This window comes from Granulicella mallensis (assembly GCF_014203225.1).
GTDB classification, from domain to species: domain Bacteria; phylum Acidobacteriota; class Terriglobia; order Terriglobales; family Acidobacteriaceae; genus Granulicella; species Granulicella mallensis_A.
The window spans coordinates 230686-346028 of record NZ_JACHIO010000001.1 but is presented as its reverse complement, the minus strand read 5'-3'; the positions used below and the strand labels follow the sequence as shown (position 1 = coordinate 346028).

The window sequence follows — 115343 nt, the reverse complement described above, 5'->3', positions numbered from 1 at the left end:
GGAACGAGGAGAAAATCATGGAACGTCGTAAATTTTTAGGTGCACTCACGGGTACATCTCTGGGTGTTCTTCTCAACGGGTCTCTCGGCGAATTCGCGCAGGCGCAAAGCACGACACAAGCCGCGAGTTCGCATAGCTCCGGGACGAGTCAGTTTCCTCCGAACTCAACCATCGTTTTGGTGCATGCGGCATGGGCGGACGGTTCGTGTTGGCGCAACGTTATTCTGCCTTTGGAACGCCACGGTCTTCATGTCATCTGCGCGCCACTCCCGCTCACATCCCTGACGAATGACACGATCGCGCTGAGTCAGGTTCTGGAACGGACCAGCGGCCCGGTGGTTCTGGTCGGACATGCCTATTCCGGCGCTGTGATCGCTGCGGTGCAGCAAGACCGGGTTAAGTCTTTGGTCTATATTACGGCGCTCGCGCCGGATGAGGGCGAGACCGTAGCCAAGGTGTTCTATCTCAACCCGAATTCTCCGGAAGCACCGAAGATGGCTCCGGATTCCCATGGCTTTGTATGGCTGCCTGACGATGCGTTTCCCCGAGCGATTACTCACAAGGCTTCTGCCGGTGAATCAAAAATTGCGGCGGCTCTGCAACGTCCGCTTGGGGTTAAGTGCATTCAGGAACTGGCCCCAACACCGGCATGGAAAACCAAGCCGTCATGGTTTTTGGTCGCCGAAGAGGATCGCATGATCAGTCCGAAGACCCAGCGTTTCATGGCGAATCGTATGCACGCAAAGATTCATTCGGCCCCTGCGGATCACTCTCCGATGATCTCGGATCCCCAGGCCGTCATCAACGTGATCCTGGAGGCAGCACATGAAACCCTCTCACTATAACGAGAGCGTTTATCGCAACGAGATTAAAGCCTGACCTAAGAAGGAGAATTCATCTATATGAATACCACTGGTAACACGATCCTTATTACTGGCGGCGGCTCTGGTATCGGCCGCGGCCTTGCGGAAGCCTTCCATAAACTCGGCAACCAAGTCATCATCGCTGGCCGTCGCAAACAGCTCCTTGACGACACCGTAGCCGCGAACCCTGGTATGTCCTCCGCCGTCCTCGACATCGAGAATGCCGTTAGCATTCGCACCTTTGCTGCCAAGCTGATCACCGATTTTCCAACCCTCAACACCGTCATCCACAGCGCCGGAATCATGCGTTTCGAAAACCTCCTGGCTCAACCGGAAGATCTCGCAGACTCCGAGGCGATGATCACCACCAACTTTCTTGGCCCTATCCGCCTCACTGCGGCGCTCCTTCCTCATCTTGAAAAGCAGCGCTCCGCCGCTATCGTCACCGTCACCTCCATCCTCGCCTTCCTGCCTTTGGCGATGGCGCCGACCTACAACGCCACCAAGGCTGCCATCCACTCCTACACTGAATCTCTGCGGTACCAACTCAAGTCCACTAACATACAGGTTCTCGAAATCATCCCTCCCTACGTTCAGACCGAGCTTACGGGCAGTAAACAAGTTTCAGACCCTCGCGCGATGCCCCTCACCGACTATCTCAACGAGACCATGCAAATCTTCAAAACTCAACCCAACTCCGCCGAAATCGTGGTCGAGCGGGCCAAGCCCATCCGCTTGGTGCAGCAAAAAGGCATAGAAGAATATGAAGCTTTCTTTAAAGAGTTTAACGACGCTATGAACGCAGACACCCACTAGGATCGGGTGTACTATCCCCTTGTCTCTAACGTCGTTCCTTTCTCGGAAATACCCCACCCTTGAAAGAAGGCTGGTCGCAGCCATTCCTTCTTTCAATGGTGGGGTACGAGCGTATCCACGCACCGCGAAGACTCTCACTGCAGGGTATAAAGAGGATTGTGAACGGTTCCATTTGAAACGCCCAGTCGAGAATCCCATGCCTAAACTCCTGTCCGTCAATGTCGGTCTTCCACGCGAAATTGAATGGCAGGGCAAGCTTGTTCGTACCGCGATCTTGAAGCGTTCCGTACCGCATCGCGTTCTTGCTCGGCGACTGAATCTTGATGGCGATGGCCAGGCAGATCTTCAAGGTCATGGTGGCGAACAGCGTGCCGTGATGGTCTATCAGATCCAGTCTTATCGATATTGGGAGCGCGAACTCGGGCGTAATGATTTTGAGTTCGGACAGTTCGGAGAGAATTTCACTGTCGATGGTCTGCCGGACGATGAGGTCTGCATCGGAGACCGGTACAGAATCGGCAGTGCGGTATTTGAGGTCACGCAACCACGCGTTACCTGCTATCGGCTCGGAATTCGGATGAACAATCCTCAGATGGCAGCTCTCCTCGTTTCACATCGGAGGCCCGGGTTCTATTGCCGCGTAATCGAAGAGGGAGAAGTGGGCGCCGAAGACCAGATTCTAAAGATTGCTGATGGGTCAGGAAGAATCTCAGTCGCTGAAATCGATTCTCTGCTGTACCTCCCTGACCATGACCCCGGCCGCATCGCGATTGCAACACAAATTTCCGCACTAAGTCCGGGATGGAAATACTCTCTGCAGGCATTACTCAACGCAGATAAAAAGGGAATCCAAAGTGGCAACGCGGGGTTGACGCCGTCCATTTCACGTCCTTCTGCATGGAACGGCTTTCGGCGGCTGAGGGTGGCATCGGTCCATCAGGAAACGAATGAAGTAATGTCAATTGAACTGGAGGCTGTGGATGGGGCACCGCTCCCAGACGCCCTTCCGGGTCAATATCTGGTGCTACGGCTGGTCCGCGACAAAGGGTCACAGCCCATCGTCCGCAGTTACTCCCTCTCAGGCCCTTCGGGTTCCGGCGTCTATCGCATCAGTGTCAAGCGTGGGATAGGTCCAGGGAGTCGCTATCTTGTGGATGCAACGCGGGTCGGCGATACGTTCGAGGTAGCTGCCCCACGCGGCGATTTCGTATTGCAAGCCGGTGCGCGTCCGGTCGTGCTGTTGAGTGCTGGCATTGGCGTCACTCCACTGCTTTCCATGCTGTATGCCCTTGCATCGGCCAGAGCCGAACGGCATCGGGAAGTGTGGTGGATCCATGCCGCACGCAATGCGAGAGAGCATGCCTTCGCCAAGGAAGCGCGAAAACTTCTCGACGAGATTCCGGGAAATCATTCAGCAGTCGCGTATAGCAAACCAGAGCCTGCCGACCGGCTCGGCATAGATTTCGACATCTGCGGGCACTTAGATCTGGCAAGCATAAAAGAACTCGGCCTTCCCGTCGAGGCTGATTTCTATTTGTGTGGCCCTACGGAGTTTCTCGCGGATATGCATCGTGACCTGGTCTCTTTGGGAGTTCCACCAGACTCCGTGCATCTGGAAGTGTTCGGTCCGGCGAACTCCATTGGACCGGATGCAGCGAAAGGGACAACAAAGAGCCCGCATCCTCCAGTCGGCTCTCAGGGGAACGGACCTCTTGTGTCGTTTACTCGCAGTGGTCTGGCGGTGCCGTGGGACAACCGCTTCCGGAGCCTGCTGGAATTGGCCGAGGCCTGTGACGTAACGGTGAAATGGTCATGCCGCACCGGAGTTTGCCATATGTGCGAGTGCGGAATCCTGGATGGCAGGCTACGCTACGCTCCCGAGCCGCTGGACCAGCCTGCAGAAGGCAATGCTTTGATCTGCTGCTCGACACCCGAATCGCAAGTGAATTTAGACCTGTAATCTACGCGAATCAGAGAGTTGACCTGATGATGGATTGTTTCGTTTCAGCAGCGACGGAATTTCATCACCCTTCAAATCATTGAAAGCCACAGCCGCAGGTTCGAATTGTGGCAGAGTGTCGAGAGATATCGCATGTGGCTCCCTAGTAAGCAAATTGTGGGCACAACTGGAACATTTGAGGGACGCAACTCGTTGTTTTTATGTCAAACATGAAAGCGATAGTCCACATATGAAATTACCAGCGCGTAAAATGTAAGCGGTCTCTTGAGAGATTGTCAGGATATTTCCAGACAAGTTTCTTGTATGAATTTTTGTTATCATTTGCAAAAAATTGCGCAGACTGGCTGAAGGCTGACGATCGCTCGACATTCCAGCTTGCACAAAGGGTTTTACTTCCAGCAGAGGGTTTTGATATGGCATCCAAGACGAGGCGCTGCCGCTTTCTCGAGGCTCCTGAATATGTTGATCTCTCACTGAGCCCTGTTCCTGGACTTGTGGCGAAGCAGGCGGCGGATGTGCGAGTCAAGCCAGTTAGTTTGTGGACATCCTAAAGGCGATGCTGATGCGATTACTCACTTTTTTTCTCCTGACATTTCTCGCCCTTCCTTCGGTCGCGATCGTATATGCGCAGGCGGTGGACGTATCGACCTTTGGAGCGGAACCCGATACCGGGAAGAATAGTACCTCGGAAGTTGCACGTGCGATTGCTTTCGCAATAAAGAATCATCGCTCATTGGTTACATTTCCACGAGGTCGATATGATTTCTGGCCAGAAGAGGCTGTTAAGCGCCGCCTGTTCATCTCCAATCATGACGATGTGGAGGAGCGATCGGTGGTCATGCCTATTGAACATGCTGACCGGCTGACGGTGGACGGTGGTGGGTCGGAGTTTGTGTTTCACGACTCAGTCTTGCCCATTGCCATTGCGTACTCAAAATTTGTGGACCTACGTCACTTCTCTATCGATTACCAAACACAACGCCTTATACAAGCGAAGGTGATAGGCGGAAGTGATGCGTATGTCGATCTGAAAATTGACGACAAAGAAAGCTATGCAGTGAAGAGCAACCACATCTATATACACGCCGAAAAATATGAGGAGCCGGCGAAGTTCAGTCTCGTATTCGACTCCCTGGAGAAAGGTCTGGCCGCCAGGACTGGAGATAACTGGTCGTTCTTCCAGTCCAGCGCGACATTGCTCAAGCCAGGCGTGATCCGCGTGATGGGTCTGGAGTCGCAACCACGAACGGGCGAGGTGCTCGTTTTGTGGAACGGGAATCGTCCCAACCCGGCGATACTCATAGATCAGAGCGCACATGTTTCCGTATCTGCTGTAACCGTGCACAGTGCCCAAGGGATGGGGCTGATCGCACAAAAGAGTGCAGAGATTCATCTCGATGGTTTCAGTGTGGCTCTCAAACCGAATAGCGGCCGTTATGTCACGACCATCGCAGATGCTGTTCACTTCTCAAATTGTCGCGGACAACTCACCGTCGAAAACGGTCTTTTCGAGAATATGCTGGACGACGGCATCAATGTGCATGGCTCTTACCTGCGGGTCACCGGGCATTCAACACCCAATACCGTTTCTCTGGAGTTTGGCCATCCACAGACATTTGGATTGCCATTTGCTGCTATTGGAGAAACTGTGCGCTTCGTGCACCGGCAAACGCTTGAGCCGTATGCAACGGCAAAGGTAGTGCGTGTGAGTCGCGTGGATGATAAGCACCTAGAGCTACGCTTAGACTCTGACCTGCCTTCGTCTCTCGAACCGGGAGACGGTGTAGAAAACCTGAACTGGCGGCCCAGGATGCTCTACCGAAACAACCACATTCGCCATAATCGCGCGCGGGGCACACTGTTTGGCAGCGAAGCCGTGAGTACCGTGATCGAAAACAATTTCTTCGATTACCTGTCGGGTCCCGCCATCCTGTTCAGCGCGGACGCAAGTTCGTGGTTCGAGAACGCCCCTGCCCATAATGTGACTATTCGTCATAATCGATTTCTAGATACAAATATGGGGCCCTTCGGTCCCGCCCCAATCGTGATCGATCTCCCATTTAAAGCGAAAGAAGATTCAACCTACTTCAGCGTCCGCAACATCCGCATTGAAAACAATCAATTTGAAGAATTCCAAGATTCTCTGCTCTATGCGACTTCCGTGGAGGGACTTATCTTTCGCCATAATACTGTCGTCCACAATCAGAATTACCCACCGAGTTTACCCCTTGATTCGCCCGTGTTTTACCTTAACCACGCGCGTTGCATCGATATAACCGATAACTCATTAGCGGATGGCGGTCGGACCGCGATTTACGACTCCTTTCTGATAAATGCTGAGAGCGTCAAGGGTACATTCAATCCGACGGGATGCGGAGCCAGCTTCAAGCCTCTTGCGGGAGAACATCAATGACTCGTAGCCTTGATCGGTCTCGGTGCGGCTAGCTATACGGCTTGCAAACTAGATTCGCCTAGCGACCCGCAATCTTCAGTTGCCTTTCTATTGAGTACTGCCTCAGCATGAGCAAGCCAAAGTGCCATTGCTCTCTGGAACGCTTGGATCTCTTCGTCCAAGAGCCATTGCTGCAAGTCCGTGCGGTTGTGGCTCTGCTGGTTTTTGCAGACTGCATCTCAATGTGGACCGCTCTGGTTTTGCCTCTGAGCGCGCCGCCTCTTGCACTCGCGCAGCGCGGGTTTTCAACCTGTCGGACACGTCGTGTTTCGTAAAAAAATCTGCAAACAATGATTGCCATCCTCGTTTGCGGCGGGGTAGAGTGGTTTCGCATTAAAAAATGCTTTTTCACTTCTGAAAACATCAAGATTCTTTCTGAGAGAATTAGTTCTCCGAATGAATACGGTTACACGCGCATTTCTCATGGAAATGCGCGCAGATGAAGGGAAAAGCAGACATCCTTACGAGGTGAACTTTATGCTGACGATACTCCGCCGCAAATTCCGCAGATGCCATGAAAAATCGGCACTGCGGATTTTTTTCACACTAATTTTCGCCGCTCTGATCCCTCTGTCCATTACTGCCGCCGCCCAGATGAATGGCGTAGGCGCAAAACCATACCTCGGCTGGAGCACCTTCAGCGAGCAGACGATTGTAGCCTCCAGCACGGTGATGAATGAGCAGAACATCACCGCGCAGTCGGATGCGATGAAGAAAAGCGGCCTTACCGACCGTGGTTTTGTCTACATCAACCTTGATGCCGGCTGGTCCTCCGGCAACGGCACGGACGATCAATATGGCAGGCCTCACTGGAACTCAACCGCCTTTCCTGACTTCCTGGGTCTGATCCGTCACATCCACGACAACGGTCAGAAGGTCGGCATCTACATCAACCCCGGCATCGCCAGCGATGACGTCAATAACAACACACCCATCTTCGGCACAGCCTACCAGGCAAAAGACATCGTCGCGATGCCCATCACTTGCGGCAACGCCTTCTGCGATACCGATAAGATTGACTTCACCAAGCCGGGCGCTCAGGAGTACATCAACTCCATCGCCGACCAGTTTGCCTCCTGGGGTGTCGACTTCATCAAGATGGACGGTGTTACCCCCGGGTCCGACAACGACACCCTCAGCATCAACAATATTCCCGATGTGCACGCGATGAATGTGGCTATCGCCCAGAGCGGTCGCCCGATCTGGTTCACGATCTCCTGGGCTCTCGATGAGGACTACATCGCCGACTGGCAGCAGAACGCCAACGCCCGTCGCATCGAAAACGATATCGAGTGCGAAGGGGACTGCCCCTTCCTCACCGAGTGGCAGCGCGTTCAGCTTCGTTTCTATGACCTCATCGGATGGGAGCGCACCGCGGGTCGCTCGCTGGGCTGGAACGACCTGGATGCCCTTGAGGTCGGCAACGGCGCAACCGATGGACTCACCAACACCGAGCAGAAGACAGCCATGACCTTCTGGGCGATGGCCAACACACCCTTCTTTCTCGGTGGCGATCTGACCAAGCTGACAGACTACGGAAAAAAGCTCCTCACCAATGACGAGGTGCTCGCTGTCAATCAGTCCGGTCATCCCGCGGTCCAGGTTACCGGTGGTTTTACGCCGGTATGGGTCTCCGATCTCGGCAACGGATCGTATTACGTCGCGCTCTTCAACCTCAACGCCTTCCCCTCGCAGGTCACTGTTGACTGGAAAGATCTCGGCTTTTCCGGAGCATTTGATGTACGCGATCTCTGGGACCACCAGGATATTGGACCTACCTATCAATCCTTCTCCGATGTGCTGCCCGGACACGGAGCGCGCCTGCTGAAGGTGATGGCTGCAACCGGACATCCTGCCGCGTCTCCATCGCAAATCTTGGGAGCTGAGACAGCTACGATTTATGGCGGGACCCAGCTTAACCAATGCTCCACCTGCGCCAGCGGCTACAAGCTGACCGATCTCGGTATCGGAGCCGCGAATTACGCCATCTTCAACGTAAAAGTAAAGGTGGCAGGAGTGTACCGGATGGAGGTTGACTCGATGACCAACGGCACCCGCTCCTTCATCATCAACGTCAACGACGATCCGGCGATCACCCTTAACCTCAGCGGCGGAAGCTCAAACCTTCCTTTCCCCACCACCATTCCCGTCCGCCTGAAAGCCGGGATGAATAGCATCGAATTTGGAAATCCGGCAAGCTATCCCCCTGACCTTGACCGCATCATTATCAGCGGAGATGGCCATGAGCCTTTTCCGGCTTCCACCACCTATGAAGGCGAACTCGCGACGTTGAGCGGTAGCGCCACCCAGTCCTATTGCGGCAATTGCTCCGGAGTTTCCACGGCAGGCAATATCGGCGACGGAGCCCAGAACACCGTGACTTTCACCAATGTGACGGTGCCGGTGGCAGGCACCTATCAGATGGAGATCGACTACCGCACCAGCGGCCCTCGGTCATTCTTCATCACCGTCAACGACAATCCTGCTCAGGAACTCGACCTGAACGGCTACACCTTCAGCACGCCAACCAGCACGGTGATTCCGGTGCAACTGAACGTGGGAACCAACCAGATCCAGTTCGGCAACCCAAGCAACTTCGCGCCTGATCTCGATTCCATCAACATTGCACCCACAATTCACTGAGGGTATCAACTATCTGGCCTTCCATCTTTCAAAGACGGAAGGCCAGTTTCGCCGATGCTCCGAGTTCGCCCAGTATCAGCGTTATGGCTAGCGTTTTCTCTGCGCAAAAAGAAGCGAAACCGTTATGATCGTCCCATCGCAAACGTGGGAGACTTATGGGGATAGGATCAGTAATTCTTTGTGGTCTGGCTTTTATAGGCGTAGCCGTTTCCCCTGCTATCACCTCCCGGGAGCCGCTCACAATCCCCTTCGATTTCTCACGATCCTCCATCGGCCTTGATGTCACAGTCAAAGGCACACCGCTTTATGTGATCTTGGATACCGGTGTCGATCCGTCGGTGATTGACTTGGCTCGTGCCGAGGCGCTTGGTCTAAAAATTGAGAGGCAGGACGGTGGCGATGCGAGTGGCTTTGGCGATGGAAAGGGAGCCACGGTGTTCCCCAGCAGCATCGACAACCTCGTGATTGCCGGTCATACCTTTACTCCATTCGACGCTTTGGCGTCGGACATGACCGGACTCTCTGCCCATTATGGCCGCAAACTCGATGGCGTCTTGGGATATAGCTTCCTGGTCGATAAGATCGTGCTGATCGACTACCCGCAGCAGACATTAGGCATCCTGAACCAAGCATCCGATGCGATGCCGATGGTAAGCACGTGTCGGACACACTGGACCACGCCACTTAAGACCGTCGAGAACATTCCAGTCATAACGAACTTTCATTTCGGAGCGGCCAAGGGGCGCATTACTCTCGATACTGGCTCCAATGGTGGCATTTCGCTATACCAGAGCGCATTAGATATGAGAGGAGTGCGGACCTCGTTATCGGAAAAGAGTGCGATCACTTTCGGAGGGGCGCGAGGCGACGGTAAGGTGAAGTCCTACACGTTCAATGCTTCCGTTGGATTTGGGCCCTTTATCCTGCCTCCGGGCCAGGTGGTCACTGTCCGCAATGAGAAGGGGTCCAAGGGAACACGCGTTGCGAACGTAGGTAACGCACTCTTTGCAGCGATGAAACTGAAGATGCTCTTGAATTACCGCGACCGCTCAATGACCTTCTACGGCGACTGTCGCTAAAGGCCCTCCCGAATCATGGGCAAACTGGAAATAGCATCAGAGCCCGCAATTCGTGTTGCACGCCCCATCCTGTACCGCACTGTTCTCGGACCGGTACGGCTCAGGATGACAACGAAAAAAAGCTCAGACGGCATTCGTCCACTTCAAAGCCCTTGAAAGGGCTGGGTTCTACTCTGTTTGTTACGGCGTAGCTAAAGCTGTGCCCTTAACGAAACTATTTCTTGTCTGTACTATTCCTTGCCTGTACAACGTGGATGACTCCCCCTGGAACAACCACCCACGTAGAACCTCATAAGAGACTAAATATTAGTCGCCCTCCGTGACCACATTCTTAATCAGGCTGTGGGGTATCTTTTTTTGCGCTTAGGCAACAGAAGGATGTACTTTACGCAACGCACAATCCGGAGGTAGGTTGCGGGCGTTAGCGAGATAGCTTATGCAGGATTGCCCTAGGCTTTTCGGCCAACCAGTTACAATCCGACCCTAAATATCCGTGCTATTTAATCAAGGAGCAAGCGTTCAAGAAAGTACAAATGATTTCTCTTGTAATTACTTTTTGCGAATGATAACTATGCACACAGTTACCGGAGATCGATAGCAATCCAAAATGATGGCATAAGTAGACTGCGTGCCTCTAAAGGGCAAGCAGGTCTGCTTATTCCGATTCTCGAACGTAATGATGTGTCAAAAACCTCATAGACGGGCTAAGGAGATAGCATGAAATTTGAAGTACGTTCCATAATTCAGATCGCAGTCGTCGCAAGTCTTGTGAGCGTCACCGGGCTTCCATCCGTGCTTGCCGCTCAGACCGCTGACCAGGTAGAAGCTCAGGCGCATGAGTCCTGGAGCGGGACCATGCACCACCTCAATGCACCCGGAAATGGTTGTTTTCATGCCTCGTATCCGAGCACTCAATGGCAGGCGATCGAATGCGCCGAAGCGCCAGGCTATCGCTCTGCGCTACCAAAGCCCACAAAGAGAGAACAAACAGTTGGCAATGGTTCTGATTATGTCGTTCAAGCACCATCAGGGAGTCTGTTCAGCTCAGCACTCGGCAGCTTCCCAACGGTGACGGACGTGAAAACTGAAAAGAGTGTCGGTGTTGCTGCATTTGGCGGTGGCGGCATTCTTGGATCGAATGAATATACGCTGCAGGTTAATACGAACTTCTACCCTGGCTCTGCAGCTTGTGCCGGCTTCTCAGGTTGCTTCGCCTGGCAGCAGTATGTGATGTCGACGAACACTCCCGTGTCACTTACCAGCAATAGTCTGACCGGTAAGACAGAAGTATTTATAGAATACTGGCTTATCAATTATGGCTCCAGGAGTGGCTCCAATGTTTGCCCTAGCGGATTCATCGATGGTGGTGCCGATGCAACAGGGCCGGGCGAAGACTGCGTCCAAAATACCCCGGCTGTAGTTATTGCTAGTGGGCAATTACCTATTACCGATCTCGCAGAGCTGACGCTCTCGGGTTCAGCTACGAAAAATGGGACGGATAAAGCCACGGTCACTTTTGGGACCGAGGCGTTTACAGCAACTGTCAGCGATAGCCTTACGGATATTGCGAGCGGTTGGACCCAGGCGGAGTTCAATGTGTTAGGCAACGCCGGTGGATCGGAAGCGCAATTCAACTCCGGTGCGGCACTTACGGTGAAAGTAGCGGTGACCGATGGGTCGACAGCTGCGCCGACATGCGTATCGCCCTCTGCGGAGGACGGTACGACTGGCGAAACCAATAATCTGAAACTCGGCACATGTACCGCGACCGGTGGATCTGCGCCTTCTATTCTGTTTACAGAGTAGAACTCATCGGCTCCGAGTAACTCAGGGTGCCGAAGTGGAAACCCTTCGGCACCCACTTTATTCCGAGCGTAAATAAGAAGTGACTCCGGTGGGTGGCCCACTTCTTATCTTCTCGCTCCAACAGCGTGAGGAGAGGAAACATCATGAAGAAGCAATCTGTATTAGGAATACTGGTAACAGTCTTTGCCTTCGCCGTTTTTTTCATGGGGACAGCAAGGAGCGCCTCTGCGCAGCAGATATGCGGCAACAATAGCTCGGGACCGCTCGGCAACGTCAACCAGTACATCTTCGGGGGCGACCAGTGGAATGCAGCTTTCTCCAGCACGAATCAGTGCGAAACGATTACGAACTCGACGGCTACGCCTCCGAGCGGCCCGAGCATGGTCTATTCCGGCAGCGCGTTCAACGACACCACGGGCACTCCCGCTGATTACCCGGATTTCCTTTATGGATGTTTTCACGGCGCCTGTTCGCAGAACACGCAACTGCCGATCCAGGTTTCGGCGCTCTCCAATTGGTCCATCACCAGCGGCGAGACGGTAGTGGAACCTTCGGGAGACAACAATGACGTGGCCTACGACATCTGGTTCAACACCGGAACGACTGCGCCTTCCAACCAGAACACGACCGGGACTGAACTGATGATCTGGGTACAGCACAATGGCGGCGCGGGGCCCATCGGCTGCTGCTCCCCTGTGGCGACGATCACCACCGGCGGGCATACCTGGTCTGTGTATACGGGCCTTAACACAGGCAACTGCAATTGCTCTGGACCTGTGGGAGCCCAGGTCATCAGCTTTGTGAACAATGATGGCGACGGGCCAACCAACGGCACTACCTACAGCCTCAATCTGGTCCCATTCTTTGAGGAAGCGTTGGCTCTGGGACAGATCCAGTCCTCGTGGTATCTGACCACCATCGAATTTGGCACAGAGATATGGGTTGGCGGTCCAGGAATACAGGTCAATAACTTCTGGGTCAATGTCGCCGCGGGAAGCAGCGGCGGCGGCAGCACGATCACTACCGGTACCCCGTACAACATCATCAATCAGAACAGCGGCTCCTGCGTGGACGCTACGAACTCCGGCACCGCGAATGGAACAACGGTGCAGCAGTGGGCCTGCGGCAGTGGCACTTTCAGTACCCAACCCAATCAGCAGTGGGAGTTCGAGCCGGCTGGTAATGGCGATTATTACGTCGAGAACGTCAATGCACCGAGCGAAACCTGGAATGTGGTCAATAGTGGCACCACCAGTGGCAGCCTGATGCAGTTGTGGACCTATGCCGGAAACCCGAACGAGGTGTGGGAGGCTGTCTCGATGGGCAATGGATACTATGAGTTTGTTGGCGAGGGCAGCGGTCTTTGCCTGGATACTCCAGCCGCCTCGACCGCCAATGGCGTGCAACTGCAGATCTACACCTGCAATGGAACGGGAGCTCAGTTGTTCAAACTTGTCGCGCCTTAGAGGCTCAAGGGCTTCCGTAGAATCTTCTTCCGCTTCGAGAAGCTCGACGTTCTCTTCCTCGGCTTCCTCCCTTCGCTCTTATCGTCGAAGCGCTCAGATGGCGTGAACACGCCCTGGTGCAAAAAGCAAGGACACCAGTGCTTGACTGGTGTCCTTGCTTTCTTTGTTTCGGTATTGGGGGACGTATGACAGACACGCTTCGCGCCGTTTAGAGCTGTTTCCCCTTTACTGTGGAGGGGTTCCTGGACCGCATCGCTCTTCACTCGACGTCTGTTTCCCATCCGGTTATTCTTCTGCAGAGTCTGTTGCGCCCGGTTTTCTACGCTGAGTCGCTACAGAGTCCCGCAGCCATAGATCGATCTACCTACTCCAGACCTTCGCCGCTCCAGAGGCTATACCATGCGCCGTCCGCTCCTCGCCGCTTTTGTGACACTTGCTGTTTCCGTCAGCTTCGCACCCACTTCCACGCAAGCCCAAACCCAGACGGAACGCCTAACCCCAGCGGCCCTCAAGCCCTTCCTTAAAGAAGACGCTCCCCTCCTCGTCCTCGAGCACGTCCGCGTCATCGACGGCACTGGCGCGGCGCCAGCAGAAGATCAGCGCATCGACATCGCCGATGGCAAGATCCTCCGCGTCCAGAGCGCCGTGCTCAAAGCCTCTTACCCGCCCAACGCGAAGGTTCTCGATCTCACCGGCAAGACCGTCATCCCCGGCCTCGTCGGCATGCATGAACACCTCTTCTACACCTCGCCCGAAGGAAGCCACACCGGTGTCTTCCTCCTTGGCGAGATGGCCGACAGCGCTCCACGGCTCTACCTTGCCAGCGGCATTACCACCGCCCGCACCGCCGGCAGCATCGAGCCCTACACCGATCTCTCCCTCAAAAAGAAGATCGACTCCGGCCTCACCCCTGGGCCCAAACTCCGCATCACCAGCCCCTATCTCGGCGGGTTGCTCAGCCGCATCCCGCAGCTCCACACCCTCACCGGCCCTGAAGATGCCGGCCGTACCGTCGACTACTGGGCCGACGAAGGCGTCACCTCTTTCAAGGCCTACATGGACATCACCCCCGACGAGCTCAAGGTCTCCATCGAGCACGCCCACGCGCGCGGCCTCAAACTCACCGGCCATCTTTGCTCCGTCGGCTTCCGCGAAGCCGCCGCGCTTGGCATAGACAATCTCGAGCACGGCATTATCGTCGACACCGAATTTTTCCCTGGCAAACAGCCGGGCATCTGTCCGCCCACCGGCGCGTCTGAAGACTTTGCCAAAAATGTCGACATTGAAGGCGCGCCCGTTCAGGCGATGATCCACGACCTCGTCGCTCGCCATGTCGCAGTCACCTCGACTCTTGCCGTCTTCGAGATCTCTGTTCCGAATCGCCCGTCTCTGCGTCAGGAAGCCCGCGCTCAGAGCGCGCTTACGCCGCAGGGTTGGACCACCTACCTTGCCACACGTAGCGCCATCGCCGAGCGCAACAGTCCTCTCGCCGCTGCGGCTCTCCAGAAAGAGATGCAGTTCGAGCGTGACTTCGTCAAAGCCGGAGGTCTGCTCATGGCCGGTTGCGATCCCACCTCCTTCGGCGGCGTTCTCCCCGGCTACGGCGACCAGCGCGAGCTCGAGCTCCTTGTCGAAGCTGGCTTCTCGCCGCTCGAAGCCATCCACATCGCCACCCAGAACGGCGCTGCCTTCCTCGGCGAAGACGCTACGATCGGCACGATCGCGCAGGGCAAAGCTGCCGACCTCGTCGTCCTCTCCGGCAACCCTGCTGTCGATATCAATGACATCGAAAAAGTTGACACGGTCTTTAAAGACGGACTTGGCTACGATCCCCTGAAACTTACGCAGTCCGTTCAGGGGCTCGTCGGTCTTCGTTAGGCTGGATCGCTAGAAGCTTTTGTCCTGCCGGACGGGCGCCCTGCGTGGGCAGCGGTCACTTCGTGACGTGTGGGACGGCTTCGCCGTGGTCCTTCCATTGGTCGGAACGAGGACTCTCTTCGACGAAGTGGCCAGTTCGTGATACCCCTACCCTATGCACATCGCTGGCTCCTGGATACTGCTCCTCTTCGTCGTCGCCGCCTCAGTCGCCATCCTGCTCGTGCTCCATCTCACACGGCTCGGTTACTTCATCCACCAGAAGATCCCCGACCGGCCGCATCGCCGTCTCTTCCTCGCCTCCATCAGCTTCTTCATCACGTTCCTCGCCGTCCGCCTGCTGGTCGCCTCTATCACCCACCACATCGGACCCTTCGGCTACGTCGAGATGGGCGGTCACCACATCCACCACCTTGTCTGGGGAATCCTCCTGCTCCTCATCTCCGGCTACTTCACCCTCGCCGAAGCCGGCACCGGTGACACCCCTATCTCTATTCTGGTCAGCCGCCTGCTCGCCCTAAGCTACGGCATCGGCGCCGCTCTTACGCTCGACGAGTTCGCGCTCTGGCTCAACCTCGACGCCCTCGCCTACTGGTCCCGCGAGGGACGCGAGAGTATCGACGCCGTCGTCCTCTTCGGAGCTCTGCTCGCCATCGGTACCTGGGGAGCACCTCTCTTCCAGCGCTTCGAGCACCTCACTCCAAAACAGCCCTCTAAGAGCTGATGCGGCGGCCTCAATCTTTGCGGAGAATCTCGCCGTTCTTCATGACGAAGGTTGGGTGGGTGAGGACGGTAATGTCGTTGAGTGGGTTACCCGCAACTGCAATGATGTCGGCGTAGAAGCCGGGCTTGAGCTGGCCGATGGCGTCGGACCAGCGCAGCAGCTTCGCACCGTTGATGAGGCCGGAGCGCAGGGTCTCCGCGGGGCTCATGCCATATTTCACCATCAGTACGTACTCGCGGGCCTGCGTGCCATGAGGGAAGGGGCCAACGTCGCTGCCGATGGCGAAGGGAACGCCGGCGGCCATCTGTTTCTTGAACTGCTCGGCGTGGAAGTCGAGCACCTGTTGGTCCTTCTCGCCGTCACCGGGATGGCGTGGGTGCTGGGCGAAGGCCTCCATCACAGCGAAGGTGGGCACGGCGTAGATCTGCTTGTCGCGCATGAGCTTCATGGTGGAGGGCAGAAGAAAGTAGGCGTGGTCGATGCTGGCGACGCCGGCCTCGGCGGCATAGGTTGCACCTGGTTCCCCGGTGCAGTGGACGCCGACGACGGAGCCGGTACGGTCGGCTTCGGTGACGGCGGCGGCGAGTTGGGCTTCGTTGTATTGATAGGGCGTGGTGAAGGTGCCTTCTACAAGATGGTCTCGGCCGGTCTCGTAGATTTTGGTGAAGTCTGCGCCTTCCTTGCGCTGTTCGCGCATCGTGGCGAGGATTTCGTCTGCGGTGTTAGCTATGTCGGCGTTGGAGAGGACATGCTGGGCGGGGTTGTAACCGATGGCGTCTTCGTGGCCGCCGAGGATGTCGATGGCGTTGCAGGAGACTCTCATACGCGGGCCGGGGATGAGGCCGTCGTTGATCGCGTTGCGCACGGCGACGTCGGCGCACTTGGCTCCTTCGGTACCCATGTCGCGCTCGGAAGTGAAGCCGGCCAGGACGTCGGCTTTGGCTGCTGCTGCGGCTTCAAGCGTGCGTTGCGGGACGGACTCCTCGACGGTCTGGAGGTCTTCGGCGCCGGGGTGCAGGAAGAGATGGACGTGCGCGTCGATGAGGCCGGGCATCAGCGTGGCGTTGCCGAGATCGATGACCGTAGCGCCATTGGGATGCGAGACGTGCTCGCCGGCTTCGCGGATGTGGTTGCCGACGATGAGAACCTCGCCTGGGGAGTCGACCTTGCCGGCGGCGACGTCGAGGATGCGGGCCGCGTGCAGAACGGTCGCGGTGGGCGCGGGTTGCTGGGCCGGCTGTTGTGCAGTGACAAGGAACGGAAAGAGAATCGGCGTCGCGGCAAGAATAAGAGATCTCATCTTGATTGCGAGGATAAAGCATGAGATCTCGTCAGCGACGAAGATTTACTCTTTGTGAGCCGATGCAGCCTAAGAGGAACTCTTCTATGTGCTCCCCGACGGCGCTCTTTTACTCATTCGGATGATAGGTCCGCTCTGTATGTCCTTTTAATTGCTCGGGGTAGAAGTAAATTTCGCGCAGATTGCCTGCGGCATATCGTTCAGCCTCGTCATCGAAGTGCTTCGACTTCGGATCGCCGCTCTCGCCGCCGGCGGTTACGGCCTTTGCCCGTACCTTGTCTCCGAACTCTACAACTGCGACAAAGCTATTACCGCTTGTGCCATACCACCGCTTCGTTCCCGGATACTGCCGCGCGCCAAACGACGCCAGCGATCCCCAGAGCGATGATGCAAACGGCACCGGGATGCTCGGCCCGGCATCGCTGAAGGGCTGCACGATGTCTCCGGTAAGACGCTGAAAGCGGTTGATCTGCCCCCAGGGTGTATGCCACGTTCCGAAGTCCGCCGCCAGGTTGTCCGAAGCTTGCGCCAAAGCCGTAAGCAGAACTTCAGCCGGGACTCTTGTCGCCACCCAATCCTCGCTGGGCACTAACGCCTCGTGCGCCGGACGGCCCACGGTCTTCATCATCTCCGTACCCCAGTACACAGCGATCGAGGTCGCCATCGACTCCGCGCTCCAGCGATCGTCCCAGCCACGCAAGAGTGCGATCTGACCAGCCAGACGCGTCTTCAGTGGAGCATCAGCCGGTAGCGAGTCGTACGCCGCGACCAGCGCGGGCACGGTCCGGGCAAACCATGGCAGATATGGGTCGTACGCCGCACGCATCAACCCATCCATCGAGAGATCCCGCCGCGGAGTCCCGTCCGGAGCCAGCACCCGTGTCGCATGCAGGCCACGGGCGGACTCGATTCCTTGCTCCACGTACGCCGGGTAATCCGCCTTGCGCAGCGAACTCGCGCCCGCGCCGTTCCAGGGCGAATCGTTCACGTTGAAAAGATATCCGCTCTTCGGATTCAGCAGATGCGGCGCCTGGTCTACCGTCATCAACCCCTTCCAGTTCGTCGCCGGATCGCTTCCATCCACCGGCCTGGTGTAATCGAACCGTGTATCGCGCAGGGGGATGAAGTTGCCGTGCCAGTATGCGATATCGCCATCGGCGTCAGCAAATACTGTGTTATTCGAGGCGTTCGCCTGGAGTTCTATGGTCTTTTTGTATTCGGCATAGTTTCGCGCCTTCGTGCGCAAATAACTCTGCTCCAGCGCGGCCACAGGAATATTCATGAGCTGGATCGTTACGAACTTATCGGCGTCCTTCCGGATCACTGGCCCATGCAGGGTGTACAGCGCCGTAAATGTCCGCGAGGCAAGGCCGTGAGGTGTCTTGTACTGAAGCGTGATCTGCTTCTTGGTAAACGGCCGGAGGGTGCCGTCATACAGATAGTTCAGCGTGTCGCCATTCCTGACCACCTTCTCCAGATACTCATCTACTGCGTCCACGTTGCTGGAGGTATGCATCCATCCGGCGCGGTCGTTGAATCCCTGGTAGACAAAGAACTGGCCCCACGTCACCGCCCCATACGCATCCAGTCCCTCATCGCTCGCCATCTGTAGCTCGCTGCGAAAAAAGAAGGAGGTATGTGGATTGATCAGCAAGAGCGCATGGTGATCTACCGTGTTACCGGGAGCAATGGCGAACCCATTCGACCCGCTCGGTTCCGGTATGAACCAGTCCGGTTCAGCCGCAAGCGGCTTTATCTGGACCGCACTAACGTCTGGGGTATGCACGCTGGACGGTTCGTAGAACCCCTTCAGCGCCTTCAAATCGACTTGTTCGATATTTCCGCCGATGCTGCCTTCCGTAAACGACAGCGCCATCCAAGGCTCAAACCGTGTCAACACCTTCGGCTTCCTGTCCGGATGTTGTGAAAGATAGAAGTTGATCCCATCGGCCAATGCATCCATCAGCCGTTTAAGCCATTCCGGGCTCGTGGCATAGTGGTGTCTCAACTCTTCAGGATCCAAAAACAGCCGCTGCCGCAGGTCCTGCCAGATTGCGTCTTCGCCCTGTGCTTCGGCCGTGCGCCCAAGCGAAGTGAGGTAATTCGTCTCGACACGGTTAAAGTCGTCCTCGCACTGCGCATAGATCATCCCGAAGACCGCATCTGCATCGGTCTTTCCATGCACATGCGCAATACCCCAGTCGTCGCGCACAATCGTTACCCGTGCCGCCTCGGCCTTCCATCGGGCCTGATCCGCGGCCGTTTGTTCCTGAGCCACAAGCAGTCCACCACTCCACACCAATACGCCCGCGAGTAACAGTGCTCTCCGCAATCTTTCCCTCCATTGAGTCTCGCGACTCGACAGCATCCATCACTAAACTAGCAGCCGCCGGGGTCGGATGCGACATCATGATGCGTGGCAGAGGAGGCAGGGTCTGTTTCACCTCTTGAGCCATTGTGAAATACTGTTTTGCATCGATCCGGATGCTTTCGGAGGGCGAACCATGGCAATCGACGAGCACGAGAACGAGCCGAAAACGTCTTTGGGCCGACTGACACGCCGGTCATTTCTGTCTCACGTTGGAGCGGCAACGGCAGCTACCGCAATAGCGCCTCTTGCATCCTCTTCCGCGTCAGCGGAGGCTGCTCCAACTGAAGCCGCATCGACAAAGATTCCCGGCACAGTCCCCATTACGCTTCGGGTGAATGGACAGTCTCATGCTGTGCAGGTCGATCCGCGAGCGACGCTGCTGGACACGCTGCGCGAGACCCTGCATCTGACCGGGACCAAGAAAGGCTGCGACCATGGCCAGTGCGGTGCATGTACCGTCCATGTGAACGAGCGCAGAATCAATAGCTGCCTGGCGCTCGCCGTGATGCAACAGAACGCCGAGATCACAACGATTGAAGGTATCGGCGGACCGGAAAATCTGCACCCGATGCAGGACGCTTTTGTGGAGCACGACGGTTTTCAATGCGGTTACTGCACGTCAGGACAGATCATGTCCGCTGTCGCCATGGTCAAAGAGCCCTGGGGGAAGACAGACGCAGACGTGCGAGAGGCGATGAGCGGCAACATATGCCGTTGTGGCGCTTACCCCAACATCGTTGCTGCCGTGCAGGCAGTTCGGCGCATGTCCTAGAGGAGGGTTATCGGCTATGGAACTCTTTCAGCTTGTCACCGCCAAGACGATTCCCGACGCCGTCAAGGCACAGGCGCAGTCGGCGACCGCACAGAACGGAGCGGACGTTCGCTTTATTGCGGGTGGAACGAATCTCGTGGACTACATGAAGTTGAATGTAGAGCGCCCACGTCAGCTTGTAGACATCAACGGTCTTCCGCTCGACAAGATAGAACGAACTTCGGAGGGCGGCCTGAAGATTGGCGCTCTTGCGCGGAATGCCGATGTGGCGCAGGACGCGACGGTGAAGGAACAGTATGCCGTCCTGTCCCAGGCTCTTCTCGCAGGAGCATCGCCACAGTTGCGAAACATGGCGACGACTGCAGGCAATCTCCTGCAAAAGACGCGTTGTGTGTATTACCGGGACACTGCATCGGCCTGCAACAAACGTCAGCCTGGTTCGGGTTGTTCTGCGATCGGCGGCTACAACCGTATGTTGGCAATCCTTGGCACCAGTGAGCACTGCATTGCTACAAATCCTTCCGACCAGAATGTTGCTCTGATGGCCCTCGAAGCGGTCGTGCACATCGAAGGCAAAAACGGCCAACGCGCTGTGCCTGTCTCGGAGTTCTATCTTCTTCCCGGATCGACCCCGGAGCGTGAGACGGTTTTGCAGCCGGGGGATCTGATTACCCACATCACGTTGTCCAAGCCAGTCGTTGGCGCAAAGAGCGGTTATCTGAAGTTGCGTGACCGTGCGTCCTATGAGTTCGCGCTTGCTTCAGCAGCGATCGTGATGAAAAAGGATGGAGATCGCATTACCTATGTTCGCGTGGCAATGGGTGGCGTAGGCACCAGGCCCTGGCGTGCCCTGGAAGCGGAAAAGGTGCTTATGGGCAAAGCCGCGACCGAGGCGAACTTCCGCGCGGCAGCCGAAGCGGCGCTGCATGGTGCCAGGCCACAGAGTCAGAACGGATTCAAAGTGGAGCTTGCCAAACGCTGCCTGGTGCACACCATGGGGCAGGTCAGCCAGATCGCATAGGAGGCGGAACGATGGATCAAATCAGCGAGTCGAAGATTATCGGGGTTGCAACTCGCCGCGTAGACGGTCCGTTGAAGGTGAGCGGCGCGGCGATGTATGCCTCCGACCACCACTTTCCGGGCCTTCTTTATGCCTGGCCGGTCTGTGCCACCATTGCAAAGGGTTCTATCGCAAACCTTGATAGCGCCCAGGCGGAGAAGATGACGGGAGTAGTCGCCGTCTACCATCGTGCCAACATCGGCAAGCTATATCGCGTGCCTCCAGCGGCAGGCATGTCTTTGATCCTCGACGAAAAACGTCCTCCGTTCGAAGATGACGAGATTCGTTACTACGGCCAATATGTAGCGGTCGTCGTGGCAAACACCGTCGAGCAGGCGCGAGCTGCCGCCGAGAGCGTAAAGGTCACCTACAACCGGGATAAACCCGATGCAAACAGCAAGCTATTAGGTTCACCGCTCACGACTGACAAGCCAGAGGAGAAGAGCAAACGCGGGGACACCGCTACGGCGTTGAAGAGTGCGAAGGTCAAAGTAGACGAGGTTTATACGACCCCCGTCGAGACGCACAATCCAATCGAGCTCCATGCGTCTGTTGCTGTCTACGACGGCCAGAAGTTCACTCTTTATGAGACCTCGCAGGCTGTCGTCAACCATCGTGACGTGCTTGCGCAGATGCTGGGTGTTCCTCCGGAGCAAGTACAGGTCATCACGCGGTTTCTTGGTTCCGGGTTCGGAGGCAAACTCTGGCCCTGGCCTCAGAGCGCTTTGGCAGCCGCGTGTGCACGCAACTTGAACCGTCCCGTCAAGCTCGTTGTGAGCAGGCAGATGATGTTTCAGAACGTCGGCCATCGGCCCGCTATCGAGCAGCGCATTCAGTTAGCGGCAGAACCCGATGGAAAGCTGACGGCGGTGCAACAGGATTACGTCAACCATACCTCGATGCTGGATGACTACGATGAAGGGTGCGGTGAGATTACACCGTTCATCTATAGCACTCAGAATTTGCTCGTAACGGGCGGATTGGCGCGTCGAAACGTTGGCAATCCCACGGCGATGCGCGGACCTGGTGCAGTCCCTGGACTGTTTGCATTGGAGTCCGCGATGGACGAGTTAGCCGTCAGCCTGAAGATGGATCCTGTCCAGTTCAGACTTAAAAACGAACCGGAGATGGATGAGAGTCTGAACATTCCATTTTCCTCGCGGCACATGAAGGAGTGCCTGACGGTCGGTGCTGAAAAGTTTGGCTGGTCCAATCGCACACCGCAGATCGGCTCTATGAAAAAGGACGGGGTCACTCTCGGATGGGGAGTTGCTGCCTGTTCCTGGCTTGCAGCGCGTTCGGAGACCCAGGCGAGCGTAGAGCTGCGACAGGATGGCTCTGCACGTGTTGCGTGCGGCACGCAGGATATTGGAGGCGGCACTTATACGGTGCTGGCTCAGATTGTGAGTCACGAGACCGGCATCCCTGTCAGCAAGATTGACGTCGTGCTTGGAGATTCAGCGCTTCCTTCTGGCCCGATCTCCGGAGGCTCCTGGGTGACAGCTTCAGTGACACCCGCTGTCCTTGAAGCTGCACAGAAGGCAAGTCAGGCATTATTGCTCGTGGCCGTTAAGTCGGACGGGTCTTCCTTCAAAGGGAAGAAGCCCGAAGATCTAGAGCTTGCCGACGGCATGGTGCGCCAGAAAGGACAGGCTCAGGGCGCGGTTCCAATGGCAGAGGTCCTTCAAATAGCCAAGGTCAACTCCGTTTCTGGCCAGGGCAAATCGGAGGGAACACTCGAAGACTCGAAGCCCAAGTACTCCTTTCATTCCTACGGAGCACAGTTTGTAGAGATTGGTTGGCAACCAGAGATCGCACGTCTTCGTATCAACCGGGTCGTCACTGTCATTGATGCTGGACGCATCATGAATCCTCGACCGGCGCGGAACCAGATTGAAGGCGCAGTGGTGATGGGTATCGGTATGGCTCTGTTCGAGGAGACGATGTACGACAGCCGTTCCGGTGCTCCCATCAACAACAATCTTGCCGATTATGTGATGGCGGTCAATGCAGATACACCGCAGATCGAGGTCACTTTCCTGGACTATCCGGACTACAATCTGAATGCTCTTGGCGTCCGCGGAGTGGGTGAGATTGGACTGGCCGGTGTTGCCGCGGCGATTACCAGTGCGGTCTATCACGCGACTGGGATCCGTGTTCGCGATCTGCCGGTACGAATCGAAGATCTGCTTCCGATGCCAAAGGTCAACATCGCCTGATCGGGGCGGTATCCCCGGCAGTCTGATACGTAAGTCAGAGGTCGATTACATGCGGTCACCGGATTGGATGTCCCATTCTCCGGCAAACCAGGGACTCGCAGGGTTGAGGAGCGCATGGTGGTCAGGCTCCTGCAAAACTGTCGTCTGCAATGCCTGTCCCAGTCGCTCCCAATCGGTGACCATTACCGTGAGATAGCCAGGTTTTCTTTTGAAACCCATTGCCTCGCATTGTGCTGCGATGGCCGCATCGGTCGAAAAGGTGAAGAGTTTACGTCCCTTGGATAGGGCAGCGGCGCGAAGCTCGTTCAAGAGCTGAAGCGCGGATGTTTGTGAGGGTGCCCACCAGGCCAGGATTCTATCGGTCGTTGGATTCCTATCGATGACGGCGAAGGCTCCTGATGCGTTGCGAACGATTTCTACGCTTCCGGGACGATCGATGAACTGTCCTTTCCAGTCTTCAAGGCTGGAGTAGTCGAAGCGGCATTTTCCCTCGTGATCTTTCGCCCAAAACGCGACAGCTTCGGAAAGCTCCGCATCCTTGAAAAGGACAAGCCCCGAAGCAGCTTTCTCTTCAGGCCGGGAAGCCTCGAGATCGGTAAATAAATAGGAAGTCGGAACGGGCGCCGCTCCCGCCTTCAGTAGTTGCCTGCAGCTCGGATTGTCCTCTGTCACGAAAGCCAACAGCAAAGCTCCTCCGCGCTCCCGCGTAATCGCCACCGACTCCTCGATGATGCGTGCGAAGCATCCACGACCACGGGCAGCGGGCAGCGTCCACGATCCCGTCATGATGCCTGCCCGGACCCTGCTGCCGTTGGGCAAGACGACGCTGCGGTAGCTAACGGCTGAACCCGCCAGTAGTTCGTTCTCTTCGCGGAGCACCATCAGATCCGGCATGGGATCAGGAGCCAGCCCACGCCGAAAGGCCCACTGAGCCATCTGCCTATCGCCCCAGCCGGGGAAGCAGGCGTTCAGGCAGCGGAGATATTCTGAGTCCAGGTCTGGAGGATTGATTTCTACGCGCATACCGGTAGCTCGCTAGTTCTTCGTTCGTTGACGCAGGCCGTGATTTCCGCCATCGATGTCCACCAGAGGCGGTTGCCGTATCGCCGGTCCAGTTCTGTAAACACGAGGTCGAGATAGTTGCGATAAAGATCGTCCATACCGTCAAGCATGATGTGGCCGTAGGTGTTCTTGATGATATGAGCCTTGATGGCCACCAGTCCGTTGTTTTCGATGATCTCGAAGGCTCGTTCGATGGGTGAGGTGGCCTGAAAATTGCTGCTGAAGTGTAAAAGCCGGCCGCCCTGGAGCGATTCAGGGTAGAGCCATTCCGGATGGATCAGAGAGACGCCCTGCACGCCACTCATGGCCGTAACCGCGCCGGATGCGATGGGTGTACGGATATCGCGGGTAGGGGCGACAAATTGCAGGCCCTGGGCCAGCATGGCAGAGCCGAGGTCGTCGTTGTAGGCCCATGCGGGTGGGCACATTCCGGGCGAGAAGGGAAGACTCGCTTCGCGGAAGATGGAGATCATTTCGGAGAGCATCGCATCGCATTCGGCGCGGTCTTTGCCGAGGAATTCCATGGGAATCTGCTTGCCCTTACGGATGTGGTGGAGACCATGCAGGGAAACATCCGTACGTGGAAGGCTTTTGAGATAGGCAACGAATTCGGGATGGCGGCTGAGACGCATCTCGCCCAGGGGACGGACCTTAGTGAGGTAGATGGAGTCTCGCAGAATAGGAATTTGGGCCAGCAGAGGGCGTGTGACATGCGGAGCAAGCTCCCGCCAGTCGGCAGTAACGAAGAGTGTGGCGCGGAGCTGAGGGTGGCGCTCCAGAAGCCATTGGACGTGGCCTAGAGCACCTTTCTCCAGGTCGCCGCCGGCTTCGTAAGCATCGCTGCTTTTGCCAGGGTGAATGTCGTCGATAGTGAAACAGATAGCCGCCTGTTTCTCTGCGGGCAGCCACTGCGGTATCTCCACTCACGCCTCCCGGATGCTTCGTCTTACCGTCTCGACGTGCCTGGACACATTCACCATACCAAAAGGGATTGCTGTACGCGGGATGGACGCTCAAATGTCCGAATTCTGACGGAACCCCATATCTACCAACTAAAGCGCACGGGGTGCGACTGTAGGGGGTATTGGCCAGGGGCTTCTGGATGCGAAGCAAAAACGATGCAACGTTTTCTGAGATCACCTGAAACCTCCACATTTATTCACTATTGTGAACTTTTAGCAATATAGTAGTCATCGTTGAGATCATTGTGGTATTGTTCTGCCGCAGTCCAAGGATGATCTCCCAATGAATAAAACAGCAGTTGGCTTGCGTGTCTTCAACCCCCTCCCCTCCGTCTCCAAGCTCCTTTTACTCGCCTCTGTATTTTGTGGCGCTGCCTCCGCGCAGGTCGTCCTCGCTCCGTCAAACCCGCAGATTGGCTCTTCCAATCCCGTTAGTGCGGAGCCGCTGGTCACGCGGCCAGACACCAAACCCTGCATTGTTTCGCTGCTCTCCAATGCGCCGTTTGCCAGCTTCAACGGCGCGCCGCTCACCTACACCCCTCCCGCCGACTGCCCCGGGCCATGGGCCAAGGTCGTTCTCACGGCAGATTTCACCGTATCGTCCGGGAACCAATTCGATCGCAGCGCCTGGTTCTATCTTGGCGACGTCAACATCTTCTACGGCACTACCGCAGAGCCCCGCAGCAATCTGAGCCCCTCCTGGCACGTCGAGCGTGACCTCACCGATCTCACGGCCTTTTTCAAGACGCCGCAGACCGGCCTCGCCAGCATCGGCAACATCGTCAACTCCGTTGACACCAGCACGATCTTCGCGAGCGCGGCGCTCGAATTTTACCCTGTCGCCCGCTTTACCCCGGCTCCCGTCGTGCCGGACATCATCGTGCCGGTAAGCGTCGGCAACGGCCCCGCCACGCTCAACACCACTACCGATCAGGTCACCCAGACCCTCAACCTGCCGCGAAACGTAGAGAAGGTCTACCTCGACGTCTTCGCGCAGAACCAGTCCAACGATGAGTTCTATTACTTGTGCGTGCCCAACGACCAGACCGGCACGCTGGAGAGTTGCGGCAACACCGCGTTCCGCGAGACCGAGATCACCATCGACGGCAAACCCGCCGGCGTCGCGCCGGTCTTCCCCTTCATCTTCACCGGTGGCATCGATCCCTTCCTCTGGGAGCCCATCACCGGCGTGCAGACGCTTAACTTCAAGCCCTACCGAGTTGACCTCACACCCTATGCCGGCGTGCTCGGCGATGGCAGCCAGCACATCGTCGGCATCAGCGTCTTCAACGCCAACACCCTCTTCCTCGCCACCGCGAACATGCTCGTCTTCACTGACCATGGCAGCAAAGAGGTCAGTGGCGGTCTGATCGGCAACGCTCTCAGCGCTGCTCCAACCCCACAGGTGAACGAAAACCTCACGACCAGCACCAGCGGTGTAGTCACGGGCACAGTCGCGGTCGGTTCTGACCGGTCTTTCACCATCAGCGGCTTCGTCAACACCTCGCACGGCCGTGTAGAAACGACGGTTGAGCAGCAGGTCAACTTCCTCAGCACGCAGACCTTCAACGTCAATCCGAATACAGGCGGTGACGTGCAGAACGCCGTTCAAGCCAGTACCGTCGATTCAAAGACCACCACGCGGAGCGGCATTCTGGTGGAAACGGAGTCCAGGCATGTGTCGTACCCGTTGACGGTGAACTTCTCGTTCATTGCCAATGCTAACGGGACCTTCACGCAGGCAACGACGGCGAACCAGCAGAACCTGATGACTGAGTCGAAGACCCTCAACGGATTCCCGCTCTTCGAGAGCAATACGCAGGAGCAGGTCAACTCCAACGACACGTTGCAGTTAAACGCCAGCGAGAACCTCACGGCTGCGGCAGGCAAATCGAGCGCGTCCTATCAAAGCAACGACTCGCTGGGTAACTGCTTCAGCCGTTCGCTTACAGCCGAGAACCAGGTGCTGACGTCTGTCACCGACGGTAAGGGCTGTCACGAACGACGCTTCTAGCACGTACATTCGGCAGGACAGAATCTTTAACGGATATGTCCTGCTTCGCCATTCGGCAATCGAAAACAGTCCGCGGGATTTATTCTCCGAGTTCTCATTCAGCGATGCATTGCTGAATGAGAACTCGGAGTTTATGTCTGCATTTCGGCAGGTGATGGCTTCTTCTTCGCTTCACAAATCCTTATGCCTGCGATCGAGCATTGGAGGACAAAGTTATGACATTACGCTGACAACAAGAGTCGATCGGCGGGAATAAGCTCGGGGTGGATTTTTCTGTCACTCCCCGCATGCCTGAAAATCCAGCCAATGATCCGACGCTGTCGGCGATGAGGCGGCACCCCAATGGCGGGGCCTTACACAGCTTCGGGAGATCCGTGATGAAGACGTTCCTGTCCCTGGCCTCAATCGTATTGTCGGCCTCGTTTGTTGGACCATTCGCCAGCGCTCAGCATTACACTCAAGTCAATCTCGTCGCCAACGTATCTGGCGTAGCCCCTGTTACCGATCCCCATCTCATCAATCCGTGGGGACTCTCTCGAACTTCCGGTAGCCCTTGGTGGATCTCCGATAACGGGACTGGCCTTAGCACTCTTTACAACGGCGCCGGAGCAATCACTCCACTCGTCGTTACGATCCCGAAGGCCAATCCCAACAGCAAGACCTTCCCCACAGGCACTCCCACCGGAACGATTGCTAACGCCAGTCCGACCGACTTTGTTCTGGCTCCGGGCGCGGCTGCTGACTTTCTCTTTTCCACCCTTGACGGCACTATCTCCGGCTGGAACCCGAACGTCGGCGTAGCTGCAGGCGGGGCGCCGGGATCTTCGACGAACGCCGTCATCGTAGTCAAGACTACGGATGGTTCCAGTTACACCGGGCTTACCAGTGCTCTCATTAACGGTAATCGCTATCTCTACGCCGCCAACTTCAACAAAGGTACTGTGGATGTTTACAACAGTGCCTTTCAAAGAGTTACTTTGCGGCCGAACCGAGACGGTGATCGAGACGACGAAAATAACAAGCCGTTTACTGACGATCGTCTGCCCCGAAACTTCGTGCCCTTCAACGTACAGGCCATCGGCAACGACATCGTCGTCACTTTCGTTCTCCACCAGGAAGGTAAGCAATTAGAGACTGACGGTCCCGGTCTTGGCTACGTCGATATCTTCTCCTCTGATGGTCAACTCCTTCAACGCCTCGAGCACGGCGACTGGCTCAATGCTCCCTGGGGCGTAGCCCTGGCGCCGCTCGACTTCGGCATCTTTAGTCACGACCTGCTCGTCGGGCAGTTTGCTGGCGCAGGCTCGTCCGAGGGGAGCGGAACGATAGCCGCTTACGATCTCGCCACCGGTAAGTTCATCGGTTTGGTACAGGACGCAAGCGGAAAACCGCTCTCCATTAACGGCCTCTGGGCCCTCAGCCCCGGCAATAGTGCCGCACCAGGCAGCTATGACCCCGCTGCCTCACCCGCGGCAGAACTCTATTTCAGCGCTGGACCAGACAAGGGCACTGGTGGGCTCTTCGGCTACCTCAAACCCGTTGCCACTGAACTGACAGTAGGCAACGACCAGTAATCGACGCTTCATTCATCATTGACTTGCGAAGCCCGGATCTCAGGTTCGAGATCCGGGCTTCGTTCGCGAAAAATGCTGGCTACAAGAGCAAAAAAGAGGGCAACGACCGCAGGCTCTATAGGAATCTGGGTGGAGGTCGTTCGTGCTTTTGTAAGCCAGGTCCAGGCTCTGGTCGCGATCATCTGATCCCGCCAGCACGACGCCAGAAGTTCGCTAATGCGAAGTCCCATCCCGGCGTCCAGTAAAGCGAGCGTCCGTTCCCGAACGGCGAGCTTGATCGGGTTTCGATCAATCCATTCGTATCGCATCGCGTGTGAAGAGTGCGCTCTCAGGTGTCGCCCATGCGCAAGGCACGATGGATTTCTCCGGGGCGCATACCCTCATGGAACTTTCAAAACGACGAGGTAGACGAGCAGGTTAGGATCGGCTTTTCGAAGCTGCGCCAGACGCATGTTCAGTATGCCAACTATGCATGCTGTCCAGGCAGTGTCACGTCATTCAATAGGGGTAATCTGAAAACTCTGGGGAAGAAATGGCAAAGACTGCGATAGAAATCGGTGCTTCCGGCGGTATCGGGGGGAGCGATTCCAAGGCGGCTCGTCGCAGATGGATTTTCGGTCGTTGCGCACTGCTCGGGTAACTCCGCCAAGTCGGACGAGGCTGTTGAAGAAATCAAGAAGGCTCGAAAAAAGTCTATTAACACTGATGAATTCACTACGAGATCAAAGAGGAAAGACATGATGAACCTAAGAATCGCCCTCCGAGTCGTAGACATTGAGAAGGAAGATTCCACCGATGATCTTGCTCACCGGTATTTTGCTCGGAAAGCACAAACATGCGGCGATTTCTGGAGCAGGATCTGTGTGGCTAATCAGAATATGAGCCGGAAGCGCCCGGCGGACACCCGCGATCCGTATTTGGTCGGCCTTGCTCTCTTCGCACGTCGGAGTTCGTTCAGGCAGCTTCTGCTTGCCTGCACCTGTGCTGGGATCTTGGTAATCCCTCTTGCGGGATGTAAGTCGGCGGTCGATAAGAAGCCGCCGTCACCGGCAGTTGTAGAAGCCGCTGCGGTCGTGCCCAAGCCGATTCGTCTATCTGACGACTTCAACGGCCGTGTCGCATCCATCAATTCTGTAGATGTGCGGGCCAGGGTGACAGGCTACGTAGATAAGGTTGCGTATCGAGAGGGAGACAACGTAAAGCGCGGTGACCTGCTTTTCATCATCGATCCGCGGCCTTACCGCGATGCTCTCGACAGTGCAAAGGCAAGTCTGGAGCGCGAGCGGGCTGCGGCGGCATTCGCGGCTATTCAGGCAAAAAGGGCACAAGTACTGAATGCTTCCAAGGCGATTTCGCAGGAAGAGTATCAGAACCGTGACTCCGATCTCTCCCAGAGCACTGCTCGTGTGCATGAAGCGGAATCTGCTGTTGCAACGGCAGAACTCAACCTGTCTTTTACGGAAGTACGATCGCCTGTTGCTGGACGAACCAGCCGGGCGCAGCTTACGCGAGGAAACCTTGCACAAGCCGATCAAACGGTGCTAACCACCGTCGTGTCCCAAGATCCTGTCTATGTGTACTTCGATTGCGATGAGCAGAGTTATTTACGTTTTCAGGAGAGAGTACATCGCGGAAGCGGAGTGAGTTCGGCGAACCCAGTGCATGTCGCGTTGGCGAATGAGACCGGCTTTCCTCATGCCGGCAGGATTGATTTTCTCGACAACGAGGTCAATCCATCGACGGGGACAATTCGTGCCCGCGTCATACTTCCCAATTCTGACCATCTTCTCACTCCAGGCCTCTATGCCCGCGTTCAGCTTGAGAGCACCGGCACTGTGCAGGCGCTTCTGGTGGATGACAAAGCGATTCTTACCGATCAGGACCAGAAGTATGTGTATGTAGTGGGCCCCGGTAATGTGGCACAGCGCAAAAATGTTGTAACGGGAAGCATGGCGGATGGCCTGCGTCTGATTCAATCCGGTCTTGCCCCAGGAGACAAAGTGATCGTCGGTGGATTGCAACAGATCTATTTCCCTGGTGCTCCTATCGCTCCCCAGGAAGTCGCAATGGGATCTGTGACTGCCAGCAGCACCTCCACTCCTGCTCAGGAAGCCCGCAAGTAAGAAAGAGCCAGATCATGGATTTCTCGAAATTCTTTATTGACCGGCCGATCTTCGCAATCGTTCTATCTATCGTCATTTTTTCGCTCGGGCTCATTGCTATCCCTATGCTTCCATCCGGGGAATATCCCGAAGTCATCCCGCCGAGCGTAGTGGTCCGTGCTACCTATCCTGGTGCCAATCCAAAGGAGATCGCCGAATCGGTGGCGGAACCTCTCGAAGAGGCGATCAACGGTGTTGAAGGCATCATGTATATGAAGTCTGTCGCCGGCTCAGACGGCAGCCTTCAAGTCGTGGTCACCTTTCGGCCTGGGGTCGATCCAGATACTGCAGCCGTGCGCGTGCAAAACAGGGTCAGCCAGGCGCTTTCGCGATTGCCGGATGAGGTGCGGCAGTTCGGCGTAACCACACAGAAACAATCTCCCACGCCGCTCATGTACGTGAGCTTGTACTCTCCCGACAAACGTTACGACTCACTGTACCTGCGCAACTATGCGGTCCTGCATATTAAGGACGAGTTGTCGCGCCTACCCGGTATCGGTGATGTCCAGATGATCGGTTCTGGCGATTATGCGATGCGTCTCTGGCTCGACCCGAACCAGCTCGCCTCACGCCGTCTCACGGCCGCCGATGTGGTCAACGCTGTGCGCGAGCAGAACGTGCAAGTGTCAGCAGGCCAGCTTGGAGCCGAGCCCTCGCCGAAGACAACCGAACTTCTGATCTCGATCAACGTGCGAGGCCGCCTCCGTAGTGAACAAGAGTTTCGAGACATCGTCCTCAAAGATGGCGGGGACGGCCAGATCGTGCACCTCTCCGATGTAGCGCGGGTGGAACTCGGCGCCAGCGACTACACCATGGATATGTACTCCGACCGCCAAAAAGCTGTAGCGATCGGGATATTCCTTACCCCCGGGGCCAATGCTTTAGGGGTCGCTAACGCGGTGTATAAACGGTTCCGCGAGTTATCTGCGGACTTTCCTCCCGGCATTGCCTACAAACCCATCTGGGATCCCACTGTGTTCGTGCGCGAATCGATTCGTGCGGTTGAGCATACGTTGATCGAGGCTGTGGTGCTGGTAGTGCTGGTCGTGATTCTGTTCCTGCAGACCTGGCGCGCGTCCATCATTCCGCTCATTGCGGTGCCAGTCTCTATAGTTGGCACATTTGCGTGGCTCTATTTGTTGGGTTACTCGATTAACACACTGACGTTGTTCGGCATGGTGCTTGCGATCGGCATCGTCGTCGACGATGCGATTGTTGTGGTTGAGAATGTCGAGCGCAATATCCAGGAGGGCTTAAATCCGTGTGCTGCTGCCCACCAGGCGATGAGAGAAGTATCCGGACCCATCATTGCGATTGCGCTGGTGCTCTGCGCGGTGTTCGTGCCTATGGCGTTTCTCTCTGGCGTCACCGGCCAGTTCTACCGGCAGTTTGCGGTAACCATCGCGATCTCTACCGTGATCTCCGCCGTCAACTCACTGACTTTGTCTCCGGCGCTCGCAGCACAGTTACTCAAAGGGCACGATGCGCCCAAAGATGTGTTGGCTCGCGGCATCGAACGGGTCTTCGGCTGGCTGTTCCATCCGTTCAATCGCTTCTTTGAGCGTAGCTCGGAGAACTATCACGGTTCGGTCGGGCGCACACTACGTCACCGTGGAGTTGTGTTCGGCGTATATGCATTTTTGCTGGCCACGACCGCGTTCTTGTTCAACAAGGTGCCGGGAGGATTCATTCCAACCCAGGACAAACTCTATCTTTTCTCCGGAGCCAAGCTGCCTGAAGGTGCTTCGCACGCTCGCACCAACGAGGTAACGAGCAAGATGATTGAGGTCGCGCACAGCGTTGATGGTGTCGAGATGGTGGCCGCCAACTCAGGCTTCAGCGCCCTGCAGCAAGTCAATACACCTAATCTTACAGTGGCTTACATCATCCTCAAGCCGTTCGATGAGCGCCGTCGCAGCGCAGCGGAGATCAACAAAGAACTGAACGCCAAGTTTGCGAACATCAAGGAAGGCTTCACCTATGCCTTGATGCCTCCACCCATTCAGGGTCTCGGCAATGGCTCGGGCTATTCGCTTTATCTGGAAGATCGAGCCGGGCTTGGGTATGGTGCTCTGCAGAATGCGTTGAACACGTTCCAGAGTGCCGTCGCGCAAACCCCGGGGATGACTTTTCCCGTCAGCTCCTACCAGGCCAACATCCCACAACTCGAAGTCAAGGTGGATCGGGTTAAGGCTAAGGCGCAGGGGATTGCGTTATCCGATCTATTTGACACTCTGCAGACCTATCTTGGTTCGGTCTATATCAACGACTTCAATGTATTTGGGCGCGTCTACCGGGTCATGGCGCAGGCCGATGCCACCCATCGCCAGCGAGCGGAGGACATCGGCAATCTGCGTGTGCGCAATGCGCACGGTGAGATGGTGCCAATAGGTTCGATCGTGACAGTAGTACCGAGCTACGGGCCTGATCCGGTCATGCGTTATAACGGCTACCCGGCCGCCGATCTTATCGGAGACTCCGATCCTAAAATGCTTTCCTCCGGACAGGTGGTCACCAAACTTACGGAGATCGCGAACAAGGTCCTGCCCCGTGGCATCGTACTCGAGTGGACAGACTTGAGCTATCAGCAGGTAACACAAAGCCATGCGGCGGCCGTGGTCTTTCCACTCGCTGTAATGCTGGCCTTCCTCGTGCTCGCCGCTCTATTTGAGAGCTGGACATTGCCGCTTGCAGTCATCCTGATTGTGCCTGTGTGCATGTGCGCGGCACTTCTTGGCGTGTGGCTCACGGATGGCGACAACAATGTATTCGTGCAGGTGGGTCTCGTCGTTTTGATGGGCCTGGCCTGCAAGAACGCGATCCTCATCGTTGAGTTTGCACGAGAGTTAGAGATTCAGGGCAAGAGCATCGTCGAAGCCGCGCTCGAAGCCTGTCGCATGCGTCTGCGTCCGATTGTGATGACCTCGATCGCCTTTATCGCCGGTTCCGTCCCATTGCTCCTGGGGCACGGCGCCGGCAGCGAAGTTCGTGCCGCAACAGGCATTACTGTCTTCTCTGGAATGCTCGGTGTGACCTTGTTTGGTCTCTTTCTGACTCCGGTATTTTATGTAGCACTGCGTACCTGGACGAAGAAAAAGCTTAGCGAAGTAACGGAAGAGTCTTGCGGAGGAGTGGGGGTGAGCAATGCTTAATCGCAAATCAATTCTGGCGACGGTGCTCTCGCTTGGGCTCACCGGGTGTTCCGTTGGCCCTCATTACAAGCAGCCAACGCTTGTATTTCCGCAGCAGTTCACCGCTCCCGATACCGCGTCTGTTGATGTTAGCCCCCACGCAGACGCGGATGATCCGGAGTTCTGGCATAGCTTCCATGACCCGGAGCTCAGCTCGCTTGTGCAGCGTTCACTCACTGCGAACAACGATCTGCGCGCCGCGCTGGCTCATTACGACAGCGCCAATGCCTTATTGCGTGAAGCAAAGTTTGACCGCTATCCCACCGTAACGATGAGCACGAGCGTGGGAAGACAGAAGTTCGGCGCTGACCAGGCGTTTGGCTATCCGCGAAATAATCGCTTTTTTACCCCAGGGATCAATGCAAGTTGGGAACTCGATTTCTTTGGTCGCGTTCGTCACAACATAGAGGCGCAACGCCAGCAGACTCTTGCGGATGCAAGTAACCTTGCGGCGATGCAGGTTACCGTGGTTGGAGAAGTCGCGAGCACTTATATAGATCTCCGTGGACGGCAGGAACTTCTTCGGATCGCGCGTGAGAATGTTGAGAACGAGCAGGAAACAGTACGGCTGGTTGAGGCAGCTTACTCAGCTGGCAGAGGAACAGAGTTCGATACGTCGAGAGCACGCGCTCTTCTGGAGACGACGACCTCGCGCATTCCGGAGCTGCTCTCTGCGATCGCACTCGATGAGCACCGCCTTGCCGTGCTATGCGGGCTCTCCCCAGAGGCTCTCGTCTCTGAGCTTGAAGTGGTAAAGCCACTACCTGACCTTCCTCAACGTATCGATCCCGGAACACCGGCCGATCTTGTGCGTCGCCGCCCCGATGTAAGCGCGTCAGAGGAACGACTTCATGCTGCAACAGAACAAATCGGTATTGCTACTGCCGATCTTTTCCCGCGTGTCAACTTCGCGGGCCTTCTTGGATTGAACGAGTTTCATGGGGATACACCGTTTGATGGAGTCAGCGCTGTGAATCTGGCGGCATTGAACATCGATTGGTCTTTTCTTGATACAGGAAGAGTTCGCGCTCGAATCGCAGCCAAGCGGGCCGACGGCGATGCACAACTTGCCCAGTATCAGCAGTCGGTTCTCCTGGCTCTTGAGGATGTAGAGAACGCTCTGGTGAGCTATACGAGGTCACAGGATCGTGACGTTCAACTCCAGCTCGCGGCCAACGATAGTAAACGTGCAGCCGATCTTGCCAGTGTTCGTTTTAAGAATGGAGCTACCGGTTTACTGGATTTGCTGGACGCGCAGAGAGTACAACTGCAGGCCGAAGACGCTTCTGCGGAAAGCCATTCCAACAGCGCCATCTCTGCCGTTCTACTGTACAAATCGCTTGCCGGCGGATGGCCACAACATCTTCCTCCGGCTGCGAGGAGCGGAAGGCCCTGAGGCATACTCACTACGCAGCGCTCGCGAGCCGCCGGATTTTGCAGTCATCCAGGAGGCCCTGCTGTCACTGGAAGAAAAGATCGATGGATTGGGATAACTCTCCGGTTTGCGTAGTTCACACTGCGTAATGCCAATGTATTTGCAGGGTGATTTGAATCTCTCTCCCTCTGCAACAGATTTCTATTGTTCGTGCCGGTTTTTCAGGGCCGGCTATTTATTAGACAACCGGTACTGCCGAACAGCAACGATATCGGCATGCATGGGAACCTCGTCCACGATCCTGATGTGGAGGATCAATTCGTAAGCATCCTCATGGCTGGATGAAGCGATCTTTTGCCGGATATGCATCAGGGTAGCGGGATCGCAGAGATATTCCACGGCCGCCTCGGTTCCGATCGTAGTCGTTCCCGCCGCCACAAGTGCTTCGTGTGTGGCATCAATGGGCATACGGGTGATCAGGGCATAGTCGTCGATCAGCGGATGATCCGGGGTATTGCTGGCCATGTACATTGCAGGCTCACCGGCCTGCGGAGTGTGGTTGTCAATGACAACCTGTCCGGTGCGTGGCCCCGAGGTCAGTTCCCTGTCGCGATCTCATACTCTTTCAACGAAGAGCCGGAGGACTCCGGAGTATTGAGGGCGCGATTTGCCAGAAAGAGGAGAAGCTTGCTGGAGGTTTCGGCTCCAAAGAAGACCGAACTGCGAATGATCTTTTCAACCTGCGCCATCATCCGCTGGGAGTCTTCGACCGATGACATGTAAACAGCCGCACCCGCCATATGGACTTCTTTCAGGAATGGCGATTCTAGCAGTGCGCAGAGGGACTGTCCATGCTCCTAAAAAGTTGTGCGCTCTCCTGTTCCTGTTCTGCCAGCGCCCCCATCAAAAACATGTTACATGTGATGTAACTTCAACATATCTTATTGAAGAATAACGACTTGATGGATAGGAAAAGCTACATACTACGAGAAACTTCCCCATGCTTGCGTGTTCCGATAAAGATGCTCTTCGCACGATAACAGTAGATCCAGCCGTAGTCGGAACCATGATGATACAGGTCTGGAGTTCCGGTTGAATGGTTCAACCGGGAAGCTTCTCTTGTTCTGGTGTGGAACTTTTTGAGGAGGCACGCCAAATGATATTCAAAAAAGGTATTTCCACCGGCTTATACCTGATGCTTGCGCTGGTCCTGTGCGCCGGCAACCGGGCCAGGGCACAAGCGGTCTTCGGCTCAATCTACGGCACAGTCGCCGACAGCAGCGGTGCTGCCATCCCAAACGCCACGGTAACTGTCACCGACGTCGACAAAGGTATCAACCAGACCGTTCAATCCAATGAGAGTGGAAATTACCGTATCGACCGTCTGGTTCCCGATACGTATATGGTCAAAGTCTCGGCTAACGGTTTCGCCGATGTAGAGACGAAGGGAATTGTAGTCACGGCAAACGGAGCGCCCAAGGTCGACGAGACCCTGTCGGTCGCCGGAACCAGCCAGCAGGTCACGGTCACGTCCGCGCCCCCAGCCCTCCAAACCGATTCCGCACAGATCTCCGATCGAGTCGACGAAAAGACGATCGCCAATCTTCCCAATCTGACCGGCAACTTTATGCAGACTCAGGCGCTGACAGCAGGGACCTCTCCGTCGACTGGCAACAACAGTGCCTCGCAGGATCCCCAGGGATCGGCGAGTTATTCGATCAACGGCCAGAACTTCGGCACCCAGAGCTGGATATTGGATGGAACGGACGACCGCGACCCCGTGCTCGGTATCATCGTCATCAATCCGACCCTGGACTCCGTACAAGGCATGCAGGTGCTCACCCAGAACTACAACGCAGAGTTCGGAGGCGCTTCGGGAGGCATCATCACGGCAGAGACGAGGTCCGGTAGCAACGCCCTCCATGGTGATGTCTACTTCTATCGCTACTCGGATGCCCAACAGGCCCGCAACCCCTTCACGCAGTTTCAGCCCAATCCTTTGACTGGCAGGTACCTGCCACCCAATGTCTACGCTCGATTTGGCGGTTCGATCAGTGGGCCCATTATCAAGAATCGGACGTTCTTCTTCGCGGATTATCAGGGGACCCGGCAAAAGAGCGGCCAGAGCCTGCTCGTCAACGTGCCCACCAACCTGGTGCGCAGTACCTGTCTTTCTCCTACATCGACTATGTGCAACCTGAGTGAGTATCTCGGCTCGGGGAATGTGGGGCAGGTATACAACCCAATCACCGGAGTGGCTTACGCAGGCAACATGATTCCCACAAGCCAGCTTGCACCCCAGGCCGTTGGGCTCCTTTCAGAGTTGCCGGCTCCTAACGTCGCGGGAGCAGGAACCGCAAACAACTACGCCGCATCCGGATTCGGCCCCAACAATGCAAATCAGGCAGACATTCGCCTCGACGATCAGACGACGCAGAAGATGCACACGTTTGCCCGTTACGACTATGCGCGCTACACCCTGAGCGGATCCAATATCTTTGGGGCGGCCGGAGGCGTTGGATTGGACGGCTCCTACTTTGCCGGAACCGACTGGTCGCAGGACCAGAGTGTTTCAGCGGGATTCGATATGGCGCTGACCCCCAAAATGGCGACCGACTTCCGCTTCGGCCTGATGAAATACCAGGTAAATCAGAATAAGCCTGACATCGGCGCAGAGCCTGCGACGACCCTTGGCATTCCGGGGCTGAATACTGGAACGCTGGACACCTCAGGAAATCCCGACTATCTCTTCAACAGCGGTACGTTGACCAATCTGGGAGCGAACGTCACCTACAACGGCACCCAGATCTGCAACTGCCCGCTCAAGCAGAGCGAGCACGAGTACCAGGTCACAAACAATTGGACCCGCACAGCCGGCAACCATACGATCCGTTTCGGTGGAGATATTCGTTATGCGACGCAGCTCCGCAGTGCGAGCGACACCAATCGCACCGGCGTGCTTCAATTCAATGCATCGAGCACAAGTTCCTCCGGCCTGCCGGGCACAGCGTCGGCGGGTTCTGGTGGTCTCGATCTTGGAACGGCGCTGCTTGGCGACGTCACGAGCTTCCAGCGCTTCATCGTCTATAACAACGCTGCAGCCAGCAACCAAAAGCGCATGGCCTACTATGGACAGGACACTTGGCGCGTCACGCCTGCATTGACCCTGACCTATGGTCTGCGCTGGGAGTTGACCTTCCCCGAAACGGTGAACGCCGCGGGCAATGGCGGTTTCGTAAACCTGAGCACAGGATATGTGCAGGTTGCAGGAGTTGGCGGCATCGGCACCAACGGTGGCGAAAAGATGGATTACAAGAACTTTTCTCCGCGTGTAGGCATTGCCTATAACGTCAACCCAAGTCTGGTTCTGCGGGCCGGAGCGGCGATCATGTACGACTCCGAAGGGTTCTACGGAACGCTGTTCGGAACGGCGCTGACGGAAGATACGCCCGTCTACACAACCCAGAGCCTGACAGCGGCGGCGTCCTTTGGCCCCAACGGCTCCGTCTTCAACCTGGCCAACGGCCCCACCCTGCCTGCGCCTCCGGTGGTTCCACCGAATGGACTTATTCCTATGGCGAATAACACAAGCTATCCCTCGGTTCGCCCCCTGACTCTCGAGCTTGCCCGGGTGGACCAGTGGAATGTCAGCCTGCAACAACAGATGGGATCGCGACTGACCGTCGATATTGCCTACGTCGGCAACCTGGCGGAGAGAACCTATCCCGGTACCACCGAAGGGTACAACCTGAATACGCAGCGTCTGCCGACGACTCCAGCGGAACTGGGAAATGTGAACGCTCGCATGCCCCTCTTCAACCGTTTCAACAACAATGGCGTGGTCTGCTGCAACACCAGCCTTAACAGCGTTGCACCCTCCGCTCACGCCAACTATAACGGCTTGCAGACATCCCTTAAAGAGCAATTGAGAGGCGGGCTTTCGCTCAATGCTAATTACACCTGGTCCAAGGCCATGAATAACTCGGGAACCTACTTCAATCAGGACCCTGCGTTGACCTACTCTCGCAACGACCTGAACCGCACCAATGTCTTCAACTTGTACGGTGTATATGACCTGCCCTTCGGTCATGGGCAGAAGTACGCGGGCGGCGCGAACAGGCTCGTGAACTATGCCATCGGCGGATGGGAGTTGAGCGGAACTTCAACCTGGATGAGCGGTCTGCCCTTCACCCCGACCTATGCGGAGTGCAATGCCGACGAAGATGTCGATACCAGCGTCAGCAGCGGTGTTCTCTGTCGCCCGAACGGCTCGCCAATGAGCCTTCCTCATGGGGCGCAGGCGTTCAACACTGCCACGCACACGGTTACGTTCTTTACTCCCGTCGCTCCTTTGAGCCAGAACGGTTCGTCCTCAGGGCCGTTTCAGAGACCGGCCTTCGGCATCGTCGGCAACTCCGGAAGGAACTCTTTTACGGGGCCGCGTGAGTTCCTGGCAAACGCTTCGCTGTCCAAGACGTTTCCGATCACTCAACGTGTCAATGGGCAGTTCATCTTTCAGGCGAGCAATCTCTTCAACCATCCTGCGCTCAGTCTGCCAACCGCCAGCAATGAAACGAACGGTCCCTGTATCGACTGCTCGCTTAGTGCCGGTGGAACGCCGGGGCAGATCGTAGGACTCGACCAGAATGTGAACATGCGGCAGTTGCAGTTCGCGGTGAGGGTCTCGTTCTAGCAACCCTGGAGTGGGGAGCCGGATCATTCCCGCTTCCCACTCCTCGCGCAAACACCGCGAGGAATGGCGCCCTCCTTCGTGTCAGAAAATTCTCACTGGTGTTACGCGGTCTCGGCTTGGAATAGGCCTGCATAAAGATAGAGGTGAAAACAATGAAATTGAAACAGACGGCAATCCGGCGATTTGTGTTGCGCCTTTTTACCTTCCTACCGGCTTTCTTTCTAGGAACAGCAGCCGTTGCACAACAGCCGTCTGTTCTGCCCGATTCGCATGACGAGTGGTGGAAACACGCTGTCATCTATGAGATCAATCCCAAAAGCTTTCAGGACTCTAACGGCGACGGTGTCGGCGATATCAATGGCATCGCATCGCGCCTGGATTATCTGCACGATCTCGGAATCGATGCTATCTGGATCTCGCCGATGTATCCTTCGCCCGGCATCGATAACGGCTACGATGTCTCGGATTACACAGCGATCGACCCGCTTTACGGAACGATGGCCGACTTTGAACGGCTCGTGGCAGAGGCCAGGAAACGCGATATCCGCGTCATCATGGACTACGTCATCAACCACACCTCCGACCAGCACCCGTGGTTCAGGGAATCCCGCTCCTCGCTCACCAATCCAAAACGCGACTGGTACATCTGGCACGACGGCAAGCCCGGGTGGGGGCCGCCCAATAACTGGCAATCCTGGTTTGGCCACTCTGCATGGACCTACGATCCGGCCACGAAGCAGTTCTACTATCACTATTTCTACGTTCAGCAACCCGATCTGAACTGGCGCAATCCGGAAGTACATAAGGCGATGGAAGGCGTTCTCGATTTCTGGCTGCAACGCGGCGTCTCCGGCTTTCGCATCGATGCAGTTTCCCGGCTGTTTGAAGATCCCCAACTGCGTGACGATCCCTACCTGCCGGGCCGGAATGCCTATGGCGACCGCAATATCGAGCACAAGTACACCGATAACTTTCCAGAGGTAAACGATGTGCTCAAGGAACTGCGCCGGACCGTCAACAAGTATCCCGGCGATCCCGTCCTGCTCACAGAAGCGGATGAGCCGAACATAGCCGAACTGACGAAGGTCTACGGCAACGGCGACGAGATACAACTCCCGATGGATTTTCAGATAGCGGATGTCAACAAGCTATCTGCACCCATCTTTCGACGACTCTTCGATGAGGTTGAAAACAATACCGCTCACGGACAGCCTGAGTACTTTTTCAGCAATCACGATCAGCCTCGGCAATGGGACCGTTATGGCGACGGCGTACATAACGATCAGATCGCAAAGCTGCTGGCTACGCTTCTGCTAACGACGCGCGGAACCCCGCAGATGTACTACGGTGAAGAGCTTGGGATGAGAACCACCGATCCTGCTCGGAAAGAAGACGTGCGCGACCCCATCGGCAAGTTGGGCTGGCCCAAAGAAAAGGGGCGCGACGGCGAGCGTACTCCGATGCAATGGAGTGCCGCTCCTGAAGCTGGATTCACCTCGTCGAAGGAGCCCTGGCTGCCGGTTCCTCCGAGCGCGGCCACCTACAACGTAGCCGCGGAAGAGCGGGACCCTGAATCCATCTTCAATACCTATAAGACCCTGCTTGCGCTGCGTAAGTCGGTGCCCGCTCTGCGGGACGGTACGCAGGAGTCCATCGATCGCGATGATCCGAACACCTTTGCGTATCTGAGGAAGAGCGACCATTCCACGGTGGTGATAGCGCTCAACATGAGCGCGCAGACGCAGCACCTTTCACTGAGAGGGGATGTGCATGCTCATTCCGCAAAAGTTCTTTATGCATCGCCGTCGACCAGCGGAGAGAACTTTTCGCTGGAGCATATAACGCTCGCACCGTTTGGGGTTCTTGTGGCGGAGTGCGTTCAGTAGCTCATTTTGCTTTGTTCGTGCTGCATTGACTTTGAAACAAGTCGAAGTTTGTGACAACAGGAACCTCATTTGCTCTGGCGGCAAATCACGAGATATATAGTTCTGTGTATGTTTACTGGACGCAAGCCCTACAAGATTGTTCTATTTCTCATGATGCTTCTGCCGGCTGCGCTATACGCAGAACCTTGTGAGAGGCTTCTGCAACTCGTTTCGCCGAAAGTATCAATCACGTTTGCAAAGATTGTGGAAGCTGGCAACTTGACTCCTGCTGGAAGCGAAAATGCGCTTCGCGATCTGCCATCTTTCTGTCGTGTCGCTGCAGATCTGAAGCCGACTTCCGACTCAGACATTCGCATCGAAGTATGGCTTCCCACCGTACGCTGGAACGGTAAGTTTATCGCCGTAGGCAGTGGCGGCTGGGGTGGCTCCATCTCCTACGGAGAGATGGCCGACGCGCTACGTCGAGGCTATGCAACAAGCGCCACCGACGATGGCCACACTGGCCCAAGTGCTTCGTTCATTGTTAACCATCCGGAGAAGCTCATCGATTTCGCCTACCGCGCCGATCATGAGATGACCGTCGAAGCGAAGACCCTCATCCATGCGTTCTACGGTCGTGACCCGCGCTACTCTTTTTGGAACGGCTGCTCTGGCGGAGGACGCGAAGGTCTGCTGCAGGCCTCCCGTTATCCGGATGAATTCAACGGCATTATCGCGGGCGATCCAGCCAACATCCGCCGAAACTCCTGGGCGCTCGAGTTGGCTGTTCAGACTTTTAAGGATCCTGAAGCCTATATCCCCGCGGCGAAGTACCCCATGATCCATCGCGCTGTTCTTGAGGCCTGCGATGCAAAGGACGGATTGAAGGACGGGCTAATCGAAGCTCCAGAGAGTTGTAATGTGGACTTCAAGAGCTTGCAATGCAAAGCGGCGGACGGCATCGATTGCCTTACAACACGTCAGGTCCAAACCGCCCAAACTATAACGAGTCCCGTTGCGACCAGGACAGGGCAGATTCTATTTCCACGGGTGGAGCCGGGAACTGAACTTCGCTGGGGCCGCCTCGCTGGTGGGCCTCAACCAGCGGATCTGTTTCTGGATGAGTTCCGCTACGTTGTGTACCAGGATCCCAATTGGGACTGGCGCACCTTCGACCTTGAACGTGATTCTGCCAAGGCGCACGCAATCGATAAGGATATCGACGAACTCAATCCAAACCTTACAGCGTTCGCGAAACACGGCGGGAAGCTGCTCCTCTATCACGGCTGGGCCGACCAGCAGGTAGCCCCGGGCTCTAGCGTTGAGTTCTACAAGGCGGTGCTGGAAGAGAGCAAAGTTACAGAACAAAACTGGGTCCGTCTTTTCATGGCGCCCGGCATGGCACACTGCTCAGGTGGCGAGGGCCCCGATAATTTCGACAAGATCAACGTGATGGAGCAATGGGTGGAATTAGGCAAGGCTCCTGAGCAGATCATCGCTGCCCACAAGACTGCGGGTAAGATCGACCGGACCCGCCCTCTCTGTCCCTATCCTCAGGTTGCCCGCTACAAGGGTGTTGGCAGCATCGACGAGGCATCGAATTTTAGCTGCTCTTCGTCTCGCTAGATCGGAGCGCAGATCGCTCGGACCTGGCTTAGATCCATGCGCGAGACGATGCTCTAGAGCAAATCTCCTGTTAGCGGGGAGTTGAATCGGGCGTGCAGTGCCGTTTTCTGGCGAAAAACGGCCATAAGTGCCGTGGTTTCGCTATACACCTACAGGAGATTTGCTTTAGCCGTGTGCTGCCGTCACCGTTGTGGCATGAAGAAACGGGCTCATGACGTGGCATACGCTTCAAGAGCCGATGGATTCAGCACCGTGAGAGCAATTCCGTGGACCGCAATGATTTTGTCCCTTTGCAGTTGTCCCAGAGCTCGGGTCATGGTTTCTCGGGACGTTGCGGTCATTGCCCCAAGGTCGTCATGAGTAAATGTCATTTTAATGAAGGCTGCGGGGACCGGAAGTTTCGCATTCGTGGCGCTCCAACTAAGGATTAGCATAGCTAGTCGACTTTTCGCAGAGCTGGATAAGGCAAGCATCCTGGCATCGTCGAAGGCTGCCTTATAGTCGCGTACCAGCGACTTTGCGGCTGCAGCGCCCGCTTCCTCATAACGGTGGAGCATTTGATCAAAATCTTTGCTTTTTAGAACACGAACAGAAGACGGTTCCAATACTTCGGCCGTCACCTCAAATTCTCCCTTTGCAAGTGCGGCACTTATACCCAGGACCTCGCCGGCCTGCGCAATGCGGAGAATCATGGTTCGACCATCTTTCGAGGACGCACAAAGCTTGACCTTCCCAGAACAGAGGAAGTATACAGCGTGACTTTGATCGCCTTCGCGAAAGATGATGCTTCCCTGGGGATAGCTGAGTTCTGTTGAGGACTCTTCCAGGAATGCTTGTGCGTCGGAACCGAGACTACAAAACGGATTCTTCCCAAGTTGTGGGCAGTTGAGACATTTCAGCATAAGAAACTCCCGAGTTCGGCCTGAACTGCAGAAACATTGTGGCTAAAAACGTACTGTCAGCACTCGTTTGCTCTGCAATGGAAGCCGAATGTCCCACCAGGAAGGGGTTGGGGAGGATTGTGTCCACAAACTCTTCTAAGAGTAAAAATCCCTCTCTTTGTCTGCTGGTAGGCCAGATTCTACTATAAGCAACAGTCAACTTACACTATAAGCAACAAGAAAAGCATACAAATTCCTATTATTAACAACGCTAATTTGGGTTGTTTGGATTTCTATCTAATTTTTATTGCTTAATTTGTTTAGGTATGATAGCTGTTTCCGAGAGTTGAGGGATGGCCTCCGTTAGAGCGCGTACCCGGTCTTCACTCTCTTGCAGTCTCTTGCGAAGGTAGTCCCGTTCTGTAACGTCTCGCCGGATCGACACAAAATGAGAAAACCACCCATTTTCGTCCTTCATCGGCGCTATCGATAGATCCACGTTGAATTCGCTCCCATCTTTCCGATAGTTGACGAGTTCTATTCGGATTGACTCCCCACAGGTCAACGCCTTGCGGATACGGTCGAGAGCAGCCCGATCGGTCTTTGGTCCGTGGAGCATGCGCGGTGAGCGTCCAAACGCTTCATCAAAGGTGTAACCTGTTGTCTTCGTGAAGGTCTCATTTACGTATACGATGCGCGGCCCCGGCGGATCGAGTTGGCCGGCTTCAGTCACGATGATTGCATCGTGAGCGTGTTCAACGGCAGAGACTAAGACTTCTAGGGCGGGTGATGCTTTCTGCAGAGCCTGGATTGCCTTGGAGAATCGTTCATTCTCGTTTTCCGAGAGAGTGGCCGCCCGCTCCCCTGCTGGCTCAAGAAGTTCGTCTGGGCTGTTAAGTCGCTTTTTGATTGCGTCTACATTGATGTTGAGTCTATTGCTCATTGTTCGTCAGCTTTCTCTCTAAAGCCGCCCAGCACTATTCGTAATTCGTACATGCGCTGGATAGAGCGCGTTCGATCGTGGGCGCTGCAGGGTATTTCTTTTTGATTGCGGTTGTTTCCAAGCCCAGTTTTTCATCCCGGTTGTGAGGGGCCAGCGTAACGAAGCGTCGGAGTCGTCTGCTGCGCGAGCCTGATCGGCTATCTGAGCTGCATTCTACGGCAGGCGAAGAGAGAGGAAACAATCAGAATTCGGCAATATGGCTTCAAATTCGGCAATATGGCTTCAGTGGATGGAGTAAAGCATTACCTGTCATTCCCCAATCCTCATACTACTCGACCGGTCATGCAGTGATCTTTGTCACAATCTCGATCCCCTCGTCATGTGCTTGATGGGCTTTCGAGAAGATATATTGAGTTGGATCGAATAAACTTTCAGGCGCACTGCGGCGGATATGGCCCGAGTCGTACCCTTTCAGGTCGATCAGCAGGCGCCGATACCATTCGTTTTGTGCAGAGGAGAAGTATCCACTTTCCGCTCGCCGAAGAGGCTGCGGCGCACGGCGGTCTACTCGTAGGCGCCGATGGACGGGGCGGGACTTCGCTGTGTCCCGATGATGTCGAAGATAGATACCCGAGTCATCGTCCCCGCGGCATGGGCGGGAGATCCTGCCTGCAGGGCGAAGCCGGTTGCCGATACCAGGCGTGGAGCAAGAATGACTGGTTGTGGATCGAACCTGGGTGCAGGTCCCGCTCCGTACCATAGATTGTTGGTGCCGCTGACTCCTGTGCTGTTCGGTTCGATGTACGGCTGAGCGGCACTGGGCTGCATGCAGATGTTGTTTGTAAGGACGAGAGATACCCCTGGGCTGACCACGCCAAAGCAGCCGTTCTGGTGGCCGATGGTGTATTCGCCGGCGTCGACAACCGTGTTGTTGTAGGCGTAGACGGTGCCGCTCGCTCCTGGCGAGGCATCGGAGTTGATGGCGATGCCGGCTTCGTTTGCGGTTCCATAGGGATTTGAAGCGATAGCGACGTGCGTGATTACGTTGTTGTAGGCCTCGACGGTGCCTGCGGATGGATTGACCGAGGCGAAGCTGATAGCGTCGCAGTAGCCGCCGGCGATCTGATTGTCATGCACGTGCAGATCGAAGAGGTTGGCGCCTGTGGTGGCGTGGAAGAGGACACTGCGGCAGTATCCCAGGAAGTTTGCACCGATGTTGTTCCACCCGAACTCCACGTGATTGGCATTTGAAGAGAAGTAGATGGCGTGATAAGTCTTGTCGACGTTACCCCCGGTGTCATGGACATTGTTGCCCTGGAAGACCCAACTGTCGGTTGGGGTGTCGGTTTCAGCAAGGATGCAGGCGGCTCCTCCGACGCCGGTTGGAGGTGAGGGACAGGACAGGCTGTTGTTGATGATGCGTACATTCCCTTTCTCAGCGTCGATCGCGGAGACCTTTCCAACGATGGTGAGATCCGCGATGGTGAGATAGGAACCCCAGCCATGAACGCCGTCTGTGACAGAGGTGCTGCCGACGTTGACGGTGCCACCGGGGAATCCAACGATGGAGAGCTGTTTGATGGGCGAAGTGCCACCGATATCGGTCGATAGGACTGCGCTATATCCGCGTCCATCGTCGAAGTTCACAACGGCTCCAGGTTCGAGGTAGATGACAGTGTTTTGTTTCGGAGGGTGTGAGTCAGTATCGGTGACGGAGTTAAAGGCAGCGCGCCAGGTCTTGAAGGGCGTGGCAAAGGTTCCCCGGTTTGAGTCTGATCCGTTTGCAGCGACGAAGAGGATTGTTGTGGGGGTGACGGTGAAGGGTACGCCATTCGAATGGGCACCAGCGACGTCGACATGGATGTCTCCGGTCTTTGCGGCTGGTCCCAGCTGGGCAATGATTTGATTGTTGGTCCAGGAGCAGAGCCTGCAATTCGTGATGAGTTTTCCGCCCAACGTGAGCAGGCTTGAGCCTTGCGACGAACCAAAGTTCGCCCCGAAGATCCGAACGTAGACGCCGTTTCCTGTATCTCCGCCGGTGTTCGAGCCGACGTTGATGTCGGTGTAGTTGATGTGAGGCGGACTTCCTGTGCTGGTCGTGCCGCTCGTGTCCGACGACATGGCCAATGCGCTGGGGTGGATTACCCTTGCGCAACTCGCAATGAATACGATGAGCACGAATAGGGGTAGGACATCCCCCCGGTAAGAAGTGATCCGCATAAGTCTCTCACCTGTTCCGCTGCAGGTTAGCGGCCAAAGAGCTCAATACGGCGGTCTCACCGAATAAAAAGATCGAGTATTGCGAAACATAGTAGAGGAGAGAGGATTCGGCACGTCACTTGCAGAACTTCAAGTAAAGATCTCCGCTAAGGATGTTGTTACATCTCGCGGTCGAAGACTCTGAGAGGCCCTGAAGTTATAGGAGTACGGCTTACGATGCTGAATGACTTTAAGCAGGATATGTCTCGCTATCGTGCCTATGGAGAAGGTACTTGCACGATTTTGCGCAATCCTGCGGTGTGGTGCATATTCTGGTATCGCTTAGGACGAGTCATTTATAGAAGAGACAGATCGAGAGTCTTTTCAATGCCGTTCCGTATTCTGCATTCCGCAGGGGCTTTAGTTCTTGAGGTTTTGTTGGAGATGAGGCTGAATGTGGGAGCGAAGATTGGTCCGGGGCTACTGATTGCGCATGCAGGAGGTATCACCTTGCATCCCGAGGTCGTGATTGGGAAAAACTGCGATCTCGCGCATCGGGTGACGATGGGAACGCGGGGCGTCGGCGGCATCGGTGTTCCCATCGTTGGAGATGGCGTGTTCATCGGCACGGGTGCTGTGCTCATAGGGCCGATCATCGTGGGAGATGGAGCGAGGATCGGAGCGAACTCGATGGTGAATCAGGATGTGCCTGAGTATTCGACGGTAATGGGAGTGCCGGCGCAGGTGGTGAGCCAGAGACAAACGCCTGTCGTTACAAGTGTTTTATCGACGGGCGGTGTGAATTGAACGCTGGGACGGACGCTCGTCCTGTGCTACTGTTTGCGGCGCCTTACTTTCCGCCTGTCTACTATGGTGGCGTGGTGCAGGTATATCTTGGTTTGCTGCAGCGGCTTCCCGGCTATCGAATCGTAGTCGTAGCTGACCGCCATGGTTTGCGTGACGAAGACGCGACCGGGTGGGATGAGATCGCGCGACGCGACTTCGGATTTGAGGTAAGAAGAATCGACGCCTTTGAGTTTCATCTGCGCCACGCGGCGGGGAAGAGGCGCGGACTGCGGGATCTCCCTTTGGTCGGCTTGCTTGTGCAACTGTATGGATTCTTTCAGCGCGGCCGAAGCGAATGGGACGCCCTGGTGCGGGAGTTGCAGCCGGATTTGATTGTGTGCGGAGGAACCTACTCGGCGGCATGGTTAGCGATGCGGCATTCAGAGGGGACGCCGATGGTGAACTATTTGCATGGGGAAGAACTGACGATGCAGGTGCGTCCGGCGGTGCTGATGCATTGGATGCGATGGGTGCAGATGCGCTCTCTGCGGTCGGCGGCCTTGAACATCGCGGTCAGCGACTACACCGCTTCGCTAAGTTGTGAGTTGTCAGGCTGCGATCCCCACAAGATGAAGTTGTTGGCGAACTTTGTGGATACACGAAGGTTTCGTGTGCCGGAGGATCGAACGGCCTTGCGGCGAGTGATCGGGTGGGAAGACAAATGTGTGATCCTGACGCTCGCGCGGCTGGACCCGCGAAAGGGGATCGATCAAGCGCTGCGAGCTTTGGCTCATCTTCATACGGCGAACGGGCTGCCTGAGAACTGGATTTATGTCATCGCCGGGCGCGGGAAAGAACAGGGGAATCTAGTTCGTCTGGCGAAGGAGTTGGGGATCGAAGGCCGAGTCGACTTTAGGGGATTTGTGGAAGACGATGCGGTTGCCGGGCTCTACCAGGCCGCGGACCTCTTTCTGCAACCAAATCGCGAGATCGATGGCGATACAGAAGGTTTTGGAGTGGTTTTTCTAGAGGCGAATGCCTGCGGTCTTCCCGTGATTGGTGGAACGGCAGGAGGGACCGCTGCTGCGATCGAGGACGGAATCACCGGGCTGCGTTGCGATGGGGATTCCGTCGAGTCGATTGCTGCGGCCGTTCATAAACTTTGTACTGACTCTGAACTTCGTAGCAGGATGGGACGAGCGGGTGCGAAGAGAGCGGTGGAGGAGTTTACGGTGGAGCAGGCCGCGAAACGTTTCGAAGCCATGTTGAAGGGATTACTGGAAGATCGAGGAAAGCTGCAACTGGCTCCAGCTGCGGATGCGCTGTCGCATTCTTAGACCCCTATTATTTATATTCATTTATCTAATATTATTTATTTATATTTCGTGTGAGTGCGGGCTGTCTTCCAGAAGAGCGAATACTCGAGGTGCTCCGGGCTGAAGTCTCCTGAGCGGCCCGTGACCGTCCCATCCCATACGTTGACGCGGGGTATCAGCATCTGTGACGTCCTCTTGCGCCAGAGACCCGGCGAGTTAAGGAAGGCACGACTGTAGCCGGTCCGCAGGGCAGAAGCGGCGATGGCGTGAGACGCGTCTCCATTGGGATAGGAGAGCCAAATTGGAGCGTCGTTACTGGGATGAAGATGTTCACGCAGATGTTCTCGGGAGACTAGTAGCTCTTCGCGGATGGCATGGGGATCAAGCCGAGTGAGTAGCGCGTGACTGCGGGTATGAGATCCGATGGTGTGGCCGGCGGCTGCCAACTGCTGGAGTTCATCCCAGTCCATGAGGCGCTCGCGTGGATCGAAGATAGTGCCAGCCGGAAGATTCGGTACGATCGGCGAAAGGTGGTTTTGAAGTGAGTCAAGCCATTGAGATATTGTGTCGGTGGGAAATTGCTTTAGCCAGGTCAGTATCTCTTCGAACTTAGTCGAGCCATTCATCGCAGGGCTGGGGATGTCCGACCGAGATTCCAGTTCATGCATCTCTTCCTGGAGGAGAGGGAGCATGTTTGCCCGACGCAATGAGTCGAATATCCCGTGCAGACGCTCAGGCCAGAAGGGCTCAGCTTGACCTGCGAATCCGGTCGTCATAAAAAAACAAGCGCGTATCCCGGCGGACGTGAGATAGGGGAGAGCGATATCCAGATTGTCGATCCACCCATCATCGAATGTAAGGATGACCTGCGGACGTCCCGTTCGGTAGTGGGGCCACTCCACTCTCTCGGGAGCCTCAATAGACGTTGAGAATTTGAGATATTCAATGACCTGGGCGAAGATCGATTCGCGCAAGACCATGCCGCGCGGGGAACGGCAGAGAGCGATTTCCTTGTCGGGTACGATGCGATGAAATGTAAGTACGACCCGATCCCCGGAAGCAGCAACCGACTTACGGGCGGCCCGGAGTTCACCCGCGATTCTCAATGCCTGAACGGATGCGTGTCGAAGCGAGGAGCGGAGATGGCCCAATATGCTGGGACTGGACTTACTGGATTTGGATGCAAAATGTTCAGCTGTTCGCATTCGCTTTCTCTCTTTCTGGTTGCCAGATCACATGCCGATTTCCGCGAAGCAGTTGGACGATGCCTGCCACCATGCCCGCATTTACGGTCATGAAATAGAGTGGAAGCGCGAGAATGCGAGGGCGGTTGCTTCGAGGGACCAATGCCGCAATAAATGCCAGCACAAGCAAGGACGCCTCGAGAGCCAGGAACAACTGAATGATGTGTGAGTGCCAAAGCAGAAGAGATGAGAGAAAGATGCCCATGCAGAGGAGAGGCGTTGCAAAGCGGAGTAGTTTGTGCGACCACAATTGAAATGCATACCAGGGATGCGGCCACGGCAGCAGAAGTTCGTAGACGCTGAGGAGGCCCATGAGAGCGCGGGCGACCACGCGAGCACGCATGGAGAACTCTTGTCTGGGCGAGCTGGTGGCACTTTCTGACGCGATGGCTCTGGGTTCATACTTCACGCGAAATCCTTTGCGCAGCACATATAACGGCTGCACCAGATCGCTGATAATGTCATCGCGAAGATCTGTATAGAGGGCGCGGCGAACCGCATAGATGCAGCCACAGCAGCCAGTGATGCTGTTGACGCGGGATTGCAGCGAGCGGATGGTGTTGTCGAAGCCGGCGTAGGTCTTTGCTCCCGCGGTGGTTGTGGAGTGAGTCTTCGGGTTTACGTAGAGGTAGCGACCGGAGACAGCACCGACATCGGAATCCATAAATACTCCTGCGAGATACTGCAGTGCATCCGCCGAGTACTTTGTTGTAGCGTCAGAAAAAACGACGATGTCGCCGCGAACCTGGCGGACTGCCACGTTCTGCGCATGGGTCTTGCCACGCTGATGAGGAAGCACGATAAGTTCGACGCCGCGATCCGCGAAGCCTTCTACGATCTTGCAGGTCTCATCTGTAGATCCATCCGATACGACGATCATTTGAAGCTGGTCAGAGGGATAGTTGAGTAAGAGCGTGTCCTCAAGCTTGTTGCCTATACCATGTGCTTCGTTACGAGCACAGATGACCACGCTGATCGTGAAATCTGTAGAGGGGAGCGTTGCCTGCCTGCGAAACAAGAGGCTGAGGAGTGCAAGGAACAATGGATATCCCAAATAGGTGTAGAGGAGAAGGCCGAAGGATGTCAGGAAGACGATGCGTGCCATCTTATGGTTGCTCCTTTGATTGCCTTGCAAGCAGTGAATCGTAAAGATCGACGTGGGAACGTATCATCTTTTCCAGGCTGAAGTGGTTGTGAATACGCGTGATCCCGGCGTCTCCTATGCGAGCGCGCAAGTACGGATCGGAGATCAGCTGTCCGATGTGCTCTGCGGCAGCTTCGGAGTCTTCGTTGGGGACTAAATAGCCGGTGACCCCATCGACGACTACCTCCGGGGTTCCTCCAACGGCGGTTGCGACAACGGGCAGACCGGCCGCCATGGCTTCGAGAACCACATTCGGCATGCCTTCAGAGCGGGACAGAAGTGCAAAGACGTCACTGGCAAGCAGGAGAGCTGCTATGTCATCGACGCGACCAAGAAAGAGCATGCGGTCAGCGATGCCAAGAGTTGAGGCCGCCGCTTGAAGCGCATGGAGGTGGTCCAGATCCGTCCAGTCACCGGCGACGGCGAACATGGCTTCAGGATGCTGTTCTAGGACGATAGCGGCGGTCGAGACAAAGACGTCCACGCCTTTCCATGGATTGATATTCGAAATGGTTGTGACGAGTGGCGAGCTGCATGCTACCCCCAGTTGATCGCGAACTGTCTTAGCCGGCTGCCGTGGCTGGAGACGGTCGAGAGCTAAACCGTTATGAATCGTTTTGATCTTGTCTTCCGCTATATTGTCTGTTTGCCTGTGCCAATCGCGCACAGTGTCCGAGACGGTAATGACAGCGCTATAAAGGGGGGCCAATAATCGATAGGCAATTTGGTGTTTGGAAGAACGCAGGATACCCATGTCGCGGCGGCTTGAGATGAGATGTTTGACGCCGCTGATCCGGGCTACCACGGCACCGAAAATGTCGGAGCTTTCGAAAAAAGTATGGACCACCGTGACCTGTTCACGAAGGATGATCCGCCGTAGTTGGAGCGCCGTGAAAAGCGCCTTGAAGCTGAAGCAGGATGCAAGTGGAAGAATGGTGATGTTGTCGCAGAGAAAATATGCCGCAGGCGCAGGATTGTCGCGGAAGGTAACGATCAGGCTCCGGTAGCCGAAGGCCGGAAGCCCCTTTGCGATCTCGAAGAGCGAACGCTCACCCCCACCTAATTCTGTGAGTTGATCCACGATAAAGAGGATGCAGGGGAGGTTCTGGGTATCCGATAAATCAGTATCCGCTACGCCTGAAGCGCGAGACGGTGCGCGGAGATCGGTGCTTGTGGGGGCGGTCATAGTCCATCCCTCGTCAGTTTTGGCGAAGCGAGGACGTAGGGGGTGGCGTGTGCTCGATCGCCGGGCAGAGATGCAGATTTAACCCTGACAAATCTGGGGGGAGGAAGAGAAGGCTGAACACCAGCAAGAACCGATTCGGATTCCTCTGTAGCGGTCTGCTGCGTCATGGCGGGGGCTGCCATGACGCAGCCTAGGAAGATCCATAGGTTGGAATCGACCTGGGTGAACATCCAACGATCGCCGAAGATGTTTACGACCGCCGCTGCCAGGATCAAGGCAGCGAATCCGAGCCCGATGAGCGATAAGAAGTGGGACGACTTCGACAGGTAGAGCTTGAAACCCTGCCGGCAGAAGAGAAACAGTTGTGCAATGAATAGAGCGAGTCCGACGATGCCGGTTTCCACGAGCATCTTGAGGTAGAAGTTGTGTGTGTCCTTGTAGGAGCCCACGCGGTTCATGTTCGCGTAGGTCAGAAAACCTGTACCAACGACTGGGTTTTCGTGGAAGATTGTCAGGGCATCGGTCCAGAGCATCACGCGCTCCTGTGCCGATGCGTCGAGCTGAGCTGCCTCTCCGCTGTCCTTCTGTGCGTAGCTCATGTTGATGCGCTCCTGCACCGCGACGGGCATGACTGCCTGCCACGTAAACGCAACAGCGAGCAGAGGTATGAGAAGCCATCGGAATTTGGCGACGGCAAGAAAGAGCAAGGCCAACGCGATAGCCAGGTAGGCTTCCCTTGAGTAGGAGTAGAGGATGCAACAGAAATTTGCCGCCAAAAGAAAGCTGACTGGAACTGCTAGCCACCGGCGTTTCAGGGCGAGCATCGGGATCATGAAAGCCGTGATCTCGACGACGTAAGAGGCCAGGCCGTTTTCTCCAGCGTAGCCCAGGGGGCCAGCGTCACGTGCCTCTTCGGAGTAGTGAGTGAAGTCGCGTCCCAGGGAACTCTTGAGGTAGCTGTAGTCGACCAGGAGAGAGGATACGCACGCTAAAAAGATTACGATTGCAACCTGTTGCCTGGTACGGATAATCCGATAGGTGGTGTATGCGAGGAGTGGGAGAACCATGAAGTTCTTGTAGTCAACTAACCGTGCGTCCTTGAACCAGAATGGAAGGGGAGTACCAAGGAAGAAAGCCCCGCGCCAGAGCGATATGTAGTAGAAAATGGCGAGGGCAATGACGAAGCGCAGTACAAAGGGATGCGGTTCCTTGAGTTTGTTTGGCCTCATCCACAGACCGAGGAGTGAGCATGCGAGAAGAATATCGACGATGTTCGCGCCAAGTGGAAATGCGTGCAGGTGGTACCTGGTTGTTTGCAGCGGGAGAAGCAGCGTGAGGATGTAGATACCGATCTCAGCCTTCCAGGTGAGCGCCAGAAACGCACAGATCACCACGAGAGCGTAGAGGACAAGCGCACGGCCGCTGAAGTTACCAGCTGAAGGCGCTGACTCGAATATGAATGCGAGCAGCGTCATGCATTGCCTCCAGTACCGAGGGGTAGCGCTAATGGCATGCTTTTACGCATGAGGATGGCACGGGCAGCCTCTCGGAAGGGCAGAGACATGACTGCGAGCGCAAGTGTGAAGCAAAGGAGAAACAGTGAGGACCTCAGTGCGAGACTGACAATGGGGAAGCCTGTGTGAATCAGCGACGCGGGCACGGCGGCTACAACTGTTGCGAGTGCAGCCTGGAGCATGAGCCGAAAGTTTAACTGAAGAGGGAGTATCCGTTGATTGATGACGGCCAAAAGTCCGATGAGGAGTGCGTAGCTCAGAAGCGTGCTCCAGGCGCCGCCGGCCAGACCGATGCGCGGAATGAGAATGATATTCAGAAGCACGTTGACCACCGCCGCCAGAGCTACAAGGCCTGCCATCGCTGCGGTGCGCTTCTCAAGGATGAGGCCGACAGTAAGAAAGATGTGGGCGCCGTAGATCATCAGGCTTGGAATGAGAATTGGAAGCAGATGCCTGGCTTCAATAAACTTGGCCGATGCAACGATGACAATGGCATCTTTTGAGCAGAGGATAGCGAGGCCTGTCATCGCACAGGCTGCTACCGCAAACCATGAAAGCCCCTGGGAGAGAAAGCGGCGGATGGGTGAACTATCCTTGGGGTTCCATAGGCGCATATAGATAGGAACGATCGCAAGATTTAGCGGCGTAACCAGAGTGTCCTGTAAATAGCTGGAGACGTTGTAGGCGGCGGAGTAGTAGCCGAGAGAGATGTCTCCGAGGTAGTGGCGGATGAGGAGACGATCGCCTGAATCGAGCACGATGCTCGAAAGCTCGTATGCAATCAGTGGAGCTCCGAAGAGCACTGCCGAGCGAACGAACCCAACATCCAACGCGCTGAAGTGGATCATGCGACGCCATACAAGCGTTCCGAGCTGCCAGAGGACGATCGTTCCTTCAGCGATTGCGGTGATCGCAAGCACGTAGAACGCGCTGCGGAGATTCCCAAAGATCAGGGCGAAGAACCCGCATATGGTGAGGGCCTTTGTACATACTTCAAGCACACTATGGAGCAGGCTGCGGCCTTCGTTGCGAAGGAACGAGAGGAGGACGGATTGCAGGGTGCGCGGAACAACGACTGCCGGAACCAGAAGCAGACAGTTGTAGAAGAGAGGATCCGCAATGCGATGCCTGATCGAGGCGATGAGGAGATAGTAGATTGCTACGACTACAAAGGTGATGAGAGCGGGAGCAGAGACCAGCGTGGTGTAGAACTTCTGCGAGGCCGCGTGGGACGGGGTTGCTACTTGATGATCGTAGAAACGTGCAGCGGAGTACTGCAGGCCGCATTTGGAGAGGACTGTCAGCAGGAGGGCGATGCGCAAGGTTAGCGACACGATTCCAAAATCCGCGACAGAGAGCATGCGCGTCATGATGGGGAATGAGATGAAGCCGAGAAGGATGAGGAAGACCTTACCCGAAAGATAGTGCCTGACGTCTCGCAGAAGAGAGGGGGACTGGCTCATGGTTGCCCCCGATGAATGCCGGCATCAGGCCAGCAGGATAGGCCATGCATGGAGGGGTCTTTGTAGACCAGAAACTGCGGGCTGGAGTAGATGGTCTGCAGTGCCGGATTTGTGGATGCGTCGGAGATTACGGCTTTGTACTCGGCAGCATACTGCTCCGCTGCGTTGATGTGTTCCCAATCTCTATCGACGATAAGGTACTCGTAGTGGGCGGTGTGATATTCGAGAAGCCGGTGCGTCTGGTACAGGCAGTCGCGATTGGCGAGGTGAGGGAGCATATAACGAGGAGCGGCGACGGAGGCATTCGCTGGGATGAGTGCCAAGACCTTGCGGGCCTCGGGATTCCAGGGATGCTCTCTCAGATCGTCGACCTGCTGCGCTCCGGTTACGAAGACGAGACTGCAAAAGCTAAGGGCAATAAGGAGAAGCGGAGCGGCGTTGTCCGAACGTGTTCCGAGCCGGGCCGCCGTGGCGACCCGGCTCGACCTCTGCCGGGAGATCACTGTGAGGAGAGCGCTTACGAACAGCAATGTTGCTGGAATAACCGAGTATTGTGCGTAGATTACAGTCGTGATGCAACGGCCTCCGCCAGCCAGGAGATTGATGCCGAGGTACGGAAGCGAGAGGGAAGAGATCGGATTTACGACGGATTCGATAATCGCGGTCGGACTTAATAGCGTCTTGAGGTAGACGATGTTGGCGTGAATGAGAACAGTGCCTCGCGGGTCGTGGAGGATGTTATGCAGCATGGAAGAGGGTGACTTGCCCAGATGAGCGAAGCACGTATCTGTTACGAAGCTGGCACCATGAAGGCCTTTGGGAAGGACGACAAGGAAAGACAGTATCGCCCAGAGCGTTGCAGCGACGATTGGCAGGAGTGCCCACTTTATTAGGCGACGGCGAACGATAGCCAGCAACCCCAAGCCGAAGACAACGAAGACGAGATCTTCACGAACGAGTAGCGTGAGTGCGATCGCGATCGTGAAAGCCATGAAGCGGTCTTCCAGAAAGAAATAAATTGCGAAGAGTAATGGAAGCGCGACCAAAGTCAGGGGATAGAAGTCAAAGACTGACTGATACAGGATGGCGGGTGTGAGTAGAAATGCGAAGACCCACAGATACGCAGTGGTGGTGGACATCCTGCTGCGTGCAATAAGGAATACAGGTAGGGCACAACTAAAGAGAACTATATTTCTAACGACGATCAAAGTGACCGGGCTGGGTGCGACTGCGTAAAACGGTAGCAGGAGAAACATGATCGGCGAGTTGTGACCGGCGAAATCAGTCGTGACTGGGCGGGAATAAAGGAGGTCCTGGAGTAAGTTTCCCCAAAACAGATGACCGTGAAGCGTAGTGTGCATCAACTGGCCGAAGTAGGCGAGGTCCTGGCCAACGTAAGAGAAAGCCCAATACTTTCGAATCGCCAAAGCCGTGACTGCGGTAAACAAAACGGCGATCGCTGTAAGCCCGAACGCGTGTGCAGTTTTTGCTTGGAGTCGCTCTCCGCGCGCGCGTTGAATATTACAGATACAGAGGGTAATCCAGAGTATAGCGACGGATGCCAGAAGCAGGCTGGAGCGGAGAGCGGTTGGTGGAACACGCGCAACGTATTCGGGGATGAATATAAGAAAGACTACGGAGGCAAATGAGCATCTGGCGAGGTCAGTACGTAGAGGACCGAGGGAAGCAGGCTGTGGGCTCCAGTAACGTGCGCTTGCGGTTACTGCGGTGAAGAGTCCGCCGCACCACAGCGCGGCGAGCGAAGTGAAGAGGAGACCTTCTACCCGAGGTAACGGCTTGAAGAAGGCCAGATAGATCCAGGCGGAAGAGAGGAGGGCGGACACGATGATCGGTGCCAGCACTCGCGGCTGAGCACCCGATCCACTCGAACCGGCTTGGTATTGGTGTTCCGGTTCGGTTTTCAATTGGGTCGGGTTGCTCATGCCGCTGGCCTCCGCCGGTTACGTTACTGCTGAATTACGCTTACGGTGCTGAAGCTGACCGGCTGCGATGAGACATCCAACGCAATTGCTCCGGTCGGTAGAGTGGAATCCGTGGCCGTGATGACCGCGGTGTTGTCGTAGTAGACCGTGATCTGATTGCCGATCGCGGCGATGCGGAGCATGTGCACGTTCGTGTCGAACAAGATCACCGGCGATGTGCCCAGGAGCGTGAGTGGACTTGTGTCGATATTCCAGCCGCTGGTCAGGAACAGCTTGATGACGTGGTCGGCAGGGTAGACCCATGCCGTATAGGAAGCACCGCTGGTGAGATTCACGCGTGCTCGCAGACCGCCCGGGTAGTCCGAGAGATTTGAGAGCTTGTAGCCTGTGGAGACGATGTAATTCGCCCACGACTGGCTGCCCGCATACTGTTGCGTGTGACCGTTGCCGTTGTAGTTGAAGGCATTGTTTGCTACGGTCCAGTTGCTTGCCAGACCAAGAGGAGACGGAGACCACTGTGTAGATCCGTTGGCGAAGTTGTCGCTAAAGATCAACGTACCGAGGTGAAGTGTGATGGTCGCGGTGATGGGGCTCATTGCAGCGCCCGGAGCCGTTACCGTTACATTTGCCATTTGGTTACCGCTGGGTAGGTTTCCAGTGGATGGCGTCAGTGTCAGGGGTCCCGCTCCGCTCGAACTGGCAGGCGAAGGTGTTAGCCAAACGAGATTACTCGAAGCTGTCCAAGGCATGCTCCCAGTACCCGTGTTGGCGACCGTAAGCGTGACTGGTGGAGGGGATGAACCGACAGCGCTGAAGATATCCAGCGTTGTTGGAGTTACGGCGAGCGTTGCGGACGACGTTGCCGTGAGCGTGAGTGTGACGGGTACCTGGACCGGCGAGCCCGCTGACGGGGTGAAGGTCAGTATGCCGTTGTAGCTTCCTGTTGTGAGTCCAGAGATATTGACTGCTGCCGAAGTACTGCCTGGTGTCGTGGTTCCTGAAGTAGGCGATGCGGTTAGCCAGCTTGCATTGCTTGTGACTGTCCATGTAACAGGAGAAGGGGAAGAGGTAAGTGCTACCGTTTGGGTTGGTGGGTTCGCCGTGCCGGCCGTTGCGGTGAAGCTAAGAGGCGTGGGCGAAGCCGAGAACGATGCAGGTTGCGTTGATGTGCTATTTACAGTCACGCTGTTGTAGGCCAGTGGCTGATTGGATGGATCGAGCGCAATCTCTCCGGAAGAGTAGGTACTATCGGCGACGGTCAGAACCTGAACGCCGTCAAAGTAAGCGGAAATTTGCGTGCCGTGGACACTCAAGCGGAGTGTGTGCGGGTTGGTGTCGAACGTGATGTTACTTGTGCTGGACAGCGTGGTATATCCGTTGCCGATCGCCCAGTTAACAACGCTGTATATCGTGAGAGTGTGTTCTGCCGGATACATCCAGAGCGCATATCCTGCCCCGGTCGCTGGATTGACGCGGGCCCGAATGCCGCCTGGATAATCCGACAGGTTAGCGAGCGTCAGGTTTACGTTGAGGTCGTAGTCGGTCCAGGTTGAGGAGCCGGTGTACAACTGGGATTCGCCGCCTCCGTTGTAGTGAATGGAACCACCAGAGGATGTCCAGCCGGCGGAGTTGCCGAGTGGAGACACTGTCCAGGCGTTAAGGTTTGCTGTTGATGGCGCATCGATCACGCCAGACAGCAGGAAGGTGACGGGGATCTTGACGGTTGCTATGGTCTTCAACGATGGTGTGAGCGTGATGTTACCTGTGTAAGTGCCAAGCGTAAGCGTGCCTGGTACAACCGACACCGAAATTGAGCCCGGTGTTCCGGCAGTAACTACAGTCGCACTGAGCCATGTTGAATCGGAGCTGGCGGTCCATGTGAGGCTTGTTCCGGCTGGATTGTTGATGGCGACAGTCTGGGCAGTCGGAGCAGCGCCGCCAACGGTTCCACTAAAGGAAACGGACGTGGGAGAAGGAACAAGGGATGGTGTGGCGACCACAAGCGTAACTGGAACCGTCTGCGGGCTGCTGAGCGCGCCGGTTGCAGTGAACGTTAGTGTCCCGGTGTAGGTGCCGGCGGCAAGAGTACTGCTGGCGACACTGACTACAGTAGTTCCGGCCGATGTACGGCTGCTCGGAGTCGCAGTCAACCAGGCGGCGTTGCTGGTTACGGTCCAACTGATAGCACCAGAACCGGCATTCGCTACTGTGATCGTCTGACTTGGGGCGGAAGTGCCTGTGGTTGCGGCGAACGAAAGCGTGAGCGGATCAAGCTGAAGCTTGGCCGGATACGTGTTGGGGAAGCTGTAGGTAGCGCCGTTGGCGAAGCCTGGTATATCGAGAAATGTTCCTTCGTTATCTCCATAGAAGATGTAAGTTTTGGTGTCGATGAGATGGCCATCGGCATCTGTTGCAGCCCCGGTGAAGTTCAGCGTAATCGATGTACTGTTGAGTGAGGCAGTCGACAGCAGTGAATGATTGCGTGCGCGCAGATAGTCACCCATGTTGTCCATAAAAGTATGTTGGCCGTGGTTCGTGCTGAACCACTGGGACAACTGCTTTATGAAGGACTGGCGATCTGCGACGGTGGAGTATTCCAGGTTATCGCCATCGTGCGTGTAGATCTGAACCGGTGCCATCCCAGACCAGAAGCGCCACATGTAGTACTCCCACTGATTGAGGCTTTGGGCCACGGTGGAGTCGTTGGTTGTGCTGGGCCAAAGCGCATCGGGACGTGCGAAGCGCCCCGCGGACAAGCCCACCTGGCTGCCGAAGGCAAAGAAGGTTTGAGCGGGCTTTCCGCTCACGCTGCCGATGGTGAGGTCGTCGGCAAAGAAGAAAGGGAAGGTCTCTTCCTCATCTCCTGTATAGATGGGCGGCTGCTCATAGATGCGGAAGGGACCAAGCGGTATACGTTGCGCGGGTGTTTTAGGAACTGTGAAATAGTATGCCCCGGGAGCCTGTGGCGAGGTAACGTAACGTATCCCGAGACTGTTGTACATCTCGTAGCCGGCGTTGTTGGAGATGTCCCAGTAGTGGGCCACCATCGAACGGCTGAGGGTTGGGAACGTATCGGTTCCACCATTTTCGGTGATCCACTGCAGCGCTGAGGTGACGTTTGCCTGCCACTGCGCGTCTGTGTTGGGGACGGTGAGATTCCAGTACAAATCTCCGCCGGAGCCATAGTTCAATCCGTGAGCTGAGGCGTGTACTTGACCGGCCTGGATAGCGGTGATCATCTGCGCGCGCTCACCGCCAGGCCCAGTAAGTCCCGATAGCTGCATGTTAATCTGCGGCTTCCATGGGCCGCCTGTACCATCGCTTGCGACGGCTCCAGTAAGCGTGGTGCTCCACATATCAGGAATGCGAGACATGATGCCGGTCTCGTTGTCATCCATCTGGATGGCGGAAAGACGTGGGTATCCACGAAGAACAAATGGTTTCCGAGCTGCCCAGACGATGCTCCGCCAGAAGAGATCGTCGGCACCTTCGACGAAGCCGAAGCGATCCTGGCGCATGTAGTCGTAGTCAGTGAAGTCGACGGCACGACCTGCTCCAAAGGTCGTGGCGATGATGAGCGGATCCGTGCCGAGACGAGCGACGACTGTTCCCGTGGCGCCGGTGAGTAGCGTCGCATCAGACGGAACGACGGTGACACCGTTGCCGTGGTACGTGTAGGTGATGTCGCCAGCGGGATCGCCTGCCCAGTGCATCTGAAGTGCGGCGATGTAGTGTGGCGTGGCTCCGCCGACTTGCACTGCGGCGGGGATGACCACACTTGTTTGATCATCGCCGACAGTAGAGCCGGTGGCTCCAAAGATCCTCTGAATGTGGGATTGAAGTCCGACCGAAGGGTCGGTATCAAGGTTCACGAAGCCGGTGCCGCCCTGCACTGCCGTCGCGATGGCGTTCTGCCAGGTGGCGTTGAGCGAGAGATGAGCGTGGCCGGCGATGATGAGCTGAACGGTTGTGAGATCGGGAGGAGCGGTCTGGCTAACATCGATAATTCGATAAGGTATCTGAAGATGGACGAAATAGCGCTCCGGCCCCATTTGATAGGTGCCCGGCGTAGTTTTATTGGTGTTGTAGTCGCTCGTCGCCGTGGAGTTGACGAGGACGACGACGGTCAGGTCTTGAGTTTGAGCCAGGACCTGGCTCCCCATGCCCAGTAGAACCAGGAGTGCGGCTAGGATGCCTCCGTTGCGGATGGATGTGACCCGTATGAAGGTGTTAATGAGTGCTTTCATTTGGCGCCTCGAATTGCTGTGACTTACGGCCGGATACCGGTCGTTGAAAGATTTATCTGTAGCCGCGGTCGTAGTTGGCTCCGTAGCCAGCGGCGATGGACATGGTGACATCGTTGAAGATTAAAGAGCTGAGATGTTCGCCGAGCATTTCAGCAGAGCGTTGCACCGCTGCCCGTCGAGTAACACGTTCGCGAACGACCATAAGTACGAGATCTGCACGTGGAAGCAACTGTTCAACGTCTGCAACGGGGAGAACGGGCGGCGCATCCAGGAGAACCCATTGAAAGTTCTTCTGGGCCCACTTCAATAAATTCGATAGTTCCGGTGCTCTCAAGAGCGGGACTGGTTTAGATACCGCTTTATCGAGACCAATAATGTAAAGCGGCAGATCGCCAACTGCTCGAATCGCTGCTTCGGGCGTGACCTCTCCCTTAAGGACCTGCTCGATACTCTGTGGACAGACACCGCCTAAAGACGTCAGTAGCGACGGGCGTCGTAGATCGAGATCCAACAGAAGGGTTTTGTGCCCGGCCTCCGCCAGCGCCCACGCCAGATTTTGACAGTTAAGACTCTTGCCATCTTCAGCACCGGGGCTGGTAATCAGCACAACGCCACCCGTCGGCCTGGCAGTGACAAGGCGATGCTGCATGAGGCGAAACTGCTCACAAGCGCGACTGTCTGCGCCGGACTCGAAGGCGAGAGTTGTCCTGTGTTTTTGCGGCGGGCGTTCCAGCTTCGGAACCATGTTCAGCCAATTGGTCGCATCGGATCGATCGCCGGCAGGGCGGTCAACGATTGTGTCCTGATGTTTGTGGGGCGATCCCGCGTCTCCGTTCGACGCCGAGGCGATCACCAGATGCGGTGCAATGGTTTGATACTCCCTGAGGTTGAGAGTGATCATGAGGCCCTCCGAAGAGTTGGTTGCGCTGGGGAGCGGTTGACAATGGTTTTGGATATACGAGGGATGAGTCCCAATACAGGGATGTGGGGCAAGATGTCATGAAGTTCTCCGTCCGACTTGACGGTGCTATCCAGCCGCTCGCGAAGAGCGATCACTAGAAGACCAGCCACAAGGGATGCGACCAGGAACATCGAATACAAGACAGGACGATTCGGTCCAATCGGCGCATCTGGTACCTGCGCAGGATCGAGCAATGTAAAGCTGCCGCCCTCCTGGCCACGCTCCAGTTCCATAGACATTTGCGCCGTGTAAGTCTTTTCGAGCAGGGAACGGTAGTGCTCTTTCGCGGTATCGTAGTCGCGAAGCAGTTGTGAGATCTCTTGTTCGCGGATTGGAACACCGTTGACTCGAGATTGATAGTTATTAATCGATGACTCTATCTGGCGCTGCTCGGCAGCGAGGTGATCCCTACTGTGATGGATTGAGGTTTCCTGCGCATCGGCGGGAGAGGCAACGGAACCAGAGCGCCTGGTTCTGCTCGATACCGACGCTGGAGTTTGTGTTAGTTGGGCGTCTAGCGAAGCTACTTCCGCTTCTTTGCTGATAACGTCCGGGTGAGCAGCTGTGTAGTGGGAATGCAACTCGGCAAGGTCACGATGAGCCTGTACGTCACGGGCGACGAGCTGACTACGGAGGCCGGCCTGCGGATTTTCGCCTTGTTCGCCCGAAGCATCATACGATCCGGATCTGGACAGCAGAGCTTGCTGGTCAAGCCGGTTTTGAGCGTCGGAGTTTGCCTGGAGCTGAACTTGTAAACGTGAGAGCGTCTGCAGGTTGGCGTCGAGCTCGTTGGGAAGCTGGCCGAGGTGCTGCACCTTGTAGACCCTTAGCCGCTCTTCGAGGGCGTCTAACTCAGATTTGCTGGTTGCTAACTCTTTTTCCAAAAACAACGTCGTGCCCTGGGCCTCCTGCTCCCGGTCGCGAAGATTCCAATCGATGAAGGATGCGGCGAGACGATTGGTGACGGTGGCAACCTCCTGAGCGGAGCCACCTGTGTATGAGATCGTGAAGGCGCTTGGACCGTCAGAGCTTTGTTTCAGATCGATGGTGATGTGGTGCCGCATGAGATCTATCACCCGATCGCGCCCTAACGCCTGCCGCTCTTTGGGATAAAGATTCAGCTCGGTTGTGATGGCTTCGAGCCGTGATGTGCTGAGAATTTGCTGGCTAAGCGTATTGAGGCGCTCCGCAGGGCCCATCGAAACAGTCGAGCTTACGTACTTGTCTGAAATGCGCTGAGGATTAACCAGGATGCGGGTCTCCGCACGATAAACGTTTGGAAGCTTTGCGATGACCACAGCCGCGATGCCGAAGACTCCAAGTGCAACGATAGAAGCAAGAAGCAGATTCCTCCGCATCACTTCAATCCATCGCGCTATCCCTACTTCAAGGGGAGGACTAGAATTTCTCATTACCTACCTCCAGAATCGAACGTTCTCGTTGGCCGCTCTTCCCGCGCCCAGCGGTATGTGAGTAAGAAGACTCCACGGGAAAGCTCTACTGGGCTGGGGCCACGAGAGAAGTACCGTGCTGTTAATGACAATTCGGAATCATTGCTGAGCCGGTGCCGGAGCTCACCGGAAACAAAATAGCCATGAAGGTTGGGATTGGCCGGCGTGGGATTACCGATCTCATAATGTGCATAACCTGCGTCTAAATTGATTAATGCAGTTCGTGTTTGTCCCAAAGAGACTCCACCGAAGTTTGCGGTTTCCCACGTGGATTGATTCACGAATCCATCGCTGACCTGGCGCGTACTGCCGAGATAGACGGTCGTTCCACGCATTGTGCTCTTACTTAGCGTGACGTTGTACTGATAGTTTCCTGAGCACTCAGCTGAGCCCAGGATCGGTCCGATGCCTCCCTGCAGGAGTGTGTCTCGATTGAAAGAAAGGTCTGTAAATGCCGTTATCGATGCCGTTGTGCAGTCCAGATGGTTGTAGCTTTCTCGAACCCCCTCTGCTCTGACACCGACGGTGATGTCATTCCTAAGATCCGTCCGCAGTCCAAGATTGACGCTGTAACGCTGATCGGACACGCCCTGATCAAAGTAATGATGAAAGGTCGCATCACCACCAAGCGACAGTGTCCGCACCGCGGTCAGTTGATGATCGAGAGCAAGGAGGGCACGGTCAGTGAGAGTGTTGCCGGTCACGTTGCCGAAGGCGACTGTGTTGGTGTCGGGAACTTTGACCGTATTCAGCGTTGCGGTATTCAGGTTGCCGACATCGCGTGCCGCGTCTGACCCATAGCCGTTTTCCGCCAGGAAGCTCCACGAGGTAGAACGCGATGCCCGATCCGCAAAGACTAAGGATGTTCTCTGATACTGCTGTACGCCAATGCCGGTATCGATTGAGTCGACGACCTGACCGTCGTGTTGGAGCATCAGGTTCGACCGTTCGTGTCGAAGATTAACACCGAGCTTTCCTTCTACCGTGACTAAACCTCCCGATGCATCCGGGATGTCATCGGCGGCGGTGTCATATCCGGAGCTCACCGATAGCGATGGCTCTAACCATTGCATCGTGTAGTAGCTTCCCTCGGCGACACGAGGCATGCTGTGGGTATCGGCAATTACAGGCAACTGCGCTGCCGATATCGCAACACTAGAGAGCGCTAGCAAAGAAATAGACAGCCCTCCGAGACTGCTCCAGGAGTGACGACGATGTTGGTGGTTGTTCATGGAACAACCACCGTCGTTCCCGGTGTAAGCCACATGGCCTGGCTGGAGTTAGGCGAATGAATGAGCTTGTTGTAGTCAAGCCTTACGCCGGCCCCAGATGAGTTAGGTGCAATGACCGTGATTTTTTTACGAGCCGCAAATTGGGTGAGCCCCCCAGCCTGCGCAATAAGCTGCAATACATTCAGAGGTGAGTTGAGAGGGTAGGCCCCTGGGCGTGCTACCTCGCCGGTGATGTAGACCATCCGGCTGTGAATCTCCGCGACTGTGACTGTAACCCTTGGATCTACCACGATGCTAGCGAGGCGTGTCCGTAACAGTTGCTCAATATCGTTGGGTGTCAGTCCGGTCACGGTCATCTCGCCGACCAGAGGCATCGAGATCTTTCCATCAGGGCGAACTGTCACCGTAGGACTAAGGTCGTGCTCTTTCCAAACCGAGATATTTAATACGTCTCCGCAGCCAATCTTGTAGGGCTCTACGATGGGGAGATCTACGACGGTGAGGGGTGTGGTAGATGCGTTTGAACTTGCGGTAGCCTTGCTGCCGCTGGCCATTGCATGCGATCCGGGTGTTTCAACTCGAGGAGACTGTGCGCCGACAGCGTGGCACAGGAGATAAAGTGCGAGTAGCGCTGCGGCTTTACCCAAGTCATTTCTCTGGACCTTCATACGCTTTGCTCCCTCTTGATGAGATGGATGGAGGCAATTCGCTGACCAAACATTAAACCTGGGAAAAGCTTGGGACATTCACGTCGAGTGCTTGTAAATAGACCTATTTGCAGCTGCACTATGCAATACGTTGCACATGCTTTGATCTATCTGCGGGAAGATGCAACACAGCGTTGATAGACGGCTACTGTGTCATTTCCAATCTGGCCCCAGCTTATGTATCTGGATGTGTTTTTGAGAGCAGCGGATTTTAGCTGTAAGTAGCAGACAGCCTCACCTCCGACATTCCCAATGTTTGCTGCGGCATGGCTTTTGAGAAGACATAGAATTGCCATTCCGAGCTGTTCGGCGTTGCCGGGCTCAACAAGGATGGCATTTCCCCGGTCATCAAGATAGCCTTCAAACGCGGGCAATCGAGAGGCGATGATTGGTTTGGCGTAGGTCAGGCCGGTGAGCAAGGCTCCGCTTGTAGTGATCGCTCGATACGGATAAGCCAGTATGTCGGCGGCTGTGTAGTACAGAGGCAATTCACGAGTTTCGATATAGCGCAGGTCGGCTCTAACGGTGCCCCCAAGATGCTGGGCGGCCAGACGGATAGTGGCCTCGAAGTCTTTCGGTCCGGAGCCAGCAATCAGAAGGAGTGGGGAAGGCACGACGTCTTGGAGACCCTGGGCCAGGGCGAGCTTCCAGGCCTCAAGAAGCACGTCTACGCCTTTATAGGGTGCGTGTATGCCTTGCCACAAAACGATGGATGCATTCTCGGGCAGATTCAATAGCCGGCGTGCATTGTGGATCTCCCACTCCTTAGGGGCATGAGCAGGGGCGAAGAGAGGCCCATGGCCGATCACGGAGATCTTCTTCAGCGGAATCGAAAACTCCTCGTTCAAGCGGTGTGCTGCCGTGATGTCATGGCAGATCAAATGATCTACACCGTTGTAGAGTTGTCCGTAGATGTTGCGTAGATGGTCCCCGCTATCATGGGGCAACACGTTGTGAACCGTATGCAATACCGGGACACCAGCCTTTTTCGCGGCTTCTAATAGCTTGAAGTCCAGGCAGATGCCACGATTGAGGAGAGGAGTCTGCTGCAGGTGGATGATGTCAGGTTTTGCCTGATCTCCTGCGTTCAACTCTCCGATGAGCCGTTGCATCGTCCGCCATACGTCGGCGTTACGAGCCGCCCTTCGAATGATCGAAGGAGTCTTTCGGAACCACCTGGATACTTGCTCGCACGCAGGGTCGAGCGTGATGTCCTGCTGTGCGAAAAATGCAGGTTCCTTCAGGTGGGGGGTGCAGATGAGCTTTAGGTTTACTCCGGTGTTTCTCAATGCCCAAGACAGTTCAGCGGTATACCAAGGTGTATAGCAGAAGGCGTCTATCAGCCAAACGCGTAAGTGAGGTGGCTGTTCAGTGACGTTTGTGGCGTCTTCGACGATGGATGAGGTGATCATTGGGCCCACCAGGCAGGTTGATCTGTCACTACTTCGGTTGGCCGAAGCCGTTGTCCTGGAAGGAGTGTTCTATAGAGTTCAATGTATTTCTGAGTCATGACTGCGGCATCGAACTCCGCGATAGCCCGCGCACGTGCTCTTTCTCCCAGATCTCGGCGTAGTTCGGGGTTTTTCAGCAGATGAAGGAGCGCTTCGGCAAGAGCTGCGGGATCTTCACTCGGGACAAGAACTCCCGCGTGCCCATGATCAAGTAGATAGGGGATGCTTCCTACGGCGGAGGCGGCAATCGGCGCGCCAGCTGCCATCGCTTCCAGGACTGCGATGGGCATTCCGTCGATGCGTGAAGGATGAGCGACGATGGTGCAACGACCAAGAAGAGCCGGTACGTTTGCACAGAAACCAGGATATTGAACGTGTTGGTCGACACCTAATTCAATGCCGAGTTGGACGAGGGATGTGCGATCCGGACCGTCTCCGGCAATGATGCAATGAACTCTTCCATAGTCTTTCAAGATCGATGGAAGAGCGCGGACGAGGACGTCGACGCCCTTCTCTTCAGACAGCCGTGATAGCACACCAATGACTGGCACGCCGGATTCGGTTCCGGGAGCGCAAGCTTGATATGTCTTCGTTTCGATGCCGTTATAGATGAGCCGAATATTTGATTTCGATACGCCACTGTCATCGACAATCGACGCGACATTTTCTGAAACCGCAACCACGGCGTTGAACCAGCGCAGTATGAGGCGATCATACTTTGCATAGGACTGCAGAGAGTCTGTTCGATTAGTCCAATTGTGACAGGTCGCCACAATCGCGCAACCGCTAAGCTTTGCCACGATGAAGCCGTAGATGTCCGCCTTATAGCCGTGAGTGTGCAGAATATCCACCCGTTCGGAGCGGAGATATCTAGCTAGCCGTATGAGGGCACGGATGTCGAAACGTCCCGTGAAGCGCAGGTCTACAGGAACGTGACCGCAGACAGTTGTCAGCCTCTCCAGGTCCGAGGTTGGTAGATTGCTGCTATCGAAAAGCGCAATGTTCGCATGGTGTCCCACGGCCCGGAGTTGTGAGCAAAGAACCGCTACTACGTTCTCGGCTCCGTAGAAGCCTGCACTCGACATGAGGTGAAGGACACGCAAGTTAGCCCCCATCGTGAGAACTGATTAAGTCGTTTGATTTGGCGACCGGAGGATCGTTGCCCAGAGGGCTTGATATCGGGCTTCGCCTATCGAATATTTGAGGAGCCGTTTTACTGCGGATTCTGCAAGCAGTTTGGCGTTTGTAGCCCAGCGGTGAGCCACGTAGTTGGCTACAGTTTGATCTGTCATGGTTCGGCGCACAACCAGGCGGCCAACAAGAGCGATGCTTCCACTGAGGGCTGAGGGAATGGGATGAAGCCCGAGGACCGGCTCCGAAACATAGAGCTCTTTATAGCCAGCTCCGATGCAGGCTGCGCAGACCGCCGTATTCCATCGACCGCCTGGCATAGAGATCGTATCGACGGCATTGCCTAACTTATCTTCGAGACAACGGCGTGAATCTACAAGCTCCGACAAGAGATCCTGCGGAGAGCATTGGGTGAGCAAAGTATGGGTGTTTCCGTGGGAACCTACGCGATGTTTAGCAGCAACGAGATCTCGTAGTTCTCTCCAACTAGCCGTTTCCTTGCGCGCACCTATCCAGGCGGCAGGAGCGAAAAAGTGCCCCAATATCCCATGTTTCTCCAGTATGGGAACCGCCAGCGTCAATTGCGAGCGATGGGCGTCATCGAAGGTGACTTCCAAGTGCGTCCCTGTCCGCTGCGCCGCAGTCTTCGCGACCTCAAGCTGTCTGGAGAAGGCATCCGGAGTCATCTCGTAGACGTCGGAAGACACTTGCTGAGAGAACTCGTGATACGCGAGAACTCGTCGCCTGTGAGTCGTAGAAGTCGTTGGGCTATGAAGCATCATTGAGAGGGATCTTTCACGCCAGGAATAATCCGTGCGTCAACACGCCTCTTCATCCACCCGTTATTTCGGGACAACCACCGAATGATGACGGAGAGGAGGTAAAGTACGACGGACAATGTCAGGAATGCCAGCGCTGGCCGTTGAGAAAAAAAACGGGTAGCTAAATGTTGTACAAGTGCATCGATAAAGCTCATGAGCGCCCACCTCCTGCAAAGGCGATCTGTTGTTCTGAACGGGGTACGAGAACCGAGTCCGCTTGAGAACTGCTGGCCGTGGCTGCCAGAGTAGGCGGGATATCCTGCATCAAGCGCCGAGCTGACGCATGAGCGATTTCCGTCATTGCATTGTTATTCAGGGTGTTATTGATGATCTGCGCCGTGTTCGCCACATAAACACCTGCCAGTGGAGTTGCGGCCGGTGGTGCTATTCGGGAGTATCCGAGGGTCGGTACGGGCTGAACGGAGCGCTCTCTGAATACAAAGCGCCTGCTGATGTCGGCATCCTCAAGCCCGGGGTGCATGCGCTTGAGGGCAGGCTCAAAGGTGGCCCACACGGAGTCCTCGTCAGCGCTGAAGAGAGGGTCATCAAATTGGGTGTAGCGAGGCAGGTATACGAGATGATGCCCAGCGGTTTCGTCCATCGTCGAGATAAGGTTTGTCATCTCGATGACGCCTGTAAAAGGGCTCTCCTCGGTGATGTTGGTTACGTAGAACTCGCTGAGAGGCTTCCTGAGTATCAGCACAACACAGATCAATCCTAGATATTGCACGCGGGAGAGATTCTCGGTGTAGGTGACATCGTCCGTCTGGAGGAAGCCAAGAATGGCGCGGTTAGGCGCTGTGATGATAACTCCGTCACAGTCGCTTTGTTTGTTCCCAGAGGTGATTCTGACGCGGCCGGATTGTCCTGAGCCGCTCGGCAGAGACGCGACGGATGTCACTGGGGTCGAGGTCATGATCTCGCCACCGCGAGCTGTGATACTGTCGTAGAGTTTTTTGAAGACTGTAGTGTAGCCGCCGGCCACATAGCCGAGTTTTTCCTGTTTCTGTGGACCGTTTTCGCGAGTCGAGTAGAGCCTGCGGATCGTTCCCCAGAGAAATGCTGCAGAAGCGGAATGGCGCATTTCGCCCAGCTTGCACCGGAACAGGGGCTCCCACATCTCTGTGTAGACTTTCTTGCCGAATATTCGCTGAGTCCAGGGGCCGAGCGGGATGTCCTCGAGCACCTTCCCATTGCTCAGATGCGAGATATACAACGTCCCAAGTCCGAGCCGGAGCTTGTCTAGCAGGGACAAAAGAGGGAAGTGGAGGAGATCCAGGGGGCTCGTGAGCTTGTAAAGCTTGCCATGTGAAAAGAAGCCAACTTCGGTTGCAGTCCAGCGAAGTTTGTTGCTCAACCCAAGCTCGTCAAGGAGGGATAACAGGGCAGCATCCGAAGTCAGGATGCAGTGATAAAACCGATCCCACGTGAAGTCACCGAAGTTCTGGCCGCATGTCAATCCTCCGGGTTCAAGGCCGGCTTCAAGCAGCGTAACGCGGTAGCCGGCTTTGAGCAGGTCCAAGGCACAGACCATCCCGGTAAATCCTGAGCCAACGATAACGATATGCGACGCCCTGGTCTCTGAATGGCTCATTTAAAGTCCGCTCCTCGCTATGCAGGCTGCGCCGGCACCGATCATAAGAACGGCAACCCAATGCAAGCGCGATATGGGTTCTTTGAGGATGAAAGCGGCCATCCCCGTCACAAGGACGTAGCTAAGGCCCAGCATCGGATAGGCATAAGAGAGATCGAGGTGGGCGAGGGCGATCAGCCAAAGTATGGTCGCGGCCACGAAACCTGCTGCCCACAACCCAACCCATGGAGATAGGTATCGCGACAGAGTCCCGGTCGCGTTTTTGCGGGAGTTGGTGCCGTACTTTAGCGAAACCTGGGCGCCGGCACCGATCACAATGCTGCCGACCAATGACAGCCAGGGAATGAGGGCTGCCTTACTGGATGTTGTCATCGTGGCTGCTCCTCCGGTGCTCCATAGGTGAGCAACCCGATCCCTAGTGTCATCAATCCGATGCCGACCCACCGATCTGCGTGGATAGGCTCGTTGAGGAAGAAATGTGCAGAAAGTACGACGAGTAAATAACTGATGGAGGCAAGCGGGTAAAGATAGCTGATCTCACGTTTCGAGACAGCAAGAAGCCACAGCACTGTTCCAATCCCATAGACAGACAAGCCGAGCAAAACACCCCGTAAGACTGTTAACTCCTGGCCGTGGGCGCCAAATGATGCAGGATCGCGATGCAGGCTGTACTTGAGGATCACCTGACCGGCCGTAGCGAATAAAGCGGAGGCGATTACCATGAGCTCCGGCCGAGTGAGCGCTGTGCGCATTCTAGTGATCACTATCATTGGGGGCCTTTTTGTGAGAGCTCTGACATATAGGCGAAGGCAGGCAAACTGATGGATACATCAGGGGCCGGTCTCCAGCTACGGTTCTTCAAGGGGAGGCTCGGGGCATGTAGTCTCTCTTCCTCAGGTTGGAGTGCCACGGGAATGCCATCCATATCGAGGGACCGTTGGGCTGAATCAAGTATCCGAACTACCTGCAGTCCGTCGTATGCGTCGCTGCGAGGACGGAGCCTCCGTACGACGCAGTCCAGAAAATGCTGGAACTCGATCTTCAAGGGCTCTGTGCTGGAGATTCGGGGGATGTGAATGTCGCCAAAACGAACCTGTGTCGCTTCACCGTACGAAGTAGTCGGGTGCATTTCGGCGCGACTGTCATAGATGCGGAGCTTTTCAGTGGCGGCCGCGTCGTCGAAGACCACCATCTTCTTGCTTCCGACGATGGTAGTGCTGCGAACCTTGTGTGGATCGAGCCATGAAATATGGATGTGAGCCATGACGCGGTTGCTGAAGTATAGGCTCAGGAATACCACGTCCTCGATTGAGTTCTGGATAAAGCTCTGTCCTCGAGCGCTTACGTCGGTGGGCGTTCCGCCGAGCATGTAGAGGATTTGGGAGATGTCGTGTGGTGCGAAGCTCCACAGGGCGTTTTCGTCACCGCGGATCCGGCCAAGGTTCACTCGCTGGGTATACACGTAGTAGATGTCACCAAGCTCTCCGGAGCGAACGATATCGCGTATATAGTTCACGGCCGGGTGATACTCCATCAAATGGCCAACCATAAGAACGCGGTCGCGGACCTCTGAGAGGTGAAGCAGTTCTTCAGCGTGTGCAACCTCGAGCGTAAAAGGCTTCTCTACAAACACGTCTTTGTCCGCGAGAAGAGCCTTTTTTGCGAGGGGATAATGGGTGATAGCGGGTGAACTGATAACGATAGCCTGGATAGACGGGTAGCGTTCCAGCATCTCATCCAGGGTTTCGCACGTCTTGACGTTCCAGTTCAGCTCGGCCAATGCGCGCGACGCAGGATTCGTGTCGCAGCAAGCCACCAGGTCGCACTCATTTAGTTCGTGTAGGCAGCGCGCAACATTACGACCCCACGCTCCCAGGCCCACCACTCCAACTTTGACTTGCGCCATTCCTGCCTCCTTCAAGGGCATTTTGCCCGAAGTCCATTGAGTAATTTCAGAAGAATCCTGATGACGGAGATAGCAATTAGGCGGCCAAGTCGCCGCGCCACCGCTCCTGAGCGGTATTAGCTTTGCCTTTTAGCTGCCATAGAGGAAGAAGAGCAAGTATTTGCAACCTGTTTGCATACAACTTGATCGCCGAAGGAATATCGGATTGCGTAGCTCACGCAAAGCTTTGCATACTCGTTTGACTGGGGTAGGGCAGAGTGCTGCTGTTCGGTTAGTATCTGCCGGGATGATAGTGAATGAGCTGAGGGAAACCTGGTTTTCTCCAGCGTCATAATCATTTGGCATCCTGCATGCCCTAACACCGGACATGACAACCACTATCGCAGTCCCACTCCCTTCCGTCGCCGAACACCAACTGCTGAAACTGAATAACCGGACAGCGAAAGTTGGCGTCATCGGTCTTGGCTACGTCGGTCTACCTCTCTCGCTCCTGTTCAGTGAAGCTGGCTTTGTCGTCCAGGGTTTTGATATTGACGCCAAAAAAGTCTCGTCTCTGTCCGAAGGACGCAGCTATATTCAACGCATTCCTCACACAGACATTCAGGTTGCTGCCGAGCGCGGTTTCAGCGCAACCAAAGACTTCTCCGTGATCTCTGATCAGGATGTGATCATCCTTTGCGTTCCTACACCCCTCACGGAGCATCGTGAGCCAGATCTGAGCTTCATTGAGAAGACGGCGCAAGCCATCGCTCCGCACCTCCGTGTTGGCCAGTTAGTGATCCTTGAGAGCACGACGTATCCGGGAACTACTGAAGAGATCTTGATTCCGATCCTCAACAGGGGTAGCCGCATCGGACTCCATGCCCGGGAGTCCGATAAGGATGTAAGCGATAACGTGTTCTACGTGGCATTCTCGCCCGAACGCGAAGACCCGGGCAACAATACCGTAGCCCGGCGTGACATCCCTAAGGTTGTCGGCGGACATGAGCCGATCGCGGGCCAGTTGGCGGGCGCTCTCTACGAAAACATCTTTGGTCGTGTGGTGAAGGTTTCTACCACGCAAGCGGCTGAGATGACGAAGCTGCTCGAGAATATCTACCGCTGCGTAAATATTGCCCTAGTGAACGAGTTGAAACTACTTTCGCTCCGCATGGGTATCGATATCTGGGAAGTGATTGATGCGGCCGCAACGAAACCGTTTGGTTTCCAACCCTTCTATCCTGGTCCGGGTCTTGGTGGTCACTGTATTCCGATCGACCCGTTTTACCTGAGCTGGAAGGCGCGCGAGTGGGATTTCCATACCAAGTTCATTGAGCTCGCGGGTGAAATCAATGAAGGTATGCCGCGCCACGTGTTGCAATCGGTATCAGAGGCGCTGAACCGGCGTTGTAAGTCTCTGAGCGGGTCTAAGATCCTTGTTTTGGGTATTGCCTACAAGAAGGACATCGACGACCTTCGAGAGTCACCGTCTTTGCAGATCATTGAGTTGCTGCAGCAGGAGCAGGCGAAGGTAGATTACAACGATCCTTACTTCCCAACCGTAGGGAGAGGACGTCACTACAACCTGGGTATGAAGAACACGTCGCTGGATACGATTGGCGACTACGACTGTGTTGTTATCGTGACGGATCACTCAGACTATGACTACGAAGCGATCGTTGAAGGTGCGAATCTCGTTGTCGATACTCGAAATGCGACTAAGGGAATCAACTCACCGAAGATCGTTCGCTGCTAAAACGAGACCTCTCTCTAACATGGAGGCACATGATGCCTTGGGTGGATTTCGATGAATAAAACTCCGCTTCGAATAGTTCCGAGCGTTTGTATCATGGTCCCTCTCTACAACGAGGAGCAGACTATGGAAGTCCTGGGCAGGGCGCTGCTAAGCTTGCACCGCCGCCTGTCGGGAAGCTTCAAAGTTTGCTACCTCTTTGTAGACGATGGAAGTCAGGACGAAACATTCAGCCGGATCCGCAGTACCGTTCCTCCTGGTGCAGAGTACGAAGCCTACAGGCACCCTGAAAATCGCGGCCTTGGAGAAGCGTTTCGCACGGCATTCCGCCATGCAAATGCAGATATTGTTTGCACGATTGATGGTGATTGCAGCTATAAGCCGTCGGATTTGTTTGCAATGATTCTGAGAGTTCTTTCTGGTCATGCGGATATTGTTGTTGCGTCACCATACCATCCTCTGGGTGACGTGCAGGGGGTACAGGGCTGGAGGCTTGCCCTCAGCAGCGGATGTTCTCGGCTCTACCGCGCGTTCACACCCTTGAAGTTGTACACCTATACCAGTATCTTCCGTGCCTACCGAGGATCTGTTGTCAAGGAGTTGCGGTCATCCAGGAGGGATTTTGTCGCCGCGGTCGAGCTATTACTGAGTGCGTCTTCGATGGGTTGCAAGATAGAAGAAGCACCACTTGTTCTACACCGGCGGTGTACGGGAAGTAGCAAGATGCGGATCGCTAAGACGATTTCGGGACATCTGGGGCTTCTTTCTCAGTGCATCCTTGGCCATGGATATCCGGCTTCTCTCAAAGCAGGCAAGCAGCTAATTTATCCGAAAGCTTCAGTTGAAATTGGAGCTTCGGCGGAAGAGCACCAGATGCAACGATCCAAGGCCTTGCAGACATGGGATCCGGTAACAGTGGGCCAACATTCTCAAGAGATGAGTAAGGCAAAAAAAGGAGCAACTCTGTGAACGCGCTGACAAGGCAAGACTGTATGACGATGACTTTTCGTTCAGAGTATCCAGGGGTGCTCTTTGGTCGGTATGTCGTGATTGGTGAGGATGTCACCATCGGCGCTGGGACCGTATTGGGAAATAATGTTGTTGTCCATGATGGCTCAAGTATCGGCTGCGATGTTCGGATTGATGATGGCGTTGTTATCGGCAAGGAGCCGTTGCGTTCAAGACTTAGCGCGATGGCTTCCCACGTCGACCTAGAGCCCGCTTCGATTGGAGATGAAGTTCTGATTGGTACCCACGCCGTGATTTATCGAGGAGCAACGGTGGGCAATAGCGTACTGATCGCAGATCTCGCTACAGTACGAGAGCAGGTTACGATCGGCGAAATGTCGATTATTGGGCGCGGTGTGGCAGTCGAAAACATGGTGACCATTGGGAGAAAGTGCAAGATTGAGACAGGTGCCTACATTACTGCAATGTCGTCGATCGGGGACTTTTGCTTTGTGGCGCCGGAAGTTACTTTCACAAATGACAATTACGTTGGCCGTACGGAGGAGCGCTTTAAACACTTCAAGGGCGTAACGATGCAAATTGGCTCTCGCATTGGAGCAAATGCAACCGTTCTCCCTGGAATAGTGATCGGTGAGGATGCATTAGTTGCCGCCGGCTCCATTGTCACCAAAGACGTTCCGAGCCGTGCGATCGTGATGGGGTCGCCGGCTCGTGTAATTCGGCAGGTTCCAGCCGATCAACTGCTGAGTGCTACTACTCCTCGGTCAGGTGGTTCTCAGTGAAAATTATGTCGATTGGGGGAGCCCGGCCACAATTCGTAAAGATGGCCATGATGTTTCATGGGATAGAGGCCTACAAAGCACGGAATCACTGCAGCATCGATCACGCTATTTTGCACACAGGGCAGCACTACGATCCACTGATGTCGGACATCTTCTTCGAAGAACTGGGATTGGCGATGCCGCATCCGATCATTGGTACATCATCAGGAACTCCAGGGGTTCAAACTGCGGCAATGCTGGCCAGCATTGAAGTTGAACTGATGAGAGAAACGCCCGATCTTGTTTTGATCTACGGTGACACTAACTCTACGCTCGCCGCTGCGCTTGCAGCCTCGAAACTTCATATCCCGCTTGTTCACATTGAAGCCGGTTTGAGAAGCTTCAACCGTGAGATGCAAGAAGAGATCAACCGCATCGTCAGTGATCATGTCTCTGACCTTCTCCTTGCTCCGACGACGGCATCGATAGATCAGTTGAAGGCCGAGGGATTGGGCGGCCGCGCGGCGTTGGTTGGCGACCTCATGCTGGACGCCGTTGCACACTACACGAGCTCGGATCGGACCAGTGCGGTGCTTGACAAATATGGCCTTGACGGCAAGAGCTATGCGTTGGTCACGATGCATCGTGCGGAGAACACCGATTCCTTCAAGCGGCTTACGGCCATTCTGTCTTCACTGGCGAAGTTTCCGATACCCATTGTGCTGCCCCTTCATCCGAGGCTCTCACGCTTACTTGGAGTTGAAGGGAGAAGGATGCTGTCGAGTCACGACCACATCCACCTGGTCGAACCGGTCGGATATCTTGAGATGCTAGTGCTCGAACAACGGGCGGATGTCATCGTCACCGATTCGGGCGGAATGCAGAAGGAAGCTTATTTCCTTGGCACTCCCTGCGTCACGCTTCGTGACGAGACTGAATGGACCGAAACGCTTCACGATGATTGGAACGTACTTGCAGGCAGTGAATCAGAGACGATTCTTAGGGCCGTCAGGCACGCACTGGAGCGCTCGTCAAGGGCTGTTGAACAGCCAAGGAACCTCGCTGCATTCGGAGGTGGGCAAGCCGCAGCTCATTGCATCGACGAGATTATGAAGTTTATGGAGAAAAAGAAATGAGCAAACTACTAATTACTGGAGCAGCCGGTTTCCTGGCATCACATCTTGTTGACCTGATGTTGAGTCGCGGCTATGACGTAACGGGTGTCGACGATTTGTCGCACGGAAATGTGCAGAACCTTGACGGGGCTTTGCGGGATAGCCGGTTTCACTTTTGCCAGGTAGATGTCTGCGATATGAGCGCAATGCGGCGTTGCGTCGACAAAGTCGATACCGTTATCCATCTTGCGGCTTACAAGATTCCGCGCTATGGAACAGCTACCAAGACGCTTCTGGTCAATTCACAAGGGACGATGAACGCGCTGCAGCTAGCTTGCGAGAAGTCTGCAAAATTTGTCATCACCTCAACTTCTGATGTGTACGGCAAGAATCCAAATGTGCCGTTCTCTGAAGATGCGGATTCTGTTCTGGGTTCCCCAACCGTTGGCCGCTGGGCGTACGCTACTTCTAAGCGCTATGACGAACATCTTGTGCTGGCCATGGCAGAGGACTGCGGGATCTACACGACAGTTCTGCGCATCTTCGGATCTTATGGTCCTCGCCAGAACCTGAGCTGGTGGGGTGGTCCTCAATCCGTCTTTATTGACGCTATTCTTCGTGATGAGGTTATTCCTATCCATGGCGATGGCCAGCAAACCAGGTCATTCACGTTTGTCAGCGACACCGTGCGTGGTATCGCTGCCGCTGCGGAATCGTCCAATTGCAATCAGGAGATCATCAATATCGGAGCAAACGAAGAAGTTAGCATTCTGGATCTTGCGAGTCGTATTTATCGGATGTGTGGTAAGTCGGGGTCACCCGCAATCAAACTGATTCCGTATGATGAGATCGCAAACCGCAAATACGAAGACGTTCGTCGCCGGATTCCGGACACGCGAAAGGCGAAGGAGCTTTTGAATTTCGAGGCGAAAATTCCTCTCGAGCAGGGCCTGCTTGAGACAATTGCCTGGCAACGTCAGTGGATTACGCCTCTGGTCCATGCCGACTAGGAGAGAAACAGATATAGCCCCCGTCCACTGGACGGGGGCTATGCATTTTAATCGCTTTGATTAGAGTAGTTCCCTGTTACTGGGAGCAGATAAAGCAAGCGAGTGCCGCTTTTCTTGGGGAAAAACCGCACTCAGGACTGTGACTCGCCCTACACCTACAGGGAAACTGCTTTAGCGACTGATAGCCATCTGTTCGAAGTGCTTTGGTGCTACCTTCAATGTCTTTTGGATATACCACGACACGGTCTCTTCCAGGCCCTGTTCGAAGGTGTGAGTGGGCGAATATCCGAAGGCGGAGCGAGCTCTGGAGATATCTGCCTGTGACTGAAATACATCACCAGCACGCATCTCCTTGTAGGCCGGGGATGCTCGAAAGTCCAAGATCCGCGCAAGGGTGCCGTAAAGCGTATTCAACGTCTGACTCCTGCCAGTGCCTATGTTGAAGACTTCTCCTGCAACGACCTCGCGAGGGGCCTCGCACGCGAGCAGGTTCGCCGATACGACGTTTGCTACATAAGTGAAGTCCCGGCTTTGAAATCCGTCGCCAAAGATTGTTGACTGCTCTCCGGCCAACATATCTGTGATGAATCTGGCGATGACTCCTGAGTAGGGTGAGTCCGCAGCCTGCCCCGGTCCAAAAACATTGAAATAGCGCAGGCATACTCCTTCCAGACCATGTACAGCCCAAAAGCTTTTGACATAATTTTCGCCTGCTAGTTTTTGTACGGCATACGGTGACAGCGGTGCTGGGCACATGGATTCGTGCTTTGGATGAGCCTCTTGATCGCCATATGCCGAAGACGACGCTGCATAGACTACACGGGAGACACCGGCCGCCTGCGCGGCCATCAGAACGCTTAGAGTGCCGGTAGCGTTAGCCGTATGGCTGCTCATTGGATCATTGATCGATCGAGGTACTGACGCAAGAGCTGCTTCGTGCAGCACAAAATCAATGCCACGCATGAAATCGCAAAGACGATCTGTCTCGTTGATGTCCATCTGGCAAAAATCAATATCCGACAGAATGTCCGACAAGTTTGAGATGTCGGAACAGCTAAGGTTGTCGACTCCTCTCACTTCGTGACCCGAAGCTAGAAGTGCTCGTGCGAGCGACGATCCAATAAATCCTGCGATCCCAGTAACTAAATAGCGAGCCATCTGTTTCAGCGCCTCGTCTCGATGAAAAATTGTCGATCGAAGATACGAAGTTGCATGTGCCCTGCCAATCATGCTCTGAGGTGTGTAGATCTGAATGCACCGAGTGATAAGGCTAGAGTGCTCCGTATGGCTGCATGAAAGAACGCTTGCGCAAAGACCGCCCTCGCTCTTGCACATAGATATGCAACTGATTGCATCGCTTGTAGTTACGGGGGAATGTAGGACGTTACAGATGCTGCATCGCCAGGGTCCCGAACAGGGTCATGAGGCCGAAGATTGGAAGGCGAAATGCATATATATCCCCGAAGAGGGCGCACAGGTTCTACAAGCGGTTGGCAGCCTTCAAATATCGATATCTAATACTGGAGCCCAATCTCATGGGAAAAAATCCGCAGGGCGCTGTGATCCCGGTCCTCAATCTAAAAGGGCAATATCTGGCGTTGCAAGATGAGATTCAACTGGCCATACAGAAGGTACTGTCTACCCAGAGCTTTATTTTGGGTGAGAATGTGGCAGCCCTGGAGGAAGAAATTGCTCAGTACTGCGGCGTTGGGTATGGAGTCGGCGTAGCTTCGGGAACCGACGCTCTTCTTCTCGCACTGAAAGCTGCAGGGGTAGGTCCGGGCGATGAGGTCATCGTGCCAGCGTTTAGCTTTGTCGCTACTGCCGATGTGGTAGGCCTATTGGGCGCCATTCCAGTATTTGTGGATATCGATCCAACTTCGTACACAATCGATGTCTCCCAGGTAAAAGCGTCGATCACTTCGAATACGCGAGCCGTGATTCCGGTCCATCTTTACGGCCAGCCTGCGAACATGGCGGAGCTGCTTACCATTTGCGAAGAGCACGGACTGATCTTGATTGGAGACACTGCTCAAGCACTAGGAGCTGATTATCACGAATCGCCCGTTTGCTCTTTCGGTGATTTCGGTTGCATCTCGTTTTTCCCCAGCAAGAATCTTGGCGGTTACGGCGATGGTGGAATGATCGTCGTGAAGCAGAAGGAACAGGCTGATCTGCTGAAGAAATTACGAAGCCATGGAAGTTCTGTGAAGTACTGTAGCGAAATCCAAGGCTGGAACAGCCGGCTTGATGAACTTCAGGCTGCAATACTCCGCGTCAAGCTGCCCTATCTGGATCAGTGGAATTTGATTCGCGCTGAGCACGCAGCGATGTACAACCAAATACTCGGGGACATCGACGGGTTAGTCATCCCAAAGACAATGAGTGACCGCACCCATGTTTTTCATCAATACACGGTACGCGTTGCCAATCGCGATGCTATTCGCACGATGATGCTGGAGTCCGGGATCGAGACGGCGGTTCACTATCCGATACCGCTGCACCTTCAGCCGATGTACAGATCGCTTGGGTATCGAAAGGGGGATTTGCCAGTAGCTGAAAGGGCAGCCGAGCAAGTGTTATCTCTCCCGGTCTATCCCGAACTTGAAGATAGTCAGATTGAGAGAATTAGCCTGGCTTTACGGGCAGCCGTCGAGTCACAAATGGAAGTTCTGTTACCTATTGAGGCATGAGAAATGAAAATATCCGGAAAAGCACTTCCACCCCGCGCCGCCGGTTTGCTGATCTTCGATTTTATGGCTCTGGTGGTAGCAACGCCCTTTTTATTTATGCTCGCAAGCTTTATGCATCCGGAGGGAAAGTCAGTCGCATCCGTTGTGGTTTCAACTTTGCGTGTTGTTGCGATGGGACTCGCCTGCCAGGCTGTGTTCTATTACAACGAGCTTTATAATCTGCAGATCGTTCGCCAGCATGTGGCGACTCTCACTGGATTGCTCCGAGCCTTTGCTCTCATTTTTCTAATATTAGCCGTCGGATCGATTGCTTTCCCAGCTACGGCACCTATGCTCTCGCGTGTCCTGTTAGTGGCAATATGTCTGGCCGCTCTTGCGTTTGTGGCTCGCGTTCTGGCTTTACCTCGAGAACGCGAACGGCTGCTCATCCTGTCACCCGCTGAAGAGGCAGCGGAACTCCAGCAGACAGTGATCGATTGCCCGGAATGGAATCTCGAGATCGCGCAGATTGCTCATCCGTCCAAACTGGACACAGTTGTTCCACTTGGGATGGAGCCAACCGAGAGATTCGATCGGATCATCGTTGCAGAAGGTTTTCGACAAGACACAGATTTATTGGAGCGCATGCTGGAGTGGAAGTTGAAGGGACTACCGGTCGAAAGCATTCAGACCTTTTACGAACGTGCGCGCGGCCGCATAAGGATGCATGATCTTACTTTGGATCAGTGCCTCTTTTCTACCGAATATAGCCACGGGATAGTAACGCGCCGGTTGAAGCGGATGCTCGACGTATGTCTTGGGTCTATTCTCCTTCTGCTGTTTGCGCCAATCATCGCTCTTGTCGCTCTGTTGATTGTCCTGCAGCATGACGGACCGGTGATCTTTCGCCAAGGTCGCGTTGGTCTCAATGGGAAAGTATTTCAGATTTATAAGTTCAGGACGATGCGATCTCCCGTCGGGGATCATTCACCGAAATGGGCAACGGAAGAAGTAGATCGCATTACTCCTGTTGGCCAATTTCTGCGAAAGTATCGCTTCGACGAGCTTCCGCAGCTAGTGAATATTTTGAAGGGTGAGATGAGCCTGGTTGGACCAAGGCCGGAACAACCCGAGTTTTGTCGCCTGTTGGCAGAACACATTCCCTTCTATGCACAGAGGCATGCTGTACTCCCGGGCCTGACAGGCTGGGCGCAGGTTCGTTATCACTACGGCGCAAGCATTGAAGAATCGCGGCGCAAGACGGAGTTTGATCTGTTTTACGTGAAGCATCTCTCCTTTGGGATAGACTGCGCAATTCTTCTTGAGACAGTTAAGGTTGTTCTCGTAGGGCGTGGAGCTCTCTGATACTTAGGGTTCCAATTGAGTCATTCGGATGAGGTGGTACATGACCTTAGACCCTCACCGCAAGGATTTCAGCCTGTCCAGGATACTCCTGGCGACCGACCTTACGGCTAATTCAGATGCGGCGATAGATTACGCTAAAGTCCTGGCGCGGACGTTTCATTCTCTCGTTCTCATCGTTCACATCATCGATAATGTTCTTCCCACCGAGCCTGCGACGACAATGAGCCCGCCTGAGATCCTTCGAATACGAAATACGAAGAGGAAGAACTTGTTGCGAGTTAAGACAAAGCTATCCGGGGCTGGTATTCAAACGCGGGTGATCTTATACGAGGGACACCCGGTCAACTCAATTCTCGTCATGTTGGCGCGACACCGCAAAGCAGACCTGCTCGTGGTTACTGCAAATCATGACTTGACGAAAGCCGAACTCACTGCACAGGCTCTGTTGGAAGATGTTCTGCCCGCATACCAATGTTCGCTCTTTGTAGTCGGCGTGCGGGCGAATGAATACGGACTTCCTGCTGGTCTCGCAAGTGTTCTGTACGTTGAAACCGGGCTGGACGATGTTAGCGTTTTAGCTTCATCGTATAGCCAGGCATTTGCGGAGAAGGCTGGGGCAGTTCTATATACTCTCCAACTTGGCTTGGAATGGCCTTTATCGGAAGGGGTGGGGGAGACAGAGTCGACGACGAATCGAGAGGCAGCTTTGCAGAACGTTGTAGATGTTATCGAGGCGCACAATGCAGACATTCTTATTTGCAGTCTGTCTCAGAAGAAGAATCTTGTGCAACAAGAGCAACTGCATCTCATAAAAGATCTGATCATGCGTATACGATTCCCGGTTCTGATCCTATCCACCTAGGTGAATTGCGCCATCTTTTGTGCGTCTGTCCCATGCTTGCAAAGGGAAGCGAAAGATAGCTCGTAGATGAAGGCGGACCTCGTCGATATTCGCGTCATAGAGACGAGGGGGATAGAGTGCGAGCGGCAACTGTAGTTAGCTCAGGCATTGATATTCCGTGCCCGATGTACGTCATGATATTTCGCGCGAAAGGTTCCAAACGAGAATAGCCAGAGCCGGCGTGATGCAAGGTTTTTGAAAAAGGGGAACGGGCTTGGTAGAACCCGCTCCCCATCTGAAGGGGCAAGAGTTATTCGTAGGCCCCAATGGCGGGTGGATTCGGGTGGACGTCTCCTAAGATGTCTGTTGTGGACAGCTTGGAAGTCGATCCCGCCTTAAGCGCTGGTGAATTGGATTGCAGATCGAAGTTAGTCGTGGAGACGAATGCCGGGTTTGTAGAGACGGGCCGAGCATCCCAACTCGGGGATGTCCCTGCACCAAACCACAGATTATTTGTCCCACTTACGTTCTGGCTTCCCGATTCGATGTAAGGCTCTGCACTGCTGGTTTGAGAGCAGATGTTGTTGGTAAGGACTAAGCCTGCCCCTGCTGTTACCACACCAAAGCAGCCATTCTGGTTCCCGGTGGTGTATTGCCCAGCGTCCACAACCGTATTGTTGTAAACCTGCACAGTACCGCTTGATGAACCAGCGGGGTCGGAGTTAACTGCAATGCCGACTTCATTTGCAACACCGTACGGGTTCGATGCAAGTGCGATGTGAGAAAGCACATTGTTGTAGGCTTCCACCACTCCCTTCGACGGATCGACCGATGCAAAGCCTATGCCGTCGCAGTACCCGCCTGTAATGACGTTGTCATGTACATGAAGGTCGTATAGATTCGCTCCTGTTGTGGCATGGAACATAATGCTGCGGCAGTAGCCCTTGAAGTTCTGTCCAATATTGTTCCATCCAACGTCTGCATGATTCACATTGGAAGAGAAGTAAACGGCGTGATAGGTCTTATCAACGTTGCCGCCTGTATTGTTGACATTGTTGCCCTGAAAAACCCATGTATCCGTTGGTGTACCCGTTTCTCCAAGCACGCAGGCCGTGCCACCAAGTCCAGCGGGTGGCGCCGGGCAAGAGAGACTGTTGTTGATGATGCGGACATTGCCAGCCTCATCGTCGATGGCGGAGTTGCCACCAATGATTGTCAGGTTTGCGATGGTGAGGTATTTTCCCCAGCCGTGAATTCCATTTGCTACAGATGTACTGCCAACATTAACCGTTCCGCCAGGGTAACCCACGATCGCGAGTTGCTTTGTCGGAGAACTACCTCCGAGGTCTGTCGAGACAGTAGCGTTATAACCCCGACCATCATCTACATTAACTGCCACGCCAGGCTCGAGGTAGATGATCGCGTTTTGAGCAGGTGAGCTATTGTCCTTGGATGTGAGCGAATTGAAGGCTGCTCTCCACGTCTTGAATGGAGCACTAAAGGTCCCGGTATTGGTGTCGAGGCCCTTTGCCGAAACGAAGACGATCGTCGTCGGAGCGACGGTAAATGGGTATCCATTGGAGGGCAGTCCGTCTACAGTTACCTGGAGCGAACCGGTGGTTGCTGCACTACCAAGCTGGGCGATGATGGCTGTATTGCTCCAACTGCACAGGCTGCAGTCTGTCACCAGATTGCCCCCAAGCTTCACCGTGCTACTACCTTGTGAGGTGCCGAAGTGATCCCCAAAGATCCGTACGTAAGCGCCATTGCCATTGTCTCCACCGGTTCCTGATCCGACATTAATGTCGGTATAGTCGATGTGCGGTGCACCGGCTGTGGTACTTCCTGTTGTTGGCGGTGGTGTAGTTGGGGGCGGTGTCGTTGGAGGTGGTGTTGTTGGCGGCGGAGTAGTTTGCGTCGCTGCCTTTACCGTGACGGTCGCAACGGCGGTCACAGACTTCGTAGAATTAGTCGCTACGAGTGTGAAACTAGTACTTTTTGAGGGGATTCCTAAGGTGAGGCCGGTGAGTGCTTTTTTTTCACCATTGATAGTGACTGATGTTGCGTTCGTGACTGTCCATTTCAGTACGATTGACTGGCCGGCGGTTACCGTACTGGGGGTGGTGGTGATTGTTGCTGTGGGGGGCGTTGCTGTGAGGGTTTGAGAATTGCTTTGGGGCGACAGCGACTGCGTGCAACCGAGTTGAGTGCCTGCCAGAAGGCAGGCAAGTAATATTGTGATGTTCTTCATTTGCACTCCGGAGAAGACTCTTCAGACACAGCGCCGGCGTGACGCACTGTGGATGGCCCATGTGTCACGCTACGAGGCGTGAGCGTATAGGAACAGTGACGCTGATCTAAAGAGACTATGGGGAAGGGGGAGGGGGGCGCTTAGCTGAAGGGGAGAAGATCCAGACCTAAGCCCTGATTGCACATGGCGGTAGTATCACCACGTCTTTCGGCGTTAGGAAAACCATAGCTCAAACCGCAACAATGTGCAAGTTTTTGCACATTGTTGCGGTTGATTGGAAAACCGAGGTTGTAGGGGTAAATCTGGAGGTCTACCGGTGATGTGTCCTGAAATACAGAGCAAATTTATTATTAGGCGCTTCGCGCGTGTGTCATGTGATGCCGGTTCTGGGTTAGCCCATACTGTTGGATCTTATACAACAAGGAACGGTAGCTGATGTTGAGATCCACAGCGGCATGACGGCGATTCCAACCAGATTCCTCTAGTGCCTGTTGAATAAGCCGGCTTTCTGTCCGATCCCTCTGGGTCCGGACAATTAATCGCATGCCAGCTATCTCCTGCGAATCCTCTCCAACCACTGGTACAGGTGCCGCGTGGATCCCACGTGTTCCACGGATACGCTCCTCCAAGTCTGCCTTGACTCTGTCTGTGTTGCCAAGTACCTGGATACGAATGACGTAATTGGAAAGCTCTCTCAGGTTGCCTGGCCAGCGGTATTCCATCATCAACGTCATCACCTCTGGAGAGATATAAACAGGGTCGCGGCGCAGACTACCAGCATGGTGGAGCACGAGTTGTTCAATCAAAAAGGGAATCTCTTCTCTCCGCTCCCGAAGTGGAGGAATTTCTATCGTAAAGGCGCTAATTCTGTAATAGAGGTCTTCCCGAAAGGCATTCTGTGCGATCGCCGTCTCGATATCGACATTGGTTGCTGCGATCACCCGGACGTCAACATGAGACTCGGTGCGCGCTCCTAAGCGCGAATAGCGACCGTCCTGCAAAACGTGCAACAGCTTGGCCTGCATGGGTGCACTCATTTCTCCGATCTCATCGAGAAGCAACGTCCCATGGTCAGCCAATTCAAACTTTCCGGCCTTCGCTTTGATCGCCCCGGTAAAGGCTCCTGCCTCGTATCCGAACAACTCGCTTTCCAGCAGATCCGGTGGCAGAGCTGCACAGTTCAAGGACGAGTAGCAGGCGGACGAGCGTAGCGAGTGCTTATGGAGGAGAGCTGCGACAACATCCTTTCCGACACCACTTTCTCCCAGAATCAGGACCGGTACGTCCACTGCCGCAAGCAGGCAAACCGTTTCGTAGAGTTTCATCATGGCTGGGCATGCTGCCAGAAAGTAGCGCCCACCGGGCAAGTCTTCAATGTAGCAAGGCGTATCGTGTCGCTTGCTCGAGATTTGGCTAACGGCAGGTGCCGGTAATATCGCTGCTTTGCGAACGGAAACTGTCTCTAAAACCCGCTCAAAATCATGCCGTTGCACAGGCTTCCAGATAACATTTCGTATTCCCAATCGTTCAGCGTCATTTCTCCAGTAGGTCGTCCCCATCGGGCTGATGATCCATAGCCGTGATACGTCCATTTTGCTGGCCACCTCCTCTAGAAACCTGCCGGTACGCAAAGACGGAAGTTCCATATCAACAAGTAAGACGTCGCATGAATGCTCATCGCGAAGCAGAAGAAGGATCTTCTGTGGATCGATGATCGTTTGGTAGGAGTGACCCTCCGCCTCAAATACAGACATACAGCGCGTAGTTACTACATCGTCAGAACTAGCAGTGATTACCGCTAAGTGAGTGTGCATTGGACCACCTTTACGAGAAAGTTCTTTGCCTTTGGGCCCGAATACAGGCCGGAACTAATCTCCGACCCCTGAAAATCCAGCTTGGAGCTTGACACACGTATCGCTTGTGACATGTGACGAATGTCACATAGGTGAGCGGCAGTTACACCTAATCTCAAATACGTACCAGATCTCGATATCAATACAGGACACATTTCAACTCTTCCATACCTGCAAATCTTGAAATGGCATAGCTTTTGCTACTAGGCATCACGGTTGTGGTTAATACGAACGTTGATTGATCCCAAAGTAGCATCACGTTCTTAGCAAGTCCTCAAATGGTAAGGAATTGATGGTTTGACGCTTGTTTGGATGGCTAAGGGTAATAAAATGAAGAATTTAGAGCGCTTTGGACCATTCTCGCTAGAACGATCTCCACTGAGATTACGCAGAGATTTTGAGATCATTAGTCTTACTACGAGACAACTTGAGACCCTTGAGTTGATCGTCAGCGCCCGTGGTCGCATCGTTCCAAAGGAGAAGTTCTTCGAGGTTGTTTGGAAGGATGCCATCGTTGAAGATGGCAATCTAACGCAAACCATCTTCCTTTTGCGCAAAGCCCTGGGGAGGCTTCCGGATGGAGGAGAGTTCATCGAGACGGTTTCACGTCAGGGGTATCGCCTGGCGCCGACAGCTCTGGTTCCGAATAGTGTGGGCTACACAAGTAGTGAAGCTACAAATACTGAAGCCACCAGTATTGAAGCCGACCAGCTCTCAAAGCCTGCGGTCAACGAGGGAAGAGAAGACGTTCGGTCGCCTTTCGCCACAATATTGAAGCAGGTGAGACCCGGCGCGTATTCAGACGTGAAGGTGCTCCTTACGCGCGAAAGGCTCCTCCTCACCCTCATTATTGGACTCCTTGTGTGTCTTGGTCTGGCCGGATGGAATCTTGGACACGTATCCATACCCCACCCGACGATTCTTCGATCAGTAGGGGTTACAAACGACGGGATGCAGAAGAGCATACATCTACCGCTTCTACTCAACGGCGATTACCTCTATGTGAATGAAACAATTGACAACCTTAATTACCTTGCCCTGTACAACACGGATGGCGAACGCATCATGCGCATTCCGTCGCCGGTGACGGGAGGGCGAGGATTGAGCATCGTGCATGAACCCTACAGACTGCTCTTTGGAGTTCCGTGGGATTCCGCTTCGCCCTTTACCGTGTTGTCTGCGTCCGGGGGCGCGTCCCATCTCGACGGTCTGAGCGGGAGAACCATCGCGGTCTCTCCCGATGAGAATACGCTCGCTGTCATCAAGGGAAGGCAGCTTTTGCTCGCCGATCAAGCGGGAGGGAACGTAAGAACGCTCGCTACGCTGCCGAATGTTGCATATTGGCCGGAGTGGTCTCCTGATGGAAAGCACATCCGCCTCACAACCTGGGCGGGCGACTATCGACAAAGTCTCTTGGATATTAATGTTGCCGACGGTTCTTTGACACCGCTTCTCGCTGGTAGTCCCCATGAACACACGGTATGTTGCGGATCGTGGAGTTCCGATGGCAAATATTTTGTCTACGTCGTCGATGAGGGGTATCGAAGTTCTCTATGGATTCGAGACGAAAGACGAAATATCAAGTTCCTGCTCAAGGAAACTGAACAGGAACTCGTCTCTGGTCCTGTTGACTTCTGGAATGCACCGATCATCAGTCACGACAATAAACGTCTGTACGCAATCGGACATGAGGCGAGAGGAGAATTAATTCGACTCCCGAGAGGTGAAGGCAGTTATGTCCAGCCACTCCCTGAAGATCTTTCAGCCGATACGGTGACGTTCTCCCGCGACGGCCATTGGATCGCGTACACCTTGTTTCCGGGAGGAAGCCTATGGCGAAGCCGGCCCGATGGCTCGGAGAAACTCCAGTTGAGTCGACCTGGCAGGATGACGCGGGCGCCGCAATGGTCACCGGACAGCGCCAACCTCGTCTATCAATGCGCAATCCCAGGTGAGGCATGGCAGATCTGTGAGGTATCAGTGGACGGACTTTCGGTGAGCAACCTCACGAATGCTGCCCAGGTTAGCGGGGTCGCGACCTTCTCCGCCAAGGGAGATAAAGTCGCATACGGACAAGATGTTGACCGGGGCTTTCAGTTGCAGGGAGATATCTTCATAACAATCAGGGACATCAAAAGCGGGCAGCAAGAAAAGCTCTCAGGCTCCGAGGGCCTCTACAATGCTCGCTGGTCCCCTGACGGAAGATACATTGCCGCGACGGCATCGGGTACCCAGGCACTTATGCTCCTTGATTTCCAGACGGGCCATTGGTCAAAACTAACTGACCAGCCGGTGAATGATCTTATCTGGAGCCCTGATTCGAAGACTGTTTTTTTCGATACGCGGCAGGGTGCCGACAATGGCATCTTTGCTGCATACCCTTCCACTGGCAAGGTGGAGAAATATTTCGATGCAAAAAAGCTTCGAAGAACGGGGTTCCCCCCGTGGCGCCTTTCGGTCACACCTGACGGCGTGCCCGTCGTCCTGCAGCAAGCTGGCATGAGCGAGGTCTACCGTTTCGATATTGACCTTCCGTAAACTTCGTTTTACCTTCATGTTGCGAAGTCGATCCGTGAAAAGCTTGTGGGGACTCGATGGAGTCGCAGGCGCAGGTAGAACAACTACGCTCGCAGCCGTCCGTGGAAGGTGCGCCTGCAACCGGCAAGAAGGGGGGCTAGTCCTACTTCAGGGGGCGGTGGATGGCTCTGACGTCCTGCTGGTCGATCCTGAGTGATTTGGGCTGGGCACTCGTTGTATCGTTTTAGACATGATGCGTACTGGTTCGCTACGATTCTCCAAACTTCTTATCCTGATAGCCGTTTCCACTCCGGTACTGGCACAACAAGTTGCCGCATCCCAGGGAGCGGGACAGCAGGTTGGGGCGCCGGCACATGTGCCGAAACATGAAGACACCGAGGTGTGGGAGCCGGTGCCGCCTGTGGTGCAACCGGGCAACGAAAACAGTATGCCTCCCTCGGATGCCACCGTCCTGTTTGATGGGAAGAACCTTGATGAGTGGGTATCTACCTCGGATAAATCGCCTGCGAAGTGGATCGTTCATGACGGTATCGTGACCGTGAGCAAGGCGCAGGGCGTCGGTAACATTGAGACAAAGAAGACCTTCAGAGATTATCAACTTCACGTTGAGTGGAGGATTCCATCCAACATTACGGGTAGCGATCAGGCGCGCGGAAACAGTGGTGTGTTTCTGGCCTCCACCGGTACAGGCGATAGCGGATATGAGCTGCAGATACTCGACTCGTACATCAACAAGACCTATGTGAACGGCCAGGCCGGAAGCATTTATAAGCAAGGTATTCCGCTGGTGAATCCGGCGCGTAAGCCAGGCGAGTGGCAAAGTTACGATGTGGTGTGGACTGCTCCGCGGTTCAATTCCGATGGTTCGTTGAAGAGCCCGGCTTTTATCACCGTGTTCTTTAATGGTGTGCTGGTGCAGAACCACTTCGAGCTAAAGGGAGAGACACTATATGTGGGCCAGCCCACGTATAAGAAGTACGATACCGCTCCGATTAAACTGCAGGCGCACGGTGACCATAGCGAACCGATCAGCTTTCGCAATATCTGGGTGAGAGAACTCAAGTAGCGTTTCGATGGCTAAGGTGTTGTCGCTTCGTGCAGTCAGATAGTAGAGTTCTCCTGTATCGCTTAGACGTTGTGGAGTTGTGAGAACCGGAGACTTATGAACCGTCGTCATTTGCTGAAAACTGGTGCCTCTTTCGCCTTGGGCTGTGCGGTTTTACCGCATCGGTCACTGGCTCAAACGAAGCCTCTGCCGTTGCCGCCTGCCGGTGCGGATGGGTGGGTTTCGTTGTTGAATGGCCGCGACCTGACGGGCTGGTACACCATGCTCGAGAAGTCCGGGAAGAGCGTTGCCGAGGCGAAGAAGATGGTGACGATGGAAGAGGAGATGCTTCATATCCTGGGCAACCAGGTGACGGACGAGCACTTCGAACCCGGCTACCTGGCGACGAACCAGGAGTTTGAAAATGTTCGCATTCGTGTGGAGTACAAGTGGGGCGTGAAGCAGTTTGAGCCGCGTAGTATCTCGAAGCGCGACAACGGTTTGCTGTACGGTCTGGTGGGTGCCGATAAGGTTTGGCCTACCTGTGTTGAGTGCCAGATTGAGGAAGGAGATGTTGGTGATTTCTTTCTCGTCAGCGGAGTCCGTGGCATTCAAGGGGATCATGGTGCCGGCCTGTTCGCGCAAGGCGTTAGCAGGGAACACGGGTTTCCAACGGTGAATGGGACGCGCGCCGCGAAGGGGCAGCCCGCCGCCGAGCCAGTGACAGGGAGACTGAAGAAGGATGGCAACTTCGAGAATCTCAATGACTGGAACGTTGTGGAAGTGATCTGGCAGGGAGATCAGGCCGCGCATCTTGTGAATGGAAGAGCCGTCAATTCGATCTCAGGATTGCAGCAGCCTGACCCTCAAAATCCGGGCAAATTCATTCCGCTGACGCGTGGGAAGATCGCGATTGAAATTGAGTTTGCGGAGATTTGGTTCCGAAGGATCGAAGTCAAGTCGCTCGTGTGAGTAGCGGCTTTCCCGATACGGGAACGACTTCGGCAGTTGTGACTGCGATATGCTTGGCCTACGGAATATTTGTGCCTATAGGAGTTTGCCGCGTGCGCCACCTTCTCTCACTCACAGTCTTCAGTCTCTCCTCGCTTGTCGCTGCACAGGCCCTATCCGCTCAAACACCTGCTACTCCGGCCTATAAAGGCGTGCAGGGCGTGTATACGGCGAAGGACTTTCACTTCGGTACTGGCGAGACAATTCCTGAGCTTAACCTGCACTACCTCACGCTGGGGTCACCGCATCGGAATAGCGCAGGGCTCGTCGACAATGCAGTCCTCCTGCTTCACGGCACCGGCGGCGACGAGCACACGCTCTTTGCGCCGCAGTTCTCCACGGTTCTCTTTGGGCCCGGTCAACCGCTGGACATCACGAAGTACTTCCTGATCTTTCCGGATGACATCGGACAAGGCGGCTCCTCCAAGCCGTCCGATGGACTGCACATGCGGTTTCCGCACTATGACTACGACGACATGGTTCGCTCACAGCACCAGATGCTGCTGGAAGGTTTGCACGTTGACCACCTTCGGCTGATTCTTGGCACATCGATGGGCTGCATGCAGAGTTTTGTGTGGGGCGAGACCTATCCTGACTTCATGGATGCCTTGATGCCGCTGGCGTGTAATGCGGTCGCACTTGCCGGGCGGAATCGGATGACGCGCTATATGGCGATTGAGAACATCGAGCGGGACCCAAACTGGAAAGAGGGCGAGTACACGAGTGAGCCTGTCGAAGGCCTGCGCAGTGCAAACGAGATGTTGCTGATCATGGGGTCCGCGCCATTGCAGATGCAGAAGCTCTACCCCACACGAGTGGCTGCGGAGGGGTATGTCGACAAGTATCTGGACCGCACGGTCGCTTCAACCGACGCGAACAACATGATCTATTACGTCGACGCTTCGAGGAACTACGATCCGAGTGCGAACCTGAAAAAGATCAAGGTGCCTGTGATGTGGATCAACTCCGCGGATGACTTCATCAACCCGCCGGAGCTTGGCATCGCGCAGAAGCAGGTGCAGGAGATGCCACACGCAAAGTTCGTGTTGATTCCCATCTCCGATGTGACGCGCGGCCATGGCACACATACAGCGGCCGCTATTTGGAAGGACTACCTTGTAGAGTTGTTGGCTGAGTCGGAGCCGAAGCACTAAGGTTTGTTGCGAAGCGCAAAGGCGCTGCACAAGTGCAGCGCCTTTGCGTTGTTCCGGATGGAAGATGCCGCTACTGTACAACCAGAGTGATCGGGAGAGTTGCTGTCTGGCCGCCATCCGTGGCCGTTACGGTGACGGTGCTGGTACCCGTGGGGGTCCCGCTGGTGCCGCCTCCACTATTGCCACTGTTGTTACTCCCATTGCATGCGGTCATCATCATGCCAGTGGAGAGCAGCAACAGTAGCAGGAATAACCGTTGCCATTGCCGCTTTCTCGTGGCGAACAATCCACCGATCGCCAGCAGGCCGGGTAGCGCCAGCGCATACATCATTTGCGCCTTGCTATCCTTTGCCGGTGACACCAGAGCCATGCTGGCCGCGGTTGTGGTGATCTGAAGGGTCGATGTATCGGAGTTGCTCAGAGCACCGGGGTTGCAGGAGGCTCCCACCGGTAGACCGGAGCAGGTGAAAGTAATAGCGCTGTTGGCAAAGTTCACCACGGTCAGCGTGGTTGAACCGGAGCCACCCGGCGCAGAGATGGTCACTGTGGTCGAGCTTGCCGTGATCGTGGGTGACGGAGCGGGAGCGATCGTGATAGAGAGACTCGCCGATGAGGTTGCGGGTGTGCTCTCAGAGTCGGAGATTTGTACCGTGAAGTTGTCCGTGCCGGCCTGCGTCGGAGTGCCCGAGATGACGCCCGTACCGGCGTTAAGAGTCAGCCCGGGCGGAAGGCCGCTGGGGATACTCCAGGTATACGGCGGAACGCCACCAGTGGCTGCGAGCGTGGCCGAATAGGTTGTTCCCACCGTGCCACTCGGCAGACTGGTTGTAGTGATTGATGTGGGAGCCACGACCACCGAGAAGGAGGCCGTGGCGCTAACCAGATTAGGACTGCTGGCCGAGAGGGAATAAACACCGGGTACGTTCAGAGGAGCACCGCTCAGGTTGAAGCTGGCTACACCTGCGGAGCTTGCAGCAGTCTGGTTGAACCCTGAAGGACCCGTGACAGTCAGCGTCACAGGTTCCGACGGAGATCCAATGAGCGACCCGGCCGTATTCTGAACGTTGACATTGATCGTACCGAGGTTGCCTCCGACAGGAACGGACGTGGGTGGTGCGGAGGCAAACGCCAATATCGCAGGGGTGCTTGTTGCGCTGATATGGACGGGAACAATCTGCCATAGTTGTCCCTGGTTCGCGGGCACCATCCAGTCGCCGTTGGAGGGAGAGGTCGGCGTTTGTTGCTGGATCGCGGACCCTGACAAGGCAAGGACGAGACCACTGTTTTTGTTGACGATCATGTAGTAATCCCCGGTCGCTGTCAGGGGAGGGTTCGTGCAGTTGGCCGGTATGTCGCCGCAGTTTCCGACCGACATGATGTCCCATTCCTGGCTGGCATTTGTGCCGGTGATCGCGGTCACGCCAGCCGTTTCGGAGTTCTGCACCACTGGGCTGTTGGCGGTAGTGACACCTCCGTTGTCGAGGACGTTGATTCCTCCTGTCTGGTTTCCGTTGACGATCTGGAAATAGCCATCGCCCAGGTTGTTCATCAGGATGGTGCCGTTCGACCCGTTTGTACCGTTGTACGCAGGCCCGCCGTACTGTTCGACATCGGCGCCCTGTGCCAGAATCTGCCATTGCTGATTCTGGCTCACGATTCCGGTATAGGTAGCCACATCGAGCGATGCCTTGGGAGCAGTCGATGCCAGCGCTGTCTCCAGAATGTTTCCGTTGACCGCACTTACCAGCATGTAGCTAAGCGTGGGGTCCGTTTTGCCGCCCAGTCCCATCATGGCCGGCAACGTGGCATTGTCGAGAGCAGCTTCACCAGCCCCACTGCCGGCCACCGTCGAAGTCGAGTTATCGAAGAGACCAAGCTGGGCGCTAAGCCAGTACTGGCCGGGGTTACCGTTGCCTGTACCAGAGTAGAAGTCCCCGCTCATGGGCGTTGACTCGCAAGCCCAGCAGTCCATGCCCATGCCCATGTGGTTGGTAGCGTTATGCTGCACGGTCTCGAGGTCGATATAGTATTCACGCTCAAATCCCCGGCTTGCAGGATTAGGCGTGATATTCAACTGGCTCCCGTAATAATCGTCCAGCGGAGTGTCACCGCCGACATTGGTGTACGCCACGCCGTCTTCTGCGGTGAATACCGGGTATCCAGCGTTTGGATCCGCTATTTCGGCGTTCATTGTTGTCTCTTCAATGTTCTGGGGATTCTTGAAGCTGTTGTTTGTGTCGCCGTGAGGCGAGTAGCTGAACTGTGCCTGAGTCATAGCACCGTCCCAGCCGGGATAGTAGCTCTGGCAAGCGACATCGATGGGAAGGTTGGCAGTCTTCGGTCCCTTGAAAAATGTGTCCAGGGCCGGAGTGCCGTCAATGTCGACGCAGCGGAGGGGCACCGCCACGGGCGACCCAAGAACCGGGTTTGAGGTGTCAGTTGCGGCATCGGCAACGGCCTGCAATCCCGCCAGTTGGAAAGCGGTAGCTGCGGCCGACATGGTAGGCCCGTTTGGCGTGTAGTTGCTGCCGTCGAGGTTGGTGAACAGGCCGAGATTGGCTTCATTGCCCAGAGCAACCATGTCTGGCATGGCACCGGCTGCGCGATAGAACTCGAGCAACTGCTTGACGTAGTTGTAGACGAGGTATTGGCCGTTGCCTCCGTTCGGATTCTCCGGAGAACCTTCCAGCGAGGCGAGAGGCTGATTCAGCCAATTGCCAGGATTGCTGCCACCGTTGCCATCATAGAAGAGAGTGAGGAAGACCGACATCCCCAGTTTCTTCGCACGCACAGCCAGATCAACACCTGACCAATCTGACTCGACGGCGCCAAATCCCGGATTCGTCAGCGCAAAGACCTGGCTTGTCTTGTTAATCGGGAAGGTTGTCGAGGTACCGGTAGAGAGGGTGTATTTGGTATAGGGACCGGTTGACATCGAGTAGGTGAGGCTTCCGTACTGGTATGTCGTGCTGATCGAAGCTGGACGGATGCGGATGGAGTTCAACCCTGCGTTCTTGAAGATTTGCAGCATGTCCTGTCCGGGAAGATAGGCATCGTGCCACCAGGGAAGGTTTCCGGTATTCTCAGCCGGTGTGGAGCGGTCGTACTCTTCCACTTCAGCGGTAGACATGTCATTTCCGCGCCAGTAGGCAGCGCGGAACAACCATTGCTGATTGGCGGTGGGAGAACCGGAGAGTGGCGTTTGATTGAGTTGCGCTCCGACGGAGGCGGACTCGCCGACGCTATCCAGCACATTGCCGGTGGCGACGTTGGTAATCGTGTTGTAGCCATTGTTCACATACGTGAAGGTCCATTCCTGTGACGGGGTGTTGACGGTGCAAGGATTCTGCACCGTTAAGGCGGAGCCGCCGGAAGAGGAGCTGTCCAGGCAGAGATTGTTCTCGATGTTGCTGAATTTCCAGTTACCATCGGGCATCTTGGTGAAGGCCCACCTCTGGCTCAGGCTGGAGAAGCTTCTTGTCTCCTGAAGTATCTTGTCGCCAGCCGTTACGGAATTGCTATTGAGATCCATCTGCAAGCCGGAGACTCGATTGATGAGGTAATAAGTTTCGCCATTGATCGGGCTTGGATCAACTGGTTCCGGCGGTTGAACGATCTGGGCTCGAACGAGAGGCGCACAGAAAAGACCGAGGAGGCATATCGCAAGACCAATCCGCGGTCTGATAATCCGTCTGAAGCCAGGCAAGTTTAACCCCGGCACTTTGTCACTGCTCTTAATCACGCAATCTGGATTTCGCATTGAATGTTCCTTCTGCTTCTGCAGGGATCGCTCGACGCCACAGAGATTCACGAGGGTTACTGGGAGAAGCAAACGAATACTATTTTCGCGATGGTTACTCTTGCATCCGACTAAAGTAGGACAACCCTAAAGAATTAAAAATAGGGCCTTCACCTCAGAGGCTGTCTGAAAACTAGCTGCACGAAACTAGTTGCAGGCTCCGCCGAAGAGATGCTCCGAGCCGCGAGATATGAGTTGCGAGAGGCGAGAGATGACTCGTATCTCGACTCTCCTATCTCGCAACTCGACGCAAAATGGAAGAACACCACGGATGCAGATTCCAAAAACTCAGTAAGCCCTCAAGCCGTTTTGCGACTGTTTATGGCCGCTTTTTCAAAGCTGTCCTATGGTGAGGAAGATTTGCTCTAGTATGTGTGGGATATGCGGATGGTGTTTCGGTTTGCGCTGGTGGTGGTTTGTCTGGGGGGATGGTGTGCTCTGCCGGCGCGGTCACAGGTAAGGCCTGAGTCAACGCAGGCGCTGCCTGCGCAGCAGCAGTTTGAGTACACGCGGACACTTTGGCGGATCAGCGATGGACTGCCGGAGGACACGGTGCAGGCGATCGTGGAGTCCAGTGAGGGTGTCCTGTGGATTGGGACGACAGGTGGGCTGACGCGCTTTGATGGGTCACACATGGAGGTGACGGCGCGGGCACAGCCGTTACTCGCGAACAGCATCTTTACGCTTACCTTCGGCAGGGATGGAAGCCTATGGGCCGGAACTGAGGGCGGTGGCCTGTTGCGACTACGGAACGGAGTGGTAAAGGCCTACTCCTCCTCTGAAGGACTGACGGACGGATTTGTGCGCAAGGTATTTGAAGACAGCCGCGGAAGATTGTGGGTGGGAACCGATGATGGATTGTTCGTGATGGACGCGGCCTCGACAGGTGAGAGGTTGCGGCGAGTGGATGTGGGAGCGATTGCGCCGCAGGCGGTGCATTCGATTACGGAGGACAAGACAGGCAGGATCTGGGTGGGAGGATCGAGACTGATTGCGCTCGATCCCGATGGGACGGAACGAGAGTTTGCGCTTCCAGGAGCCTATAGCCAGAACCGCGTGAAGAGTGTGCTTGAGACACGTGATGGCAGGCTGTGGGTGGGAACGGTGGGAGGATTGCAATATCTGGAGAAGGGAAAGTTTCATACGGTGGCGGGAATTCGAGCGACGGTGCGGACACTGCTCGAGTCAAGCGATGGGACGCTATGGATTGGCACGATTGGTAATGGCGTGTGGACGTTACGTCCGGGATCTAGCGATACCCTGCGGCGAATCAGTGGGCAGGGACTGCTGCCGAGCGAGACGGTGTTGTATCTGTTTGAAGACGATCAGCGGCAGATATGGATTGGGACGCAGGCAGGATTGGTGAGATTGAACAAAACTCCCGTGCGTGTGGTTGCGCTGCCGGAGAGCGGCGATCCGGATTTTGGAACGATCTCGGGAGATGAGCACGGCGATGTTTGGGTGGCGGCGCAGAATCTGTATCTGATTCGCAAAAATGTGGCGCGGCGTGTGACCTATGGCGGGCTGACCAATATCAAGGTGCGGAATGTGTATCGGGCGCGGGATGGAGCGCTGTGGATTGGCACGGATGGGAGTGGTGCGTATCGCGTAGACGGAGATGAGGTGCGGCACTATACGGCTCCGGCGGAGTTGACGAACAACTTCATACGCGGGTTCCTGGAGAGTCGTGATGGGGCGATGTGGATTGCGACGGATGAGGGCGTGAGCCGGATCGGCGCGGAGGGGGCGAAGAAATTTACCGAAGCGAATGGGCTGGCGTTCTTCAGCACGCGAAGCCTGTTGCAGGACAGCGGAGGGAGCTTGTGGATTGGGACCGATCATGGATTGAGCCGGTGGAAGAACGGGCGGTTCGAGCAGGATGCGGCGACAGTGGCGTTGGCACAGGACCAGGTGTGGTCGATCCTGGAGGACCGCAGCGGCGCGCTGTGGTTTGGGACGAGAGACCATGGATTGTTCCGGTATCGCGCAGGACCGGGTGCCGGTAAAGGCAGTCTGCAACAGTTCACGGCTTCGGAGGGACTGCCATCGAATAGCGTGTACCAGGTGCTGCAGGATCGCACGGGGCGGTTCTGGGTGACAGGGCCGAATACGATCGCATCGGTAGCGGAGACAGAGATGGAAAGGGCTTCGAGCGCGGCGCAGCCCTTGAGTGTGCAGACGTACAGAATGCCGTTTGGAGCGGACGGAGCGCAGATGTATGGAGGGCGGCAGCCGGCGGGGTATCTGGCTCCGGATGATAGCGTGTGGTTTCCGACAAGCCGGGGGGCAGCCCATCTGGCGAGAGTGGAGACGGCGGCGGAACCAGCTCCGAGAGCGTCTGTGGATGGAGTAATCGAGGATGGACAGAGTGTTGCGCCCAATGGGCCGCTGAAGGTTGCGGCGAATGTGGTGCGGCTGAGCTTCGCGTTTACGGTGGTCTCGTTGCGGCCTCAGGATGGGGTGCGGTTTCGCTACAAGCTGGAGGGTTTCGATCCGAGTTGGAATACCGCGGGGGTGAACCGGGAAGCGACCTATACAAATCTGCGCGCAGGGAGTTACAGGTTTAGAGTGCGGGCGTTCAACACGGCGAATCCGGAGAGTGTGAGTGAGTTCGATCTGGTGCTGGTGAAGGCTCAGGTGTTTTACGAGACGTGGTGGTTCTATGCCTTGTGCGGTGTGATCGTGTTGGCGGTTGCGTGGAGCCTGTACCAGGTGCGTGTGCGCGGGATGCGGACACGGTTTGCGGCGGTGCTGGAGGAGCGGAGCCGTCTGGCGAGGGAGATGCATGACACGGTGATTCAGGGGTGCGCGGGGATCTCGGCGCTACTGGAGGCGATGGCGAGTACACAGGAGCTGAAGGCGGGCAGTGAGCAGGTTGCAACGAAGGACGGCTTGCTGGAGGTTGCGCGGGTGCAGGCGCGAACGACGATCGATGAGGCTCGGCAGGCGATCTGGAATATGCGGCATGAGCCGGAGAAGGACGTGGATTTGATTGCGGCCTTGAAAGGGGTGGCTGCGCAGACGACGAGAGAGTCTGAGGCTGGAGAGTCAAGGACGGTGGTGGCCTTTGAGCATGATGTGGAGCGAATGGCAGTGGGGGCATCGGTAGCGCATGAGATCTTGATGACGGTGCGGGAGGCGGTCTACAACTCGGTCCAGCATAGCCGGAGCGGAAGGGTGGAGCTGCAGTTGAAGATGCGCGGTGAAGAGCTGGTGATCAGCATCGCGGATAAAGGATGCGGGTTTGCAACGGATAGAGAGAATGTTGTCGCGGAGGGACATTACGGAATTGTCGGGATGCGAGAACGCGTGCAGCGGCTGGGGGGACGGATGGAGTTAACGAGTGCGCGAGGCGTTGGGACGCGGGTGCAGTTGCGGCTTAGAGTGAGAGGGGACAGCAGATGAGTGCAGATGGGGAACTGAAAAAGATACGGGTTTTGATTGTCGATGATCATCCGATCATGCGGGTGGGGGTTGCTGCGATCTTAGCTGCGCAGCCAGACCTGGAAGTCGTGGCGCAGGCGGGGACCGCCGCTGAGGCGGTGCGGCTGTTTGCTGCGGAGAGACCGGATCTGACGCTGATGGATTTGCGGCTTCCGGATAAGAGCGGTGTGGAGGCGATACGAGCGATACGCGCGATATCCCCGAAGGCACGGATCGTGGCTCTGACGACGTATGAGGGTGATGAAGATATTCATCAGGCACTGGAGGCCGGAGCGCAGGGGTATCTGATCAAGGGCATGCCGCATGATGCGCTGGTGAAGGCGCTGTACAGGGTTCACGCGGGGCATCGGTTTCTGCCGCAGGTGGTGAGCCAGGCACTGTCGTCGCGTGTGCCGGGATCGCACTTGAGCCAGCGCGAGCAGGAGGTGCTGCAGTTGCTGTTTGCGGGAAAGAGCAATCGCGAGATCGCGGAGGAGTTGGCGATCAAAGAGGCGACGGTGAAGTCGCATGTAAGCGTGATCCTGATGAGGCTGAACGTGAGCGACCGGACGCAGGCTGTAGTGGAAGGCCTGAAGCGGGGCTTGGTGCATCTGTAGGGACACCGGTTAGATGAAAACAAAATGAGCGCAGTCCGACTTTCGTTGGATTCGCGGGGTAGGGTGGAAATCCTATAGTTCCTGATGCTGTGCTGCCTGGGTTTACGGCGGCGTGAGCGAAGTGCGGAACAAATGCTTGTGCAGCGTGACGGTTCGATGACACGTGTGAGGCTTGCTGCCTATGCACGACGCGTACATGCGATTACGAAGGCGAATCCATTTCGGAAGGAAAGAATGATGAGAAAGATTTGGATGAGAACAGTTGTGATCGCGGGGCTGGCGGTCGTGGTGGGGATACAGGCGCGCGCGCAGAACGTGATTTCGATCGATGCGACGGCGCCGATGGCGGCGCCACAGCCGGTGGCGGCGAAGTTGGGATCTTCGCGTAATCCGCGGGGACAGGTGATTGGGATCAACTCTCAGTACCTGACGCTGGATGGCAAGCCGTGGCTTCCGGTGATGGGGGAATTTCAATACTCACGCTATCCGGAGGCGAAGTGGGAACAGGAAATTTTGAAGATGAAGGCGGCCGGAGTGCAGGTGATCGAGACGTACATCATCTGGAACCATCATGAGGAAGTCGAAGGGCAATTCGACTGGACGGGCCAGCGCGATCTGCGCAAATTTATAGAGCTATGCGGCAGGCATGGGATGGATGTGTATCCGCGCATTGGGCCATGGGTGCATGGCGAGGTGCGGCATGGAGGGTTTCCGGATTGGGTGCTGAAGAATGGTCCGGTGCGGCAGAACGATCCTGTGTACCTGAAAGAGGTACAGAGTTTTTATGCGCAGATTGGGGCGCAGTTGAAGGGCGAGTTGTGGAAGGATGGCGGGCCGGTGATCGGGATCCAGTTGGAGAACGAGTATCGCGAGGGACCCGCAGGGTCGGGCCGGGGGACGGAGCATATCCGGAAGTTGAAAGAGATGGCGATTGCGGACGGGTTGGATGTGCCGCTGTATACGGTGACGGGATGGGATGGAGCAGCGGTCCCATTGGATGAAGTGTTGCCGACGTTTGGCGGGTATCCGGATGCGCCCTGGCAGGGCTCGAACAAGCCGCTCTATGGCAATGAGATTTATGCGTTCCGGTTCAGGAACCGCGTTGCGGGAAACATGGGAGCGGTGGGCGGGCGCGGACAGAATGCGGCGGCGAGTTATAAGAACACGCCGTTTTTAACAGCGGAGGTAGGCGGTGGAGGGCAGGATACTTACTTCCGGCGGCCAGCCTTTGATGCGGACGATATTGCGGCGATTGCGCCGGTAATGCTGGGTAGCGGTGTGAATCTGTTGGGGTACTACATGTTCCATGGCGGCGTGAATCCGGATAGCGGGTCGATCACGCTGGAGGAGTCGCAGCGAGCAGACGATGCGACGGATGTGCCGGAGAAGTCGTATGACTTTCAGTCGCCACTGGGAGCGTTTGGGCAGGAGCGCGAGTCCCTGCGGAAGATGAAACTGGTGCATTATTTCCTGAACGACTTTGGAGCGGAGCTGGCGCCGATGACGACACGCGCTCCAGCGGAGGTGCCGAGTGGGCCGAAGGATACGAGTGTGGCGCGCGTGGCGGCAAGGACCAATGGCGAGGCCGGATTTGTGTTTGTGAACAACTACGTACGCGGGTTGACGATGCCCGAGCGTAAGGGCTTTCAGGTGGAGTTGAAGCTTCCGAAAGAAGTGGTGAAAGTTCCGGAGGAGCCGATTGGCCTGCCGGCGGGAGCGTATGGCATCTGGCCGGTGAATCTGCCGCTGCGCGGAGTGGCGACGGAGAAGCGAGTGACACTGCGATACAGCACGGCACAGTTGTTCAAGCGCGTGGAGACAGGTGGGCAGGCCTATTATTTTTTCTTTGCACTCCCGGGTGTGAGTGCGGAGTTTGCGCTGGATGCGAGCGCAAAGGTGACGGGTGTTTCAGGACCTGTGGAGACGAGCCGCTCGGAGTCAGGTGTGACGTTGCGTGTGCGCGGTACGGGCGCATCTGAGGCTGAGGTGAAGCTTGACGGGGGAGTGCGGCTGGTGCTGTTGCCGGAGGCCGAGGCCGAGCAGGTGTGGCGCGGGGACGATCCATCGATGCTGCTGTTGACGAAGTCCAATGCGTTTTCCGACGGAACACGATGGACGCTGCAATCGGATGATCCCACGATGAAGTTTGGGATGTTGGGAGAGGTGAAGCCGAACGCTGAGCAGAAGATTGCGAAAGACGGGAAAGATGGTGTCTTCGTCGAGTACGGCGCGGTGCTGCCAAAGATAGAACTGAAGGCCACAGTGACGAAGGTGCAGGAGGCGAAGCCGCGCGAGCCGTGGGCGTTGGGGCCGAAGCTTTCATGGAGACCGAATGCGCTGCCGATCAAGCCGGAGGTGTCGGAGTTTGCGGGGGCGGCGGCGTGGAGAATTGAGGTGCCACCTGTGCCGGCGGGGGCGGAGGTATCGGATGTGTGGCTGAAGATCGACTACCAGGGCGATGAAGCGCGGCTATCGGAGGGGAAGCGGTTGATCGATGACGACTTCTGGAACGGGCTGTCGTGGACAGTGGGATTGAAAGAGGCCCTGCCGGATTGGCGGAGCGCGGGCCGCACGTTAGAGTTGCGGGTATTGCCGCTGCCAAAGACGTATCCGATGTATCTAGAGAAGGCTGAGGCGCTGCACTTCGATGCTGAGGGTGTGGCCGATACGCAGTCGGGGGTGAACCTTATTCCGCAGTATCAACTGGTGCTAAATGTGGTGGGGCAGAGATAGGTGCTGGGGGAATCCGAAGTAGCGACAAATGTATACGATGATTCCCCCGTTTTGTGTTCGCGTAATTCGGATCTTGTAGAACCAACCTCCTGTTGCTGGAGCCCTGGGTCAGGTGGTCAAGAAGTCGCAGTACGGAGGGAGCCGTGGCCTTTAGGCCACGGAATAAGGGACAGGCGAGAATTGGGCTTTAGCTCTGGGCCTTTTGCGTGTATCCGAAAGAAGGCCCGGGCCTAAGGCCAAATTCTTCCGAGGCTTGAATTCCGTAGCCTAAAGGCTACGGCTCCCTCCGACTCCCCGATGCTGAAGCATCGGGGAACGCGCTTCGCACTGTGCTGAACAGGTTCTCTCTACCCAGGCCAAAGAGTTTCAGGCCGTTCGAAAATCACTTGCATGGATAAATCGTTACCAATCCAACTTTTGGGGGATTCGAGTAATTGTTGCGCGCGCCTATAGTGGGGTCGCAATCGGGCTGGGTGTTTTCGAGTCGGTCTAGAGTACTGACCGAAATATTGCGGGCCTGATACGAGCACGAAAGCTGGGTGGATACGCAGAGATTCCCCACCGAAATGAAGACGGTTACGACGGCAGGCCACTTGCTGCCGATCGAATTCTTGATTTGATTTTGCTTGAAGGAAGAGGCTAGGAATGAAAAGTTCTATTCACTATCTGTTGCGGACGCTCACCTTGCTGCTGTTCGGGATCTCTGCCACCATGGCGCTGGGCCAGGGTACGAGCGCGAGTCTCACTGGCCAGGTGACCGATTCCACCGGAGCTGTCGTCCCGAATGCGACGGTCTCCGCCAAAAATACGGACACGAACCTGGTTCAAACCGGGATGACCAACGCGAGCGGCGTTTATCTCATCAACCCTCTTCCGCCTGGAAAGTATTCACTGACCATTCAGGCGACGGGCTTTGCCGGCTACGTCCAGACGGGAATCACACTCTCTGTCGATGTCGCTTCCACGCAAAACGTGGTGCTGAAGATTGGGAGTGAGAGCCAGACGGTTACAGTTACTTCCGACGCCGAGCTGATCAATACCACCACTCCTGAGCTGGGCATGACCGTCAACGAGCAGGCAATCTCTCAGTTGCCGCTGAATGGCCGCGATCCCTCGTCTCTGGTCTTCCTTGCTCCTGGTGTCATCAACGCCAGTTTTGGCAACAGCTACCTCCAGAGCGGCTTCTCTTTCCCGACAGAAACGGGCGCAGCCGCAGGCGGCGGACGGCAGGGCAGCACTTATTACCTGTTGAACGGCGTCCCCAACATGGATACCTATCTTGGTCTGGCTGCCCCATTCCCTAACGCCGATGCCACGGAAGAGTTCCGCATCATCACCAACAACTTCAGCGCCGCCTATGGCTTTGCGCCCGGCGCGGTGGTTAGCATCAATACCAAGACCGGCACCAACGAGTTCCATGGCGGCATCTTCGAGTTCCTGCGCGACCAGACCTTCAACGCCAAGAATTGGTTCAGCCACACTGTAGATCCCCTGCACCGCAATCAGTACGGCGGCTATGTGGGCGGCCCGGTTCTGAAGAATAAGCTGTTCTTCTTCATCAACTACCAGGCAACGCGATCCGCGACTGCGGCCACTGCCAACTTCACCCAAACCCCCACCACCGCCATGCTCAATGGAGACTTCAGCGGACTATCGACGAACGGGCAAGAGACGCTGGCCGCTCCTTTCCATGTGGTGAATGGGGTTCCTAACCAGATCAACCCTGCGCTCTTCAGCGCGACAGCGATTACCATCGCCAAGACAGCGCTGCCCCTGGGGCAACAGCCGGATGGCGGCGTCTATTACACAAGCGCGGCGACGATCAACAACTACGACGAGGGTACCGGCAGACTCGACTACGATCTCTCTCCTTCGCAGCGGATCGCGGTGAGCAGCTTTGTCAATAATCTGAATCAACCTTCAGGCGATGTGCCGGGCAACATTCTGTCCTTGCTCAATCTGTCCCCTTACGGAGATACGTTTGCCGAAAGGATGCAGTACTTCAACGAGACTTTAAGTCATACGTGGGTCATCAATCCCAGCACCGTTAATGTGGCTTCGATCTTCTGGACCCAGATGTCCGCACATAATGGATCCCCAGCCCTGACCAGCACGGGGCAGCCCTTCTGCTGGTCGAAATACATCAATGTCCAGGAGATCCCTGGCTCCTGCTCCGTCGAAGGCTTTACGGTCTCAGATGGCGGTTTCCAAACTGGCTACTACGAACCTTCTCAGGAAGTGCGTACCACCTACGGCTTTTATGACAACTTCACCAAGACACTGGGAAGGCATACTCTCCAGTTCGGCGTAAATATTCAGCACCAGTTCGCCGAGGAGGCTACGCAGTACCCGACCGCGCCGGAGATCAACTTCAGCGGACAATATACAAATAATGGGCTTGCCGACTTCCTTCTCGGCGATCTGTATTCCATCTTTCAGGGTGCTGGAGAGATTGCGGATGTCGCCGGTTGGCAGCCAGGTTTCTACGGACAGGAGCAATTCAAGTTCCGCCCAAATATCACATTGACCGCCGGCCTGCGCTGGGACCCGAACATCGCACCGCAGATTGCCAATGGGCGAGCGGCAACATTCGTACCGGGTCAGCAAAGCACCGTCTATCCCAATGCTCCGACCGGGCTTGTATTTCCGGGAGACACTGGGATCGGCAACGGCCTGATGGCTACCACCTATGGCTATTATGAGCCGCGCCTTGGCGTTGCCTGGCAGCCCAGGTCGTTGCCCCAGACTTCTATCCGTGCGGGCTTCGGTCTATTCACTTCTCCGATGATCTACTCGGCCTATAACCATACTGCCGATAACAGTCCGTTCGCTCCGACGTTTACCTATCAGGGTACGACCACGCAGGGAAATACACCTGGTGTGCCACTGTCCCTGCAGAATCCATGGGCGGGCTTTCCCGGGACGAACGGTCAAAGCCCGTTTCCGCCCTTCGCCTCGGTCTCCACGAAACCGCCAGCAAGCGCGACCTTTACTCCGGGATTGGAGATACCGGCTACGATCGCTCCCAACTTCAAGCTTGGAACGACGCAAAGCTGGAATCTCTCAGTACAACAAGGCTTTGGCGCCAACATGGTCTTTACCCTGGCGTATGTAGGTAGTGAAAGCTACCACCAGTCCACGGTCATTGATATGAACCCTGGAATCTTCGCTACGGGCGGCACGCGCAGCCTGTATCCTGCGTTCGGCGCGATCCTCGATACGGTCAGCGTAGGAACGTCGAGCTATAACTCGATGCAGGCCTCGTTGGAGCGCAAGTTCTCCCACGGATTGCAGTTCCAGTCCAACCTCACCTGGTCGAAGACGATGGACGATGCCAGCTCGTCGAATATCAGCTTCGGCACACCACAACTGCCTAACCCCTTCAACCTTCGGTATAACCGTGGCATCTCTCAGCAGAACTTCCCGATTGTGTCGGTAAGTAACTTTATCTACACCTCTCCTGCGTTGAGGGGACACAATCTGCTGATACAGGAGTTGTTGGGAAGCTGGGAGGTAAGCGGCGTCTATACCTGGATGTCTGGCCCTGGCTTCGGTATCGGCGCCGGTCTCAATGGAAATAACAACTCCGGCTCTCTGCAGAATGAGGATCGCGCGGATTTTGCGCCGGGACAAAACCTGAACGTTCGTCGCGGCAGTGATATCCAGTGGACAAAAAATTACTTCAACATCAATGCCTTCCAGGTGAACGCTCCGGGAACGTTTGGAAACACCCCGAAGAACTTCATCCTGGGTCCCTCACAACAGTGGGGCGATGCGGGCTTCGACAAGAACTGGAAGATCACCCAGAGGTACAACCTGCAGTTCCGGTGGGAGATGTTCAATGTCTTCAACCATCCGTCTTTTGCCGTTCCCAACTCGAGTAACCAGATCAGCGCGACAGGCGTGAATCAGGGCGGACAGGAAGGTCAGATTACGTCCACCGGTTTTGAGCCAGCTCGTGTACAACAGGGAGCCATCAAGTTCACCTTCTAATTCGAGCTTTACCTTCCAGTCCGGGCCAGTATGGTCCGGGCTGCTTTCTTTTCCGGTAGGTAAAACTCACGGCACTCAGGCATCGAGATGGAAGGAACTGAGATCATATTCCTATGAAAGCTTTGCTTCTCTCCGAGTACAACCATCTGGCGATACAGGATTTGCCTGACCCCACTCCGGGGCCAGATGAGCTTCTGATTCAGGTTGCAGCCTGCGGTATCTGCGGCAGCGATGTGCATGGTTATGACGGATCGACGGGCCGTCGAATTCCGCCGATTGTGATGGGACATGAGGCTGCGGGCGTTGTGGCTGCGGTTGGTGCTGAGGTCAGCGGATTTGCTCCGGGGGACCGCGTGACGTTTGATTCGACAGTCTTTTGCGGAGCCTGTGATTACTGCCTGCTGGGCCAGGTAAATCTCTGCGACAACAGACAAGTGATTGGTGTCTCCTGCGGTGAGTATCGCCGTGCTGGAGCCTTTGCGGAGCTTCTGACTGTGCCGGCGCGCGTGGCGTACCGGCTTCCGGATAACCTGTCGTTTCCAGAGGCCGCGATGCTGGAGGCGGTGTCGGTGGCGCTGCATGGGGTAGCGGTGTCGGAATTGAAAGGACAAGAGGTCGTGCTGGTTATTGGTGCCGGTATGATCGGTCTCCTGCTGTTGCAGGCTGCGCGTGCGGCCGGTGCCTCGCGTGTGTACATCTCAGACGTAGACAAGACGCGGCTGAAACTGGCGGAGGAGTTGGGCGCGGATGAGACACTTCTTGCGTCCGGCGCCGCACTGGTAGAAGAGATTCTGCGGAGAACCGATGGCCGGGGCGTGGATGTAGTGCTGGAAGCCGTGGGTCGCGACGAGACGATCGCCGCGGGCATCGATAGCGTCCGCAAGGGTGGCACGGTAACGCTGGTTGGTAATATCTCTCCGCAGGTTACTTTGCCGCTGCAGAAGGTGGTGTCGCGACAGATTCGTCTCCAGGGATCGTGTGCTTCAGCGGGGGAGTATCCGCAAGCGATGGAGCTGATTGCAAAGAACGAGATCAAGGTTGCATCCTTGATTACGGCGGTTGCGCCTCTAAGAGACGGAGCTTCGTGGTTCGAACGGCTCCATGCGCGTGAGCCGAACCTGATGAAGATCGTACTGGACCCGCGTAGCGATTCTTCGACAGAAAGGGCGCGATGACCTCTACTCTCTTCGATCTCACTGGACAGGTTGCACTGATTACTGGAGCAAGCCGAGGGTTGGGACAGTACTTCGGTCGCGCGCTGGCCAAGGCAGGTGCGGATCTTATTGTTACCAGCCGACGCAAGGACGATCTGCTGCCGTTTGTAGCGGAGATCGAGGGTTTGGGAAGAAAAGTCATTCCGCTTGAGCTTGATGTGCGAGACCAGGGCAGCATCGAGGCGATGGCCGCCTCGGTGGAGGCGCTGGGACAGGTTCACATCCTCGTCAACAATGCGGGATGCAATGTGCGGAAGCCGGCGTTGGAGGTTACCTGGGAGGATTGGAACCTGATCCTGGAGACCAATCTGAGGGGAAGTTTTTTTGTCGCGCAGCAGATTGCGAAACAGATGGTGCCGCACGGCTATGGGCGGATCGTCAATATTGGCTCGGTGACAAGCGTGTTCGGCTATGCGGGGCTGGCACCCTATGGGGCGAGCCGCGGCGGCATTCGACAGCTTACGATGAGCCTGGCCGACGACTGGGGACGATACGGCATCACGGTAAACTGCCTGGCTCCCGGCTGGTTTCAGACCGCGCAGAACAAGGTGCTGTATGAGAACCAGGAGTGGGTCGATTACCTGATCGATCGCATTCCATTGAAGCGCCCGGGAGAGCCGCACGATCTGGATGGGGCTATCGTCTTTCTGGCCTCCGAGGCAAGTCGTTACGTGACAGGACAGACGCTTCTGGTCGACGGTGGAATTTCTACTGGGTCTACCCGTGCCAGTGTGCAGCTACCAGCCAAATTGGATATCGACTGAGCTACTCATTTCTCTTGCTCTAACGCCTGTTATCAAAATGGCGCGAAGCGCGTTCGTTGACGCTTTAGCGTCAGGTAGGCGGAGGGAGCCGTAGCCTTTAGGCTACGGAAATAGAGGCTTGGCAAAGATGTGGCCTTTAGGCCCGAGCCTTCTTTCGGCTGCGAACAAAAGGCCCGGGGCTAAAGCCCAATTCTCACCTGCCCTTGATTCCGTAGCCTAAAGGCTACGGCTCCTCCGTACCGCGACGCTAAAGCGTCACGGTTTGCGCTTCGCGCTGTGCTGAACAGGAGCCATCATTCCTCAACAAACTAAGGTTGCTTTAGACAGCAGGCTCCGGCGCGATCTGTTCGATCTTGCCAAGAAGGAAGAGATAGCTGCCGATTCCTATGAGCAAATAAATCGCAGAGATGCCAAATGCCCATGAATAAGATTTTGTTTCGGCAACAACGTAGCCTGTGATGATTGGAGCGGCAATTCCGGAGAGCTGATTCGATAGATTGATGATGCCGCCTACAGTTCCAACACTGCCGCGCGGAGCGATCATCGATGGGATTGACCAGCCGATCGGTGAGGCTGCGGCCAGTCCGCCGATGGAGATGCTGATCCAGATCAGCGCACGAACGGCTGTATGCGCGTGAGCCGCACCGAGAATGCCAAGCCCGAAGGTGGTACCGCAGACGAGAACTGTCTTGCGTACGCGGCTGGCGTTCCATCCACGCTGGATGAGTGCGTCCGACACCAGGCCCGCTATCAGATCGGTAAATGTAGCGAATAGCCAGGGCACGCTGGTGTACAGAAAGGAGTGCAGCAGATCGATATGCAGAGCCGCGGAGAGATAGCTGGGCAGCCATGTGAGCAAGAGATAGAAGACGTAGTTATAGGCTCCGAAACCGATCGCCATCCCCAGCACCTTGCGCTGTCGAATCAGATAGCCCAGTGATGCTTTTGCTGGCTCTGGCTCATGCGCAGAATTGATTTGTAAGTCTTCCGCGATGTATTGCCGCTCGCTCTCGGTCAGCGCAGGTTCGTCGTTGGGATCGCGATAGATCTTTGAGAACAGCGCGAAATAAAGCAGGCTGACCAGGCCGGTTGCGGCGAAGCTCTACCGCCAGCCGAACTTCAGTAGAAGGACACCAATGAGAGGCACACCGATAGCTGAGGCGAGTTTGGCGGAGGCATCGAAGATGGAGGTGGCAAAGCTTCTCTCTTTGGAGGGAAACCAAAGGCCGATGGCCTTGGCATTCGCCGGGAAGGTGGGTGATTCGCCCACGCCGAGAAGCAGTCGCGCTGCAAAGAACCCCGGGATGCTTGGTGTCACTGCCGCACCGAAGGAGGCTATGCTCCAAAGCAGCGTGCTGATGCGCCCTACACGCCGCACGCCAAAGCGATCGAGAAGAACTCCTACCGGCAACTGGCACATCGCATACGTCCAGTTGTAGGCCCCGGAGAGATAGCCAAAGGTGATGTTTGAAATACCAAAGGTGGCGTAAAGCGCAGCGTGGGAGACCGAAAGATTTACCCGGTCAAAGTAGTTGACGAGAACTCCAAAACCAAGGAGACACGCGATGCTCCAACGGTGCCGTGGCAACCGGCCTTGGCGATGCGAGTTCGGGAGGGTTGTCAGAGATCGTTCCGGCTTTCAGTTGCACGAGACGTATGGACGCTCATGAACCCCACTAAAGTTTCGCCTTGAGCTTCGACAAACCCTCACGCGAGATCTGCACATCGTCGTCGGATTTGCCCCCGCTGAAGGCAGCGATGACATAACCCGTTTTACCGCGTGCGATGACACCGCCATTCCAGCCGAACTCGCCGGTCATGGGTGGCCTGATTCCGCTTCCGCTGTCTTTGAGCGTATCGGCCATCTCGGAGGCCTTGGCATAGGCGATGCCCAGCAGATTTGAACCTTTGTCGGTTGCTGTCGGGAGGTCCTTATACCGGCCTACCACGATCATCTTCGAGCTCCATGCCTGGATTGTGTCACCCTCGAAGTACGCCACTACCGCAACTCCACCGATACCCATCGTCTGCGCCTTCGCCTTCATGGCCGCAAGCGCCTGATCGGCAACTACGTCGAAGCCGCTCGATGCCTTTGCGGTCTGCGAGGTGTCTGGGCTGGTCTGTGCGACAAGGAGTGCAGGCGAGAGCAGAGACGCCACCAGTAGTGCAACTATGTATCGCTTCATCTTTCCTCCGAGTTGAAAAGTCTCGCTTACCATGCATCCGAGGGGGCTGGTTGCTTGCCTGTATAAGGCGAGCAGCAGGGCGCTTTGACGGGCGCGAACTCCATAAACTCGATCCGCGTGTCATCAGGATCAATGAGGTCGAGCTGCAGCTTGCCGTCGACTCCCAGCACCTGCGGATTTTTACCGGCGGCAGGTTTCCATCCGCGCTGTTCCAGTCGCTTCTGCAGCTCCGCTACGCTCACCACGCCGGGGGCGATATGGTCTGCGTTGCCAAGCTGCGCATGGGGAGGATTGGCCGGCAGGTTCAGCATGTATTCGATCCAATCGGTGCCGTTGGGCACCTGCATCATGACCCAGTCCACATCTCCCGCTTTGGCGCCTCCCTGCCAGTACAGGTGAAATCCTAGCTCGTCTTTATAGAAGCGGTCTAGCGCGGCGCGGTCGTGTACGACATATCCCGCGTGCATGATGTGTGTGCTCAGGCGGCGCGCGAGTGCCGCGGGCGATGGCGAGAGAACGCGTCGTCCCTGCTGCGTAAATTCGACCAGGTTGCCTTCGGGGTCATGCACCCTGAAGCTGCGGCTCCCATCCCGCCCGACGGTCACCGAAAGAGGGACCTCTTCACCTTTGCGGGCAAGAAGCCGCCGCAGACCCTCTGCGTCGTTGGTCGCGAAGGCTACAAGATCAAGCCTGTGCGCCTGTCCCGGTACAGGCGGCGGCGCCAGCTCGACGTATTGCGCATGGTTCGCATAGAAGCGGAGGCCGGGTTCCGATCCAGTCGCAGGTACAGGCTGCCAGCCGAGCAGATCAGCGTAGAACTGACGTGAATGCGGGATGTCTTCGGCATAGAACGTCACATGCGAGATGCCCGTGATGGCCGGCGTCTGCTGGGCGAATGCCGCTCCCCCCAGTAGAAGAGGGAACACCGCGAGCAGAGAACCTACGCTACGCCAATACGTCTTCCTGACAGCACGCATCTTGACCTTGATCATGCAGGTCTCCTAGACCAGTTCTGGTGGAACAGCGGTGAGATGAAACTCAATTGTCTGAGAGCCCAGCCGAGGATGCGTCGCGGTCAGCCGGACGCTGCCTGCCTGTGTCTTCGCGCGAACCCAAACCGCGCCGGTTCCACCGATCAAACCGAAGGGGTTGTCTCCGATCAGGCTCGCAGGCCCTTCGAGTTTGAAGACGATGGGATCGTTGGCATAGGTCCGTATGGCTCCGAACTCGTCCGTGACCCGCAGGACAACTCGCGTGGTGTCGGCTCCGTCGGCATGGAGCGCCGTATCGTCTGGGAGCAGGGAGAACTTCTGGTCGACGCCAAGCCCGGACAGGGTTTTTGATGCGACCTGCTTGCCCTGCAAATAGCCATCGATCCTGAGATCGCCCCAGACATGCCGGTGAGGCTTCTGCAATTTCGTCCGGTCGAGAACGAATGGCGGATACTTCAGATATTGAAAATTCGCACGGTCCGGATCGAGTTCGGCGATCAACTCCCATGGGTTGTCCGCCAGGCTGTTGCTGCGTTGGTAAAACTTCAGGTGGTCGCAGTTCGAACAGACGAGGGCCTCTGTGAAGGAGGTCGATTCGTCGCTGTTGGCCCAGTGGAAGGCAGGCTCGAGTACGATCTCTTCTGACGGATCGCACTGCGATTTGTAGAAGCCAGCGGCGGGCTTGGGCTCGCGGAAGATGTCTGTAACGCCGTGATAGCAGATGCGGTCGCCCGCGCCGAAGTTGGCGTGGGTGTTGTAGTCGAAGGCGCACCAACCGATGCCGCCCGCGTATTGCGGATCGGAGGCGAGTTGATTATGGATACGAGCATGACGCAGCGTGTGTTCGCGCTGCCGCTCATCGTCGTCCGTTGTTTTGGTCGGGAACGTGTGGCCGACGAATTCGGTGTTGAGATAGCGGGGATAGTTCGGTTTTCTGAGAGGGAAGCCGAAATCATTGATTGTGAAGACATCTTCCAGAAGCTCCGATTCCTTGAAGTTGCGGATGCCGCCTGTCTGCCGCGTCGTATCGAGTGCGTGTGCGAGTGCATTGGTGCGGGTATAGAAGCTGTGGTCGTCTGGAGACTCGTTGATGCGCACGCCCCAGAGAATGATGGCCGGATGGTTCCAGTCTCGCCGCACCATGCGTCCAACGTTGTCGATGGCGAGGAGCTTCCATGGCTCGGGGCCGATGTGCTGCCAGCCTGGAATCTCTTCGAGCACAAGCAGGCCGATCTCGTCACAGCAATCCAGGAAG

Annotated in this window: 75 protein-coding genes and 2 pseudogenes (1 of these 77 running past the window's edge); 42 read left to right on the top strand and 35 right to left on the bottom strand. The window is 55.7% G+C overall.

The genetic code is table 11. The features are described 5' to 3' along the window. The first annotated feature begins 17 nt into the window (after positions 1-17). The 11 genes and pseudogenes from HDF15_RS01245 to HDF15_RS01195 all read left to right on the top strand — a co-directional run bounded on the left by HDF15_RS01245 (position 18) and on the right by HDF15_RS01195 (position 15684). The gene (locus tag HDF15_RS01245; protein WP_184252459.1) at positions 18-845 is read left to right on the top strand and encodes an alpha/beta hydrolase; all 828 of its coding nucleotides are present in this window, start codon (positions 18-20) and stop codon (positions 843-845) included. A gap of 57 nt (positions 846-902) precedes the next feature. Then, positions 903-1679 carry an SDR family oxidoreductase gene (locus HDF15_RS01240; protein ID WP_184252458.1) on the top strand — a complete coding sequence of 259 codons (777 nt, stop codon included), beginning with the start codon at positions 903-905 and terminating at the stop codon, positions 1677-1679. Positions 1680-1875: 196 nt separating this feature from the next. Further along, entirely contained in the window at positions 1876-3639 is a 1764-nt protein-coding gene (locus tag HDF15_RS01235) for an MOSC and FAD-binding oxidoreductase domain-containing protein (RefSeq protein ID WP_184252457.1), read from the top strand. Between the two features lie 562 nt (positions 3640-4201). Further along, on the top strand, positions 4202-6052 hold the full coding sequence (locus tag HDF15_RS01230; RefSeq protein ID WP_184252456.1) for a right-handed parallel beta-helix repeat-containing protein: 1851 nt from the start codon (positions 4202-4204) through the stop codon (positions 6050-6052). A 516-nt stretch (positions 6053-6568) separates the two neighbouring features. After that, entirely contained in the window at positions 6569-8734 is a 2166-nt protein-coding gene (locus HDF15_RS01225; RefSeq protein WP_184252455.1) for a TIM-barrel domain-containing protein, read from the top strand. A gap of 155 nt (positions 8735-8889) precedes the next feature. Next, a complete protein-coding gene (locus tag HDF15_RS01220; protein WP_184252454.1) occupies positions 8890-9813 on the top strand; it encodes a retropepsin-like aspartic protease in 924 nt (307 codons plus the stop codon). Between the two features lie 717 nt (positions 9814-10530). Then, positions 10531-11619 carry a hypothetical protein gene (locus tag HDF15_RS01215; protein WP_184252453.1) on the top strand — a complete coding sequence of 363 codons (1089 nt, stop codon included), beginning with the start codon at positions 10531-10533 and terminating at the stop codon, positions 11617-11619. A 143-nt stretch (positions 11620-11762) separates the two neighbouring features. After that, a complete protein-coding gene (locus tag HDF15_RS01210; protein WP_184252452.1) occupies positions 11763-13085 on the top strand; it encodes an RICIN domain-containing protein in 1323 nt (440 codons plus the stop codon). Next, a pseudogene (locus HDF15_RS01205) lies at positions 13086-13183 on the top strand (IS5/IS1182 family transposase); the annotation flags it as partial. Between the two features lie 301 nt (positions 13184-13484). Beyond that, the gene (locus tag HDF15_RS01200) at positions 13485-14963 is read left to right on the top strand and encodes an amidohydrolase family protein (protein WP_184252451.1); all 1479 of its coding nucleotides are present in this window, start codon (positions 13485-13487) and stop codon (positions 14961-14963) included. Between the two features lie 154 nt (positions 14964-15117). Next, positions 15118-15684 carry a hypothetical protein gene (locus HDF15_RS01195; protein ID WP_184252450.1) on the top strand — a complete coding sequence of 189 codons (567 nt, stop codon included), beginning with the start codon at positions 15118-15120 and terminating at the stop codon, positions 15682-15684. Between the two features lie 10 nt (positions 15685-15694). On the opposite strand, the gene HDF15_RS01190 is transcribed toward HDF15_RS01195, so the two are convergent. Continuing rightward, positions 15695-16984 (bottom strand): amidohydrolase family protein, encoded by a 1290-nt coding sequence (locus HDF15_RS01190; protein WP_184252449.1) that lies wholly within the window; start codon positions 16982-16984, stop codon positions 15695-15697. A 109-nt stretch (positions 16985-17093) separates the two neighbouring features. Further along, positions 17094-19316 (bottom strand): penicillin acylase family protein, encoded by a 2223-nt coding sequence (locus HDF15_RS01185; protein ID WP_221314222.1) that lies wholly within the window; start codon positions 19314-19316, stop codon positions 17094-17096. A gap of 172 nt (positions 19317-19488) precedes the next feature. On the opposite strand from HDF15_RS01185, the gene HDF15_RS01180 reads away from it, so the two are divergent. From HDF15_RS01180 to HDF15_RS01170, 3 genes are read left to right on the top strand one after another with little or no spacing between them, the layout of a single operon-like run. Further along, positions 19489-20127, top strand: coding sequence for a (2Fe-2S)-binding protein (locus HDF15_RS01180; protein WP_184252447.1), 639 nt, complete (start codon positions 19489-19491; stop codon positions 20125-20127). A gap of 16 nt (positions 20128-20143) precedes the next feature. Next, positions 20144-21148, top strand: a complete 1005-nt coding sequence (locus tag HDF15_RS01175; protein WP_184252446.1) for a xanthine dehydrogenase family protein subunit M — start codon at positions 20144-20146, stop codon at positions 21146-21148. Positions 21149-21159: 11 nt separating this feature from the next. Continuing rightward, entirely contained in the window at positions 21160-23406 is a 2247-nt protein-coding gene (locus HDF15_RS01170; protein ID WP_184252445.1) for a xanthine dehydrogenase family protein molybdopterin-binding subunit, read from the top strand. A 45-nt stretch (positions 23407-23451) separates the two neighbouring features. Here the strand turns inward: HDF15_RS01170 and HDF15_RS01165 are convergent, their stop codons facing one another. After that, positions 23452-24429, bottom strand: a complete 978-nt coding sequence (locus HDF15_RS01165; RefSeq protein WP_184252444.1) for a GNAT family N-acetyltransferase — start codon at positions 24427-24429, stop codon at positions 23452-23454. Then, positions 24420-25391 (bottom strand): hypothetical protein, encoded by a 972-nt coding sequence (locus HDF15_RS01160; RefSeq protein WP_184252443.1) that lies wholly within the window; start codon positions 25389-25391, stop codon positions 24420-24422. Before HDF15_RS01160 ends, HDF15_RS01165 begins: the two co-directional genes overlap by 10 nt. A gap of 322 nt (positions 25392-25713) precedes the next feature. On the opposite strand from HDF15_RS01160, the gene HDF15_RS01155 reads away from it, so the two are divergent. The 5 genes from HDF15_RS01155 (at position 25714) to HDF15_RS01135 (ending at position 35767) form a co-directional block, all read left to right on the top strand. Then, a complete protein-coding gene (locus HDF15_RS01155; protein WP_184252442.1) occupies positions 25714-27444 on the top strand; it encodes a peptide-N4-asparagine amidase in 1731 nt (576 codons plus the stop codon). A gap of 377 nt (positions 27445-27821) precedes the next feature. Continuing rightward, a complete protein-coding gene (locus HDF15_RS01150; RefSeq protein ID WP_184252441.1) occupies positions 27822-29018 on the top strand; it encodes a TIGR03118 family protein in 1197 nt (398 codons plus the stop codon). Between the two features lie 878 nt (positions 29019-29896). Continuing rightward, entirely contained in the window at positions 29897-31141 is a 1245-nt protein-coding gene (locus HDF15_RS01145) for an efflux RND transporter periplasmic adaptor subunit (protein WP_184252584.1), read from the top strand. Between the two features lie 14 nt (positions 31142-31155). Then, a complete protein-coding gene (locus tag HDF15_RS01140; RefSeq protein WP_184252440.1) occupies positions 31156-34332 on the top strand; it encodes an efflux RND transporter permease subunit in 3177 nt (1058 codons plus the stop codon). Further along, on the top strand, positions 34325-35767 hold the full coding sequence (locus HDF15_RS01135; protein ID WP_184252439.1) for an efflux transporter outer membrane subunit: 1443 nt from the start codon (positions 34325-34327) through the stop codon (positions 35765-35767). The genes HDF15_RS01140 and HDF15_RS01135 overlap by 8 nt, the downstream gene beginning before the upstream one ends. Positions 35768-35977: 210 nt before the next feature. Here HDF15_RS01135 and HDF15_RS01130 read toward each other — a convergent pair whose 3' ends face one another. Both HDF15_RS01130 and HDF15_RS01125 read right to left on the bottom strand, forming a co-directional pair. Further along, positions 35978-36271 (bottom strand): hypothetical protein, encoded by a 294-nt coding sequence (locus HDF15_RS01130; protein WP_184252438.1) that lies wholly within the window; start codon positions 36269-36271, stop codon positions 35978-35980. A gap of 71 nt (positions 36272-36342) precedes the next feature. Next, positions 36343-36525 (bottom strand): hypothetical protein, encoded by a 183-nt coding sequence (locus HDF15_RS01125; protein WP_221314221.1) that lies wholly within the window; start codon positions 36523-36525, stop codon positions 36343-36345. A 377-nt stretch (positions 36526-36902) separates the two neighbouring features. Here HDF15_RS01125 and HDF15_RS01120 point away from each other — a divergent pair, with 377 nt between their 5' ends. The 3 genes from HDF15_RS01120 (at position 36903) to HDF15_RS01110 (ending at position 43930) form a co-directional block, all read left to right on the top strand. After that, positions 36903-40439: a TonB-dependent receptor gene (locus HDF15_RS01120; protein ID WP_184252436.1), complete on the top strand. Its 3537-nt coding sequence runs from the start codon at positions 36903-36905 to the stop codon at positions 40437-40439. A gap of 152 nt (positions 40440-40591) precedes the next feature. Continuing rightward, complete coding sequence (locus HDF15_RS01115) at positions 40592-42325, top strand: alpha-glucosidase (protein WP_184252435.1); 1734 nt, start codon at positions 40592-40594, stop codon at positions 42323-42325. 258 nt (positions 42326-42583) lie between these two features. Further along, entirely contained in the window at positions 42584-43930 is a 1347-nt protein-coding gene (locus tag HDF15_RS01110; RefSeq protein WP_260330752.1) for a tannase/feruloyl esterase family alpha/beta hydrolase, read from the top strand. Between the two features lie 209 nt (positions 43931-44139). Here HDF15_RS01110 and HDF15_RS01105 read toward each other — a convergent pair whose 3' ends face one another. The 3 genes from HDF15_RS01105 to HDF15_RS01095 form a co-directional block, all read right to left on the bottom strand. Continuing rightward, entirely contained in the window at positions 44140-44832 is a 693-nt protein-coding gene (locus HDF15_RS01105) for a Crp/Fnr family transcriptional regulator (protein ID WP_184252433.1), read from the bottom strand. 283 nt (positions 44833-45115) lie between these two features. After that, positions 45116-45754, bottom strand: a complete 639-nt coding sequence (locus tag HDF15_RS01100) for a PAS domain S-box protein (protein WP_184252432.1) — start codon at positions 45752-45754, stop codon at positions 45116-45118. A 564-nt stretch (positions 45755-46318) separates the two neighbouring features. Next, positions 46319-47974 carry an IPT/TIG domain-containing protein gene (locus HDF15_RS01095; RefSeq protein WP_184252431.1) on the bottom strand — a complete coding sequence of 552 codons (1656 nt, stop codon included), beginning with the start codon at positions 47972-47974 and terminating at the stop codon, positions 46319-46321. A 366-nt stretch (positions 47975-48340) separates the two neighbouring features. Between HDF15_RS01095 and HDF15_RS01090 the strand changes: the two genes are divergently transcribed. Together HDF15_RS01090 and HDF15_RS01085 are read left to right on the top strand one after the other, a co-directional pair. After that, positions 48341-48760: a serine O-acetyltransferase gene (locus HDF15_RS01090; RefSeq protein ID WP_260330751.1), complete on the top strand. Its 420-nt coding sequence runs from the start codon at positions 48341-48343 to the stop codon at positions 48758-48760. Then, a complete protein-coding gene (locus HDF15_RS01085) occupies positions 48757-50076 on the top strand; it encodes a glycosyltransferase family 4 protein (RefSeq protein ID WP_184252429.1) in 1320 nt (439 codons plus the stop codon). Before HDF15_RS01090 ends, HDF15_RS01085 begins: the two co-directional genes overlap by 4 nt. Positions 50077-50111: 35 nt before the next feature. On the opposite strand, the gene HDF15_RS01080 is transcribed toward HDF15_RS01085, so the two are convergent. From HDF15_RS01080 to HDF15_RS00995, 18 genes are all read right to left on the bottom strand, one after another. Next, positions 50112-51260, bottom strand: coding sequence for a polysaccharide deacetylase family protein (locus HDF15_RS01080; protein ID WP_184252428.1), 1149 nt, complete (start codon positions 51258-51260; stop codon positions 50112-50114). Then, entirely contained in the window at positions 51247-52404 is a 1158-nt protein-coding gene (locus HDF15_RS01075) for a glycosyltransferase family 2 protein (protein ID WP_184252427.1), read from the bottom strand. Before HDF15_RS01075 ends, HDF15_RS01080 begins: the two co-directional genes overlap by 14 nt. 1 nt (position 52405) lies before the next feature. Further along, on the bottom strand, positions 52406-53629 hold the full coding sequence (locus HDF15_RS01070) for a glycosyltransferase (RefSeq protein WP_184252426.1): 1224 nt from the start codon (positions 53627-53629) through the stop codon (positions 52406-52408). Next, the gene (locus tag HDF15_RS01065; RefSeq protein WP_184252425.1) at positions 53626-55104 is read right to left on the bottom strand and encodes an O-antigen ligase; all 1479 of its coding nucleotides are present in this window, start codon (positions 55102-55104) and stop codon (positions 53626-53628) included. Before HDF15_RS01065 ends, HDF15_RS01070 begins: the two co-directional genes overlap by 4 nt. Next, positions 55101-56606 carry a lipopolysaccharide biosynthesis protein gene (locus tag HDF15_RS01060; RefSeq protein WP_184252424.1) on the bottom strand — a complete coding sequence of 502 codons (1506 nt, stop codon included), beginning with the start codon at positions 56604-56606 and terminating at the stop codon, positions 55101-55103. Before HDF15_RS01060 ends, HDF15_RS01065 begins: the two co-directional genes overlap by 4 nt. Next, positions 56603-58549, bottom strand: a complete 1947-nt coding sequence (locus HDF15_RS01055) for a DUF2079 domain-containing protein (RefSeq protein WP_184252423.1) — start codon at positions 58547-58549, stop codon at positions 56603-56605. The genes HDF15_RS01060 and HDF15_RS01055 overlap by 4 nt, the downstream gene beginning before the upstream one ends. A 23-nt stretch (positions 58550-58572) precedes the next feature. After that, positions 58573-62796, bottom strand: a complete 4224-nt coding sequence (locus tag HDF15_RS01050; RefSeq protein WP_184252422.1) for a BACON domain-containing protein — start codon at positions 62794-62796, stop codon at positions 58573-58575. 52 nt (positions 62797-62848) lie between these two features. Continuing rightward, positions 62849-63697 carry a CpsD/CapB family tyrosine-protein kinase gene (locus HDF15_RS01045; protein WP_184252421.1) on the bottom strand — a complete coding sequence of 283 codons (849 nt, stop codon included), beginning with the start codon at positions 63695-63697 and terminating at the stop codon, positions 62849-62851. Next, complete coding sequence (locus HDF15_RS01040; RefSeq protein WP_184252420.1) at positions 63694-65169, bottom strand: GNVR domain-containing protein; 1476 nt, start codon at positions 65167-65169, stop codon at positions 63694-63696. Before HDF15_RS01040 ends, HDF15_RS01045 begins: the two co-directional genes overlap by 4 nt. After that, positions 65169-66314 (bottom strand): hypothetical protein, encoded by a 1146-nt coding sequence (locus HDF15_RS01035; RefSeq protein WP_184252419.1) that lies wholly within the window; start codon positions 66312-66314, stop codon positions 65169-65171. The genes HDF15_RS01040 and HDF15_RS01035 overlap by 1 nt, the downstream gene beginning before the upstream one ends. Before the next feature lie 122 nt (positions 66315-66436). Next, on the bottom strand, positions 66437-67108 hold the full coding sequence (locus tag HDF15_RS01030) for a polysaccharide biosynthesis/export family protein (protein ID WP_184252418.1): 672 nt from the start codon (positions 67106-67108) through the stop codon (positions 66437-66439). Between the two features lie 146 nt (positions 67109-67254). Continuing rightward, positions 67255-68559, bottom strand: coding sequence for a glycosyltransferase family 4 protein (locus HDF15_RS01025; RefSeq protein WP_221314220.1), 1305 nt, complete (start codon positions 68557-68559; stop codon positions 67255-67257). After that, on the bottom strand, positions 68556-69701 hold the full coding sequence (locus HDF15_RS01020) for a glycosyltransferase family 4 protein (protein WP_184252416.1): 1146 nt from the start codon (positions 69699-69701) through the stop codon (positions 68556-68558). Before HDF15_RS01020 ends, HDF15_RS01025 begins: the two co-directional genes overlap by 4 nt. Positions 69702-69725: 24 nt before the next feature. Beyond that, positions 69726-70436 (bottom strand): polysaccharide deacetylase family protein, encoded by a 711-nt coding sequence (locus HDF15_RS01015; RefSeq protein WP_184252415.1) that lies wholly within the window; start codon positions 70434-70436, stop codon positions 69726-69728. 265 nt (positions 70437-70701) lie between these two features. Continuing rightward, positions 70702-72144, bottom strand: coding sequence for an FAD-dependent oxidoreductase (locus tag HDF15_RS01010; protein WP_184252414.1), 1443 nt, complete (start codon positions 72142-72144; stop codon positions 70702-70704). Beyond that, a complete protein-coding gene (locus HDF15_RS01005) occupies positions 72145-72516 on the bottom strand; it encodes a hypothetical protein (RefSeq protein WP_014266705.1) in 372 nt (123 codons plus the stop codon). Then, positions 72513-72896: an EamA family transporter gene (locus tag HDF15_RS01000; protein ID WP_184252413.1), complete on the bottom strand. Its 384-nt coding sequence runs from the start codon at positions 72894-72896 to the stop codon at positions 72513-72515. Before HDF15_RS01000 ends, HDF15_RS01005 begins: the two co-directional genes overlap by 4 nt. A gap of 14 nt (positions 72897-72910) precedes the next feature. Continuing rightward, entirely contained in the window at positions 72911-74050 is a 1140-nt protein-coding gene (locus HDF15_RS00995) for a Gfo/Idh/MocA family protein (protein ID WP_184252412.1), read from the bottom strand. A gap of 367 nt (positions 74051-74417) precedes the next feature. On the opposite strand from HDF15_RS00995, the gene HDF15_RS00990 reads away from it, so the two are divergent. Genes HDF15_RS00990 through HDF15_RS00970 form a run of 5 tightly spaced genes read left to right on the top strand, consistent with a single transcriptional unit; the run spans position 74418 to position 79637 of the window. Then, entirely contained in the window at positions 74418-75785 is a 1368-nt protein-coding gene (locus HDF15_RS00990) for a nucleotide sugar dehydrogenase (protein WP_260330748.1), read from the top strand. 51 nt (positions 75786-75836) lie between these two features. Continuing rightward, the gene (locus tag HDF15_RS00985; RefSeq protein WP_260330747.1) at positions 75837-76751 is read left to right on the top strand and encodes a glycosyltransferase family 2 protein; all 915 of its coding nucleotides are present in this window, start codon (positions 75837-75839) and stop codon (positions 76749-76751) included. A 23-nt stretch (positions 76752-76774) separates the two neighbouring features. Then, positions 76775-77533 (top strand): N-acetyltransferase, encoded by a 759-nt coding sequence (locus tag HDF15_RS26150; RefSeq protein WP_184252410.1) that lies wholly within the window; start codon positions 76775-76777, stop codon positions 77531-77533. Between the two features lie 5 nt (positions 77534-77538). Then, positions 77539-78648 (top strand): non-hydrolyzing UDP-N-acetylglucosamine 2-epimerase, encoded by a 1110-nt coding sequence (gene wecB, locus HDF15_RS00975; RefSeq protein WP_184252582.1) that lies wholly within the window; start codon positions 77539-77541, stop codon positions 78646-78648. Next, positions 78606-79637, top strand: coding sequence for an NAD(P)-dependent oxidoreductase (locus HDF15_RS00970; protein WP_260330746.1), 1032 nt, complete (start codon positions 78606-78608; stop codon positions 79635-79637). The genes wecB and HDF15_RS00970 overlap by 43 nt, the downstream gene beginning before the upstream one ends. 171 nt (positions 79638-79808) lie before the next feature. On the opposite strand, the gene HDF15_RS00965 is transcribed toward HDF15_RS00970, so the two are convergent. Further along, positions 79809-80795 (bottom strand): NAD-dependent epimerase/dehydratase family protein, encoded by a 987-nt coding sequence (locus HDF15_RS00965; protein WP_184252409.1) that lies wholly within the window; start codon positions 80793-80795, stop codon positions 79809-79811. A 377-nt stretch (positions 80796-81172) separates the two neighbouring features. Here HDF15_RS00965 and HDF15_RS00960 point away from each other — a divergent pair, with 377 nt between their 5' ends. From HDF15_RS00960 to HDF15_RS00950, 3 genes are read left to right on the top strand one after another with little or no spacing between them, the layout of a single operon-like run. After that, the gene (locus HDF15_RS00960; RefSeq protein ID WP_184252408.1) at positions 81173-82330 is read left to right on the top strand and encodes a DegT/DnrJ/EryC1/StrS aminotransferase family protein; all 1158 of its coding nucleotides are present in this window, start codon (positions 81173-81175) and stop codon (positions 82328-82330) included. A gap of 3 nt (positions 82331-82333) precedes the next feature. Next, positions 82334-83674 carry an exopolysaccharide biosynthesis polyprenyl glycosylphosphotransferase gene (locus HDF15_RS00955; RefSeq protein ID WP_184252407.1) on the top strand — a complete coding sequence of 447 codons (1341 nt, stop codon included), beginning with the start codon at positions 82334-82336 and terminating at the stop codon, positions 83672-83674. 40 nt (positions 83675-83714) lie between these two features. Continuing rightward, a complete protein-coding gene (locus HDF15_RS00950; RefSeq protein ID WP_184252406.1) occupies positions 83715-84536 on the top strand; it encodes a universal stress protein in 822 nt (273 codons plus the stop codon). A gap of 289 nt (positions 84537-84825) precedes the next feature. On the opposite strand, the gene HDF15_RS00945 is transcribed toward HDF15_RS00950, so the two are convergent. Both HDF15_RS00945 and HDF15_RS00940 read right to left on the bottom strand, forming a co-directional pair. Beyond that, a complete protein-coding gene (locus tag HDF15_RS00945; RefSeq protein ID WP_184252405.1) occupies positions 84826-86766 on the bottom strand; it encodes an IPT/TIG domain-containing protein in 1941 nt (646 codons plus the stop codon). Between the two features lie 350 nt (positions 86767-87116). Then, positions 87117-88520, bottom strand: coding sequence for a sigma-54-dependent Fis family transcriptional regulator (locus tag HDF15_RS00940; protein ID WP_260330745.1), 1404 nt, complete (start codon positions 88518-88520; stop codon positions 87117-87119). Positions 88521-88916: 396 nt separating this feature from the next. Between HDF15_RS00940 and HDF15_RS00935 the strand changes: the two genes are divergently transcribed. The 4 genes from HDF15_RS00935 to HDF15_RS00920 all read left to right on the top strand — a co-directional run bounded on the left by HDF15_RS00935 (position 88917) and on the right by HDF15_RS00920 (position 94367). After that, positions 88917-91157, top strand: coding sequence for a winged helix-turn-helix domain-containing protein (locus tag HDF15_RS00935; RefSeq protein WP_184252403.1), 2241 nt, complete (start codon positions 88917-88919; stop codon positions 91155-91157). 229 nt (positions 91158-91386) lie between these two features. Further along, entirely contained in the window at positions 91387-92223 is an 837-nt protein-coding gene (locus HDF15_RS00930) for a DUF1080 domain-containing protein (protein ID WP_184252402.1), read from the top strand. Positions 92224-92319: 96 nt separating this feature from the next. Further along, a complete protein-coding gene (locus HDF15_RS00925; RefSeq protein ID WP_184252401.1) occupies positions 92320-93174 on the top strand; it encodes a DUF1080 domain-containing protein in 855 nt (284 codons plus the stop codon). 92 nt (positions 93175-93266) lie between these two features. Beyond that, positions 93267-94367, top strand: coding sequence for an alpha/beta fold hydrolase (locus HDF15_RS00920; RefSeq protein ID WP_184252400.1), 1101 nt, complete (start codon positions 93267-93269; stop codon positions 94365-94367). Between the two features lie 70 nt (positions 94368-94437). Here HDF15_RS00920 and HDF15_RS00915 read toward each other — a convergent pair whose 3' ends face one another. After that, positions 94438-98127 (bottom strand): RICIN domain-containing protein, encoded by a 3690-nt coding sequence (locus HDF15_RS00915; RefSeq protein ID WP_260330744.1) that lies wholly within the window; start codon positions 98125-98127, stop codon positions 94438-94440. Between the two features lie 426 nt (positions 98128-98553). On the opposite strand from HDF15_RS00915, the gene HDF15_RS00910 reads away from it, so the two are divergent. The 6 genes from HDF15_RS00910 to HDF15_RS00885 all read left to right on the top strand — a co-directional run bounded on the left by HDF15_RS00910 (position 98554) and on the right by HDF15_RS00885 (position 110910). Next, entirely contained in the window at positions 98554-101571 is a 3018-nt protein-coding gene (locus tag HDF15_RS00910; protein ID WP_184252398.1) for a sensor histidine kinase, read from the top strand. Further along, the gene (locus HDF15_RS00905; RefSeq protein ID WP_184252397.1) at positions 101568-102206 is read left to right on the top strand and encodes a response regulator transcription factor; all 639 of its coding nucleotides are present in this window, start codon (positions 101568-101570) and stop codon (positions 102204-102206) included. The genes HDF15_RS00910 and HDF15_RS00905 overlap by 4 nt, the downstream gene beginning before the upstream one ends. 234 nt (positions 102207-102440) lie before the next feature. Further along, on the top strand, positions 102441-104939 hold the full coding sequence (locus tag HDF15_RS00900; RefSeq protein ID WP_260330743.1) for a beta-galactosidase: 2499 nt from the start codon (positions 102441-102443) through the stop codon (positions 104937-104939). 645 nt (positions 104940-105584) lie between these two features. Then, on the top strand, positions 105585-108932 hold the full coding sequence (locus HDF15_RS00895; RefSeq protein WP_184252396.1) for a TonB-dependent receptor: 3348 nt from the start codon (positions 105585-105587) through the stop codon (positions 108930-108932). A 113-nt stretch (positions 108933-109045) separates the two neighbouring features. Continuing rightward, positions 109046-110107: an alcohol dehydrogenase catalytic domain-containing protein gene (locus tag HDF15_RS00890; protein WP_184252395.1), complete on the top strand. Its 1062-nt coding sequence runs from the start codon at positions 109046-109048 to the stop codon at positions 110105-110107. Then, the gene (locus HDF15_RS00885; RefSeq protein ID WP_184252394.1) at positions 110104-110910 is read left to right on the top strand and encodes an SDR family NAD(P)-dependent oxidoreductase; all 807 of its coding nucleotides are present in this window, start codon (positions 110104-110106) and stop codon (positions 110908-110910) included. Before HDF15_RS00890 ends, HDF15_RS00885 begins: the two co-directional genes overlap by 4 nt. A gap of 319 nt (positions 110911-111229) precedes the next feature. Here HDF15_RS00885 and HDF15_RS00880 read toward each other — a convergent pair. The 4 genes and pseudogenes from HDF15_RS00880 to HDF15_RS00865 form a co-directional block, all read right to left on the bottom strand. Next, positions 111230-112498: pseudogene (locus HDF15_RS00880) on the bottom strand (MFS transporter). Between the two features lie 88 nt (positions 112499-112586). Continuing rightward, positions 112587-113096 (bottom strand): hypothetical protein, encoded by a 510-nt coding sequence (locus HDF15_RS00875; protein WP_184252393.1) that lies wholly within the window; start codon positions 113094-113096, stop codon positions 112587-112589. Between the two features lie 26 nt (positions 113097-113122). After that, a complete protein-coding gene (locus HDF15_RS00870; protein WP_184252392.1) occupies positions 113123-114088 on the bottom strand; it encodes a VOC family protein in 966 nt (321 codons plus the stop codon). Positions 114089-114097: 9 nt separating this feature from the next. Further along, positions 114098-115343, bottom strand: the 3' portion of a protein-coding gene (locus tag HDF15_RS00865; protein ID WP_184252391.1) for a glycoside hydrolase family 2 protein. Its footprint extends 1163 nt past the window's final position; the window shows 1246 of its 2409 coding nt (coding positions 1164-2409); its start codon lies beyond the right edge, outside the window; it ends in the stop codon at positions 114098-114100.

Coding starts and splice junctions, on each gene's coding strand:
- HDF15_RS01245 (WP_184252459.1), top strand. CDS start 18: ATGGAACGTCGTAAATTTTTAGGTGCACTCACGGGTACATCTCTGGGT.
- HDF15_RS01240 (WP_184252458.1), top strand. CDS start 903: ATGAATACCACTGGTAACACGATCCTTATTACTGGCGGCGGCTCTGGT.
- HDF15_RS01235 (WP_184252457.1), top strand. CDS start 1,876: ATGCCTAAACTCCTGTCCGTCAATGTCGGTCTTCCACGCGAAATTGAA.
- HDF15_RS01230 (WP_184252456.1), top strand. CDS start 4,202: ATGCGATTACTCACTTTTTTTCTCCTGACATTTCTCGCCCTTCCTTCG.
- HDF15_RS01225 (WP_184252455.1), top strand. CDS start 6,569: ATGCTGACGATACTCCGCCGCAAATTCCGCAGATGCCATGAAAAATCG.
- HDF15_RS01220 (WP_184252454.1), top strand. CDS start 8,890: ATGGGGATAGGATCAGTAATTCTTTGTGGTCTGGCTTTTATAGGCGTA.
- HDF15_RS01215 (WP_184252453.1), top strand. CDS start 10,531: ATGAAATTTGAAGTACGTTCCATAATTCAGATCGCAGTCGTCGCAAGT.
- HDF15_RS01210 (WP_184252452.1), top strand. CDS start 11,763: ATGAAGAAGCAATCTGTATTAGGAATACTGGTAACAGTCTTTGCCTTC.
- HDF15_RS01200 (WP_184252451.1), top strand. CDS start 13,485: ATGCGCCGTCCGCTCCTCGCCGCTTTTGTGACACTTGCTGTTTCCGTC.
- HDF15_RS01195 (WP_184252450.1), top strand. CDS start 15,118: ATGCACATCGCTGGCTCCTGGATACTGCTCCTCTTCGTCGTCGCCGCC.
- HDF15_RS01190 (WP_184252449.1), bottom strand. CDS start 16,984: ATGAGATCTCTTATTCTTGCCGCGACGCCGATTCTCTTTCCGTTCCTT.
- HDF15_RS01180 (WP_184252447.1), top strand. CDS start 19,489: ATGGCAATCGACGAGCACGAGAACGAGCCGAAAACGTCTTTGGGCCGA.
- HDF15_RS01175 (WP_184252446.1), top strand. CDS start 20,144: ATGGAACTCTTTCAGCTTGTCACCGCCAAGACGATTCCCGACGCCGTC.
- HDF15_RS01170 (WP_184252445.1), top strand. CDS start 21,160: ATGGATCAAATCAGCGAGTCGAAGATTATCGGGGTTGCAACTCGCCGC.
- HDF15_RS01165 (WP_184252444.1), bottom strand. CDS start 24,429: ATGCGCGTAGAAATCAATCCTCCAGACCTGGACTCAGAATATCTCCGC.
- HDF15_RS01155 (WP_184252442.1), top strand. CDS start 25,714: ATGAATAAAACAGCAGTTGGCTTGCGTGTCTTCAACCCCCTCCCCTCC.
- HDF15_RS01150 (WP_184252441.1), top strand. CDS start 27,822: ATGAAGACGTTCCTGTCCCTGGCCTCAATCGTATTGTCGGCCTCGTTT.
- HDF15_RS01145 (WP_184252584.1), top strand. CDS start 29,897: ATGAGCCGGAAGCGCCCGGCGGACACCCGCGATCCGTATTTGGTCGGC.
- HDF15_RS01140 (WP_184252440.1), top strand. CDS start 31,156: ATGGATTTCTCGAAATTCTTTATTGACCGGCCGATCTTCGCAATCGTT.
- HDF15_RS01135 (WP_184252439.1), top strand. CDS start 34,325: ATGCTTAATCGCAAATCAATTCTGGCGACGGTGCTCTCGCTTGGGCTC.
- HDF15_RS01130 (WP_184252438.1), bottom strand. CDS start 36,271: ATGGCCAGCAATACCCCGGATCATCCGCTGATCGACGACTATGCCCTG.
- HDF15_RS01125 (WP_221314221.1), bottom strand. CDS start 36,525: ATGTCATCGGTCGAAGACTCCCAGCGGATGATGGCGCAGGTTGAAAAG.
- HDF15_RS01120 (WP_184252436.1), top strand. CDS start 36,903: ATGATATTCAAAAAAGGTATTTCCACCGGCTTATACCTGATGCTTGCG.
- HDF15_RS01115 (WP_184252435.1), top strand. CDS start 40,592: ATGAAATTGAAACAGACGGCAATCCGGCGATTTGTGTTGCGCCTTTTT.
- HDF15_RS01105 (WP_184252433.1), bottom strand. CDS start 44,832: ATGCTGAAATGTCTCAACTGCCCACAACTTGGGAAGAATCCGTTTTGT.
- HDF15_RS01100 (WP_184252432.1), bottom strand. CDS start 45,754: ATGAGCAATAGACTCAACATCAATGTAGACGCAATCAAAAAGCGACTT.
- HDF15_RS01095 (WP_184252431.1), bottom strand. CDS start 47,974: ATGCGGATCACTTCTTACCGGGGGGATGTCCTACCCCTATTCGTGCTC.
- HDF15_RS01090 (WP_260330751.1), top strand. CDS start 48,341: ATGCCGTTCCGTATTCTGCATTCCGCAGGGGCTTTAGTTCTTGAGGTT.
- HDF15_RS01080 (WP_184252428.1), bottom strand. CDS start 51,260: ATGCGAACAGCTGAACATTTTGCATCCAAATCCAGTAAGTCCAGTCCC.
- HDF15_RS01075 (WP_184252427.1), bottom strand. CDS start 52,404: ATGGCACGCATCGTCTTCCTGACATCCTTCGGCCTTCTCCTCTACACC.
- HDF15_RS01070 (WP_184252426.1), bottom strand. CDS start 53,629: ATGACCGCCCCCACAAGCACCGATCTCCGCGCACCGTCTCGCGCTTCA.
- HDF15_RS01065 (WP_184252425.1), bottom strand. CDS start 55,104: ATGACGCTGCTCGCATTCATATTCGAGTCAGCGCCTTCAGCTGGTAAC.
- HDF15_RS01060 (WP_184252424.1), bottom strand. CDS start 56,606: ATGAGCCAGTCCCCCTCTCTTCTGCGAGACGTCAGGCACTATCTTTCG.
- HDF15_RS01055 (WP_184252423.1), bottom strand. CDS start 58,549: ATGAGCAACCCGACCCAATTGAAAACCGAACCGGAACACCAATACCAA.
- HDF15_RS01050 (WP_184252422.1), bottom strand. CDS start 62,796: ATGAAAGCACTCATTAACACCTTCATACGGGTCACATCCATCCGCAAC.
- HDF15_RS01045 (WP_184252421.1), bottom strand. CDS start 63,697: ATGATCACTCTCAACCTCAGGGAGTATCAAACCATTGCACCGCATCTG.
- HDF15_RS01040 (WP_184252420.1), bottom strand. CDS start 65,169: ATGAGAAATTCTAGTCCTCCCCTTGAAGTAGGGATAGCGCGATGGATT.
- HDF15_RS01035 (WP_184252419.1), bottom strand. CDS start 66,314: ATGCCTCGTGTCGCCGAGGGAAGCTACTACACGATGCAATGGTTAGAG.
- HDF15_RS01030 (WP_184252418.1), bottom strand. CDS start 67,108: ATGAAGGTCCAGAGAAATGACTTGGGTAAAGCCGCAGCGCTACTCGCA.
- HDF15_RS01025 (WP_221314220.1), bottom strand. CDS start 68,559: ATGATCACCTCATCCATCGTCGAAGACGCCACAAACGTCACTGAACAG.
- HDF15_RS01010 (WP_184252414.1), bottom strand. CDS start 72,144: ATGAGCCATTCAGAGACCAGGGCGTCGCATATCGTTATCGTTGGCTCA.
- HDF15_RS01005 (WP_014266705.1), bottom strand. CDS start 72,516: ATGACAACATCCAGTAAGGCAGCCCTCATTCCCTGGCTGTCATTGGTC.
- HDF15_RS01000 (WP_184252413.1), bottom strand. CDS start 72,896: ATGCGCACAGCGCTCACTCGGCCGGAGCTCATGGTAATCGCCTCCGCT.
- HDF15_RS00995 (WP_184252412.1), bottom strand. CDS start 74,050: ATGGCGCAAGTCAAAGTTGGAGTGGTGGGCCTGGGAGCGTGGGGTCGT.
- HDF15_RS00990 (WP_260330748.1), top strand. CDS start 74,418: ATGACAACCACTATCGCAGTCCCACTCCCTTCCGTCGCCGAACACCAA.
- HDF15_RS00985 (WP_260330747.1), top strand. CDS start 75,837: ATGAATAAAACTCCGCTTCGAATAGTTCCGAGCGTTTGTATCATGGTC.
- HDF15_RS26150 (WP_184252410.1), top strand. CDS start 76,775: ATGACGATGACTTTTCGTTCAGAGTATCCAGGGGTGCTCTTTGGTCGG.
- wecB (WP_184252582.1), top strand. CDS start 77,539: ATGTCGATTGGGGGAGCCCGGCCACAATTCGTAAAGATGGCCATGATG.
- HDF15_RS00965 (WP_184252409.1), bottom strand. CDS start 80,795: ATGGCTCGCTATTTAGTTACTGGGATCGCAGGATTTATTGGATCGTCG.
- HDF15_RS00960 (WP_184252408.1), top strand. CDS start 81,173: ATGGGAAAAAATCCGCAGGGCGCTGTGATCCCGGTCCTCAATCTAAAA.
- HDF15_RS00955 (WP_184252407.1), top strand. CDS start 82,334: ATGAAAATATCCGGAAAAGCACTTCCACCCCGCGCCGCCGGTTTGCTG.
- HDF15_RS00950 (WP_184252406.1), top strand. CDS start 83,715: ATGACCTTAGACCCTCACCGCAAGGATTTCAGCCTGTCCAGGATACTC.
- HDF15_RS00945 (WP_184252405.1), bottom strand. CDS start 86,766: ATGAAGAACATCACAATATTACTTGCCTGCCTTCTGGCAGGCACTCAA.
- HDF15_RS00940 (WP_260330745.1), bottom strand. CDS start 88,520: ATGTCTGTATTTGAGGCGGAGGGTCACTCCTACCAAACGATCATCGAT.
- HDF15_RS00930 (WP_184252402.1), top strand. CDS start 91,387: ATGATGCGTACTGGTTCGCTACGATTCTCCAAACTTCTTATCCTGATA.
- HDF15_RS00925 (WP_184252401.1), top strand. CDS start 92,320: ATGAACCGTCGTCATTTGCTGAAAACTGGTGCCTCTTTCGCCTTGGGC.
- HDF15_RS00915 (WP_260330744.1), bottom strand. CDS start 98,127: ATGCGAAATCCAGATTGCGTGATTAAGAGCAGTGACAAAGTGCCGGGG.
- HDF15_RS00910 (WP_184252398.1), top strand. CDS start 98,554: ATGGTGTTTCGGTTTGCGCTGGTGGTGGTTTGTCTGGGGGGATGGTGT.
- HDF15_RS00905 (WP_184252397.1), top strand. CDS start 101,568: ATGAGTGCAGATGGGGAACTGAAAAAGATACGGGTTTTGATTGTCGAT.
- HDF15_RS00900 (WP_260330743.1), top strand. CDS start 102,441: ATGATGAGAAAGATTTGGATGAGAACAGTTGTGATCGCGGGGCTGGCG.
- HDF15_RS00895 (WP_184252396.1), top strand. CDS start 105,585: ATGAAAAGTTCTATTCACTATCTGTTGCGGACGCTCACCTTGCTGCTG.
- HDF15_RS00890 (WP_184252395.1), top strand. CDS start 109,046: ATGAAAGCTTTGCTTCTCTCCGAGTACAACCATCTGGCGATACAGGAT.
- HDF15_RS00885 (WP_184252394.1), top strand. CDS start 110,104: ATGACCTCTACTCTCTTCGATCTCACTGGACAGGTTGCACTGATTACT.
- HDF15_RS00875 (WP_184252393.1), bottom strand. CDS start 113,096: ATGAAGCGATACATAGTTGCACTACTGGTGGCGTCTCTGCTCTCGCCT.
- HDF15_RS00870 (WP_184252392.1), bottom strand. CDS start 114,088: ATGATCAAGGTCAAGATGCGTGCTGTCAGGAAGACGTATTGGCGTAGC.